The sequence below is a fragment of the Shinella sp. NM-101 genome, from assembly GCF_021401195.1.
GTDB lineage: Bacteria > Pseudomonadota > Alphaproteobacteria > Rhizobiales > Rhizobiaceae > Shinella.
The window spans coordinates 169,655-282,954 of sequence record NZ_JACBFT010000006.1 but is presented as its reverse complement, the minus strand read 5'-3'; the positions used below and the strand labels follow the sequence as shown (position 1 = coordinate 282,954).

Below are 113,300 nucleotides of genomic sequence, written 5' to 3'. Positions count from 1 at the left end.
ATAGAAGCCGGTAACTTTCACGCAAGAAGGACTCTATCGTGAAGATTGACCGGACCGTCGTCCAGTCGCTCGCCCTGTTCGACAGGATGAGCGACGAGGATCTCGACAGGCTTCTGACCCACGCAACGGCACGCCGCGTGGCGCAGGGCGATGCCGTCTTCGAACAGGGCCAGCAGGCCACGAGCTTCTTCCTCCTGCTGCACGGCCGGCTGAAGGTGACGCAGGTGACTGAGGACGGCCAGCAGATCATCGTGCGCGTCGTGCATCCCGGCGACCTCTTCGGATTTGCCAAGGCCCTGCAGCGCGCCGACTATCCCGGCACCGCGCGCGCGGCGACCGAGAGCGTCATCCTCGGCTGGCCGACCGACCTGTGGCCGCATTTCGTCGAGCAGAATCCGCGCCTTGCCGTCAGCACCATGCAGACCATCGGCCAGCGGCTGGAGGAAGCCCACACCCGCATCCGGGAAATGTCGACGCAGGAAGTGGAGCGCCGCGTCGCCCATGCCGTGCTGCGCCTTTCCAAGCAGGCCGGCCGCAAGGAAGGGGAGGGCATCCGCATCGACTTCCCCATTTCGCGCCAGGACATAGCCGAGATGACGGGCACGACGCTGCATACGGTATCGCGTATCCTCAGCGCATGGGAATCGCAGGGGCTCGTCGAAGGCGGGCGGCAGAAGCTCCTGATCCGTGACCTCGCCGGGCTCGCCGCGCTCGCCGACGGCCCGCGCGAGTGAGGCACCGGTTGCCGGAAAGCTCCGAACGCCGTTAGATCTTCGCGCGGTGCGCGACGGAGGAATGCCTTGAACGACAATAACGTTCTGAAATTCGAACGCCGGAAGCCGAAGCAGGACAACAACAAGCCTGCCGCGCCGGGGCCGAAAAAGGGGCTGATCTGGCTTGCGATCGCCATCGTGATCGCTCTCGTCTGGGCCTATTACCAGTTCATCGCACCGCAGGGCATCTGACGACGGCGAGCCCGCTCGGCCACACCGAAAGATCACGTAATCTATATTATGGAACACAAGCCCGCATTCACAGCGTCGCGAGCCGGCTGTTCTCGATGCTGCGGCCGTAGGCTTCGCGTATGGCGATCTTCTCCTCGAGCGCGGCGATCACGCTCTCGGAGAAATTGACTCCGTAGAGCTCTGCGAGATTGCTGAGCCCGCCTGGCGTGAACACGTTGATCTCCAGTATCTTGTCGCCGACGATGTCGAGGCCGACGAGGAACATGCCGTCCTCCACGAGCTTGGGGCGGACGGCCTCGACGACGGCGAGCATTTCGGGCGTCACCTCGACCCGTGCCGGTCCGCCGCCGACATGGACGTTCGAGCGGATCTCGCCCTTGGCGGGGACGCGGCGGAAGGCGGCATATTTGCCGTCGCGCATCAGGGGCCGGCCGTTCATCACGAAGAAGCGCACGTCGCCCTCGCTAGCTTCCGGCATGAAGCTCTGGGCGATGAGGTAGCCCTCCCCGCTCACCGCCTCGAAGATCTGGTTGAGGTTGTGGTCGTCCGGCGAGGTGACCTTGAAGACGTTCTTGCCGCCCGAGCCCTGCAGCGGCTTGATGATCGCCCCCTTCCTCTTCTGCCCCTCGATGAAGGCCCGGATCTCCTCGATGCTCTTGGAGACCAGCGTCGCCGGCCGGACGGAGGCGGGAAAGTCCTGCAGGTAGAGCTTGTTCTGCGCCTTGGCGAGACCCGCCGGATCGTTGACGACCAGCGTGCCGCGCAACACCGCGAGCCGCCCGAACAGCGCCCCCACGCTGGTCGCCCAGGGCCTGTCGGTCATGTCGAGGGAAGGATCGTTGCGCAGGAACAGCACGTCGATCTCGCCGATGTCGAAGACACGGCTCTCCGTGCGCTCGCCCTGAAGGTCCTTGTGCAGCGTTTCCGGCTTCTTGTAGCCAGAGGACGGCAGAACGAGGCCGCGCACGGACAGGCTGTCGTCCGGACGGAGCACGAAGTCGCCCGGCGTGACATAGCAGATTTCATGTCCGCGGTTGAGCGCGGCGAGCGCCAGGGCCGTCGTCGTGAACTGCGGGCTCTCGTCGGCGATCGAATTGACGAAGAATGCGATGCGCATGGAAGGCTCCTATGAGACGAGATCGAGAGGGGTGAGGCCGGCGCGAAGCCGGGCGAGGCGCTCGGGCGCGGCCCTGGCGGTCATGAATTGCGGCACGAGCCGGGGCGCCTTGAGCAGGCCGCGCTGGCTCAGCTCCTGCATCACGGCAAAATGGCGCGCCGCGATCTTGCCGAGCCAGAACGGCTCCAGGTCACCGCCGGCGCGCAGATGCGCGAGGATGTCGAGAAGGCCGCGCAGGTAGATGGCGTCCTTGGCGAGTCCGCCGCCGCGATGCAGCCGAAGCGCGATGTTGAAGGCGGCCGGCTGCCGGAACCCTTCCTCCCGCGACAGCAGCCTGAACGTTTCCACGAAGCTGGCCCCGTCCAGCATGGCGGCGCAGGCGACCACGCGGGCCGCGATCAGCCGGAGCCTTGCCGTCGTCATCCCGCCCGCCAGATATTCCGCCAGTACGGCGAGGCCCTCCTGCGCGCCTTCATAGCCCGCAAGGCCGGTGCGGAAGAGCCGCAGGCCGTGGCCGGAGCCGTTGCAATAGGTCAGGAGATGCACGCCGACCTCGTGGCTCAGCAGCGCCTCCACCCGCTCGCGGGCCATGGTCGTCGAGCTTGCGATCAGCAGGCGGTCGCTGGAGACCATGAGCCCGGCGGGAAGGTCGTCGCGCACCTCGACGCGCGGCGAGAAGGCGGAGAACTGCGCGCTGTAGCCGCCGATCATCGCCCTTGCCCGCCGCTCGACATAGCGATGATCGACCATCTGCGGCTCCCGCGCGCGGCCGGAAAGCGCCGTCGCGTCGAGAATGTCGCGCGCCGCCTTCTCCAGCCGCGCATCGACCGAGCCGTAGAGCGCCCGGCTCATCTCGACGAAACGGCCGTCTTCGCGCGCCGAAAGCATGGAGAGCTGCAGATCAAGCTCCTGCTGCTTTTCGCCGAAAAGCTTCTCCAGCACGGGATCCTCGAAACGGTCGAGGGTGATGGAGAACAAGGCCTTCTTGCGCGCGGCGATGTCGATGGCGAGCGGGCGGTAGAGGAAGACGGGCGCGCGCTCGAAACCCGAGGCGCTGAATTCCTCGAAGGCGGTGTCGGCATTAATGGGCGTGACCGCGAGCAGGAAATCGAAGCTTGCGGCGATCTCGTCCATCGCCCGGTCGGCCCGCGTGACGGCCTCGACGAAGACGCGGCGGCCGAGCGCCCGGTGCGTCGCCGGGGAAAGCGCCGTCTCAGTCCGCGAAAACTGTGCCGCGGCCTGCAGGCCGGCATCGAGCAGATGGGCGACCAGCCACCCCTGCAATTCCGGATAGACGGCGCGCGATTGCGGCACCCTGTAGATCGGAGCGACCCGCACGGTGAGCGTGGAGCAATCCGGCAGGCGACGGGCAAGGCCGGAATGGGAATCCTCGGAAAGCGCCGAGCGCTCGATCCGCGGCGCGCGATAGCGCCCGTCGATCTTCTCCACCGCGCCGACGAAGGCCGACAGCGCCCGTTCCGCAGACTTGTCGGAGGATGAGGAAACGCTGATGCGGAACGGCGCCAGAAAAGGCGTGTCCTTCGCCAATCGATCGCGGGAAAGCTCGCCGAAATCGAGCACGAGGAATGCGCCGAACTGCTCGCGCATACGGGCGGCGACCTCACGCACGACGGCCGCCGCGTCGGAAAGATTGCCGGCCAGAAGGTAGGCGGCATTCGCCATCGCCGCAGCCCGCGCCGCGGGAGCCGCGCGCCGTCCCACATGCACGGCGAGAAACGGCAGGGGGCGGTCGAGGTGAAGGCGGCCACGCCTTGGAAGATCGAGGCGCACGGGCAGGCCGTGGTCGAGCGCTTCCGCAACGCGGGCGCCGACATCTTGCGCCGGCTTTGCCCGGCCGCTCATGGCGTTTTCCCGCCGGGCATGGCCGCGAGCGCCGCTTCCAGAACCGGCAGGCTGGCGCGGATGGCCGCCCGCAGGGCCTCTATGGCCTGCGGATCGGGCTCTCCCGTCCACTCGTCCATGAATATCTTCTTGAATTCCACGGCGATGGCGCAGCCCGTGCCGGGAAAACGGGCATGGACGAAGCGCGTCTGCTCCCCCTTCCCGGCAAAGGCGACATTCTCGCGTACGTCGAGCTGCCGGCCTGGGAAGGGCTGGCGGCGCAGGCACGCCATGAATGCATCGAGCACAGGCGCCCAATAGGCCCTGTCCATCGAGAAGGTGCCGATATTGATGTCGGGCGCATCCGCCTGGGCCGTCGGCGGCGCGCCGGGACCGGCGCGGCGATGGTTGTAGCTGTGGATGTCGAGCAGGATGAAGAGGCCATGCGCGCGCTGCACGTCGCGCAGCAGGGCGTGCAGCATCTCGTAATAGCCGTCGTGCTGGCGCAGTGTCGCCTCGACCATCTCCGTGGAGGGTCGCTCACGCCAGATGTCGAGGCCCCAGGCCTGTTCCGGGCGCAGATAGACCGCACCCTCGCGCGGCCTGTTCAGGTCGACCTCGAAACGCGAACGATGAACGACGACACGGTTGCCGAGGTCCCGGATGAAGGCCGCCGTAAACGGATCCTCCTCGCGCAGGCGGTCGTCCGCGCTCAATGCCATCAGCGCCGCGACGTCCTCGTGCAGGAAATGTCCGTCATGAATGGCCGTGCCGACGAGCGGCGAAAGGCCCCGGGTCATCGACCAAAGTGGTTGTGCGACAAGATCCGCCGACGTCTCTCGTGTTTCCATGACGCCCTAAACGTCGGAAAAGCATACGGGTTCCGTGGACATTCTCATGCCGGCCGTCAAACGCTGCCCCGGCACTGGCTCGGAAAACATCGCCCGCCGGTTGATCCTCGCGTCGATCGGATGTGAAATCACCCCCGAAATTGCAAGGACGGGGCCGAGAACCCATGGCGAAATACAGAATCTACACGACCAGCTTTGCGAGCGTATATCCGCTCTACGTTGCCAAGGCCGGGAAGAAGGGGCGCACGAAGGCCGAGGTCGACCGGATCATCTGCTGGTTGACGGGCTATGACGACAGGGAGCTTCACGCCCGGCTCGCGCAGCGGACCGACTTCGAGACGTTCTTCGCGGAGGCGCCCGCGCTCAACCCTGCGCGGCGCTCGATCAAGGGTGTCGTCTGCGGCGTGCGGGTGGAGGACATAGAGGAGCCGACCATGCGGGAAATCCGCTACCTCGACAAACTCGTCGACGAGCTGGCGCGAGGCCGGCCCATGGACAGTATCCTGCGGGAGGGTTGAAGGCGGCGTCCGACCCGCCCTGCCCTCCCCTCCCCGGGCGCAGGGCACGAGGAGCGGTCGCGGCGCCTGGCCTATCCCTCAAGATGCAACGGACGGATGGCGGCGCCCTCCGCCTGCACGGCCTGGAGGTTCCTGTAGCGGCCGTTCTTCCGGGCGATGAGCTCGGCATGGCTTCCCTGCTCGACGATGCGCCCGTCATCGACGACGAGGATGCGGTCGGCATTGGCGATGGTGGCGAGGCGGTGGGCGATGACCAGCGTGGTGCGCCCGGCCGAAAGCTCGGCCAGCGACTGCTGGATCGCCCGTTCCGTCTCCGTGTCCAGCGCCGAGGTCGCCTCGTCGAGGATCAGGATCGGCGGGTTCTTCAGGAAGATGCGGGCAATCGCCAGGCGCTGCTTCTGGCCGCCGGACAGCTTGACGCCACGCTCGCCGACGACTGTATCGAGCCCCTCGGGCAGGCTGGCGATCACGCCGTCGAGCCGGGCGCGGCGGGCGGCCTCGACGATCTCCGCTTCCGTCGCGCCGAGCCGGCCATAGGCGATGTTCTCGCGGATCGTGCCGGCGAAGAGGAAGACATCCTGCTGCACGATGCCGATGTTCGAGCGCAGCGACTTCAGCGTCATGTCCCTGATGTCGATGCCGTCGATGGTGATCGCCCCGCCCGCCACCTCGTAGAAGCGCGGCAGCAGCGAGCAGATCGTCGTCTTGCCCGCTCCGGACGGGCCGACGAAGGCGACGGTCTCGCCCGCCGCGATGGAAAGGTCGAGGCCATCGAAGACCGGCCGGCCCTCGCTGTAGCCGAAGGCGACGGCGCGGTATTCGATGTCGCCGCGCAGCCGGCCCGCCTCGCGGGCGCCCGGCTGGTCGCCGATGTCGGGCTCGGTGTCGAGGAACTTCGTGTAGCGCGTGAAGCCGGCAATGCCCTTCGGATAGGTCTCGATGATCGAGTTGATCTTGTCGATCGGCCGGAAGAACACGTTGACCAGCAGCAGGAAGCCGACGAAGCCGCCGGCCGAAAGCTCGCCGCGCGTGACGAACCAGGCCCCCGCCAGCATCACCACCACCTGCACGAAGCGCATGGAGAGGTAGGAGAGCGAGGCGGAGGCGGCCATCACCTTGTAGGCCTCGAGCTTGGTGACGAGGTAGTTGCGGTTGCTCTCGTCGAAGAGCCGGCGCTCGTGATCCTCGTTGGCGAAGGCCTGCACGACGCGGATGCCGCCGACATTCTCCTCGATGCGGGCGTTGAAATCGGCGACGCGGCCGTAGATCGCATGCCAGGTCGAGGTCATGCGCGCCCCGTAATGGGTGGTGACGAAGGCCGTCAGCGGCACGATGACGGCGGTGATCAGCGCCAGCGGCACATGCACCCAGAGCATGAGGATGAAGGCGCCGACCAGCGTCATGACGGCGATGAAGAGATCCTCCGGCCCATGATGGGCAACCTCGCCGATCTCCTCCAGGTCCTTGGTCAGCCTCGCGACGAGATGGCCCGTCTTCTGGTTGTCGAAATAGCCGAAGGAGAGCTTCTGCAGGTGATCGAAAGCCTTGCGGCGCATCTCCGTCTCGATGCGCACGCCGAGCATGTGGCCCCAATAGGTGACGATGACCTGCAGGCCCGCATTGACGAGATAGATGACGAGCAGGCCGACGGCGGCGAGCGCGATGAGATCGAGCCGGCCGGTCGGCAGCAGGCGGTCGATGAAGAGCGTCACGGCGACCGGGAAGGCAAGCTCCAGGAGGCCCGCGGCGACGGCGGAGGAAAAGTCCAGCGCGAACAGGCCACGATGCGGGCGGTAATAGGCGGCGAAGCGCTTGATCATTTCAGGCACGGGATTGCTTCCTCGGATCGGCACGGCACGGCGATCGGGCTGTGCGTGTTCGGGTGACGGTTGGCGGGCATTTCGAGCCCGCGGATCTTTTGGAGAACCACTCCTGTCGTGTCATCTTCCGGCTGCCTTCTTGAGCACGAACCCTGCCCCAAGGCAACCGGCTCATGGCGAAAACAGCCCCGTGCGCCGTGCCATGGATGCCGCCTGAACGCAACAGGTCATCGCTGAACGCATCGATGTCTTTTCGGAATGGCGGGAACCTAACCGGGACTTGCGCGTTTGAGGCGGTTGGGAATGAGGGGACGGGCATGATCGACCACGGGGGACCAGCCCTTGACGGGGAAGACCGCTACAGGTTGCTGGTGGACGCTATTACCGATTACGCAATCTACATGCTGGATCCGCAGGGCAATATCGTCAGCTGGAACGCCGGCGCGAGCCGCTTCAAGGGCTACGAGGCGGCGGAGGTTCTCGGAACGCATTTCTCACATTTCTACCGCCCTGCCGATCGCGAGGGCGGCCTTCCGCTCGTCGCCTTGAGGCACGCGGCCGAGGAAGGCCGGTTCGAGGGCGAAGGATGGCGTGTGCGCAAGGACGGCTCCGAATTCTGGGCGCATGTCATCATCGATCCCATCCGCGAGGCGAACGGCAATCTCATCGGCTTTGCCAAGATCACCCGCGACCTGACCGAGCGGAGGCAGGCGGAGGAACAGATTCGCAAGGCCGAGCAGCAGTTCCGTCTTCTCGTGCAGGGCGTCACGGACTACGCCATCTACATGATGGACGCCGAGGGGAACGTCTCGAGCTGGAATGCCGGCGCCGAACGCATCAAGGGCTACCTTCCGGACGAGATCATCGGCCGGCACTTCTCCAGCTTCTTTCCCGAACAGGACAGGCTCGCCGGAATTCCGGCGCGCGCCCTCGAAACCGCCCGGCGGGACGGCCGCTATGAGTCGGAGGGCTGGCGGCTGCGCAAGGACGGCACGCGGTTCTGGGCGAATGCGATCATCGATGCCATCCGCGGCGAAGACGGCGCGCTGATCGGTTTTGCCAAGATCACGCGCGACATAACGGAGAAGCGGGATGCGCAGGAGGCCCTCGAACTGGCAAGGGAAGAACTGTTCCAGGCGCAGAAGATGGAGGCGCTGGGCCAGCTTACCGGCGGCGTCGCGCACGACTTCAACAATCTCCTGATGGTGATTCAGGCAAGTCTCGACCTCCTCCAGAGGCGCATCACGCCCGGCCCCGAAGCGCAGTCGCTGATCGACAACGCGCTGCAGGCAACGCAGCGCGGCGCCTCCCTCACCCAGCGGCTGCTGGCCTTTTCCCGCCGCCAGGATCTGGATTTCGAGCCCGTCGACCTGTGGGCGCTGATCCGCGGCATGACGGACATGCTGCAGCGGTCCATCGGTCCCGCCATCGTCGTCGAAACGCGCTTTCCCCTCAGCCTGCCGTCGGTGCGCACGGACCCGAACCAGATGGTCAACGCGCTCCTCAACCTCGCGATCAACGCGCGGGACGCCATGCCGGACGGCGGGCGCCTGGTTATCGGCGCCCGGCTGGAGACCGACGCTGCCCGAAGACATCCGGACCTCGGGGACGGACCCTATCTCTGTCTTTACTTGCAGGACGAGGGTCAGGGCATGGACCAGGACACGCTGAGGAATGCCCCCTCGCCCTTCTTCACGACCAAGGGCATCGGCAAGGGCACGGGACTGGGACTTTCGATGGTGCAGGGCCTCATGGCGCAGTCGAACGGAAAGCTCGTTCTTCATTCCGAGCCGGGCGCGGGCACGACGGCCGAACTCTGGCTTCCGATTGTCGAGGCCGAACCATGCATCAAGCAGGAGCATAAACCCATGGAAACGCGACCGGCCAAGGTGGCCCACCTCTCGGTCCTGGCGGTCGACGACGATCCGCTCGTGCTGATGAACACCGTCATGATGCTGGAGGACATGGGCCACACGGTATGCGAGGCGAGCTCCGGCACGAAGGCGCTCGCGTTTCTCGCCGAGCGGAAGATCGACCTCATCGTCACCGACCAGGCCATGCCCCAGATGACCGGCTCCCAGCTCGCCGATGTCGTGCGGGAACGCTGGCCGCACATTCCGATCATCCTCGCCACGGGCTATTCGGAATTGCCGCCGGAAGCCCGCGCGGACCTGCTGCGCCTGTCGAAGCCCTTCGGCGAGCGCCAGCTCGAAGACATCATCCAGCGCGCCATGTCCGGCACCGGCCGGCCACAACGCCCGGCATACAATGGCTGAAGGGCGCCCTCCTCACGCCCGCCGATCGCGCATCGTCAGCGCATTCTCGATGGCGGCCCCGGAGGCGGTGTTGTCGAAAACGCACCAGCCATCGGCGGCGAGGCGGTCGCCGAACGACCGGATTTCCGCGTCGCTGTAGGAGGAATGATACATCGTCGGCGCGCCATGCAGCCGGATATATCGAACCGGTTCCGGAAAATCATCCGCCGGCGAGACGGGCGCCGGGTCGGCAAGCACGCGGTCGATGCCGTACCGTGCCAGAAGCGCATCGGCGGTCGGCGTCGCCCAACTCCTGTGGCGCGGCTCGATCACCAAGGCGCCTGTAAAGGCCTTGCGCATCGCGGCAAAGGCGTCTCCTGCATCGGCGGCGTCGAACCTGAGGCTGGGTGGGAGCTGGCACAACAGCGGCCCGAGCTTGCCACCGAGCGCCGAAACCTCCTCCACGAACGTGCCGAAAGGCCGGTCGACGGCCCGCAGCCTGCGCTCATGGGTGATCTCGCGGGGGATCTTGATTGCGAACCGGAAGCCGTCCGGCACCGATTGCGCCCAGCGCTCGAACGTTTTGACCTGATGGCGGCGGTAGAAGGTCGAGTTGATCTCCACGCCGTCGAAAACGGCGGCATAACGGGCAAGCCCGCTTCCCGTTTCGGGAAACCTGTGCGCCACGGCCTTCGGGATCGACCATCCCGCTGTCGCGATAACCGGCACGTTCGTCTGCCCCATGGATCGGGAAAGGCCGGAGAGATACCGGCCTTTCCTCGTCAATTCAGCGTCGGTAGCGCATCCGCTCCTGTTCGATCTCGGCGGGCCCGTAGGGGTCCAGCGTGTCGTCGAAGCGGGACCAGCCGCCTTCGGCATAGGCGGCACGCCGCGCATCGGGATCGACCCAGTTGGATTTGCGAAGGATGGCCTCGGCCTCGGCATAAAGGCCGTCATCGACCCGCGCCGTGACGAGCGTGCCGCCGCGGCGTACGCCCTCGGCATAGACATGCGCGTGCTCTTCGGGAACGCCGGATTCCGTCATCGCGCCGATCAGGCCGCCGGCGGCACCGCCCGCAACGGCACCCGCAGCCGCGCCCGCCGCCGTCGCCGCGAGCCAGCCCGCCGCCACAACAGGCCCGACGCCGGGTATCGCCATGATGCCGAGCCCGGTCAGGAGGCCGCCGACGCCGCCCACGGCGGCGCCAATGCCCGCACCGGCTCCGGCACCCTCGGCCGCGTTGCTTTCCTTGCCGTAGCGGTCGTCTGCATTGTTGGAGACGATGCTGATGTCGCTGGAAGGCACGCCGCGCGCTTCAAGGGCGCTGACGGCCGCGCTCGCATCGGAATAATCGTCAAAAAGTGCTGTAACCGTTTTCATGGAAATCTCCTGGAGGCTGGGGGTTAGTTGGCGACGATGTTGCCCTGGTAGTCGAGGGCGACATCCACGGACTTGCCGTCCTTCATCGCCTTGGCGCGCCAGACGCCCTTGTCGTCGAGGGTGAGGCCGGTGACGTCCGCATAGCCCGCCTCGGTAAGGCGCTCCTGCGCCTGGGCTTCGGTGAAGCTGTTCGCACCCTCGACGGGGGCGGTCGCGTTCTTGCTGTCCGGCGTGGCCACGGCCGGCGTATCGCCGTCGGTCGCCGGAGCCGTGGACGTCTGCGCGAAGGCGCCAAGGGTCGATGCGCCCAGAAGCGCAGCAGCTAGGATAAGCTTTTTCATGGATTTTTCCTCGTTCTAGCCTTTGAGCAGGCCCGATAGGAACAGCTTGCCGGCCACATTGTTCCCGGCATCCAGGTGAGGAATTATCCTTGCGCCTTCCGCTTCAATCCATCGCGTGCTGAAGATTGCACCGGCCGCGCACCGCACGCCGAGGACGAGGGAAATCAGATCCGCCGACGGCACCTCCTGCGGCATTCCGGCGGCGACCACCTGCCAGATAGGCATCGTGAAGGGCGATGGCGCCGCGGCAATCCGGCCGCGGTCCCGTTACAGGAAATCGTCTCGCCGCGGCGTGAACGTATCGATCAGCAGGCCCGGCGTCAGCGCGACGACGCCGTGGACGAGGTTCGGGGCGACGATGAAGCTGCTTCCGGCGGCAAGGCGGGTGGTGATGCCGTCCACCGTGACATCGAAGGCGCCTTCGGCGACGTAGCTCACCTGCGTGTGCGGATGGGAATGCAGGGCGCCGACGGCGCCTTCCTCGAAACGGAAGGCGACGAGCATCAATTCCGGGCGCTCGCTCAGCACCGCGCGGCGATTGCCGGGAGCGACTTCGGTCCAGACGGTGTTTTCGGGCAGGGTATAGTGCGTCATGGGTTCTCCTACCGGGCAAGCCATCCGCCGTCCACCGGCAGGATGGCGCCATGGACATAATCGGATACCGGGGATGCAAGGAAGACGGCGGCGCCGGCCATGTCGTCCGGCCGCGCCCACCGGCCAGCCGGAATGCGCTTCAGGATGTCGGCGCTCCGCTCGGCATCGGCCCTGAGGGCCGTCGTGTTGTTGGTCTCGACATAGCCGGGCGCGATGGCGTTGACGTTGATGCCGCGCGGCGCCCATTCGTTCGCCATCAGCTTCGTCAGGCCGGCAAGGCCGCTCTTCGCCGCCGTGTAGGAGGGCACGCGGATGCCGCCCTGGAAGGAAAGGAGCGAGGCGATGTTGATGATCTTCGCCTTGCGGCCGGCGGCGATCGCGGCTTTCGCGAAGGCCTGGCACAGGAAGAAGACGGACTTCAGGTTGGTGTCGATCACCGCATCCCAGTCCTCCTCCGAAAAATCCAGCGCATCGGCGCGGCGAATGATGCCGGCATTGTTGACGAGGATGTCGGGCGTGGCGCCGGCCGCCAGCGCCTCGGCGATCATCGTGCCGGCAATGCCCGGCTTCGAAAGATCGGCAGCGACCGCGAAGAACCGCCGGCCGGCGGCCGTGACGTCCGCCTCCGTCTCCGTCATGGCGGAGCGTCCAACGCCGACGACGTCGGCGCCCGCTCCGGCGAGCCCTGCCGCAATGGCCCGGCCGATGCCGGTATTGGCGCCGGTGACGATCGCCCAGCGGCCGGACAGATCGAACATCGTCATCGCAGCGCGTCCATCGGCACCTTGTCCATGTCGGTGAAGCTCATGTTGTCGCCCGCCATGGCCCAGATGAAGGCATAGCGCCCCGTGCCCGCGCCCGAGTGGATCGACCAGCCCGGCGACAGGACCGCCTCACGGTTCTTCAGCACGACATGCCGCGTCTCGCCCGGCTCCCCCATGAAATGGAAAATGCGCGTCGCCTCCTCCATGCCGAAATAGAGATAGACCTCCATGCGCCGGTCGTGCACATGCGCCGGCATGGTGTTCCAGACCGAGCCGGGCTCGAACATCGTCAGGCCGACGAGCAACTGGCAGCTCTCGCAGACATCCGGGTGCACATATTGGTTGATGGTGCGCGCATTGGACTCCTCCGCCGAGCCGAGGACGACCTTTCGCGCCATCTCCCGCGTGATGTGAACCGTCCGGCAGATGCGGTGCGCAGGGGCGCTGAGGAGGTAGAACAGCGCGGGCTCGCCCGCATCGTCGCTGGCAAAGGCAAGCGCGCCCTCCCCCATGCCGACATAAAGCGCTTCCTGGAAGCCGAGCGCGTAGTCCCTGCCGCCGACGCGGACAACACCGGCACCGCCGATATTGACGATGGCGGCCTCGCGGCGCTCGAGGAACTGCTCCGTCCCGGTCTCGACGACCCGGTCCACGACGAGCGTCTGCGCGGTCGGAACCACGCCGCCGACGATCATCCGGTCGAGATGGGAGTAGGTCAGGTTGACCCTGCCCGGCTGGAACAGCGCCTCGATGACGAAACCGTCGCGCAGGCCCTGCGTGTTGCGCCTTGCGGCATCCTCGGGCCCGACGACCTGGCGTACTGATACGGAAATAGTCACGGCATCTGCCTCTTGCTTTCAGGAATGGGATCAGGTGAGCACGACATATTCGGTCAGCTGGTTGATCGTCGTGTCGGCCTTGGCGACGTCGAAGACCTTGGTGCCGTGGCTCATGATGACGAACCGGTCGCAGACCTGATAGGCGTGGTAGATGTTGTGCGTCACCAGCACGCTGGAGACGTTCTCCGCCTTGAGCTTCAGCACCTGGTTCAGGAGCGCCTCCGTCTCGCGCACCGAAAGCGCCGAGGTCGGCTCGTCGAGCAGCAGCACGCGCTTCTTGAAATAGACGGCGCGGGCGATGGCGACCGCCTGCTTCTGCCCGCCGGAGAGGTTGCCGACGAGCGTATCGGGAGAATCGATGCCCGAGATGTGCACGGCGTTCTGAAGCACCTCCATGGCGATGTCGCGCATCTCGGCCTGGCGGAGAAAACCGAAGCGGTCCGTCAGCTCGCGTCCCATGAAGATGTTGCGGGTGATCGAGAGGCTGTCGACCAGCGCGGTGTGCTGGTAGATCGTCTCGATGCCGGCGTCGGCCGAATCCGAGCGGCAGGTGAAGAGGGTCTTCTTGCCGTCGACGCTGAGATAGCCGTCGGTCGGCTTGTGGATGCCGGAGATCAGGTTGACGGTCGTCGACTTGCCGGCGCCGTTGTCGCCGAGCAGGCCGACGACCTCCCCCTCGCCGATATGGAAGCTCAGATCGCGGAGTGCCGTGAGCGCACCGAAGCTCTTGGAGATGTTGTGCAGTTCGAGAAGATTGGGGTTCGACATCACGCAAGCCCTCGCCGCTCGATGAGATGGTTGAAGATGGCGGCCAGCACGATCAGCGTCGCGATGAACATGTCGAGATAGAAGCCGGGCGCACGCAGGAGCAGCAGCACGTCGGTGATGGTGTGGATGAGCAGAACGCCGAGGAAGATGCCGACGACCGAGCCGCGTCCGCCGCGCAGCGACAGGCCGCCGATGACGCAGGCCGCGATCGCCTGGAGTTCGAGGCCTGCGCCCTGCCCCGGCTGCACGCTGCCGACGCGGGCGGTGGCGAGAATGCCCGCGACCGCCGCCATGCCGCCCGCAATGGCGAAGGCGATGAGCTTGACGCGATTGGTGTTGATGCCGATCGCCTCGGCGGCGCCGCGATTGCCGCCCGTGGCGAAGACGTGGTTGCCGAAGCGGTGGCGGTGCAGCAGGAAATGGAAGCCGACGACGAGGAGGACGATCCAGATGAAGGCGGCGTTGATGCCGAACAGCGTGCCGGAAAAGAGGCTGGTGAAGGCCGGCTCGGGGTCGAAGCGCACCTGGACCGCACCGTTGTAGAGCAGGACCGCGCCGCGCCAGAAGAGCAGGCCGCCGAGCGTCACGATGAAGGACGGCAGGCCGAAGCGAAGGGTGATGTGGCCGTTCAGAAGCCCGATCATGAGGCCGACGACGATGCCGAGCGGCGCAGCGACGAAGGCGCTGACGCCGGCCCCGACGAGGCTCGCCATCAGGACGGCGGTGAAGGTGTAGACGGAGCCGATGGAAAGGTCGAATTCGCCGGCGATCATCAGCACGCCGGCGCCGAGCGCCAGGCAGCCGAGCACGGGAATGGCCTTCATCAGGATCGTCAGGTTCTGCGGCGAGAGGTAGCGGAACTCGTTGGGATAGAGGAGCGCGCCGGCGATGCAGACGATCTGCAAGGTCATGAAGACCAGGAAGATCGCCCCCGCGGGCATGCCCATGATCTGCTTGAGGATGGACTGTCTTTGCGTGCGCGAGCGGGGCGCGGCACTGTCGGCAAGGATGGGTGTCACGGTCTGGCACTCGGTCGTTGGGGAACGGGGAACCCGCCGGACATGCCGGCAGGTTCGCTCTTGACGCGGTTAGCGGAAGCTGCCGATCAGCGGCTTGACCGAACTGATGCGCGACTTGTCGAGGAAGGCGCCCTGCCCCGTGTCGATGTCGGTCGGGGTCAGCCCGTATTTCTTGGAGAGCGCGATCTGCGCGATGGGATAGTAGCCCTGGAGATAGGGCTGCTGGTCCATGGTCGCGAACATCGCGCCGGACTCCACCGCATTGACGATCTCGACGGCAAGGTCGAAGCCGCCGAAGGGGATGTCCACGCCGGCATCCTTGATGGCGCCCGCGCCGACCGTCGAGGTGACCGACCCCGTGCCGAACAGTGCCTTCACGTTCGGATTGGCGATGAGGAACTGCGCCATGATGTTCTGCGCCTCGGCCGGATCGAGGCCGGCGCGCACCGTCTCCACCTTGATGCCGGCCTCCGTCATCGCCTTCTCGATGCCGCCGCCGCGGGCGACCGCGAAGCTCGCCTCGGGGATTTCGCGCGGGTTGAAGACGACGTCGCCGGACTTCAGGCCGAATTCCTTGATCATGCGGTTGCCGAGCTCGTAGCCCGAGGCGAATTCGTCCATGCCGACATAGGCCTGGCGGCAATTGCCCTTCGCGCCGTCGAGGTCGTCGTTGTTGAAGCCGATGACGACGATGCCGGCCTTGACGGCCGCGCAGATGCTCTCGTCGAAGGCGTCCGACGAGGAGATCGCGACCGCGATGCCATCGACGCCGCTCGCCGTCGCGCTTTCGATCAGGTCGTTCTGGCGCACCGGATCGTTGTTGGCATATTGCACGTCGAGATCGACGCCGAACTGGGCGGCAGCGTCTTGCGCGCCCTTCACCACCGGATTAAAGAACTGGACACTCGGATCGAGGTAGATGATCATCGTGGCCTTGACGTCTGCGGCAAGCGCCGTCGACGCCATCATGGTGGTCAGGCCCGCAGCCAATGCGGCGGTTCTCAACCTGGTCAATCTCATTTGCGTATCCTCCCTTTGGATGTGCAATGCGGGTCCAAAAGACCCGAGTCTCGGCTGGCGGGCTCCGACCAAAGATCACGCCAGCCGAGATTTTCCTCCTCATGCCGCAAGATGCGGCCGGTTACCCGAACCAGGGCGCCGGGCGCCCGAGCGTGACGTGCACGCCCTTGAACTGGGAATATTCGTCGAAGCCGTAGCGGCCGAGCTCGCGGCCGAGGCCGCTCTTCTTGTAGCCGCCGATCGGCAGTTCCGGCGTGCCGTCGATCACGCTGTTGATCCAGCAGCGGCCGGCGCGGATGCGGCGGATGCTCTGCAGCGCGTTTTCCAGATTGGTCGACCAGACCGAGGCCGACAGGCCGAATTCGGTTCCGTTGGCGAGCGCCACGGCCTCGTCCGCCGTCCTGAAGGTCAGCGTCGACAGCACCGGCCCGAAGATCTCGTCCCGGGCGATCGACATGTCGGGCGTGACGCCGGCAAAGACGGTCGGGGCGTAGTAGAGCCCGGCCTGCCTGCCGACCCTCTCGCCGCCGAGCAGCAGTTCCGCGCCCGAGGCGACGCCGGCCTCCACATAGGAATGCACCTTCTCGGCATGCGCCTCGGAGATCATGGCACCGATCCTGGTGCGCTCGTTCAGCGGGTCGCCGAAGGTCACCTTGCGGGAAATGTCGAGGAGGCGCTCCATCAGCGCGTCACGGATGCCTTCCTGCACCAGCAGCCGGCTGCCGGAAATGCAGCACTGGCCGGCATTGTGGTAGACGCCATAGGCGATGCCGTCGGCCGCCTCTTCGAGATCCGCGTCGGCGAAGACGATCTGCGGCCCCTTGCCGCCGAGTTCCAGCCCGACGCGCTTGACGCTGCGCGCCGCGATCTCGCCAAGCTTGGTGCCGACGCGCACCGAGCCGGTGAAGGCGATCATGTCGACACCCGGGTCTTCCGCCAGCACCTGGCCTGCCGGGTCGCCATAGCCGGTGACGACGTTGAAGACGCCATCGGGAATGCCGGCCTCGCGCGCCAGTTCCGCCATGCGGATCGAGGTGCCGGAGGTGAATTCGGAGGGCTTCAGCACCACCGTGCAGCCGGCGCCGATCGCCCACGGCACGCGCTCGGAGGCGATGATGAAGGGGAAGTTCCACGGCGTGATGATGCCGACGACGCCGACCGGCTCGCGCAGCACGAGGCCGAGGCGGTCGTCACCGATATTGTTGTGGCTCTGCCCTTCGAGAGCGCGCGCCTGTCCCGCCGCATAGGACCAGAGGTCGGCGCAGAAGCCGATCTCGCCGCGGGCCTGGGCGATCGGCTTGCCGACCTCCAGGGTCTCAGCGAGCGCCAGCTCCTCCTGATGGGCAAGGATCAGGTCCGCCACCTTGAACATCAGGCGCGAGCGCTCGGCGCCCGACATGCGCGGCCAGGGGCCGCTATCGAAGGCGCGCCGCGCGGCCGCGATGGCCTTGCGCACATCGTCCGCCGAGGCTTCGGGCCAGGTGCCCACCACGACGCCGGCATGGCCCGGGCTCACGCGGTCGATGGTCTTGCCTGAAGCCGCGTCGACAGACTTGCCATCGACAAGCATCCGGTAGCGGGATTTAATGCCGAGGCGGGCATCGCTGGAATCGGGTGCAATGAAATTGGACAGCAATATCGTCTTCAGGCCGGCCTTGTGGCGCCGGCCCCTCCCTGTTCATCCGGCTTTCAGGCCGCCGGATTTCTGTTGCATCTGAATTGTATGGTACTGTATGGTGGTTTAAATTGGATGTCAACGGATGACGGCGGCAAAAGACATGAACCTTGAATCCCTGAAGATCGACACCGGCGAAACCGCGGCGGCGCAGGTGGAGCGGGACCTGCGCGAATCCATCATCCGGCTGGAACTCGCCCCCGGCACCCGGCTTTCCGAACAGGAGATCGCGACGCGCATGGGCGTGTCGCGCCAGCCGGTGCGCGAGGCGCTGATCGCGCTTGGCAAATCGAAGCTGGTGGATATCCGCCCGAACCGGGGCACGGTCGTCGTGCGCATCTCCGCGCGGCAGATGATGGAGGCGCGCTTCGTGCGCGAGGCGATCGAGACCGCCGTCGCCCGCCGCGCCAGCGAGACCTTCGATAGCTGGACGCGGCGCCGGATCGACACGATCCTTTCCCGCCAGAAGGCGGCGATGGAGGCGCACGACCACAACGCCTTCCGCCGCGAGGACGAGCAGTTTCACATCGCCATTGCGCAAGGCGCCGGCTGCGGCCTTGCCTGGAACGCCATCTCGGACATCAAGGCGCATATGGACCGGGTCTGCAACCTCCAGCTCCGCCACCCCGATTCGATGACGCGGCTGATCGCCGAGCACGAGGCGATCATCGACGCCATCGACACACGAAACGCCGACGCCGCCGAAACGGCCATGCGCAGCCACCTCAACGGCATCCTCGCCGACCTGCCGCAGATCGAGGCCGACAATCCCGACCTGTTCGAGTGATCCGCATTTGGAGGGAATTACTTCGCGGCGACATGCCGCCCTTTGATCTTCGCCGAGCCGCGGCTCAAAGGCGCCCGACGATCGTCCTTGCGATCAGCGCCAGCGAGACGGCGCCGGCATCGGGATGGCCGATGCTGCGTTCGGCAAGGGGACGGGCCCGGCCGAGCCGCGGCGAAAGCGGCGCCGTCGCCTGTGCGGCCGCCTCGCAGGTGGCGCCGGCCTTCTGCCATGCCTCCTTCAGCGACAGGCCGTCCGCCCTTGCGGTCTCCAGCGCGGAAACGAAAGGCACGAAGGCGTCGACGAGCGTCTTGTCGCCCGGCTTCGCCCCGCCGAGACGCATCACATCGTCGAGTGCCAGGCGCGCGCCGCGAACCACGTCAGCCTCCGCCGGGGCCGCCTCGTCGGAGAAGGCGGAACTCCATGAGCGGAGCAGAAGTCCCCAGATGGCGCCCGACGTGCCGCCGGCGCGGTCCGCCCAGGCATCGCCGGCCACCGCAAGCGCGCTCCTTGCGCCCGCGCCGCCGGCAACGGCCTGATGGATCGCCTCGCGGGCGGCCGTCGCGCCGCGCCGCATGCCCTGTCCATGGTCGCCGTCACCGGCAAAGGCGTCGATCCGGCCGAGTTCGGCTTCCGCCTCGCTCAGCGCCGACACCATGGCATCGAGGATGCCGGCAAGGCACCGGGCGCCTTCCTGCGAGGCGGGCGTAGCGGGGCCGAAGGCCGGCGCCTCGTCCTCCGAGCCGTCCCGCGCAGCCGCCGGCTGCGTGCGAAACGTCTCGCCACGGCGAAAGACGGGCGTGTCGCAGGGCGCCAGCCAGTAGCGTTCCAGTTCCTCGTCGAGCCACATCACCGTCAGGGAGCAGCCCTGCATGTCGAGGCTGGTGACATATTCGCCGACCTCGGGCGCGACGAGATCGACGCCCGCCGCCTGCAAATGCTCTTCGACGGCGCCCCAGAGGACGAAGAGCTCTTCATACTTGGTCGCGCCGAGACCGTTGAGCAGCACGGCGGCGCGGCGCGCGCCGGCCGGGCGCTCCGCCAGGACGGTATCGACCAGCAGCCTCGCCAGCTCGCCCGCCGGCACGATGTCGGCGTCGCGGATGCCGGGTTCGCCGTGAATGCCGAGACCGAGCGCCATCATGCCATCGGGCACGGTGAAGAGCGGTTCCTTCGCGCCGGGGAGCGTGCAGCCGCCAAAAGCGACGCCGAAGGAGAAGGTGCGGCTGTTGGCGAGCCGGGTGATGCGCTCGACCTCGTCGATCGCAAGCCCCGCCTCCGCAGCCGCGCCCGCCACCTTGAAGACCACGAGATCGCCGGCAATGCCGCGGCGTTGCAGATGCCGGTCGGCGGGCGCGCTCGCCACGTCGTCCGTCACCGTGACGATGCGCACGTCGATGCCTTCCGCCCGCAGCCGCTCCGCCGCCACGCCGAAATTGAGCACGTCGCCGGCATAATTGCCGAAGCCGAGAATGATGCCGCCGCCATACTCGGCGTTGCGGCACACACGGGCGACTGCCGCCGTCGAGGGGGAAGCGAAGATTTCGCCGGCCACCGCCGCGTCCGCCATGCCCGGCCCGACATAGCCGGCGAAGGCCGGATAATGCCCCGATCCGCCGCCGACGACGACCGAGACCTTGCCGCGCGGCACTGCCGTGGAGCGAACGACGCCGCCCTTCACCAGCCGGACATAGCGCCGGTAGACACGGGAAAAGCCCGCCAGCGCGGACGAGGCGAAGGCTTCCGGGTCATCGACGATCTTGGTCATGGGGTCCTCCTGCGAGCTATCGAGCCGCGAAGATGCAATATGGATCGGGCCGGGAAAAGGGCAAAGATGGGGCTTTCGGCCTGAAAGCGATCAAAGGTTTACGCGATTGAACGCCGTCAGGTGCCGTGTGACCTGCGCAAGCTCGTCCGCGCGCCGGTCTTCGTCCCAGCCCAGCGCGGCGGCGGCGATCGCCGCGATCTCGGCGAGCCCCTCGGCCGTCAGCCTGCCTTCGATGGCGAGTGTCGTCCGGCGCATGACGATATCGGCGAGATGTTCGACCATCTCGTTGCGCGCGATCCAGTCGATCTCGCCGCGGCCGTAGCCTTCGACATGGGCGAGCGGTGCATCTCCCGTCTCCTTGATGTGGGCCAGAACGGCATCGGCGGTCGTGCCGTAGCGGGCAAGAAGCGCCTCGATGCGCGCTTCGGGCAGGCCGCTCTTCGCGGCGCGCCCGGAAATCCACGCGCGCCGCTCCGCCGCCTCCACCGGAAAGCCGCGCCCGCCGCCGATCGGCAGCATCTGCGTGCTCACCGCCCTGTTACGGCCGAGGCGGGAAAGGATCGTGTCGGCCACCTCCTCGGCAAAGCCGCGGAACGTCGTCCACTTGCCGCCGACCAGCGAGATGACCGAGAACGGCCGGCCTTCCGCCGGCTCCGCCACCGGGGCCGAGTGGTCGCGGCTTATGAGGCCCGGCTGGCTGGCATCGGAGGCCGGCAGCGGGCGGATGCCGCTATAGGCATAGACGATCTGCTCGCGGCCGAATTGCAGGGCCGGCAGGAGTGAGCGGAGGCTGGCGAGGAAATAGTCGATCTCGTCCTCCTCGCAGCGCACCGCATCGGGATTGTCCGCCTTGATGTCGGTCGAGCCGACGAGCGCGAGACCGAGGAAATCGTAGACGAGGCAGATGCGGCCGTCGTCCGCCTCGAAATAGATCATGCGGCCCTTGAGGCTTTCCACCAGTTCCGGGTGCCTCAGGAGGATATGCGAACCCTTGGTGCCGCCGATCAGCTTGCCGGAAACGCCGAGCGTGTTGTTGACATGATCGATCCACGGCCCCGCCCCGTTGACGACGATGTCGGCGCGAGCACGCTGTTCGCCCCCACGCGGACCCCGCAGCCGCAGCACGCCGTCGTCCTGGCCGAGCAGCGTCGTGTCGTTCATGGCGCGGGAGGCCGGGCTGGCGTCGAGGCCGTCGCGCACCAGCTCCCAGACGAGCCGTTCGGGCCGGCTGATCTTGGCGTCGTAGTAGATGCCGCCCGCGACGATGCGCGGCGTGATCGCCGGCATCTCCTCCAGCGCCTTGCGGCGGAAGAAGAACTGGTGCTTCGGCATGACGCGGTGGCGCGCGCCATAGAGATCGTAGAGCGCAAGGCCGATCTTGATGAGGAGCGCGCCGCGGCTGCGCGGGGCGGTGGTGGAGCCGAGCAGCGTGCGCAGCGCCGCAAACGCGCCCTTCGTCAGCGAGAAGGAGGGAATGAAGGTCGGCAGCGGCTCCACGCAATGCGGCGCGTTGCGCAGGAGGAGGTTGCGCTCCAGCGTCGACTGCGCGACGAGGCCGAGCTCGCCGGTCTCCAGATACTTGATGCCGCCATGGATGAGGCGCGAGGGCGCGGCGCTGGTGCCGGAGCCGAAGTCGGCCTTGTCGACGATCAGGCATTTCAGCCCCTGCAGGCAGAGATCGCGGAAGAGCCCTGCCCCGTTGATGCCCGCGCCAAGGACGATGACGTCGAAGGTCTCGACGGTTCCGGCTGTCGTTTCTGTCATGATCGGCATTCCTAAACTTGCGCCGCCCCGCCGAGACGCCGCAGCGTCGGCCAGAGCGGTTTCATCGCCTCGGCGAGACCGAGGAAGACCCGGTATTTCTCGTCATAGGCACGCTGCCGGTCGGGGTCCGGCTGGTAGGTCGTCTCGATCGACGCGAGGTCGCGCGGATCGTCGGTGGGCGAGGCATAGAGGCCGGCGCCGGCACCCGCGCAGAGCGCCGCCCCCCAGGCCGCCGCCTCCTCGGTGCGCGTCGCGGTGACGGGCATGCCGAGGATATCGGCAAAGAGGCCGGCCATGGCGGGATTGCGCGAGACGCCGCCCGTCAGGCGCGCGGCGGTCGGCGCGAAGCCGTCGCGCAGCGCATCGACATGGACACGGTGGTTGAAGGCGATGCCCTCCAGCACCGCGCGGACCAGATCGCCGCGGTCGTGCCAGGCATTGAGGCCGTAGAAGCCGGCGCTGGACGCACCGCCGAAGGGCGAGCCGAAGAGGTAGGGATGGAAGAAGGTGCTGGAAGGCCGCTCGCGCGCCGCCTCGAATTCCCTGCCGAGGATCGCGTGGATGCTCTCGCCGGCCGTCTCCGCCTGCCGGGCATCGGCGGCGCAGAACTGCTCGATGAACCAGTCGTAATTGGCGGTCGAGGCGGGCGAGATGGACATGTTGTTCCATTCGCCGGGCAGGATGCCGTTGCGGCAGAACCAGCGGCCATCGACCTTCGGTGCGGGCGAGACGGTCTCGTTGATCGAATAGGTGCCGGCGATGACGGCCACCATGCCTTCGCCATAGCCCCCCATGCCGAGCGCGGAGGCGGTGACGTCGTGCAGGCCCGCCATGACGGGCGTGCCCTCGACCAGCCCGGTCAGGCGCGCGGTCTCCGCCGTCACGCCGCCGACGACCTCGGTGGAAGCCGCCATCGGCGGCTGCCGTCCGGCGAGGCGATCCAGCCCGAAGAGGCGGAAGGCGTCCTCGGCATAGTCCTGCGTCGCCACATCCGTGAAGGAAGTGCTCGCCTCCGTGCGGTCCGTGCCGATGGTGCCGCAGAGGCGGAAGCGCAGCCAGTCCTTGGCGGCTATGAAATGGGCGATGCGGGCATAGCGCTCCGGCTGGTGCTCGAATATCCAGCGCAGGATGGCGGAAGGCGCCGAGGCGTGCGGGCGCTGTCCGGTCAGTTCCAGCGCGCGGGCGCCGACCTCGCCCTCGTTCCACGCATCGGCAATCGCCCCGGCGCGCGTATCGAGCGAGACGATGGCGGGGCCGAGCGGCCTTTTGTCTTCATCGAGGAGGTAGATGCCGTCGCCGTGGGCGGTCGCGGCAATCGCCACGATATCGGAGGCCGGGCGGCCTGAGGCGGCGATCGCCTCGCGGATGGCGTCGGCCGTCGCGGTCCACAGGCCGTCCATGTCGCGCTCGACCTGCTGCGGCGCGGGGATGAGCTGGGGAACGCGCCGGCGGGCGATGGCGAGCACCGTTCCATCAGCGTCGAAAATGACGGCCTTGGTCACTGTCAGGCCGCTGTCTATACCCATGATGCAGGGCATCCATGCCTCCATTCTCAGGCGAACGGCGGAACGGAACCGGGTATCGGGGCAGCCGCGGCAGCGGTCCCCTCAGCCGGACCGTTCGCCGTCCGCCACAATCACGTTGATCCCCTTCGAGCGCATGCGCGACAGGTGGGAGATCGGAATATCCTCGTCGACGATCACGGCGTCGAATTCCTTGAGCGTCGCGAAGTGATGCAGCGCGCGCCGCTCGAATTTGGTGTGGTCCGCCAGGAGCACGCGCCTTGCCGCGCTTTCGAACATCGCCCGCTTGGTCTCCACCGTCTCGGGCGACTGGTGATAGACCACGTCGTCGACGATGGCCGACAGCGACATGAACACGGTATCGGCGCGCAGCCGGCGGATCTCGTTGGTGGTGATGTGCCCCATGAAGGCATTGCACCAATTGTAGAACTGTCCCCCGAGACAGATGAGGTTGAGGTCGCTCACCTCCTTCAGCTCGTTGATGAGGACGAGCGAATTGGTGATGACCGTCAGCGGCACCTTGGCCGGCAGGAACCGCGTCATCTCGTGCACGGTCGTGGCGTCGTCCATGAAGATCGCCTGGCCCGGCTCGACGAACTGCATGGCGGCCTTCGCGACCGCCTTCTTCTCCTTCGCCTGCCGGGTGGCGCGGTAGACGTCGGAGGATTCGATGAGGCTGGTCGGCGCGGCGGAGACGATGCCGCGCGTCTTGCGGAAGAGGCCGCGGCTGACGAGTTCGTCGACATCGCGGTGCGCCGTCATGAGGCTGATGCCGAAGCGCTCGGTCAGGTCCTCGATGCGGATCGAGCCCTCGGCGATCACCGTCTCGGCGATCATCTGGCGCCGCACGAGCTGGCGCGCATGCCGGCTATCGCTCGGCAATTCTTCCGAAAGCAAATCCTTGACGTCGACTTTCTTGTTCACCGGAGGCCCTGCCATGCTTCGAGGATAGAGGTTTCGTATCTCGTATCGGGCGGCAAGGAAAATGCCAAGCTGGCCCGGAAAAGCCCGGGAATGCGAAATGGGAGCGCCCGCAGACGGGCGCTCCCGGGACGGATTACTCGCTCAGGACGAAGGGAGCGGTGTACTTGTCGACATTGTCCTTGGTGATCAGGAGGCAATCGAAGAGCTGCTTTTCGGTGTCGACACCGGTCGAGCCGTTCTTGATCACGTTGTCGGCCTGCTTGACGGCCGCTTCCGAGAACACGGCGACCGGCTGGAGGACGGTGTACTGCAGTTCACCGGCCTTGATGGCGGCGACCGCATCCGGCGAGCCGTCGAAGCCGCCGACCTTGACCTGGTCGAGCTTGCCGGCTTCCTTCAGCGCGGCGATGGCGCCGAGGGCCATCTCGTCGTTGCCGCTGATCACGCCGATGATGTCCGGGTTCGCCTGAAGCAGGGACTGCATCTTGGCATGGCCCTTGGTGCGATCCCAGTCAGCCACTTCCTTGCCGACCTTTTCGAGGTCCGGGTACTGCGTCAGGACGGTTTCGTAGCCGTTCGAACGCGTTGCGGCGTTGTTGTCGGAGGGAGCGCCGAAGAGCTCGACATACTTGCCCTTGTCGCCGACCGCCTCGACCCACTGCTGCGCACCGAGAGCGGCGCCCTGGGCGTTGTTCGAGACGAGCTGCGCCTTGGCAAGGCCTTCCTGGTTGATCTCGGCATTGACGAGGATGACCGGGATGCCGGCGGCGACGGCCTTCTTGACCGCACCGACGGAACCGTCGGCATTCGCCGGGTCGAGGATGATGGCGACCGACTTGTTGGTGATCGCGGTATCGATCAGGTTGCTTTCAGTGTTGGTGTCACCCTTGTGGGCGCCGACATTGGCCGTGTAGCCGAGGTCTTCGGCGGTCTTCTTGGCCACTTCGCCTTCCGTGAACCAGTAGGGGTTCGACGGATCGTTGACGATGACGGTGATCAGGCCTTCGGCCCAGGCCGAGCTGAACAGCAGCGGCATGACGGCCGTTGCCGCGAAGAGTACACGCATACCTTTTTTGAACATAGTCTCACTCCCTTTGTTGAGTTCGGTTACGCCGATTTTCGGCAATACTTTCCGCTTCCGGGCCACTCGATGGTCCGCCTCTCCCGGCGGCGGTCAGTTCCAGTCGGTCGCCGCGTTCAGCGGCGACCGTATTTGACGCTGTTCAGGAGAACGGCGGTGACGATGACGGCGCCGGTGAAAACCGTCTGCCAGTAGGCCGAGACGCCGATGATCACGAGCCCGTCCGAGAGGAAGCCAATGACGAAGGCGCCGAGCATGGTGCCGACCACCGTGCCGCGGCCGCCCGTCAGCGCCGCGCCGCCGATGACGACGGCGGCGATCGCCGTCAGCTCGTAGGTGGTGCCGGCCGTCGGGCCCGCCGAGGTGAGCTGCGAGGACAAGACGAGGCCCGCAATCGCCGCGCAGACGCCAGAGAGCACGTAGACGATGATCTTGACGCGCTTGACCGGCACGCCCGAGAGCTCCGCGGCGCGCTCGTTGCCGCCCGAGGCATAGAGCCAGCGGCCGAAGGCCGTGCGCGTCAGCAGGACATGGCAGGCGACCGCGATGACGAGCAGGACGATGACGCCGATCGGCACGCCGGCAAGGCGGTTGAAGCCGAGCCAGTCGAAGCCGGTATTGCCGAGCTCGGGACGGCCGCCGAGATTGTTGTAGGTCAGGCCGTTGGTCATCAGCAGGGCGATGCCGCGGGCGACGTAGAGCACGCCGAGCGTCGCCACGAAGGCCGGCACGCGCAGATAGGCGATCAGCACGCCGTTGACCGCGCCGACCACGGCCCCGAGCAGGCAGGTGAGCACCACCACGACCCAGACCGAGGGATAGAGGATCACGCCGATCTGCGGCAACGTCACGCCCTGCATGAGGAAACCGGCGACAACGCCGGCAAGGCCGAGCGTCGAGCCGACCGAAAGATCGATGCCGCCATTGAGGATGACGAGTAGCATGCCGATGGCGAGCAGGCCGAAGATCGCGACATGCGAGGCCATGATCAGGAAGTTGTTGATCGTGAAGTAGTTCGGCGACATCAGCGAGAAGACGACGACGATGGCGATGAGCGCGAAGAAGGCACGGCCTTCGAACAGGAGCTCGACAAGGCTCTTCCTGCGCTTGCCGCCGTTCGCCGCTGCCTTTGTGTCGATTGCAGGTGTGACTGACATGGATTCAGCGCTCCTAGTGGGCATGCACGGCTTCGCCCGAGGCGGCCATGATCTGTTCTTTGGTCGCGTCGGGACCGAATTCGGCGGAAATCCGGCCGCGCCGCATGACGATGATGCGGTGGGCGATGCTCAGGCATTCGCCGACCTCGGACGTGGTGTAGACGACGGCAAGGCCCTGCCGCGCGCGCTCGGCGAGCAGCTTGAAGACCTCGGCCTTGGCGCCGATGTCGATGCCGCGGCTCGGTTCGTCGAGCAGGATGACCTCGGGATTGGTCGCCAGCATCTTGCCGATGACGACCTTCTGCTGGTTGCCGCCCGAAAGCGAGCCGATCGCCGCGTCGCCGCCGTCGGTCTTGATATGCACCTTGCGGATCGCATCGCCGACAAGGCCCGTCTCGCGGGACGTCGAGGTGAAGAGCCCGCGGGTGAAGGTGCGAAGGCTTGCGAGCGACAGGTTGCGGCCGACGGACATGGTCTGGACCAGGCCGTCGCGCTGCCGGTCTTCCGGCACCAGCACGAGGCCGTCGCGGATGCAGTCGGCGATCGACTGGCCGGTGACGTCCCTGCCTTTCAGCACGACCTTTCCGGCCGTGGCCTTGAGTCGGCCGGCGACGGTTTCGAGCAGTTCCGTGCGCCCCGCGCCCATCAGGCCGTAGATGCAGACGATCTCGCCCGCGCGCACGGAGAGGGAAAGGCCGTCGACGACCGAATAGCCGGCACCGCCGGGATCGGGAACCGTGAGGCCCTCGATGGCGAGCGACACGTCGCCCTTGTCGTAGCCGGCCGGCGGCGAGCCGAGGTCGAAATTGTCGCCCACCATGTGGCGGACGATCCATTCGAGGTCGATGTCCTTGCGCTCGGCATAGGCGGTCATCGTGCCGTCGCGCAGGACGACCGCGTGATTGGTGATCTGCAGCGCCTCCTCGAGGTGATGCGAGATATAGACGATGGAGACGCCGCGGCCGGTGAGGTCGCGGATGACCTTGAACAGCACCTCCACTTCGGACGCGCTCAGCGCCGAGGTCGGCTCGTCCATGATCAGGATGCGCGAATTGACCGACAGGGCCCGCGCGATCTCGACGATCTGCTGCTGGCCGAGGCGCAGGTCCTCGACGGGTGTGAGATGATCGATATCCTCTTCGAGTTCAGCCATCAGGAGGCGCGTCTGGCGCTCTTCTTCCGCGAAGTCCACGCCCGTCGCCGTCATGATCTCGCGACCCATGAAGATGTTGTCGCGGACGTTCATGTTCGGCGCGAGGCTGAGCTCCTGATGGATGATGGAGATGCCGCGGTCGCGCGCTTGGGAGGATGACGCGAAAGCGGTGGGTTCTCCATCGAGGATGATTTCGCCGGACGTCGGCTGCACCACGCCGGAAAGGATCTTCATCAGCGTCGACTTGCCGGCGCCGTTCTCGCCGAACAGCGTCGTCACCTGGCCGCGATGAATGTCGAAGTTGACGCCCTTGAGGGCATGGACGCTGCCGTAGGACTTCGCCACGTTGCGCGCGGCGAGCACGACTTCACCCTTCCGGCCTGTCTCCACGGGCGTGCTCATTGGACATCGAACCTCACGGGCGTGACGATCCAGCTCTTCGGGTTGACCAGCTTGAAGACGCCGACCACCGAGACGGTCTTGCCGGTGAGCGCCGCCGGGTCGATGCCCCCGAGCACGACCTTCTTGACCTCGTTGTTGAGGGCCGATCCCGCGTCCTGGTATTCGATCTGGTTCCTGAACTGGCCGAACTCGATCTGGCCCGTCGCATCGCGCAGGTCCGTGCCGTTGAGCGCCGGGCCAGTCTGCACGCGCACGGTCAGTTCGGCCGGAAGCCCCTCGACCGCCACGACATTGTAGTTCGCCTTGCGTTCCCCGACGACGCCGGTGAACTTGACCGGGACGACGGGGCCGACGGAGGTCGCGACGCCGTATTTCTCGCCCGCCGCCTTCTTGTCGGCGGCGATCGCCTGCGACAGCTCGGCCGCATCGACGGCACGCGTCTCGACGTTCTGGCGGATGAGGGGGAACTGCTCGGCGCCGAAGGCCTCCGGCGAGAACCGCTTCACCTGGACATCGTTTTCCGAGCCTATCCGCACGATCTTCGTGTCGAAGGCCATGGCGCCGAGCAGCACGACGACTGCGGCGATGCCGATCCAACAATAGCTACGCGCGGGCTGGGGCGATTTCGATAACGTGGCGTCGGTCATGTCGGTCGGCCTTGCGGTTGAACGATGAAGAGGTCAGCGGGAGCGGCGGCAGGAGGCCGGCGCGGGGCATGCGCCGAGGGGCACGCCTGCGGCGGACCGGCCGAGCGCCAATGCGTTCCAAACGGAATATCTCATGATGCCCTCCCTGAACGCGCCGGCCGGATCTCCTCACCCGCCTTGCGCTGCATTGCACACATTTTCGCAGTTGCGATATAAGCGTGTTATATGTCGCAGTATATATGTTAAATTAACATGGCCTGTCAATCGGCCTTTTCGAGCCGTCACGCCATCCAGCCCCACTTTTTCACCGAAATATTTCACCCCCGTGCCTTGAGGAGGCCCTCGTCAGGCCGGCATGGCCATCTGCATTCCGGCAGGCACGCAGGATCGCCGCAACCAAATGAATAGAATTGGAAAATTGCAAAAAATACGACTCTTCCAGGCTCTTCGGAGGCGAGCCCTGCATCAGGGGCAGGCCAGCCGTGGAGGGCGCGGCAGCACCGAGAGTACGCCGGCCGGCCCGTTTCCACAGGCTTTCATCCTATCTGAAAAAAAATTCGTGACCGGAAAAATTTTACGAGACACACGATAACTTTGTGTTATGTTCTTTTGCGACGTACGGAAGCTCTGCGTTGACGTCCAGGGCCGGGCCGGAAAGCAGCGCGCGCTTTCGTGGAAGACTATCGGGAGGATCGAATGCTCTGTTTCGCGCCAGTCGAAGCGGCAAGGGCCGTCGCGGGCCGCGCAGGCGTGCCTCATGGCTGAGACCGCAGACCTGATCATCGGCATCGACGCCGGCACGTCCGTCATGAAGGCCGTCGCCTTCAGCCTCGGCGGCCGGCAGATCGCCAGCGCCTCCGTCCGCAACACCTATACGACCGGCGACGACGGCGCCGTCACGCAGTCCCTCGACCAGACCTGGCTCGACTGCACGCGCGCCCTGCGCGGGCTCGCCGAAAAGGTGGAGGGCCTCGCCGGCCGCACCGCCGCCATCGCCGTCACCGGCCAGGGGGACGGCACCTGGCTCGTCGGGGCGTGCAACCGGCCGGCGGGCGATGCCTGGCTATGGCTCGACGCCCGCGCCGCACCGACCGTCGAGCGCCTCGCCGCCACGCAGGCCGACCGCGCGCGGTTCGAGGCGACGGGCACCGGCCTCAACACCTGCCAGCAGGGCGCCCAGCTTGCCCACATGGACCGGTATTTCCCGGAACTGCTCGCCGGCGCCGAGACCGCCATGCACTGCAAGGACTGGCTCTACCTCAACCTGACGGGCATCCGCGCCACCGACCCGTCCGAAGTCAGCTTCACCTTCGGCAATTTCCGCACCCGCAGCTACGACAGCGACGTGCTCGCCGCCCTCGGCCTGACGCATCGCCGCGCCCTGCTGCCGGAGGTGATCGAGGGGACCGAAACCGCCCATCCACTGACGGCGGAAGCGGCCGCGGCGTCCGGCCTGAAGGCCGGCACGCCGGTCTGCCTCGGCTATGTCGACATGTGCATGACGGCGCTCGGCGCGGGCGTGCGCAGCGAGGGCCGCAACGCCGCCTGCTCGGCCATCGGCTCGACGGGCGTGCATCTTCTCGCCAAGCCCGTTTCCGAGGTGATGCTGAATGCCGCGCGCACCGGCTACGTCATCGCCCTGCCGATCCCCGGCATCGTCACCCAGGTGCAGACCAACATGGGCGCGACGATCAACCTCGACTGGCTGCTCCAGCTCGGCGCCGACCTTCTCGGCGAATTCGGCGTCACCGTCGGGCTCAGCGAGATGATCGGCCGCGTCGACCACTGGTTCGCCGCCAGCAAGCCCGGCAACATCCTCTATCACCCCTACATTTCCGAGGCCGGCGAGCGCGGCCCCTTCGTCAATGCCCGCGCCCGCGCCAATTTCACCGGCCTTTCCAGCCGCCATCGCTATCCCGATCTCGTGCGCGCCGTCCTCGAAGGCCTCGGCATGGCGACGCGCGATTGCTACGCCGCCATGGGCACACTGCCCGCCGAACTGCGCATCAGCGGCGGCGCGGCGCGCTCGGCCGCCCTGCGGGGCACGCTCGGTGCCGCGCTCGGCGCGCCTGTCCGTGTCAGCACGCGCGAGGAAGCGGGCGCGGCCGGCGCCTCGATGATGGCCGCGGTCGCCATCGGCGCATACCGCACGATGGACGACTGCATTGCCGACTGGGTGACGCCGGAACTCGGCGAGGCCGAACGGCCGAAGCCCGAAGACACCGAACGCATGACGCGCCTCTTTGCCGCCTATTCGGATGTTCGCCGGGGCATTGCGCCCGCCTGGGACATCCTGGCCGCGCGCTGACGAAACGAGGAATGCGCCGCCCGGCGGGTGGCGTCGAAGGAGACCTGGATGAACGAGCCCGAGCTTATTGACCTCTTCGTGATCGGCGGCGGCATCAACGGCGCCGGCATCGCGCGCGACGCGGCGGGCCGCGGCCTGAAGGTCGTGCTGTGCGAAAAGGACGACCTTGCCGAGGGCACCTCCTCCCGGTCCGGCAAGCTGGTGCACGGCGGCCTGCGCTACCTCGAATATTACGAATTCCGGCTGGTGCGCGAAGCGCTGATCGAGCGCGAGGTGCTGCTCAACGCCGCCCCGCACATCATCTGGCCGATGCGCTTCGTCCTGCCGCACAGCCCCGAGGATCGCCCCGCCTGGCTCGTGCGCCTCGGCCTCTTCCTCTACGACCATCTCGGCGGCCGCAGGAAACTACCCGGCACGCGCACGCTGGACCTTGCGCGCGATCCCGAGGGCACGCCGATCCTCGACCAGTACACCCGCGGCTTCGAATATTCCGACTGCTGGGTGGACGACGCCCGCCTCGTGACGCTCAACGCGCTCGGCGCCGCGGAAAAGGGCGCCGTGGTGCTGACCCGTTCGCCTGCCGTCTCCGCCCGCCGCGAAAACAGCGTCTGGATCGTGGAGACGAAGAACCGCGTGACGGGCGAGACCCGCGCCTTCCGCGCGAAATGCGTCGTCAACTGCGCCGGCCCGTGGGTGTCCGACGTCATCAACCGCGTCGCCGGCTCCAACTCCACGCGCAATGTCCGCCTCGTCAAGGGCAGCCACATCATCGTGCCGAAGTTCTGGTCGGGGGCGAACGCCTATCTGGTGCAGAACCACGACAAGCGTGTCATCTTCATCAACCCCTACGAGGGCGACAAGGCGCTGATCGGCACCACCGACATCGCCTATGAGGGCCGCGCCGAGGACGTCTCGGCCGACGAGACGGAGATCGACTACCTGTTGAAGGCGGTGAACCGCTACTTCAAGGAGAAGCTGCGCCGGCAGGACGTGCTGCATTCCTTCTCCGGCGTGCGCCCGCTCTTCGACGACGGCAAGGGCAATCCCTCCGCCGTCACCCGCGACTATGTCTTCGACCTCGACGAGACGGGCGGCGCGCCGCTGCTCAACGTCTTCGGCGGCAAGATCACCACCTTCCGCGAGCTCGCCGAGCGCGGCATGCATCGCCTCGGGCACATCTTCCCCGCCATGGGCGGCGACTGGACGGAGAAGACCCCGCTGCCCGGCGGCGACATGCCGAACGCCGACTACGAGACCTTCGCCAACGGCCTGCGCGACGCCTATCCGTGGATGCCGCGCAAGCTGGTGCACCATTACGGCCGTCTCTACGGCACGCGCACCGGGCTCGTCATCGGCGGCGCGACCGGCCTCGAAGGGCTCGGCCGGCATTTCGGCGGCCAGTTCTACGAGGCGGAAGCCCGCTATCTCGTCGCCACCGAATGGGCGCAGACGGCGGAGGACATCCTCTACCGCCGCACCAAGCACTACCTGCACCTGACGGACGCCGAGCGCGCGGCCTTTGCCGACTGGTTCGACGCCGCCCGCCCTGCCGCCGCCTGAGGACGACCATGCCGCTGACGCTTTCGCTCAACACCAATCCGCTGGTCAACCGCTTCGCCGATCCCGACGACCTGGTCGAGACCGTCGCACGGGACCTTCGCCTGCGCGACCTCCAGTTGACGCACGAATTCATCAATCCGAGCTGGAACGCCGCGACGATCCGCCGGCTGACGCGCCAGATGGAGCGTGCGCTCCAGCGCACCGGCGTGCGCGTCACCTCGGGCATGACCGGCCCCTATGGCCGCCTCAACCATTTCGGCCATCCGGATGCGGATGTGCGCCGCTACTATGTCGACTGGTTCAAGACCTTCGCCGACATCATCGGCGATCTCGGCGGCACCTCCGTCGGCACCCAGTTCGCCATCTTCACCTACAAGGATTATGACGATCCGGCCCGCCGCGAGGAACTGATCCGCATCGCCATCGACTGTTGGGCCGAGGTCGCCGAGCACGCCAGGGGCGCGGGCCTTTCCTACGTCTTCTGGGAGCCGATGAGCATCGGCCGCGAATTCGGCGAGACGATAAAGGCCTGCATGGCGCTCCAGGACCGGCTCACCGCGGCGGACATGGCCATCCCCATGTGGATGATGGCCGACATCGACCACGGCGACGTCACCTCGGGCAACCCCGACGATTTCGACCCTTACGCCTGGGCGCGCGCCGTGCCGAAGGTCTCGCCGATCATCCATATCAAGCAGAGCCTGATGGACAAGGGCGGCCACCGGCCTTTCACCGCCGAATTCAACGCCATGGGGAGGATCCAGCCGGAGCCGCTCCTCAAGGCCTTCGCGGACGGCGGCGCCGTCGACAACGAGATCTGCCTCGAACTCTCCTTCAAGGAACGCGAGCCGAACGACCGTGAGGTCATTGCGCAGATCGCCGAAAGCATCGCCTTCTGGGCACCGCATATCGATACGGGCGCATCCGACCTGAAGCTGGGCTGACCGCCGCCTGCCCGGTCAATTCCAGCGAAAGCGGAAATGCTCTAGGACTTGGCCTGAAGACCGCTTCGGCTGAAGGCAGGACAGGAATCGCCGATGACCGACAATGAACATTCCCTCGCCGTCCGCGCCGCATGGCTGCATTATATCGGCGGGTTCACCCAGTCGGCCGTTGCCAAGCGGCTCGGCATTCCCTCGGTGAAGGCGCACCGGCTGATCGCGCGCGCGGTCGCCGACGGCCTGGTGAAGGTCAGCATCGACGGCGAGATCGCCGAATGCGCCAACCTCGAAGTCGAGCTCTCGACCCGCTACGGGCTCGACTATTGCGAGGTCGCGCCCGATACCGACGACGATGCGCTGGCGCTCACCACCCTCGGCCATGCGGGCGCGGACTTCCTTCGCCGGGAAATCGAGCGCGGGGAAGCAGCCGTCATCGGGCTCGGCCATGGCCGAACGCTGTCGGCCGCCGTCCGCCACCTGCCGCGGATCGCCGCGAGCGGCACGCGCTTCGTCTCGCTGCTCGGCGGGCTCACCCGCAATTATGCGGCCAACCCCTATGACGTAATGCATCGCCTCGCGGAGAAGACCGGCACGCAGGCCTATGTGATGCCCGTGCCCTTCTTCGCCAATACGGAGGAGGACCGCGAGGTGCTGCTCGCCCAGCGCGGCGTCAAGGAGGTCTTCGACCTTGCCCGGCGCGCCGACCTCAAGATCGTCGGCATCGGCACCGTCGACAACCAGGCCCATCTCGTCAAATCCGGCATGCTGCAGCCGGACGAACTGGAGGAGATCGCCGCGCTCGGCGGCGTCGGCGAACTGCTCGGCCATTTCTTCGACAACAAGGGGCGCATCCTTGAGACGGCGGTGACCGCGCGCACGCTTGCCGCCTCGTTCTCCGAGACCGATGGGGACCGGATCGTCGCCATCGCCGGCGGCCCCGTGAAGACAGAGGCCATCCGCGCCGTGCTGCACAGCCACAAGCTCCACGGGCTGATCACGGACGAGCGGACGGCGCGGCTGCTCCTGCGGACCTCGACATGAAGAAAACAAAAACCGATAGGGAGACGACAACATGAGCCAAGGCCGGAAGTTCTGGGTCGGCACGAGCTGGAAGATGAACAAGACGCTCGCCGAGGCGAAGTCCTTCGCCGAGGGCCTGAAGGCGGCGGATGGCGATGCCGACGCCCGCATCCAGCGCTTCGTCATCCCGCCCTTTACCGCAGTGCGCGAGGTCAAGGCCATGCTTGCCGGCACCTCCGTCAAGGTCGGCGCCCAGAACATGCATTGGGCCGACGAAGGCGCCTGGACGGGCGAGGTCTCGCCCGTGATGCTGAAGGACTGCAATCTCGACCTCGTCGAACTCGGCCATTCTGAACGCCGCGAGCATTTCGGCGAGACGGACGAGACGGTCGGCCTCAAGACGGAGGCGGCGGTGCGCCACGGGCTCGTGCCGCTCATCTGCATCGGCGAAACGCTCGCCGACCGCGAAAGCGGCCGGGCGGCGGAGGTGCTGGCGCAGCAGGTGCGCGGCGCCCTTAGCAAGCTCGACGGGGCGCAGAAGGAGGCGGAGATCCTGCTGGCCTACGAGCCTGTCTGGGCCATCGGCGAGAAGGGCATCCCGGCAAGCGCGGACTATGCGAACGCGCGCCACGCCGAGATCGCCAAGGTGGCGCAGGACATTCTCGGCCGCCGCATTCCCTGCCTCTACGGCGGTTCGGTCAACCCGCAGAACTGCGCGGAACTGATCGCCTGCCCCGACATCGACGGGCTCTTCATCGGCCGCTCAGCCTGGAAGGTTGAAGGCTATCTCGACATCCTGGCGCGCGCAGCCGCCACCATCTGAAAGGAGACTTCCCATGAAACTCGCCATTGCCGGTGACAGCGCGGGCGAAGGCCTTGCCAAGGTCCTCGCCGATCACCTGAAGGACCGCCACGACGTGCACGAGGTGTCGCGCACCGATGCCGGCGCGGACGCCTTCTACGCCAATCTCTCCGACCGCGTCGCCTCGGCCGTCATCGCCGGCGAATACGACCGCGCCATCCTCGTCTGCGGCACCGGCATCGGCGTCTGCATCTCGGCCAACAAGGTGCCCGGCATCCGCGCCGCGCTGACGCACGACACCTATTCGGCCGAGCGCGCCGCGCTCTCCAACAACGCGCAGATCATCACCATGGGCGCCCGCGTCATCGGCTCGGAGCTGGCCAAGGCCATCGCCGACGCCTATCTCGCCCAGACCTTCGACGAGAACGGCCGCTCGGCCGGCAACGTCAAGGCGATCGACGCGGTGGACGCCAAGTACAACGCCGCCAGCTAGGCGGACGAGCGGCGCGCCTTCATCCGCAAGGCGCGCCGTCGCGATCCCACGCCGACCCGGCGCCCCGGCTGGAGATTCCCGGGCCCGATGGTTGCGGCTCCTTCCTTTCTGGGCCATAAATTGCCTCCCATCTGTCGAGGCCAGCCGTCACTGTGAACGTTGCGGGCCGTGCGTGACCCCACGCCACGGTAAATTCCGCCGCGTTCCGGTCAGGCCCCGGCACCGGACACGACAATGCGGACCGATCAAAAAGGAGAACGCATCATGGGCGCAACGGGACATCTCGGCACGGCTTGGCGCAAGCGCGACTACCACCGCCAATGGCTCTGGCGGGAAGCGAACCGCCTGTTCGACTTCTTCCAGAACCGGGCCTTCAATCCGCTGGGCGGCTTCCATGAACTCGATGCCGAGGGCCGGCCGATCAATCCCGGCAACCCGGTGCGCGGCATCCACTCCACCGCCCGCATGGTGCATTGCTTCTCCATCGGCAGCCTGCTCGGCCGCCCCGGCTCCGACGACATCGTCGATCACGGCATGAAATATCTCTGGGAGAAGCATCGCGACCACGAGCGCGGCGGCTATCACTGGTCGCTCGACAATTCCGGCCTGCTCGATGCCAGCAAGCAGGGCTACGGCCACGCCTTCGTGCTGCTTGCCGCCTCCAGCGCCAGGGTCGCCGGCCATCCCGACGCCGACCGCATGATCGCCGACGTCACGGAGGTCCTCAACACCCGCTTCTGGGACGACAGGCACGGCGCGATCGCCGAGGAATTCGAGGCGGACTGGACGCCGGTCGCCGGCTACCGCGGCCAGAATTCCAACATGCACCTGACGGAAGCCCTGATGGCCGCCTACGAGGCGACCGGCGAAAAGGGCTACCTCGACAAGGCCGAGCGTATCGCCGACCTCCTCATCCGCCGCCGCGCCGGCGAAAACGGCTTCCGCGTGCCCGAGCATTTCGACGAGAACTGGGTGCTCGACAAGGACTATCGCGGCAACGAGATGTTCCGCCCCTCTGGCACCACGCCCGGCCACTGGCTCGAATGGTCCCGCCTCGTGCTCCAGCTCTACGCGCTCGGCGGACGCAAGCACGCCTGGATGCCGAAGGCCGCCAGGGCGCTTTTCGCCCAGTCCATCGCGCTCGGCTGGGACAAGGAAAAGGGCGGCTTCTTCTACACGCTCGACTGGAACGACGAACCGGCCAAGCGCAACAAGCTGTGGTGGCCGATGGCCGAGGGCGCCGGCGCCGCCGCCTTTCTTTGCGAGCACCTGCCGGACGACTTCCACGAGACCTGGTATCGCAGGATCTGGGATTCGATCGCGCGCCATTTCCTCGATCAGGATCGCGGCGGCTGGCATGAGGAGCTCACCGAGGACCTCGTGCCGAGCTACACCCTGTTCGCCGGCAAGGGCGACATCTATCACGCGCTCCAGGCCTGCCTCATCCCGCTCTATCCGGCGACGGGCAGCCTGACCAAGGGCATTGCGGAGGCCGGCGAGCGCTAGCAGCCGGCCGGACACAGATGCGCCAGCCCCTGGCGCAGGAGCAGGTCGGTCAGGGCGAACTGGTCGGCGAACCAGCGGTCCGCCGCCTGCCACATCGCGGGCGTCAGCCCGATGTCGTGGCCGCCGCGGGCCTCGGTCGTCAGGAGGCCGGCGTCCCGCGCCGCCTCGATGATGCGGCGGACATGGGTGCGCGAGACGCCCGCCTGCACGGCAAGCCGCTGATACCCGGTGGAGACGCCGCGGCCGCCGCTTGCCGCCGCATTGCGCAGGAGAAGCAGCAGGACCATGTAGCCGCAGTCGTGGGCAAAGAAGGGCGAAAGCTGCGGGTGGCGGCGAATGAGGCGGCTGATGCCCCGCAAGTGCGGCAACGTCGCGCGGCGCATCGCGCGGTGCAGCTCCGTGCCGGATACACTCCTGGATGCCTCCGTCGGCGAAAGGCCGAATTCGGCAAGCCCGTTCGCGAGCAGGTCGAGCGTGCGCGCATCGTGCGACAGGAACCCGTCATTCGGGACGAGCAGGCGGACGCGGCGGTCCGGGGCGTGGGGCTGCTGGGTGAGGAAGCCGTATTTGCGCAGGCACGAGACCTGTGCCTCGACGCGGTTCCGGCTCGCCACGCCAAGCGCCGTGACCTCGCGCTGGAGACGGCCGAGCGTCAGCCAGGTCGAGGGCTGCGCCATGTCCTGCGCGCTGTGGAGCGACAGGGCGGCGAGATAACAGAGGTAACGCCCCTCCTCCAGGACGAGGCGGTTGAAGAGATGGTTGCCCTCGTAGAGCGCCAGCTTGCCGGCGATCACCCGGTCCCGTGCCCCGGCGAACACCGATGCCCGCAGGAATTCGACGGGTGGCACATGGAAGTCCAGCGAGCCGTCGTCGAAAGAAATCTGGTCCACGTCTGCAATCCCGTTCCGGGGCGATGCGCCCTCTGTCGTTCTTGTCGCGCGCGGGGCCCGAATGGACCCATTTTTTTCCATGGGGTTGGAGGCTGGCTAAACTGTCAATTGTATTACCGAACGGGGTAGGCAATATGAGACAGGGAGACAAAAGAATGAGACGCCGCGCCAAGGCTGCGCATGCGCTGCCGCGGCACGACGGAAGGAACCGTCGCCGCAGGCGTGCCTGACAGGCAATGCCATCCATTTTCAGGAACCGTGAGGCGCAATGAGCCCCGTCGACAAGCTGCCGTCCCACTCCGTCCTCGCCGAAGCCGGTGCGGATTGTCGCCGGAAAAGCCGCCTCTTCACCGAAACGCTCGATCCCGTCTTCCGCACCACGGTCGAAATGCCGGAGCGGCTCGCCGACTTCCGTGCGGGGCTGTCCACCCATTTCATGGGCCCCGCCCTCTTCTTCGTCGCCGACATGCAGGGCACGACCTATGCCTTCTCGCGCGATCCCGGCCACATCGCCCGCAGCGGCCTCGACCTCGTCTTCGTGCAACTGACGCTGGAGGGCAGCGACATGCGCACGGTGAACGGCGAGACGATGCTGGTCGAGGCGGGCGATATTTCCGTCTTCGACCTGACGCGATCGATGCATTCCCAGACGCAGCGCTGCCGCAACCTCACACTGGTCCTGCCGCGCCACCTGCTCTTCAGCAGGGAGGCGGAGAACGATGCGCTGCACGGCCTTCTCCTCAAGCGCTCGACCAGCACGGCACGGCTGATCGGCAGCCATCTACGCGCCCTGTTCGCGGACCTTCCGGAAATCACCCGGGCGGAGGCCCCGACCGTCGTCGCCGCCACGGCGAACCTCGTCACCGGTCTCATCGCGCCGAAGATAGCCGCGCGGAGCCGGCCCTCGCCCACCGTGCGCGGCGCGGTCATCATGGAAATCCGCCGCTACATCGAACAGCACATCGCCTTGCCCGATCTCGGTCCGGATCATCTGTGCAAGATGTTCGGCCTGTCGCGCGCCTCGCTCTACCGCCTCTTCGAGCCCATCGGCGGCGTCACGGACTATATCCGCACCCGCCGCCTGCGCACCGCCCTGCGGATGCTGGCGAACGACGGCAAGCGGACGATCGGCGAGATCGCCTATGCCTGCGGCTTTGCCGACACGTCCGCCTTCTCGCGCGCCTTCCGCAACCATTTCGGCATGAGCCCGAGCGAGGTGCGCGAGAGGGACGGCCGAAGCCCGCTCGTGCGCGGTTCGGCCGAGAAACAGGCCGCCGCATCCGTGCACGACTGGCTGCACCTCGTGGGTTCCCTGTAGCCATCTTGCGTTTGACACTTGAAATCACATCGACCAATATGTGATCACATTTCAAGGCACCTGCGGGAGAACGGGATGGAGAGGGCGGACCTGGAGGCGCGCGCCCGCGCGCTGATCGAGGCGGAAGCGGAGTTGTTTCGAGCCCGCAGGCCGCGTTCCGCGGCGGCGCATGACGAAGCGGCATCGGGCTTCTTCGACGGCGTGCCACAGCACTGGATGCTGGACTGGCCGGCGCCCTTCCCCGTCGTGATCGACCAGGCGAGCGGCGCCGAACTCGTCGATATCGACGGCAACCGCATCGTCGACGTCTGCCTCGGTGACACGGGCGCGATGTTCGGCCATGGCCCGGCACCCGTTCTGGAGGCGCTGCGGAATGCCGGCTCCCGCGGCCTCACGACCATGCTGCCCTCCTCCGATGCGCAGATCGTCGGCCGGCTCCTCGTCGAGCGCTTCGGCCTGCCGCGCTGGCAGCTCGGCGCCACCGCAAGCGATGCCAACCGCTTCGCCATCCGCGTCGCGCGCGCCGTCACCGGCCGGGCGAAACTCCTCGTCTTCGACGGCTGCTATCACGGCGCCGTGGACGACACGCTGGTCGACCTCGTCGACGGCAGGACGGTCTCGCGCCGCAATCTCCTGGGCCAGGTCCGCGACCTCGGCGAACTCACCGTCTCCATCCCCTTCAACGACGAAGCCGCGCTGGAAAAGGCGCTCGCCGCGCAGGACATCGCCTGCGTGCTTGCCGAGCCGGTCATGACCAATTGCGGCATGATCCCGCCCGCCCCGGGCTTCCATGACGCCCTGCGCCGCCTGACGCGCGAGGCGGGCACCCTGCTCCTCATCGACGAGACGCATACCATCTCCACCGGCCTCGGCGGCTATACGAAGGTGCACGGCCTCGACCCCGATCTCATGGTCATGGGCAAGCCCATCGGCGGCGGCGTTCCCGTCAGCGTCTGGGGCATGACGCAGGCGATCTCCGACAGGCTGCATGTCATCCGCCGCGAGCAGAGCGGCCACGGCCATTCCGGCATCGGCACGACGCTTTCCGGCAGCGCGCTGCAGCTCGCCTGCCTGCGCGCCTGCCTCGAACATGTCATGACGGAGGACGCCTACCGCACCATGCAGGACCGCGCCGACCGCATCGAGGCCGGCTTCAAGGCGGCGATCGCCGCCGCCGGCCTCGGCTGGACGGTCTCGCGCGTCGGCGCCCGGCTGGAGGTCGTCTTCTCGCCCGTGCCGGTGCGCAACGCCGCCGAGGCGCGCGCAGCGGCCTCCGACACGATCGAGGCGGCGCTTCATCTTTCCATGCTCAATCTCGGCTATCTGCTGACGCCCTTCCACAACATGGTGCTCGTCAGCCCGGCCCTTTCGCAAGAGCAGGCGGACGGGCTCGTCGAGGCGTTCGCGACCATCCTCGGCCGCCTTGCCGAGCGGAGGGCCGCCGCGTGAGCCGCGACCTTGCCACCCGTCCCCCGGAAGCCGCCGACATTGCCGAAGCCGAAGCCTTCCTCGCCGCCCATCCGGACATCACCGCCTTCGACCTCGTGCTGATCGACCTCAACGGCATTGCGCGCGGCAAGATCATCCGGCGGCACGAGCTCCTGCCGATCTTCCGCTCCGGCCGGCACCTGCCCGGCTCGATCCTCGGCCTCGACGTGACCGGCGAGGACGTGGAGGAGACCGGCCTCGTCTGGTCGGACGGCGATGCCGACAGGCGCGCCTGGCCGGTTGCCGGCTCGCTCGTCCCCCTGCCCTGGACGTCCCCGCCACGCGGCGAGGTGCGCCTTGCCCTTTTCGAGCTCGACGGCACGCCCATGGCGGCCGATCCGCGCCATGCGCTCGCCCGCCAGGTGAAGCTGCTCGAAGCGGACGGCTTCCATCCCATTCTCGCCTACGAGCTGGAATTCTACCTGCTCGACCGCGAACGCGCGGAGGGCGGCCATTTCCAGCCGCTCCGCCTGCCGCTGTCCGGCGAACGGCCGGACGGCATCCAGGTCTACGGCGTCACCGAGCTCGACCGGCTGGAGCCGTTCATCGACGCCGTCTATCGCGGCGCTAAAGCGCAGGGCCTGCCCGTCGAGACCATGATCTCGGAATATGCCCAGGGCCAGTTCGAACTGACGCTGCGCCACGGCAGCGCGCTACGTGCGGCCGACGACATCACCATGCTGAAGCGCCTCATCCGCGCGCTCGCGGTGCGCCACGGCATGATGGCCTGCTTCATGGCAAAGCCCTTTGCCGGTCGCGCCGGTTCCGGCATGCATGTCCATGCGAGCCTTGCCGATGCGGCAGGCGAGAACCTCTTCGCCGATCGGGACGAGGCGCTGGCGCCCCTCCTGAGGCAGACGGTCGCGGGCCTGCTTGAAACGATGCATGAATCCATGCTCGTCTTCGCCCCCCACCTCAATTCCTGGCGGCGCTTTTCCGCCCAGAGCTACGCGCCGACGACGCCGACCTGGGGCACCAACAACCGTTCCGTCGCCATCCGCATCCCGGCCGGCGCACCCGCCGGCCGCCACCTCGAACAGCGCGCCGCCGGCATCGATTCCAATCCCTATCTCGTCGGCGCGACCGTGCTTGCCGGCATGCGCAGGGGCATTCTCGCGAAGGCCGATCCCGGCCCCGAGACGACGGCCTATGCCGAGGCAACGGGAGATGCGCTGCCGCCGGACTGGCGCAGCGCCATCGAGACGGCGGCCCGCTCGGACTTCCTGAGGGAAGCGCTCGGCGCGCGCCTGCACCACGTCTTCCTGGCCCTCAAGCGCGCCGAATACCGCCGTTTCGCGGCGGAAGTGACCGCGCTCGAACGCACGCTCTACGGCGAGGTCGTCTGAGAATGAAAACCTTCTACACCGCCGACCATCACCTGCATCACAGCGGCATGGAGCTCTCCTTCGGTCGCATCGTCGAGACCTTCGAGAAGCCGGAACGCGCCGAGATCGTCCTGCGGCGCGTCACCGAGGTCGGGCTCGGCCCGGTAGTCGAGCCGCCGGCCTATGAGCGCGCCGCCATCGAGCGCATCCATACGCCCGATTATCTCGATTTCCTGGAGACCGTCTTTTCCGAATGGCAGGCCGCCGGGCGCGACGGCGAGGTCTGGCCCTATAGCTGGCGCCATCGCTCCATGCCGATGATCGACGCCCCGCCCTCGGGCCTCGACGCCCGGCTTTCCTATTATTCCTTCGACATGGCCGGCTCGATCACCGAAACGACGTGGCAGGCGGCCAAGCGTGCGGCCGATACCGCTCTTGCCGGGGCCGATGCCGTGCTCGCCGGCGAGCGTGCCGCCTTCTCGCTCTGCCGTCCGCCCGGCCACCATGCCGGCCGCGACTTCTTCGGCGGCTATTGCTATCTCAACAACGCGGCCATCGCCGCGCAGCGTTTCCTCGACAACGGCCATGCCCGCGTCGCGATCTTCGACGTCGACTACCACCACGGCAACGGCACGCAGGAAATCTTCTACGAGCGGGACGACGTGCTGCTCGCCAGCCTGCACGGCGACCCGGACTTCGAGTTCCCCTTCCACCTCGGCTATGCCCGCGAGCGCGGCGCCGGCAAGGGCGAAGGCTACAACCTCAACTACCCGCTGCCTGCCGGCACCGCATGGCCCGAATGGCTGGCAGCCTTCGAGGACGCGCATGCGAAGATCCGCGCCTACGCCCCGACCGCCCTCGTCGTCTCCCTCGGCGTCGACACGTTCAAGGAAGACCCGATCTCGCAGTTCAGGCTGGAAAGCGAACACTTCACCACCATCGGCCGCCGCATCGCCGATTTCGGCCTGCCGACGCTTTTCGTGATGGAAGGCGGCTATGCGGTGGAGGCGCTGGGTGTGAACGCGGTGAACGTGCTGCAGGGCTTCGAAAGAGGCTGAGTCTCAGAGAGCGTCCGGCCGCTCCCGGGCGGTGCGCTGCACGAAAAGGACTTCGACCCGCGTCTCCAGCCCGCGATAGGCGACGATGTAAGGCGTTCCGGGAACGACGAATTCCCGCGTCCCCTCGATCTCACCAACACGACCGTGAACGTGTTTTCGGAAAGCAGGCGCCTCGTCCGGCCGTGGATGGTGTCCAACTCGCGGAGATAACGGCGGGTCCAGACGACCTCCGCCATGAGCGATCAGCGCTCCGCGTACCTGTCGAGGACGAGAGCGATCTCCTCCTCGGTGGCGAAGTCGCCCCGAGCGGCTTCCGCAAGCCCCGCTTCGATGCCTGCGGCCCACCTCTGCTGCCAGGCCAGCGAGCGGCCATGCGCCGGCGCGTCCTCGATGATCTGGCTGCGGGTCGGCATCGACCGCGCCGCGAGCGCATCGATGCGACGGTCGAGATCCTTCGAGAGGTCGTTACGCTGGTCCATGCGGCGTTCTCGCACGAACGGCGGCGCGTCTCGCCGGCCCCGTACGCCTATACGTCCCTGTGCAGGTTGTTACGCGAGAGGTTCTTCACGTCGCGTTCGCCGCACAGCGCCATCGTGACGTCGAGTTCCTTGCGGATGATCTCCAGCGTGCGGCGCACGCCCGCCTTGCCGCCGGCGCCGAGGCCGTAGAGGAAGGGGCGGCCGATATAGGTGCCCCTGGCGCCGTAGCAAAGCGCCTTCAGCACATCCTGGCCCGAGCGGATGCCGCCGTCGAGATGGACTTCCATCTTGTCGCCGACCGCATCGACGATGCGCGGCAGCATGGTGATCGAGGAGGCCGCGCCGTCGAGCTGGCGGCCGCCATGGTTGGAGACGATGATCGCGTCGGCGCCGCTGCCGAGCGACATGCGGGCATCCTCCTCGTCGAGGATGCCCTTGAGGATGAGCTTGCCGCCCCAGCGTTCGCGGATCCATTCGATGTCCTTCCACGAGAGCTGCGGGTCGAACTGCTCCGTGGTCCAGGAAGAGAGCGAGGAAAGATCCGTCACACCCTTGGCGTGGCCGACGATGTTGCCGAAGGTGCGGCGCCTGGTGCCGAGCATGTCGAGGCACCAGAAGGGCCGCGTCGCCATCTGCCAGAGATGCTTCGGCGTGAAGCGCGGCGGGGCGGACAGGCCGTTGCGCAGGTCCTTGTGGCGCTGGCCGAGAATCTGCAGGTCGAGCGTCAGCACCAGCGCCGAGCAGCCCGCCGCCTTGGCGCGGTCGATGAGATTGTGGACGAAATCCTTGTCCTGCATGACATAGAGCTGGAACCAGAAGGGCTTCGTGGTGACGGAGCGCACGTCCTCGATCGAGCAGATGCTCATGGTGGAGAGCGTGAAGGGAACGCCGAATTCCTCGGCGGCCTGGGCGGCGAGCATCTCGCCGTCGGCATGCTGCATGCCGGTCATGCCGGTCGGCGCGAGGGCGACGGGCATGGAGACCTTCTCGCCGATCATCTCGCTTTCCAGCGACCGGTCGCGCATGTCGACCAGCACGCGCTGGCGCAGCTTCACCTTGTGGAAGTCGTCCTCGTTGGCGCGGTAGGTGCCCTCCGTCCAGGCTCCGGAATCGGCATAGTCGAAGAACATCTTCGGCACGCGGCGGCGCGCCCGTTCCTTGAGGTCTGCGATCGTCAGGGCCTGTTCCACGCTCATGTCGTCCTCGCTCGCGCTTGCGGTCCGCAATCTTTTACGGGCAGGCATTGCGGCTCGCAATGGATTCGTGCGGGTTTGCCGCGCAAAGAACAAAACCCTCCCGGCCGGAACCGGGAGGGTGGAAAGACGGGCCGAAAGCGGCTTACTTCGCGGCGTAGAACTTCGCCATGTCGGGAAGGCGCTTGACGCGGATGCCGGAGGCCTTGCCGGCGGTGCGGAAGGCTTCGAAGCGCTCCTTGCAGACCTCCGTCATGCGGGCGGTCGCCGGCTTCAGGTAGGTGCGCGGATCGAAATTGTCAGGCTTTTCCTTGAAGTTCTTGCGGATCGTGCCGGTCATGGCGAGGCGCAGGTCCGTGTCGATATTGACCTTGCGCACGCCGAGGGGGATCGCCTTCTGGATTTCGGCGACGGGCACGCCCCAGGTCTGCTTCATCTCGCCACCATAGGTGGTGAAGAGGTCCTGCAGGTCCTGCGGAACCGAGGAGGAGCCGTGCATGACGAGATGCGTGTTCGGCAGCTTCGCGTGGATCTTGGCGATCGTCTCGATGGAGAGGATGTCGCCATCAGGCGCGCGGGTGAACTTGTAGGCGCCGTGGCTGGTGCCGATGGCGACGGCGAGCGCATCGACGCCGGTCTTCGAAACGAAGTCGAGCGCCTGGTCCGGGTCGGTCAGCAGTTCCTCGCGGGAAAGCTTGCCCTCGAAGCCGTGGCCGTCCTCCTTGTCGCCGGCGCCCGTTTCCAGGTTGCCGAGACATCCAAGCTCGCCCTCGACCGAAACGCCGGCCGCATGGGCAATCTTCACCACTTCGGCAGTGACGTCGACATTGTAGTCGTAGCTGGCGACGGTCTTGCCGTCGGCGAGCAGCGAGCCGTCCATCATGACGGAGGTGAAGCCGTTGGTGATGGCCGAGATGCAGGTCGATGGCTGGTCGCCGTGGTCGAGATGCAGGCAGACCGGGATATGCGGATATTCCTCGGCGGCGCCGAGGATGAGGTGACGCAGGAAGGCATCGCCGGCATAGGCGCGCGCACCGCGGCTCGCCTGCAGGATCACCGGGGAGTCCGTGGCATCCGCCGCGCGCATGACCGCCTGGATATATTCCAGGTTATTGACGTTGAATGCGGGCAGTGCGTAGTCGTTCTCCGCTGCGTGATCGAGCAGTTGCCGCATGGTGATCAATGCCATTCCTGTCCTCCTTGGATGCAGATTTCGTCGGTCGGGCGGCACTATTCACAGATCGTCCGCCATATGCAACAGGCCCTGCGGACCCCGTCATGGGCCAAATCGATTAAATGCGATGGCGGAACAAGATTTCCCGTGGACACGGTAAAGATCCGGCCCGCGTGAGCGGACCGGACCCGGAAAATCCATCCATTTCAAATAAGTAGGACAATTGCCCGGCAGCCGGGCAATCGCCACATGGCGGAATGTTATTCGTCGTCGCCGCTTTCCGGCGGCTGGAAGGCATTGCGCTCGCCGCTCACGATCTCGCGCTTGCCGACATGGTTGGCGGGGCCGACGAGGCCTTCCTTCTCCATGCGCTCGACGAGGGACGCCGCCCGGTTGTAGCCGACGGCGAGGCGCCGCTGGATGTAGGAGGTCGAGCACTTGCGGTCGCGCATGACGACCTTGACGGCCTTTTCGTAGAGGTCGTCGCCGTCCTCGGCCGCGATGTCGCCCTTGTCGAAGACGGCGCCACCGGCAGCCGGCTTCTCGTCCTCTTCCTCCTCTTCGTCCGCCGTCACCGTCTCCAGATATTCCGGACGGCCCTGGGCCTTGAGGTGCAGCACGACCTTCTCGACCTCCTCATCGGAGACGAAGGGACCGTGGACGCGCGAGATGCGCCCGCCGCCGGCCATGTGCAGCATATCACCCTGGCCGAGGAGTTGTTCGGCGCCCTGCTCGCCGAGGATGGTGCGGCTGTCGATCTTCGAGGTCACCTGGAAGGAGATACGCGTCGGGAAGTTCGCCTTGATCGTGCCGGTGATGACGTCGACCGAGGGACGCTGCGTCGCCATGATCAGGTGGATGCCGGCGGCGCGCGCCATCTGGGCGAGCCGCTGGATCGCGCCTTCGATCTCCTTGCCGGCGACCATCATCAGGTCGGCCATCTCGTCGACGATGACGACGATATAGGGCATCGGCTCGAGGGAGAGTTCCTGGTCCTCGTTGATCGCCTCGCCGGTTCCCTTGTCGAAGCCGGTCTGGACGCTGATCGTGATCGTCTCGCCCTTGTCGCGGGCGGCGGCGACGCGGTTGTTGTAGCCGTCGATATTGCGCACGCCGAGGCGCGACATCTTGCGATAACGATCCTCCATCTCGCGCACCGCCCATTTCAGCGCCATGACGGCCTTCTTCGGGTCGGTGACGACAGGGGTCAGGAGGTGCGGGATGCCGTCATAGATCGACAGTTCCAGCATCTTGGGATCGACCATGATCAGGCGGCATTCCTCCGGGCGGAACCGGTAGAGCAGCGACAGGATCATCGTGTTGATGGCGACCGACTTGCCCGAGCCGGTGGTGCCGGCGACGAGCAGGTGCGGCATCTTGGCAAGCTCGGCGATGACGGGCTCGCCGCCGATGGTCTTGCCAAGGCAGATCGGCAGCTTGAAGCCGGTCCTGGCGAAGTCCGCGGAATCGATCATCTCGCGGAAATAGACGGTCTCGCGAGTGGCGTTCGGCAGCTCGATGCCGATGACGTTGCGGCCGGGCACCACGGCGACACGCGCCGAAAGCGCCGACATGGAGCGGGCGATGTCGTCGGCAAGGCCGATGACGCGCGAGGACTTGACGCCCGGCGCCGGCTCGAATTCGTAGAGTGTCACGACCGGGCCGGGGCGGACATGGATGATCTCGCCGCGCACGCCGAAGTCTTCCAGCACGCTTTCGAGCAGGCCGGCATTCTGTTCGAGTTGCTCCTGCGTCAGCACGAAGCCGACGGTGCGCGGCGGCTCCTGCAGGAGGTCGCGCGGCGGGTATTCGTAGGTGTCGGCGGTCGGCGTGGCGAGCGTGACCTGGAACGGCCGGGCACGCGACAGCACGGACGACGGGGGTTCGCGGACCGGCTCGGCGACGGCAGCGGGCGCCGGGGCCGCCGGCTTGGGCTCGACGGTGACAGGAAGGGCCTGCGGTGCAACCTCGACGGCCGGTGCCGCGATAGCGACGGCCGGCTCCGCCTTTACCGGTGAAGCGGCAGCGACGGTCTCCACGGCCACCTGCCGGGTTGCGGCAGGACGGCACTCGACCACACGGTAGAGCGAGGCGACAGGCACCGGCTCCTCGCGCGGTGCAAGGGCGGGAGCGGCGGCAACGGGTGCCGCGACCGGCGTCGGCAGCGGCATGCGCACGACGGAAACCGCCGGGCGCTGTGGAACGACCGCGGCGTTCTCCTCCGGCACCATGGTTTCCCAGAAGGCATGATCCGAAAGATGGGTGAAGCGGCTGAGCGCCTCGCGCACGCTGGCCTTTGCAACCGGCTCAGCGGCGGGAGCGGCGAAGACAGGCTTCGGCGCGAAAACCGGGGCCTGAACCGGCATGGTCGGCCGGAACACGACGGCGGCCTCCGCCGGAACCGCATTCTGCCGGGCAGCGACGACGGCCTGGACGAATTGCGGAACCGGATCGACCGGCCCGGCGCCTGCCGGCGCCTGCTGTGCCTCGAAGCGGCGGCGGCGCTCATCGAGCGCCTCGCGCAGGCGCAGCAGAAGCTCGGCCTGCGAAAGCTGTGCCGGCTGGGTTTGCGGGGCCTGGGGTTCGGAAACCGGGGACTGGGGAACTGGGAACTGCTGCACCTGGAGTGTCTCTGCTTGCATTTCGGAGGGAGCCGCCTGGACCGGCTCTTCGATGACGGGCGTGACTTTTGCGGCTTCCTCCGCGACCGCCTCCTCGATCCTGGCGGCGACCTTGTCGGGCGTGCGCGTGAAGCGGACATTGGGCGCCAGGTAGAAGTGGCTTTCCCACGTCCCGTCGGCATATTGGCCGGGATCGTAGGCGCGCAGGATCGGCGAGCGGAAGCGCGGGCGGTAGTGGTCGTCGTTGGCGATAGCCTCGCCTTCGCCGTGCCAGGCCTCCGCGTCCGGAACCTCTTCGGTCAAGGCGTTGTTTTCACCGGAGTAATGCGACGACTGCTCGTCGCTCTCCCCTTCACTCTCGAGGACGGGATAGAAGTTAGTTCTGGAAATACGCATGAACCTGCAATCTCGACGATCATTGCCGATAGGGATATGCAGATGGTTAGGAAATGAAGGTTAACAATGTCTTTGGAGCGGGGCAGAATCTGTTACCATTCCCGCTTCGAGCCGCACGCTGTCCCCATCTAAAGGGGTCTGAAAGCCTCTGCGGCAGGTCGTCGCGGGCGGTTTTGGCCGCAATGGCATGCATTCCGGCCCATTTTGAAATCTTCGAAAAATATGCACCCCGATCGCCATGCAACGAAGCGGGGTGAAGCGGCCGCCGCTATTCTCCCGCGGTGGGGCTGCCTTCCGCCGTCTCGGGCTCGGCCGGCGCGCCGGCGGGCACCTCCGGATTGCCCTCGGACCGATCCCGATGCAGGGCGGCGCGGGCGAGCAGCATGAGCGTGACCGGCGTGGTGACCGTGACGAAGATGCCGATGAGGATTTCGTGCACCACGGGGCGCGTCGCCAGCACGGTGAAGAAGATCATGGACGCCATGACGATGCCGCCGGTGCCCCAGCTCGTGCCGAGCGTCGGCGCATGGATGCGCTCGTAGAAGCTGGGCAGGCGCAGGAAGCCGATCGTGCCGGTCAGCGCCAGGCCGGCGCCGACGACGAGGAAGAAGGAAACGATGAGCGCGGCCCAGGCCGGCAGGTCGCTTGCGTGTTCTATGGTGCTCATTCGATCACCTCCCCGCGCATCAGGAATTTCGCGAGCGCGACCGTCGCCACGAAGCCGAGCATGCCGATGACCAGCGAGGCCTCGAAATAGATGACCTTGCCGGTGCGCATGCCGAACACCATCAGGAGCAGCATGGAATTCACGTAGAGCGTGTCGAGCGCCAGCACGCGGTCCTGCGCGCGCGGGCCGCGCGACATGCGCAGCGCCGCGAGCGCCATGGCAAGCGCCAGGCAGACCTGCGCGAAGGTGACGGACCAGACGAGGATCGTGTGGCTCATGCGAAAATCTCCAGCAGGAGCGCTTCGTAGCGCCCCTTGATCAGGGCCTGCCATTCCGCCTCGTCGATGAGGTCGAGCACATGGATCAGCACCGTCCGGTTCAGCGAGTTGTATTCGAGCCAGGCGGTGCCCGGCGTGCTCGTCACCACGATGGCGAGCACGGCGAGCGCCATCGGGCTTTCGAGTTCGAGCGGCACCGTGATGAAGCCCGACTTGTGGTTGCGCATTCTGCCGGTGAGAATGATCGAGGCGACCGCGATGTTCGAGCGGACGATGTCGTAGAGCACGATGCCGACGAGCTTGGGCAGCAGATACCATTTCGACAGTCGCGGCTTGACCGGGCGCAGCGACGCCATGCCCCACGAGGCGAAAACCGAGACGATGCAGCCGAGGATGAGGTGGCCGAGCGTGAAGCCGTTGAGGACCAGCCACATGACGACGAGCGAGGCGGAAAGGAGCGGATAGGGCAGCATGTCAGATCCCTCCCCCGCCATCCGGTCCGCTCGGCTCCTCGACGCCGGCGCGGCGGGCATTGATGACGGCGTCGATATAGGCGGCCGGCTGCTGCAGGTTGCGGACGGTTTCCTCCATGTAGCCCATGACGGGGCCGGCCTTGACCGTCAGCACGAGCGTCAGCGCGATCAGCAGCATGACGGGCGCCATCTCCATGACGAGGACGCGCGGCACGGTGCCTTCCATCGACGCCCAGAAGGTGCGGATGCCCGCGCGCGTCATGGAGATGAGCGCGGCAAGGCCCGAAAGGATCAGCAGGGCGACGATCCACCAGGCGGAAGGCGGGATCGGCCCTTGCGCCGCGACATTCGTGCCGATCATGCCGGTGAGCATGGCGAACTTCGCCACGAAGCCGGAAAGCGGCGGCAGGCCGGACAGGAGGATGCCGCAGGCGGCGAAGCAGACGCCGAGCACGGCGATGGTGCCCGGCATGGTGACGCCGACCTCGACCTCCTGCTCCTCCTCGTCCGCATCGCCGTAGGCTTCCATCGTCACCGCGAGAACCGACGCGCCGGCATCCTGGCCGCGCTCGACGAGTTCGATGAGAAGGAAGAAGGCGGCGATCGTGAGGGTGGAGCTGACCATGTAGAACAGCGCGCCCGCCGTCACCACGCCGTTGTTGAGGCCGAGGACGGCAAGCAGCGTGCCGGAGGAGACGAGCACGGAATAGCTCGCCAGCCGCCCGAGCGCCTGCGAGGCGAGCACGCCGATCGTGCCGAAGGCGATGGTCGCCATGCCGCCGTAGAGCAGCACGTTGAGGCCGAGCCCGGCGGACGCCCCCTGCCCGAAGACGAGCAGCGAGAGCCGCAGGATGACGTAGATGCCGACCTTGCTCATGATGGCGAAAATGCCGGCGACCGGCGCCGTCGCGGCGCTGTAGGCGCCCGGCAGCCAGAAGTTCAGCGGCCACATGCCGGCCTTGATGAGGAAGACCACTCCCAGAATGCCGGCGCCCGCTTCCAGCAGCATGCGCCGCTCGCCCTCGATCTCGCCGATGCGCAACGCAAGGTCCGCCATGTTGAGCGTTCCCGCCGAGCCGTAGATGGCGCTGACCCCGATGAGGAAGCAGAGCGCGGCGGCAAGGTTGACGGCGATGTAGTGCATGCCCGCCTTGACGCGCATGGAGCCGGAACCGTGCATCAGCAGGCCGTAGGATGCGGCCAGCATCACCTCGAAGAAGACGAAGAGGTTGAACAGGTCTCCGGTGAGGAAGGCACCGTTGAGGCCCATCAACAGGAACTGGAACAGCGAATGGAAATGCGCGCCCGCCGTATGCCAGCGGGCGAGCGCGTAGACCAGCGTCGGGATGGCGAGGATCGAGGCGAGCACGAGCATCAGCGCCGAGAGCCGGTCGGCCACCAGCACGATGCCGAACGGCGCCGGCCAGTTGCCGAGGAGATAGACGCCCTCGAAGCTGTCGGCGCCGCTGCCGCTGCCCGCAAGGCGGAAGAGGCTGATGGCGACGGCGGCGAGCGCAAGGCACGAGACGACGCTGATCATCGCCTTCAGGACGCGCTCGCGCTCGTCGAAGAAGAGCAGGAGCGCGCCCGCGACAAGCGGGATGAGGATCGGCGCGATGATGAGATGTTGCTGCCAGCCGCTCATTTCGGCTGCTCCCTGCCGTCGACATGGTCGGTGCCGGTGAGCCCGCGGGCGGCGAGCAGCACCACGAGGAACAGCGCCGTCGTGGCGAAGCCGATGACGATGGCGGTCAGCACCAGCGCATGGGGCACCGGATCCGTCATCGTCGAGATGGGCACGCCCTCCTCCAGAAGCGGTGCCGCATTGGACTTCACGCCGCCGACGCCGAAGATGAACAGGTTGACGGCATAGGAAAGCAGCGAGAGGCCGATGATGACCTGATAGGTGCGCGGGCGTAGCAGCAGCCAGACGCCCGAGCCCGTCATGATGCCGATGCCGATCGAGAGGACGAGTTCCATCAGGCTTCCTCCGCCTTGGGGGCGTCGACGGTGCGGACCCGGTGCATGCGCACGGACTGGTGGGCGAGCGCGATGAGGATCAGCACGGTCGCGCCGACGACGAGCGAGAAGACGCCGAGGTCGAACAGCAGTGCGCTTGCCGCCGGCACCTTGCCGATGAACGGCACCTCTATGTACTGCGAATGGGTCGTCAGGAACGGGTAGCCGAAGAGCCAGGCACCCAGGCCCGTTGCGGCCGCCATCAGCAGGCCGAAGCCCATCCAGCGCAGCGGCAGGATGCGGATCCGGTCCTCGGCCCAGCGAACGCCGCCCGCAAGATACTGGAGCAGGAAGGCGATGGCCATGGTGACGCCGCCGGCAAAGCCGCCGCCCGGCAGGTCATGCCCGCGCAGGAAGAGGTAGATCGCGAACGTGATGACGACCGGGAACATCCACTGCATGATGACCGAGGGCACGAGCATGTAGTCGCGCACGGTATCGCCGGCCGAGCGCTCGGGACGTTCGGCATCGAACGCCGCCTGGATGCGCTGCTGCTCCGGCTTCTCGATGCTGTCGGCCGCGGGGCGGAAACGGCGCAGCAGCGCGAAGACCGTGAGCGCCACGATGGCGAGCACCGCGATCTCGCCCATCGTGTCGAAGCCGCGGAAATCGACGAGGATGACGTTGACCACGTTGCGTCCCCCGCCTTCCGTATAGGCCTTTTCGAGGAAGTAGCTGGCGATCGCGTCCGGCACCGGCTGGTTCATGATGGCGTAGGAAAACAGGAACATGCCGAAGCCGCAGGAGACGGCGAGCAGGAAGTCGCGGAAACGCCGGCCGCGCGCGGCGATCGAGACCGAATTGTCGATCTTCTCCCAGCGCTTCGGCAGCCAGCGCAGGCCGAGCAGCAGGAGGACCGTGGTGACGATCTCCACGACGAGCTGCGTGATGGCGAGATCCGGCGCCGAAAGCCAGACGAAGGTGATGCAGGTCGTGATGCCGGCGCCGCCGAGGAGAACGAGTGCGGCGAGGCGGTGATATTTCGCCTGATAGGCCGCGCCCAGCGCGCAGAACGCGCCGACGCACCAGACCGCGGCGAAGATCGGATCGACGTCGCCGAGCAACGGCCGCCTGGGGGAAAAGCCCGCGATGTAGAGCGGAACCACGCCGGCGAGCAGGCCGGCGGCGGCGACGAGGCGGAGCTGCGGCTGGAGATTGCGGGTGCCGAAGCGGCTTTCCATCCAGCGCGCCCATTTCCAGGAAACCGTGACCAGCACGCGCTCGAAGATGCGCTGGCCCGCAAGGTGCCGGAAGAGTGGCGGACCATCGTCGCACTTCGCGAGGTAGTCCTTCAGCAACACATAGAGCGCCGCCCCGCCCGCAAGCGCGATCAGGCTCATGACGAGCGGCGTGTTGATGCCGTGCCAGACGGCGAGGCTGTATTCCGGCGTCCGCTCGCCGAGCACCGAAAGAACGGCCGAATGCAGGAACGGTCCGATGGACAGGCTCGGGACGATACCGACGACGAGGCAGGCCAGCACGAGGAACTCGATCGGGAAACGCATCCAGTGCGGCGGCTCGTGCGGCTTCGGCTTCGGAAGGTCCGTCGGCGGGGGGCCGAAGAAGACCGTGTGGATGAAGCGGAGCGAATAGGCCACGCTGAAGGCGCCGGCGAGCGTGGCGACATAGGGCAGGATGCGGTCGAGCACGGAATCGGCGTGCGTTTCCACCGCCTCGGCGAAGAACATCTCCTTGGAGATGAAGCCGTTCAGCAGCGGCACGCCGGCCATGGCGGCGCTCGCCACCATGGCGAGCGTGCCGGTGATCGGCAGGTATCTGAACAGCCCGCTCAATCGTCGCATGTCGCGCGTGCCGGTCTCGTGGTCGATGATGCCGGCCGCCATGAAGAGCGAGGCCTTGAAGGTGGCGTGGTTCATCATGTGGAAGATCGCCGCGACCGCCGCGACCGGGCTGCCGAGGCTGAGCAGGGTCGTGATGAGGCCGAGGTGGCTGATCGTCGAATAGGCCAGCAGGCCCTTGAGGTCCTGCTGGAACATGGCGAAATAAGCGCCGAGAAGCAGCGTGCTGATGCCGGCGATGCCGACCAGCATGAACCATTCATAGGTGCCGGAAAGCGCCGGCCAGAGGCGCACCAAAAGGAAGACGCCCGCCTTCACCATGGTGGCGGAATGAAGGTAGGCGGACACCGGCGTCGGGGCGGCCATGGCGTTCGGCAGCCAGAAATGGAACGGCACCTGCGCGCTCTTCGTCAGCGCGCCGATGAGGATCAGCACCAGCGCGGTGAGGTAGAGCGGATGCGCCTTGATCTTGTCGCCGGCCGCCAGCACCGCGTCGAGGTCGTAGCTGCCGGCGATATGGCCGAGCACGATGAGGCCGGCCAGCAGGCAGAAGCCGCCGATGCCGGTGATCGTCAGCGCCATGCGCGCGCCGTCGCGCGCCGCGGCATTGTGGTGCCAGTAGCTGATGAGCAGGAAGGAGAAGATGCTCGTCAGCTCCCAGAACACCGAAAGCAGGATGATGTTGCCCGAGACGACGATGCCGAGCATCGAGCCCATGAAGGCAAGCAGGAACGAGAAGAAGCGCGGAACGGGGTCCTCTTCGGACATGTAGTAGCGCGCATAGAGCACGATGAGGCAGCCGATGCCGGTGATGAGCATGGCGAAGAGCCAGGCGAAGCCGTCCATGCGCAGGGTGAAGTTCAGTCCGAGTTGGGGCAGCCATTCGAGATCGAGCCGCACCTTGCCGCCGTCACGCACGGCGGGATAGAGCGTGGCCGTCGCCACGAGGCATGCCAGCGTCACCGCGCCCGACATGCGGGCCGCAAGGACGCGGGAATCCGTCCGCAGCAGGATGGTCGCGGCAAGGCTTCCCACAAAGGGAAGGCAGACCAGCAGGACCAGAACCAATTCACCTGTCATCGTTTGATCGATCGCTTTCGAGCCTTAGAACGTCTCACATGCCGGCGGGCCGGCCATATCGGGAAGACCGCGGACCGATTGGACGATCGGGGCGGCCGTCAGGCGAAATTCGGCGGAGGGGCACGGGCCCCGCGCGTTTCATGGCGACCACCGCCCTGCACGAGCGGCAGGGCCGTGGCGGCGTCGGCGCCCGCCTTCCCACGCCGGGCGGCGGATACGGCCGGCAGGCAGGCAGGATCGAAGCCGGCGCTGCCGAGCGGCGTCATCTTGCCCGCAACGGCGCGCTTGCGGCACTCCTTGCCGGCCGGCGCGGGCGCGTGATCCGCAACCTTCAACGCGGCGTAGCGAAGCGCTTTGGAGGCGATACCGGCGGCCGAGGGGGCCGGGAGCATGGATATCAACAGCAAAAGACAGGTCAGCGCTGTGCAGAAAAGGCGGCAAGCCCGACGAACCGGTCGATGCTGTAGCCTTGCCGCTGCCAAACGTCCTGCCTCTCTACTATCGTCGTGCGCCCGGGGGATTCCTTCATCCGGACAATACGTTGGCCGGATCGGCGCTGTCCACCCGCAAGCATGAAACTTTTCCAAAATTTCCGCCGGTTTGCCGCAGGCGGAGGATGGTTTTTCTTCGCAGCCGCAAAAACGGCGATCTTGTCGCACCCGGCTCGGCTTGAAGCCCTCCCGCTTTGGGCGCATCCTCGTCAGGCGAATCGCATGAAGCAGGCCTGCTCCGCCCGAGGACCTCGCCCGGAGCGCATGGTGCAACGACTATCTGGATCCGCCGGTCGATGTGTCCCGGCCGTCCAGCGAATTCCGTGTCCGGCTCTGTCCGCGACATGCCGGCACGGCGTCAGTTCACACTTGAACGGGGATCAGCGATGACGGATACGCGACGGGAATGGATCAGCAAGCGGGCCTATTCCATCTGGGAGACGGCCGGCCGGACGCATGGACACGATGCCGAGCATTGGGAACAGGCCGTGCGGGAACGCGAGGAATTCGAGCGCGTGGCTCTTGCCACAGAGGCAAAGCCCGCCGAGGCGCGGAAACCGCTGATCGAGATCTCCGGGAAGGCGAAGCCGAAGAAGACGGCCGCCGCCGGGAAGACGAAATCCGCAAGGGCACCGGCGAGCAGCAAGCCGGCCTGACCGACAAGAGCAGGCGCAAAACCCACTCGCGACCGTCCCCTGGGGCGGCGGCGTGCGCGGGCGCGGCGTCATGGCCCCTTGGAGGCGGGCGCAAAGCACTCTATCTGAACGGGCGACAGGGTTTTCTCGACGAGGTTGTTGTGCGTCCGATCTACATGCTGGCTGGCCTCCTGATGACGGCGCTGGGCATCGTCGGCGTTTTCCTGCCGCTGCTGCCGACGACGCCGTTCCTGCTCGTCGCCGTATGGTGTTTCTCGCGCTCCTCGCCCCGCCTCGAACAATGGCTGCTGGAGCACCCTGTCCTCGGTCCGCCGCTCATCAACTGGCGGCGCGAGGGGGCGATTTCCGCCCGCGCGAAATTCGTCGCCGTTTCCCTCATCGCCGCGAGCTACGGGTTCTTCTGGTATCGCGCGGAGCCTTCGCTGCTGCTTGCATCCGTCGTCGGGCTGATCCTGTCGGCGAGCACCCTCTTCATCCTGACCCGTCCCCTGCCGAAGAGAGGCTGAGCGCATGAGGCAAAAGGACGGTGCACCCGTCATCGTCTGGTTCCGCAAGGATCTGCGCACCGACGACAACGCCGCCCTGGCCGCAGCCGCGCAAACGGGACGTCCCGTCCTGGCACTGCATATTCGCGAGCCCGCGGAAAGGGACACCGGCCCGCTCGGCGCGGCGCAGGCCTGGTGGCTGCATCATTCGCTGGCGTCCCTTGCCGGAAGGCTGCAAAGGCTCGGCACCGCGCTCGTGCTGCGCAGCGGTGACGCGCACGCCGTCCTCGACCGGATGATCGCGGAGACAGGGGCCGACACGGTGCACTGGAACCGCCGGCACGATCCGGCCGGCGTCTCCATCGACACGGATATCAAGGCCCGCCTGAAGGCGCGGGGCATCGCCGCGAGAAGCTTTGCCGGGCAATTGCTCCACGATCCGGTGCGCCTCCTGACGGGCGAGAAGAAACCATATCGCGTCTATACGCCCTTCTGGAAGGCGCTGGAGCGCGAAGGGGAGCCGCACGATCCGGTCGAAGCACCGGAGGAGCTTCTCCCGCCATCGACTTTTCCGCCATCCGAATCCCTTGCGGACTGGGCACTCCTGCCGGAAAAGCCGGACTGGGCCGCGGCCTTCGGCGAGATCTGGACGCCGGGGGAGGACGCGGCGCGCGCGCGGCTCGATGCCTTCGTCGGCGGTGCCATCGAGGATTACGCGAGGGACCGCGACCATCCCGCCATCGATGCGACGTCCCTCCTTTCACCGCATCTTGCCATGGGCGAAATCTCCCCTGCCCGCATCTGGCATGCGACGCGCGGGCTGGAGGCGCCGAAGGAGGATGTGATCCGCTTCCGCAAGGAACTGGCCTGGCGGGAGTTCTGCCATCATCTGCATTTCCATTTCCCGGCGCTTGCCGAACGCAACTGGAACGACCGGTTCGACGACTTCCCCTGGGCGGCGGGCGAAAGGAATTTCGGGCTCTGGACAAAGGGCATGACGGGCTATCCCATCGTCGATGCCGGGATGCGGCAGCTCTGGAGACACGGCTGGATGCACAACCGCGTGCGCATGATCACCGCCTCCTTCCTCATCAAGCACCTGATGATCGACTGGCGGCGCGGCGAAAGATGGTTCCGCGACACGCTGGTGGATGCCGATGCGGCGTCCAACCCGGCGAACTGGCAATGGGTGGCCGGCTCGGGCGCGGACGCCTCGCCCTTCTTCCGCATCTTCAACCCGATCCTGCAGGGCGAGAAGTTCGATCCCGACGGCGCCTATGTCCGCACCTTCGTGCCGGAACTGGAAAAGCTGGATTCCAAATGGATCCACAAGCCTTTCGACGCGCCGGAAAGCGCGCTGGCCGAAGCCGGCGTCACGCTCGGGAAAACCTATCCGAAGCCTGTCGTCGATCACGCCTTGGCGCGCCAGCGCGCGCTGGCCGCCTACAAGTCGCTGAAAAACGGCTGATCTAGCCGTCTCGGTCGAGTACCGAGGCGAGGAGGGAAACGAAGGCATCCCCCGCCTCTTCGAGCGGGCCGCTGTTGTCGATCACCATCGTATCGGCCGCCACCACGATCTCCGGCGCCGCACGCATCAGACGCCGCGCAATCGCCTCGGCGCTTTCCCGGCCGCGGGCGGCGAGCCGCGCGGCGAGCACGTCCGGCCGCGCCGTGATCACAACGACCTTCAGTCGCGGATAGGCCGCCGCGAAGGCCGGCAGGGCGGAACGGCTGCCATTGGCGACCATCGTCACGCCGCTTGCGAGCTGCTCCAGCGTTTCGCGCGGGATGCCGTAGGAAAGGCCGTGCGCGTCCCAGGACACCGCAAAGCCGCCCTCGGCCTTCCGGCGGGAAAAGCCGTCGGCGTCGATCGCCTCGTGCGCTTCCCCGCCGGCATCGGCCGGGCGCGTGATCACCCGCCGCACGAAGCGAAGACGCGCATTGCCGGCAAAATGCCGGGCGGCATAGGCCATGACGCTATCCTTGCCGGCCCCGCTCGGGCCGACGACGACGATCATGGTGCCGGCTGTGGCCGCCGCTGGGGCAGCTTCGGCCACGCTCATGCCACCCGCCTGCCCTGGCGCCAGACCGAACGGACGACGGGAACGCCGGACGGACGGCGCACGCGCACGAGGTCGGCGCGCAGCCCGCTGGCGATCGCACCGCGGTCATCGAGGCCGACGGTGCGGGCGGGCGTCGTCGAAACCATGGCGATCGCCTTCGGCAGGTCCATGCCCTCGTCGGCGAGGATGAAGGGCGCGTGCATCAGGCTGAACGGCACGTAGTCCGAGGACAGGACGTCGAGCACGCCGATGGTGGCGAGGTCGCGGGCCGCGATATTGCCGGAATGCGACTTGCCGCGCACGATGTTCGGCGCGCCCATCAGCACGCTCATGCCCGCGCCGTGCGAAGCGCTGGCGGCCTCGACGCTCGTCGGGAACTCCGCAAGGCGGATGCCGTAGCCGATAGCCTCTTCGACATGGTCCAGCGTGGCATCGTCGTGGCTGGCGATCGAGATGTTGCGGGCGGAACAGGCCGCGGCGATGGCGTCGCGATGCGGCTTGGCATAGCGGGCGGAAAGGTCCTGCTGGCGCTTGCAGAAGACCGCGAACTCGGCATCCGTGAGGCCGCGCTTCTTCTTGTAGTAGAGGACATACTGCTCCATGGTCTGGAACTGCCGCTGGCCGGGCGCATGGTCCATCAGCGAGACGAGGCGGACGAGCGGGTCGTCCTCGAATTCCTCGTAGTGATCGAGCACGTTTTCTGTCGAGACCTCGCAGCGCAGGTGGATGAGATGCTCGGCGCGCAGCCGGTCTTCGGCCTGCGCCTCGGCGATGGCATCGGCCATGGCGCGCATCTCGCCCTTCTCGAAGCCGCCGTCGTCGTCCGAGCCCATGCGCAGGCAGTCGAAGACGGTGGTGATGCCCGAGGTGACGACCTGCGCGTCATGCGACTGGATCGCCGCCGTCTTGCCCCAGCGCACGCCCGGGCGCGGCGAATAATGGGCTTCGAGATGGTCGGTGTGCAGTTCGACGAGGCCGGGGAGGAGATAGTCGCCTTCCATATCCTCGCCGGCGGCGGAGGAACCTTCGCAAATGTCGGCGATGAGGCCATCGCGCAGCACCAGCGTGCCCTGGAGGATCTGGTTCTCCAGCACGATGCGGGCGTTGGAAAGAACGGTTTCGCGGGTCATGTCAGGCGGTCTTTCTGTTGGCGGCCCCGCCCAGAGGGAAGAGCGAATGGACGGTGAAATCGGCGCCGCGCGCGGGCTCCCGGAAGAGCGCAAGGCCGGCGACGGGCAGCGGGCGGCCATGGAACGCGGCGAAATGATCGAGGAGCACGTTCTCGACGGCATCGCGGCGCTCGGCCGCGACACGCCCCGTCAGCGTCATGTGGAAGCGGAACTCGTCGAAGACGTAAGGATACCCCCACTGCACGAGATTCTGCCGCTCGGCGGCATTCAGCTCGTCCGGCTTGCGGCGGGCGATGTCGGCGGAGGTGAGCGGCGCACGGAAACGCTCGAAGCGGCGCACCACCTCGCCGGCGAAGGTCTGAAGTTCGTTGCAATGATCGCCCGGCACCAGCGCGAAGAAGGAGCCGAGCCGGCCGACGACGACCTCCGGAATCTCGAAGGGCTCGGCCTGCGAGACGAAGCGGCCGATCTCGGCGACAAGTTCGGCCTCGCTGCGGCCCTCCGCCAGGCAGAACGGCGCCTTCAGCGTGGCGTGGAAGCCGTAGCGCCGCGGATCGGCTGTCAGCCCGGACAGCGCCGCCGCATCGAAGCCGGCGATCGCCGGCTGCGCCAGGGCCGCGCCCGTGAACGCATTGCGCCCCAGCCAGCGCTGGGCGGAAAGGGTCAGCGGATCGCTTGCGGGCGGTGTGAAATAGAGGGCGTAACGCACGGGCTCATTCCTGTAAAAGTTTCTCGATGCCGCCCCCGGGGGCGGCGCCGGATCATGACGGGATTCGTGTGGCAACATCATGCCGCCACGCGGGTTTTCCGGCTCCCGGACCCCGCACGCCGAACGGCTCTAGTGCGCAGGCCCGCCCATCAGGCGCGAGCGCAGCGCGTTCGATATGCCGTCGAAGACAAAGACCACGACGAGGATCAAGAGCACCATATAGGCGACGTTCTCCCAGTCCGAATTGGTCCGCATCGCCTCCCAGAGCTTGAGGCCGATTCCCCCTGCCCCGACGGCGCCGATGATCGTGGCAGAACGGGTGTTCGATTCCCAGAAGTAAAGTGCCTGGGAGGCAAAGAGCGGCATGACCTGTGGCAGCACGCCGTAGCGCTGCACGGCAACCGGTGCCGCACCCACCGATTTCACGCCCTCACGCTGCCTGTCGTCGATGTTCTCCAGCGCTTCCGAATAAAGCTTGCCGAGCGTGCCGGTATCCGTGAAGAAGATCGCCGACATGCCCGCGAGTGGCCCCGGGCCGAAGGCACGGGTGAAGAACAGCGCCCAGATGAGCATGTCGACCGAGCGCAGGAAATCGAAGAGGCGTTTCGTCACCTGGTTGGAAAGCCGGCTGCGCGTGATGTTGCGCGCGGCGAGGAAGGCGAGCGGGAAGGCGAGCAGCATGGCAAAGAGCGTGCCGACGAAAGCCATGACGATGGTCTGGAGCAGCTTGACCCAGACATCGAGATGCTGCCATTCGGCATTGTAGAGGATGTTGTTCCAGGCGAGCGACAGGTTCGATTGCTTCGGGTCGATCCGGTCGCCCGACGCAATCAACGAGAAAACCTCCGAGGTGGACTTGCCGTGGAAAGGCGAGTTCGTGTCGAACAGGAAGTTCGCCCAGCCGAGGAAGCGCCTGCGGACGCTGATGTCGTCCCCCTCGATCTCGCCCCAGCCGGCAAAGCCGAAGGAAAGCGTGATCTTCCCGCCGGGTTCCTTCTGCCTCGCCCAGGCCGGCAGCGCGCCATCCACCGTCATCTTCGCGCCGTCGAGATCGACGACCAGCGTCTCGCCGGAATGCCGGACCGTCACGCGCTGCGGCACCACCTCGACGCTCGTCGCGGAATTGAGTGTGATCTTCGCGCGCGTGACCACCTCCTCCTCGCGGGTCGTCGTCGTGATCGCTTCGGTCGCGGCGGAGGACGGGCCGCCGACAGCGCCGCCGCTGCCCATGAAGCCCATCGACGCCGGCTTTTGCGCGGTGGAGGCCGAGCCCGCGACGGGCGTGGTGCGGGTCATCGTGCCGCGCTCGATGTCCACCCAGTCCGGCTGCGCATCCGGCCCGAGCGGCGAGAAGCGCGGATAGGTGAGCTTCATCGCACCGTCTGAGGCGATCGTCACCTCGGGCCGCACCTCATAGGAGACCCAGTCGGCGAGATAAGTGCCGGCGATGCTCCAGTTGGCGGTGCCGAGCACGTGGCCGATGGCGAAGAACCACCAGCAATAGAGCGCATAGAGCACGAAGCCGCCGGCGATGACGGGCACGCGGAAACGCTGCCAGAACGAGCGGTGGAAGACGGCCGGATGGCGCGCCGCGATCTCATCCATCCGTGCGGCATCGAGGGTCGTCATGGCACACTCCTATTGGGCCGGCCGGAAGGCATGGTCGCCGACGAGCTTGCGGCGCAGCCATGCGGAAAACTGGTCGACGGCGATGATGGTGACGAGCAGCAGGAGCACGATGGCGAGCGTCTTGGCCGCATGACCCTGGCCGATGGAAAGGCGCAGCAATTCGCCGATGCCCCCGCCGCCGACGGCGCCGATGATGGTCGAGGCGCGCACGTTGATCTCGAGGCGCAGCAGGAAATAGCTCATGAAGTTCGGCAGCACCTGCGGCACGATGGCGAACCAGACGCGCTCCACCCAGCTGGCGCCGACGGCGCGAAGCCCCTCCTCCGCCTTCATGTCGGCATTCTCGACCACTTCGAAGAACAGCTTGCCGAGCGCGCCGATCGTGTGGATCGACACGGCAATCACGGCCGGCAGCGGCCCCAGCGAGAGGATGGCGAGGAAGAAGCCGGCGAGCACGACCTCTGGGAAGGCGCGCAGGATTTCCATGAAGCGGCGCACGAAGCCGCGCAGCAGCCGGTTGGCGACGAGGTTCTTCGCCGCGAGGAAGCAGAGCAGGAAACCGAAGACCATGCCCACGACGGTGGAGAAGATCGCAATGTTCAGCGTCTCCAGCATCTTGTGGAAGTATTCCGGCACGTAGAGGCTCTGGGTGATGTAGAGCCGGCCTTCGGGATAATTGTACTTGAAGCTGCCGTCGTCATAGGGCGACGGCAGGTCGAACAGCGCGCGGAAAACCTCCAGCCCGTCGCGTGGCATCATGTCTCCGACGAAATCGAAGAAGTGCGGCAGGCGGTCGAGGAACTTGCCGGCATTCGTTTCGTTGGCGAACCAGAGCGAGCCGGAAAGCGCGACGACGAGGATCGCAAGGCCGAGCCAGGTATGGAGGCGGCGGCGCGCGGCCAGCTCCTGCCAGTGCCGCTCGATGAGAGCGCCCTTCTCGCTGAAGCCGTCGTGGAGCGTATGCATGGCCATCGTCTGTCCGCCCGGAACTCGAAAGAAGAAGGCGCCGGCCGGGTTGCGGCCGGCGCCGGATGCATGCCGGCGATCAGCCGCCGATCGTTGCCTTGCGGGCCTCGATGATCGGCTTGTAGAAGTCGACATTGACTTCCGTAAAGGAAGTGTAGTCGCCGCCCATGACGGCGGAGAAGCAGGCGGCGTCCTTCTTCGGCAGGTCGAGCATGAACTGCTTGAACTTCGCCTTCGTCTCGTCAGCCATGGAGGTGCGAACGACGATCGGGCCGTTCGGGATCAGCGGCGACTTCCAGAGCTCGACGAGATCGTTCATGTCGAGAATGCCCTTCTCGACCATCTTGTGCAGGTTGCCGGAAGTGTAGCCGTCCTTCCACTCGCCGACGCCGGAGCCGAAGGTCGTGCCGGCGTCGAAGGTGCCCTTCAGCACTTCGAGGACGAGGTTCTCGTGGCCGCCGCCGAAGCCGGTCTCGGCGAAATATTCCTTGACCGGGCTGCCGATGGCTTCCGGCAGCGTGACGAGCGGGACGAGATAGCCCGAGGTCGAGTCCGGATCGGCAAAGCCGAGCTTCTTGCCCTTGAGGTCTTCGAGCTTGGTGATGCCGGAATCCTTGCGGGCGACCATGATCGAGTGGTAGCCGGTCGATCCGTCCGTCTGGACGGTCGTCAGGATCGGCTCGACGGCGTTCGCGTTGGCGAGGTAGATCTTGGCATAGCCGGAAGCGCCGAGTTCGGCATAATCGAGCGTGCCGCCGAGCAGGCCCTGGATGACGCCGTCATAGTCGGCGGCCGGGAAGAAGGAGACCTTCTCGAAGCCAAGCTCGGTCTTCAGGTGGTCGCCGAGGCACTGGTAGTTGCGCAGGCGGTCCGCTTCGTTCTCGCCGCCGATGATGCCGACGCGGAATTCCTTGAGGTCTTCGGCCTGGACATGGCCGGCAAGCGCGATGAGCGCGACGGCGCCCAGAAGAACGTTCTTCAGCATGGTCTCTCTCCTGTTTGGCCGGCTTCGCCGGGCCTTGAAAGTTTCTGACCCTTCACGCGGGCCGTTCGATCCCGGCCGGATCACAGTCCGGCCAGTGCCAGCGGTGTCGGGCCGGCGGATTCCTTGATGTTGTCCTGACGGGCCGGGTTGCGGATCGCGGTGGACGTGACGCTTTCGTCGATCTCCGCGCCGTCGGCGCCCGTGCCGTAGATCGTGCGCACGGCCTCGGCGTCGAGGTCGCGCGCCGGGCCGTCAAAGACGACGCGGCCGGCCGACATGCCGATGATGCGCTCGCAATAGGCGCGGGCCGTATCGAGCGTGTGGAGGTTGGTGATGACAGTGATGCCCTCGCGCTCGTTGATGTCGCGCAGAGCGTCCATCACGATCTTGGCGTTGAGCGGATCGAGCGAGGCGATCGGCTCGTCGGCGAGCAGCATCTTGGGGTTCTGCATCAGCGCGCGGGCGATCGCCACGCGCTGCTGCTGGCCGCCGGAGAGCGTGCCGGCCGGCTGGAGCGCCGTCTGCTCGATGCCAAGGCGTTCGAGCGCAGCAATCGCCATGATGCGCTCCTCGCGGGTGAAGAGGTTGAGGATGCTGAGCGCCGTCGAACGATGGTTGAGGCGGCCGAGCAGCACGTTGGTCAGGACGTCGAGGCGCGGCACCAGGTTGAACTGCTGGAAGATCATCGCGCAGTCGCGCTGCCAGTTGCGCAGCGCGGATCCCCGCAGCGACGACACTTCGATATCGTTGAAATGGATCGTGCCCTCGCTCGGGTCCGCGAGGCGGTTTATCATGCGCAGCATGGTGGACTTGCCCGCGCCGGACCGGCCGATGACGCCGACCATCTGGCCCTGCGGGATGTCGAAGGTGACGTCGGCGACGGCAACTCTGGCACCGAAGCGGCGGGTGACGTTCTTCAGTCGGAACATGGTGGAACCCTTTCCTGCAACAGGAGGCAATGTCGTTTTCCGGACTGGCTCTAAACGCTGTTGATGAAGGGGCGATGTCAGTTCGATGTCGGAAAGATAACAGTCCACAGGCCTGGATTTCCGCCGTTCGAAGGCGCTTTCTCACCCGTCGTGACGGGCGAGAAAGGCTTCTGCGTCGAGTTTGCGAAAGTCGTCCAGGGCATTGCGAAGCCGGGCATGATCCCAGTCCCACCAGGCGAGTTTTTCCATGCGCGCCGCGATGGTTCGGGGGAACCGTTCACGGATGACTTTCGCCGCGACGCCGCCGACGATCGTGTAGGGTTCGACGTCCTTCGTGACGACCGCGCCCGAGCCGATGACGGCCCCGTTGCCGATCGTGACACCCGGCAGGACGGTCGCGCCATGGCCAATCCACACGTCATGGCCGATGGTCACGCGGTGTTCGCGCCGCCAGGAGAAGAACTCGGCCTCATGGTCGGCGTCCGGCCAGTAGTCGTTGGCGCGGTAGGTGAAGTGATGCAGCGTCGCGCGCCACATCGGATGGTTCGTCGCGTTGATGCGCACCGAGGCGGCGATGTTGGCGAACTTGCCGATCGTCGCGCACCAGACGGAGGTGCCGTTCATCAGGTAAGAGTAGTCCCCGAGCTCCACCTCGCTGACGCGGCAGTTCTCGTCGATCTCCGTGTAGCGGCCGAGCGTCGTGTCGGAGACGACGGCCGTCGGGTGGATCAGCGGCGTTTCCGAAAGCCGGGTCATGCGGCGGCCTTTCGCGGCGAGAAGGCGGAGACGTCGACGATACGGTCGGCGACCCTCTCGCGCACGTCCTCGTCGTGGAAGATGCCGAGCAGCGCGACGCCGGCCGCCTTCTTCTCGGCGATCATGTCGACCACGACGGCGCGGTTCGTCGCGTCGAGCGAGGCGGTCGGCTCGTCGAGCAGCAGGATGCGGTGGTCGGTGATGAAGCCGCGGGCGATGTTGACGCGCTGCTGCTCGCCGCCGGAGAAGGTGGCGGGCGGAAGCTGCCACAGCTCGCGCGGCAGGTTGAGCCGGGCGAGCATCGCCCCGGCCGCCGCCCTCGCCTCCGCCGCATCGACGCCGCGCGCCTGCAAGGGCTCGGCGACGACATCGACGGCCGCGACGCGCGGAACGGTGCGCAGGAACTGGCTGACATAGCCGAGCGTGCCGCGGCGCACGGCCAGGATGCTGCGCGGGTCGGCGGTCGCCAGATCGACCAGCCTGCCCTCGTGCTCGACGAGGATCTGGCCGCTGTCGACGGCATAGTTGCCGTAGACCATCTTGAGCAGCGAGCTCTTGCCGATGCCGGACGGCCCGCCCAGCACGACGCATTCGCCCGATTTCACCGAAAAGGCGACGTTCGAGACAACCGGCAGGCGGATGCCGTCGCGAAGATGCATGGTGAAGCTCTTCGCCACTTCGGAAACGACGAGGGGTGTGGGCATGTCATTCTTCCTTTTGACGCAAGGTCTTGTCCGAAAACCGGGTTCCACTTTCCGGGACCATGCTTCAGACCTGAAGGATCGAGGAAACGAGGAGCTGGGTATAGGCTTCGCGCGGGTCGTCGAGCACACGGTCCGTCAGGCCCTGCTCGATGACAAGGCCGTCCTTCATCACCATCATGCGGTGTGAGAGAAGGCGCGCGACGGCAAGGTCGTGCGTGACGATGATCGCCGAGAGGCCGAGGTCCTGCACGAGGGAGCGCAGGAGATCGAGCAGGCGGGCCTGCACCGAGACGTCGAGGCCGCCCGTCGGCTCGTCCATGAAGATCAGCCGCGGCGCGGTCACGAGGTTTCGGGCGATCTGCAGGCGCTGGCGCATGCCGCCGGAAAAGGCGCGCGGCTGGTCGTCGATACGGTCGAGACTGATTTCCACGCGGCCGAGCCAGTTGCCGGCCGTCTCGCGGATGTTGCCGTAGTGCCGCTCGCCGATGGCCATCAGCCGTTCACCGACATTGGCGCCGGCCGAGACCGCCATGCGCAGGCCGTCCGCCGGGTTCTGGTGCACGAAGCCCCAGTCCGTGCGCATCAGGAAGCGGCGCTCCGCCTCGCTCATGCGGGAGAGGTCGCGCATCTGGCCGTCGCGCATGCGGTATTCGACGGCGCCCGATGTCGGCATCAGGCGCGTGGCAAGGCAGTTGAGCAGCGTCGTCTTGCCGGAGCCGGATTCGCCGACGATGGCCAGAACCTCACCCGGCCAGAGATCGAAGGAGACGTTCCGGCAGCCGGTGCGCGCGCCGTAGAATTTCGAGATGTCGCGGACCTTGAGAAGCGGCGTGTCGGTCATTCGGCGGCCTCCTTGTCGTAGGCGAGATGACCGCGGTGGCCGTTGGCGCAGCGCTCCTCGCAATGGTCGGTGTCCGAGCAGACGAACATCCGCCCGCCCCTGTCGTCGAGCACCACCTCGTCGAGATAGACATCCTCCGCGCCGCAGAGCGCGCAGGGCTTGTCGAAGGTCTGGACCGCGAAGGGATGGTCCTCGAAATCGAGGCTGACGACCTCGGTATGGGGCGGCACGGCGTAGATGCGCTTCTCCCGGCCCGCGCCGAAGAGCTGGAGCGCTTCCGACATGTGCATCTTCGGATTGTCGAATTTCGGCGTCGGCGACGGGTCCATGACATAGCGGCCCTCGACCTTCACCGGATAGGCATAGGTCGTCGCGATATGGCCGTTGCGGGCGATGTCCTCGTAGAGCTTGACATGCATGAGGCCGTATTCCTCCAGCGCATGCATCTTGCGCGTCTCGGTCTCGCGTGGTTCCAGGAAGCGCAAGGGCTCGGGGATCGGCACCTGGTAGACGAGCGTCTGGCCGGCCGTCAGCTTCTCCTCGGGAATGCGATGGCGCGTCTGGATGATCGTCGCCTCGCGCGTCTTCGTCGTGACGGCCACATTGGCCACCTTCTGGAAGAAGGCGCGGATGGAGACGGCGTTGGTCGTGTCGTCCGCCCCCTGGTCGATGACCTTCAGCACGTCCTCGGGACCGAGGATCGCCGCCGTCACCTGCACGCCGCCGGTGCCCCAGCCATAGGGCATGGGCATTTCGCGGGAGGCGAAGGGCACCTGGTAACCGGGGATGGCGATCGCCTTGAGGATCGCGCGGCGGATCATGCGTTTCGTCTGTTCGTCGAGATAGGCGAAATTATAGGTCGCCAGGTCTGCCGTCGTCATTCTGCGGCCTCCGGAAGTTGGCTGTTTTCGCCGTGCGCCGCCTCGTATTCGCGCCGCATGCGGCGCACGAGATCGAGCTCGGCCTGGAAATCCACGTAGTGCGGGAGCTTCAGGTGCTCGACGAAGCCGGTCGCCTGAACGTTGTCGGAATGGGAGATGACGAATTCCTCGTCCTGCGCCGGGGCGACGATGTCCTCGCCGAATTCCTCCGCGCGCAGCGCCCGGTCGACCAGCGACATGGCCATGGCCTTGCGCTCGCTCTGGCCGAAGACGAGGCCGTAGCCGCGCGTGAACTGCGGCGGGTTCTTCGCCGAGCCCTTGAACTGGGCGATCATCTGGCACTCGGTCACCTGGATGCGGCCGAGCGAGACGGCAAAGCCGAGCTCCGGCATGTCCAGTTCCACCTCGACCTCGCCGATGCGCACTTCGCCGACGAAGGGATGGGTGCGGGCATAGCCGCGCTGGGTGGAATAGCCGAGCGCCAGCAGGAAGCCCTCGTCGCCGCGGGCGAGCGCCTGCAGGCGAAGGTCCCGCGCCATCGGGAACTCCAGAGGCTCCCGGGTGATGTCGCCCGGAACGTGGCCGTCCGGCAGGCTGCCGTCGTCCTCGACCAGGCCTTCGCCGGCGAGGATGTCGGAGACGCGCATGACCGGCTCGCCGGGCTCGTCGCGCTCCAGCGGCGCATCCACGGCCTCGTCGTTCAAAAGCGACGGGTCGAGGAGGCGGTGGGTGTAGTCGAAGGTCGGGCCGAGGAGCTGGCCGCCGGGCAGGTCCTTGTAGGTCGCCGAGACGCGGCGCTCGACAACCATCGAACCCGTCTCGACGGGCCTGGAATAGCCGAAGCGCGGCAGCGTCGTGCGATAGGCGCGCAGGATGAAGATCGCCTCGATCATGTCGCCGCGCGCCTGCCGGACGGCGAGTGCGGCGAGCGCGCGGTCGTAGAGCGAGGCTTCCGCCATCACGCGGTCGACGGCAAGGCCGAGCTGGGCGACGATCTGCTCGATGCCGATCGCCGGCAGCGAGCGGTCGCCGCGCCGGCGGTCGGCGAGAAGGCGGTGAGCGTTGGAAATGGCGGCTTCGCCACCCTTGACGGCAACATACATGGCTCACGCCTCCTTGACATGGACGACGGTGGTGCGCGGCAGGCAGAGGACCCGGTCGCCGGCCACGAGGACGAGATCGACGCCGCGCGGGAAGCCCTGGCGGTTCTCTGTCCAGAAATGCGGGAACATGTCCGGCAGGCCGACCGGCGCGATTTCCTCCCGGGTGCGGATACCCGGCCCCGTCAGGACCATCGGACGGCCGCCTTCGAAACCCTCGATCTCGACGACCAGCGTCGTCGAGCGATCGGGATATTCCTGCGTGCCCTGCGCGAAGAGGCAGAGATTGGGCAGCATCGCCCCCTTCTCCACGAATGCGAAGCGGGCGTTCTGGCGCTCCTCGGTCACGGTCGCGCCGGCATGGAAGGCCAGCCAGCCGGGCAGCGGCGAGGCTTTGAGCGTCGGTGTCAGCCAGACGGGCGTGTCATGGTCGCAGAGCGTCAGCGCCACCGCGCCGGCAGCGGCCGTCAGGGGCGCCGGCGGCATGACGGTCGCGGCCATCTGACCGATCGTGCCGGGGCGGGCCATGCAGTCCATCAGCGTGCGGAAGACGGCCTGGGCCTCGAAGACGGGCTCCTGAAAACCGCCGGCAAAGGGGAGCGTATCCAGTGTCATCAGTCCTCTCCGCGAACCATGGTGAAGAAATCGACGCGGGTGGCGGCCGTCTGGCGGGCCTTGGCCGCGTCCTCGCCGGCAACGCGCGCGGCAATGGCGGCGAGCAGCGCTTCCACCTCGGCCTTGCGGGCCGGCTGCTGGAAGAGCGCGTCGAAGATCGCCGCGAGCCGCGCCTTCGCGCCGTCCGTGCCGAGCGACTGGCCGTGACCGACGGTGCCGTCTTCGAGGCGGATGCTGGCGCGGCTCACCGTCGCCTCGCCGAGATTGAACGGCGCGCCGCCGCCGCCCATGCGTCCGCGCACCATGACGAGGCCGGTTTCGGGACCACGTACGGGCTGCACCGCGGGCTTGTCGGCCAGCGCATCGTAGGCCGCCTGCAATTCGGCGCGGCTCGCCTTCGCCAGCAGGCCCATCGCCCTCTGCCGCTCCCCGGCGCTATCCCTCGCCGTCTCGGCGGATTTTCCAACTGATGTCATTGCCTCATCTCCAAATGTCTATTAATCTAGACAACCGAACATCTAAGTCTCGTCTTAAACGGTGGGCGTGACAAGGGTATGACAGGGACATTCGCGGAGGCGGGAATGGTGGAACGGCAATCGGGCGTGGCACTCTGGCGGCAGATCGCGGACCGCATGCGCCTTGCGGTCAACAACGGCGATTTCGACGAGACCGGCATGATGCCGCCGGAGACGGTACTGGCGGGCCGTTTCGGGGTGAACCGGCATACGGTGCGCAGCGCCATGGCCGCGCTGGCCGAGGAAGGCATCGTGCGCCCCATCCAGGGCATCGGCACGCGCATCGAGCGGCGCGACCGGCTGCGCTTCCCCATCTCCCGCCGCACCCGCTTCTCGCAGGGCCTCGGCAACCAGGCCCGCGATCTCGAAGGAAAGCTGCTGGACGCGGCGACCGAGGCCGCCCCTTCCATCGTGACGAATGCCCTCGGGCTGGCGCCGGGCGCGCCCTGCGTGCGGCTGGAAATCGTCAGCAGCGCGGACAAGCGGCCGATCTCCCGCTCGACGAGCTATTTCCCGGCCGACCGTTTCGCCGGCATGGCGGAGGCCTACGAGGAAACCCGCTCGATCACCGCGTCCTTCCGGAATCTCGGCGTCGCCGACTATGTGCGGCGGTCAACGGAAATCTCGGCGATCCACGCGGAGGGCGACGACATGCGCCAGCTCAAGCTCTCTCCGGGCGCCATCATCCTCGTCGCCATGGCCGTCAACACCGACCTCGACGACACGCCGATCCAGTTCTCCCGCACCCGCTTCGCCGCCGACCGGGTCAAGCTGACGGTGGAGCCGGACGCCTGACGGCATTCAGCTTTCGAAATCCCCGAAGACGTCCTGCAGGCGGGTGAGCGTGTCGACGCGCTCGCTCACCTCATCGCCGAGGACGACGATGATGTTGCTGAGCATGAGGTCCATGACCGCGGTCATGGTGGCCGCGCCGTCCCAGAGCGGGCCGTGCGAGCCGGGCACGATGAGGCAGATGTCGGAAACCTCCGGTCCCCAGGGGCAGAACTCGTCGGTGAGCAGCACGACCTTGACGCCGGCGCGGCGGGCTTCCAGCGCCAGCGGCCGGGCCTTCGCCGCAAAGCGGCGCACGTCGTGCAGGAACAGCAGCCGCCCCTCGACGGAGCCGTCCAGCAGTTCGGCATAGGTGCCGTTGAGGCCGTCGACGAACTGCACGCGCGGGCGCGTATAGGAAAGCTGGCTTGCGAAATACTGCGCGATGCCGCGCACGTTCTGGTAGGCGGCGACATAGACTTCCGTCGCGCCGATCAGCGCGTCGATGGTCTGCTGCCATTCCGGCGCGTTGGTGATGGCGTAGATCTCGCCGAGATTGTCGATCTGCTGCTGGATGAGGCCGGCAAGGAGCTTGCCCTCCTTGCGGTCCTGCTCCAGCCGGGAGACCTGGCCCTTGACCTGCCAGGCGGGGTTGGAGCTGCCGCGGCGCAGTTCGCCCTTCAGCTCGTCGAGCCCGTCGAAGCCCATGCGCCGGAGATAGCGGCCGACGGTCATCGGCGAGACCTGGAGGCGCTGGGCGATGGAGCGCGCCGTCTCGAACGGCAGGTCGGCGATGTTGCGCTCGATATAGCGGGCGATGAGCTTGTCGGATTTGGACCGCCTGAGGTCGTCGGACTGAACGAGCTTCAGAATGCGTTTCGACACGTCGCCCCTCTCCTCGAAATCCCGCCCGTCGAGAAACGGGCGGGGACCAGTCGCGTTCACTGCGCCGTCTTGACCCGCGTCCACACGCGGTCCACCTGGCGCAGGGCCGGACCCAGATCCTCGAATATCTGGAGACGCGCCATCGTTTCGGCCGGCGGGTTGATTTCCTTGCTATTCTTGATCTTTTCCGGGGTCAATTCCCGTGCCGGAACATTGGCCGTGCCGTTGGTTTGCTGCGACACGTTGAGCGCCACGATTTCCGGGCGCGTATAGAACTGGAGGAACTTGATGGCGTTCTCCTTGTTCGGCGCGCTCTTCAGGACGCAAATGTCCTCCTGGTACATGGTCGCGCCCTCTTCCGGGATCACGTAGCCGAGGTCCTTCTCGTTGCCGAAGACGTCCACCATGGCGCCGACGAAAGCGTGGCCGGCGGCAACGTCCCCCGCCTGCACCATCGGCCGCTCGTCATAGGTGAAGGCCGCGACATCGGGCTTCATGGCGATGATCGTGTCGGCCGCCTGCTGGAGCTCGGCTGGATCGGTCGAGTTGATCTTGTGGCCGTTGAGGATGAGGCCGACGGCGAGCACCTCGCGCATGTCGTCGAGCAGGGTGAATTTCAGGCCCTTGGCCTTCACCGTCTCGATCAGGTCCTTCCAGCCGGTGACGTCCTTGCCGAGGATCTTGCGATTGTAGAAGATGCCCACCGAGCCCCAGGCATAGGGCAGGCAGTATTCGCCGTTCGGGTCGCTCTTGGCGCGCAGGAACGCCGGATCGATGTTCTTGAAGCCCTCGTAGGTGTTGATGTCGGTCTTCTCCAGAAGATCGAGCTTGGCCATGATGTCGTGCATGTGCACGGAGGGGAAGATGATGTCGTAGCCCGTCGCCCCGCCCTGGATCTTGGCCAGCATTTCCTCGTTGGAGGAGTAGGTCGAGAGATTGACCTTGATCTGGGTCTCCTCCTCGAATTTCTTGAGAACCTCGGGATTGATGTATTCGCCCCAGTTGTAGACGTTGAGGTCGCTGGCGCCCGCCATGCCCGCCGTCGCCACCAGGGCGATGAGGGAAAAGGCGGTGCGGCGCGTCCAGGCGCAATCGAATTTCGTCATGGAATGGTCTCTCCTCTGATGGTTCGGCCCGCAGGCCCCGGCGCTTTCCTTTGCGCCGCCGTTCCCGCCACGGCTTCTTTCGGCCGTTGACTTGGATGGCTAAATGGTATCCACATATCTAAATCGCACAAGCGTTATTTTTATAACATTTTGGGGAACGACGATGCGAGAATCCATAGTCCGCCTGGAAAGGGCGGCGAAGGCCTTTGCCACGCCCGAGGGCCAGACGGTCACGGCGCTCGACGCCATCGACCTGACCGTCCGGCGCAACGAATTCCTGACGCTGCTGGGGCCGTCGGGCTGCGGCAAGACCACCCTGCTCCAGGCGATCAGCGGCTTCGTCGAGCTCGATTCGGGCCGCATCCTGATCGACGGGGAGGACATGACGGACCGGCCGCCCTATCGCCGCCCGGTCAACACCGTCTTCCAGAACTACGCCCTCTTTCCGCACATGACGGTCGGCGAGAACACCGGCTATGCGCTGGAGGTCGCCGGCGCGGCGAAGGCGGAGCGCGCCAGGCGCGTCGCCGAGGCGCTGCACATGGTCGGCCTCGAAGGCATGGAAGGCCGCAAGCCGCGCCAGCTTTCCGGCGGCCAGCAGCAGCGCGTGGCGCTCGCCCGCGCCATCATCGCCCGCCCGAAGCTGCTTCTGCTGGACGAGCCGCTTTCCGCGCTCGACAAGAACCTGCGCCAGGCCATGCAGATCGAATTGAAGACGCTGCAGCACGAGCTCGGCATCTCCTTCATCTTCGTCACGCACGACCAGCAGGAGGCGCTGACCATGTCGGACCGCGTCGCCGTGCTCTCGGCCGGGCGCATCCAGCAGCTCGACACGCCGCGCGCCATCTACGACCAGCCGAAAAACAGCTTCGTCGCCACCTTCGTCGGCGCGAGCAATCTTTTCGAAGGGGAAGCCGCCGGCGGGCAGCTCGTCACCCGGGACGGCATCGCGATTTCCCACGGCCAGACCGGCTCTACGGGCGCGGCGACCGCGCTCATCCGCCCCGAGCAGTTCTTCCTCGCCGCCCCCGGCGACGATGCGCCGAGCCTCGACGTGGATCTCGAGCAGATCGTCTTCGTCGGCTCCACCTTCGAGCTTTTCGGCCGCACGGCAACGGGCCGGCGCGTGATCGCGGAAGTCCCCGCCGTCCGGCGCAACCTCATCGGCGAGATCGAGCAGTCGCGCCGGGCGCGCCTTGCCTACGATCCGGCCGCAGTCCACCTCATCCCCGCGGAGGCCGCCTGACATGTCGTCGATCGCCCTTCGCCGCCGCGCCCAGCTTGCCGTCCTCCTCGGGCCGGTCTCGCTGTTCCTCGCCGTCTTCTTCCTCGGTCCGCTCGCCATCATGATCGTGACGAGCTTCCTTGCGCCCGGCCTTTACGGCGGCGTGGAATGGAGCTGGTACCCGCACAATTACGGCCGCATCCTCGGCTTTGCCGATCCGATGTTCGAGGATTTCGATCCGATCTACATCGCCATCTTCCTGCGCTCGCTGAAGATCGCAGCGCTGACCGTCGTCGCCGCGCTCGTCGTCTGCTATCCGGCGGCCTTCTGCATCAGCCGGCTCTCCGACCGGTGGAAGAACTTCTGCCTCTTCCTGATCACGCTTCCCTTCTTCACCAGCCTGATCGTACGGCTCTTCGTCTGGGTGCTGATCCTGCGCCAGACCGGCCTCGTCAACGAGGTGCTGCTGACCTCGGGCGTCATCGCCCGGCCGCTCGATCTCATCTATACGGACGGCGCGATCATCCTCGGCATGGTCTATGTCTTCATCCCCTTCATGTTCATGCCGGTCTATGCCAGCGTCGAGAAGCTGGACTGGACGCTGGTGCGCGCCTCGCTCGATCTGGGCGCGGGGCCCGTCCGCACGTTCCTGCGCATCGTCCTGCCGCTGACGGCGCCCGGCATTGCCGGCGGCGCGGTGATCGTCTTCATCCCGGCGCTCGGCAATTTCGTCGTGCCGGCCATTCTCGGCGGCGCGAAGGTGATGATGCTGGGCAACCTCATAGAGCAGCAGTTCCTCGCCGCGCGCAACTGGCCCTTCGGTTCGGCGCTCGCCATGATGGTGATGAGCGTGATGCTGGTGCTGCTCTTCGTCTACGTGGTCGTTTCCGGCCGGCGCGGCCTCGACGCCGCCGCCGGACAGTGAGGAGGGCAAGATGAAGATCCTCGCCACCCTCGCCCGCGGCAGCCTGATTGCCTATACCGGCCTCTTCTTCGCCTTCATCTATATCCCGCTCGTGCTGATCGCGGTCTATTCGTTCAACGCCAACCCGATCAACATGATGACCTGGTCGGGCTTCACCACCGAATGGTACGCCCAGGTCCTCGGCTTCAAGACGACCATCTCGGAGAACGCGCTCTATCTGGAATCCACCGACCAGCTCCTGCAGGCCGTGTGGAACAGCCTGAGGATCGCCGCCTCCACCACCGCCATCGCCACCGTGCTCGGCACGGCGATGGCGATCGCGCTCTACCGCTTCGACTTCTTCGGCCGGCGCTTCTACCGGGTCGTCATGTTCATGCCCATGCTGATGCCGGACATCGTGCTGGGCATCGCGCTGCTGATCTTCTTCGTCAATGCGGGAATCGGGCTTGGCATCGGCACGATCATCATCGGCCAGTGCACCTTCCTGATCTCCTATGTCTTCATCGTGGTGTCCGCCCGGCTGGCCGGCATGGACCGCACGCTGGAGAACGCGTCGGCCGACCTCGGCGCCAACGAGTGGACAACCTTCCGCAAGGTGGTCTTCCCGCAGCTCCTGCCCGGCATCGTCGGCGGTGCGCTGCTCGCCTTCATCATCTCGATGGACGATCTCGTCATCACCTACTTCATCGCGGGCGTCGACGTGACGACGCTGCCGATGTTCATTTTCGCCATGCTCCGGCGCGGCATCAAGCCGGAGATCAACGCCATCGCCGTGATGATGCTGACCTTCTCCTTCGTCGTCGCCTCCCTCGGCCTCTACCTTCGCTCCCGGCAGAAATGACCATGAACAGAAAGACAAAGCCTCGCGCCCGCGACCTCGGCCTGCCCTTCACCGGCCGCACCGGCCCCTTCAACGCCATCACCGATGTCGAAGGTGTCGCGGTCGGCCTGCGCACCATCCGGGAAGAAACGCCGCGCCCCGGCCGCCGGCTGCCGGTGCGCACCGGCGTCACCGCCATCCTGCCGCATAGCGAAAGCGAGACGCCCGTGCCGGTCTATGCCGGCGTGCACCGGTTCAACGGCAATGGCGAGATGACGGGCACGCACTGGATCGAGGACGGCGGCACCTTCCTCGGTCCCGTCATGATCACCAACACCCACGGCGTCGGCATCACCCACCACGCGACGATCCGCTGGATGCTGGAACGCTACGCCTCGACCTACGAGATCGGCGATTTCCTCTGGCTGATGCCCGTCATCGCCGAGACCTATGACGGCGCGCTCAGCGACATCAACGGCATGCCGGTGACCGAGGCGGATGCCCGCGCGGCACTGGAAAGCCTCTCCAGCGGCCCTGTCCCGGAGGGCAATTGCGGCGGCGGCACCGGCATGATCACCTATGGCTTCAAGGGCGGCACCGGCACCTCCTCCCGTATCGTCGCCTATGGCGACAGGGACTACACGATCGGCACGCTTGTGCAGGCCAACCACGGCCAGCGCGACTGGCTGACGATCTGCGGCGTGCCCGTCGGCAAGCACCTTCAGGACAACACGCCGCAAAGCCAGCTCAAGGAGCGCGGCTCGATCATCGTCGTCATCGCGACGGACCTGCCGATGGCACCGCACCAGTTGAAGCGCCTCGCCCGCCGCGCGGCCATCGGTATCGGCCGGAACGGCACGCCCGGCGGCAACAATTCCGGCGACATCTTCCTCGCCTTCTCCACCGCCAACCCGCAGCCGATGGCGCATCGCGCGCCAGCGCGGCTCAACATCGAGATCGTCAACGACGAGCAGCTCGACGCGGCCTATCTAGCCGTGGTGGACAGTGTGGAGGAGGCGGTGGTGAACGCCATGCTGGCGGCGGAAGATGCCGGCGGCACGCCGCACGACCGCTTCCGCATCGACGCCATAAGGCATGACGACCTGATGGCCGTCATGCGGCGATACGGCCGGGCCGTTTAGTTTGCGGTGCCGTCAGGCGTGACGCGCTGGCTGTCGCCGCCCGTGCCGGTCTGCGGGGTGGGATCGCGATCCGTCGGAACCGTCTGGCCGCCGCCCGGAACGCTGTCGTCGATGGTGTTCTGGCTCGGCTCACCGGCACCGTTTTCCGTCGAGGAGGTCTGCGAGGCATCGACCGGCGCGGAGGGATCGGCCCGATCGCCCCAGAACTCGACCGCGCCCCAGACGAGGAAGACGAGAACGAGGCTGATGCCGAGCACCTTCAGCACGGGCCAGCCGGGTCCGCCCTGCCTTGCTTCCCGCGCCGAATATTCCTTGCGGACCGGATCGTGGGTGCGGGTGATCGGATCACCGCGTTCGTCCTGCTGATGCGTCATGGCTTGTTCTCCCTGAAAGTCGTCTCGGGAAGAAACTGGCCGTGCGACGGAAAAGTTCCCTTTCCTCAGGCTTCCGCCGGCCCGTCGAGCCCCAGCGCTTCGAGCAGGCGGCGCTGGCGCAGCAGGAGATGCGTGAGCGCGACGACGTCGCCCTTCGCCGGCTGGTGCGTCATGCCCTCCTCCACCGCCTCGGCGATGGCTTCCAGCGTATCGGCGATCTCGCGGGAAAGGACGTGCAGTTCGGCAAAGCGCGGATCGGCGGCCGCCGCCGCGAGCGTGGCGGCGGTAACGCGGCCGATGCCCTGCGGCACCCTCGCTCCCGCATCGACATATCCCTCCGGCAGGTCGCCCTTGAGATTGACGACCCGGCGATGCCGGATCACATCGATGATCTGGTCGACCGCCTGGCAGGCGCCGGCGACGCGGGAGGGATGATCCGTATCGGCCGCCGCATGGGGCAGGAGCTCGATCTTTCCGGGATGGCGCGCTGCGAGCTTCAGATAGGGCAGCATCGGCCCGCTGAGCGCGCCGCTCGTCGCGTTCCTGAAGAGATCGGCGTCGATGGCCGCATGGCGCACCTGCCCGGAGGCCAGCACCCGGTCGAGCGCCGTCGTGTCGACCACCTCGCCGCGGTCGTAGTTGACGACGACCGCCCCGCGCTTCATCGCCGAAAGCACCGCCTCGCCGACGATGCCGGCATTGGCGTAGAGGCGCGTCGCCCCGTCGAGCCGGCCGAGGCCGACATGGACGGAAAGCACGTTCGCGCCCTTCGCCGCCTCCACCGGCGTTTCCGCGTAGTCGAAGCCTTCGGCCTCGATCCATTGCCGGTGCCGGGCGCGGGCATGGACGACGACCTGCATGCCGAAGGCGCGGGCGAGCTTCGCCACCTCCCGGCCGATATTGCCATAGCCGATGAGGGCCATCCGCTGGCCTTCGAGCTTTGCCGTCGGGTGGGATTTGAGGTCGCGTCCCGTATCGAAATCGCCCGCGGCGACGCGCTTGTGAAGGAGATCGACCGGCAGGTCCGGCGTCACCTTCAGCACCGCCTTCATCACCATCTGCGCCGTCGCGCGGCTGTTGATGCCGGGCGTGTTCATCAGCGGGGCGGTGCCGCCCTCGCCGTCGCCGCCGCCCCAGGAGGCCGAGGCCATGTTGGCGGTGCCCGCGCCGATGCGCACGCCGCCGAGCGGGAAGGCCGCCTGCCGGGGGATGAAGGTCGCCGCCGCGATCAGCGCATCGTAACGGCCGTCGGCGGTCTGCGCGATGATCTCGACCTCGGCGCTGAGGTCCGGCTGGTAGAAGAAGTGGATGCCGGGCTCCAGCGTCTCGCGCCGATACGGGCCTTCATGGAAGACCCCGCCGCGCGCCTCGATATGCGCCTTCGCCTCGCTCGGGTCCGGCCGCCCCTCCGCGTCGAGGCGAAGGCCGATCAGGTCGGAAACGAGGACCTTGTAGGCACGCTTGGGATCATCCGGCCGTCCCTCGTCCGCAAAAGCCGCGTTTCGATCCTGCATGGCGCCCCTCCTTGCCCGTCCCGCTTTCGTAGGCGAGATTTCCGGGCCGGGCAAGATGAGGCAAAAGCGACGTGCAGGGTCAAAAACGGCCTATTGCCCGCTCTTCCGGCTGCCGCCATAAAGATGTTCGAAAGAGGATCATCCCATGACGTCTCGCGCCTTCACCGTCATCGAAAACCAATGGATCACGCTTGCCGATGGCACGCGGCTTGCCGCCCGCATCTGGATGCCCGAGGGCGCGAACGGCGATCCCGTCCCCGCCGTCTTCGAGTTCCTGCCCTATCGCAAGCGCGACGGAACGAGCCCGCGCGATGAATCGACCTATCCCGTCTTCGCCGCGGCCGGCATTGCCGGCGTGCGCGTCGACATCCGCGGCTCGGGCGAATCCGACGGCGTGATCGACGGCGAGTACACGCCGCTGGAGCTCGCCAATGCCTGCGAACTCATCGCCTGGATCGCCGCGCAACCGTGGTCGAACGGCGCGGTCGGCATGATGGGCATCTCCTGGGGCGGCTTCAACTGCCTGCAGGTCGCCGCCCTTGGGCCGCCGGCGCTGAAGGCGGTCATCTCCATCGCCTCCACCGTCGACCGCTACAACGACGACATCCATTACAAGAACGGCACGCACCTTTCCGCCCAGCTCTCCTGGGCTGCGACCATGCTCGCCTACCAGTCGCGCGCGCCGGATCCGGAAATCGTCGGCGATCGCTGGAAGGCCATGTGGCTGGAACGGCTGGAGAACGAGCCCTTCTTCCTGGAGGAATGGCTGCAGCACCAGCGCCGCGACGCCTTCTGGAAGCACGGCTCGATCTCGGAGGATTTCGCCGGCTTCCCTGTGCCCGCCCTCGTCATCGCCGGTTGGGCGGACGGGTATCGCAGCACGCCGCTGAAGGCGGTCGAAGGGCTCGGCGACAGGGCGAAGGCCCTCGTCGGCCCGTGGATCCACAAATACCCGCATTTCGCCTGGCCGAAGCCGCGCATGGACTTCCATGCCGAGGCCATCGCCTGGTGGAACCACTGGCTGCGCGGCGAGGAAAACGGCGCGGACAAGGCCCCGCAGGTGCGCGCCTATATCCAGGATGCCGCCCGTCCCGCCCTGCGGCGCGAGGCCGATCCCGGCTTCTGGATCGCCAAGGACCGCTGGGAGGAGCCTGATATGGCGACCTTCTACGTCGAACAGTACGGTGCGCTCGCGCCCGGCATGCCCATTGCCGGCGCATCGGGGCACGACCGTTTCCTGAAGTCGCCGCTCGATACCGGCATCATGGCCGGCGAGTGGTTCACGCTGAAGCCGGATGCCGAAATGGCACTCGACCAGCGCCCGGACGATGCCGGCTCGCTCGTCGTGGAGACGGCGCCGCTCGCCGAGGCCGAGGACTTCCTCGGCCAGCCGGTGCTGGAGCTCGACGTCGCGACGGAGGCGGACATCGCCAATCTCTGCGCCCGCCTCGTCGACATCCACCCGGACGGCACGGCGACGCGCGTGACCTTCGGCGTCGTCAACCTCGCGCACCGCGACGGCAATGCCGCGCCGCAGGCCATGCCGCGCGGCAGGAAGGTGCGCATCCGCCTCGTGCTCGACGCGATGGGCTATCGCTTCCGCGCGGGGCATCGCATCCGCCTGTCGCTTTCGACATCCTACTGGCCGATGGTGCTGCCGCCGCCGGTCGATGCCGGCGTGACCGTCGACCTCGCCTCGCTCGGCCTTGCCCTGCCGAAACTCGGCGCGCACCGCGTCGTTTCCATCCCCGAGCCGGAGAACCCCGATCCTCTGCCGAAATATACGCAACTCGCCCCCGCGGAGACGGCGCGCGGCGTGGAGCGGGACCTGACGAACGGTCTCACCGAATACACGATCTACGAGGATACCGGTCTCTACGAGCATCCCGCCACGGGGCTCGCGACCCGGCAGGTGCGCGACGAACTGTGGTCGATCGCCGAAAACGATCCTCTGTCCATGACCGGCACCGCGGCCTGGACCTGCGACATGCAGCGTCCCGGCTGGTTCGTGCGCACGGTCTCGACGGCCACCATCGCCTGCACGGCGACGGACTGGCTGATTTCCGCCACTGTCCGCGCCTTCGAGGGTGAGGCGCAGGTTTTCGAGAAGACGTTCGAGAAGGCGGTCCCGCGCGACTTCATGTGACGGGTCAATGGAAGTCGCGGGATTTGACGCGGATCGCCTGCGTCGCGTCCGCCTCTTCCTGCCCGGCCATGCCGCCGCGCCGGCCGATGGTGGAAAAGTCCGCCGACAGGTCGACGATCCGCTGCGCGACGATGTGCACCACGTCGCCCTCCCTCTGGATGTAACCCTTGATGCCGATCATCGGCGCGCTCATCACGATGGGCCGGTGGGCGAGGAAGACCTTCCGCCAGACGACGAGATTGGCAATGCCCGTCTCGTCTTCGATCGTCACGAAGATGACGCCCTTGGCCGATCCCGGCTGCTGGCGCACGAGCACGATCCCCGCCGTCTCGACCTTGCTGCGGTCCCTGAGGCCCGTCGCCTCGGCGCAGGTGAGGATGCGGCGGCGCGCGAGGCTTTCCCGCAGGAAGCTCACCGGATGGGCCCTCAGCGTCAGGCCGACATGGCCATAATCCTCCACCACCTCGCTGCCGGTCGCCATGGGGCGCAGCGCCACCGCCGGCTCGCAAAGCTCCGCAACGGCCGCCGCCTCCCGCTCGGCGGCCGCAGAGAAGAGCGGCAGCGGCTCGTCCCTCAGCCCCCGGATCGCCCAGAGCGCCTCGCGGCGCGAAAGGCCGAGCGAGGGCCGGAAAGCATCCGCCTCGGCAAGCCGGACCAGCGCATCGGCCGGAAGGCCCGAGCGGCGCCAGAAGTCATCGACGGAGACGAAGGGCTCGTCCTGCCGGTCTGCGATGAACCTGGCGGCCGCCTTGTTGTCCAGCCCCTTCACCATCCGCAGTCCCAGCCGGACGGCAAAGCGCCGCGGCTCCTCCGTCGGCTCCAGCGTGCAATCCCACCGGCTTTCATTGACGCAGACCGGGCGCACCTCCACCCCGTGCTCGCGCGCATCGCGCACGATCTGCGCGGGCGCGTAGAACCCCATAGGCTGGGAATTGAGCAGCGCCGCGCAGAAGACATCCGGGTGGTGGCATTTCACCCAGGCGGAGGCATAGGCGACGATGGCAAAGCTGTAGGCATGGCTTTCCGGGAAACCATAGGAGCCGAAGCCTTCGAGCTGCCGGCACATCCGGACGGCGAATTCGCGCGGATATTTGTTTTTCACCATGCCTGCGATCAGCTCATCGCGGAACTTGTCCACGCCGCCCGTCTGCTTGAAGGTCGCCATGGCGCGGCGGAGCTGGTCGGCCCGGCCGGGCGTGAAGCCGGCACCGACGATGGCGACCTGCATGGCCTGTTCCTGGAACAGCGGAACGCCGAGGGTCTTTTCGAGAACCGCCTTCAGTTTCGGGTCATCGGGATAATCCGGCTGCTCCACGCCCTGCCGCCGGCGCAGATAGGGATGCACCATGTCCCCCTGGATCGGGCCGGGCCGGACGATCGCCACCTGGATGACGATGTCGTAGAATTTCTTCGGCTTGAGGCGCGGCAGCATGGACATCTGCGCCCGGCTCTCGATCTGGAACGTGCCGATCGTGTCGGCTTTCGAGATCATGGCGAAGGTCGCTTCGTCGGTAATCGGGATGGAATCGAGCGTGTGGCTTATTGCCTTGTGCTTCTCCAGGAAATTGAAAGCGCGGCGCATGCAGGTGAGCATGCCGAGCGCCAGCACGTCGACCTTCATGAAATTAAGGCACTCGATATCGTCCTTGTCCCACTCGATCACCTGCCGGTGGTCCATCGCCGCGGGCTCGATGGGCACCAGATCATCCAGCCGGTCGCGCGTCAGCACGAAACCGCCCGGATGCTGAGAGAGGTGGCGGGGCGCGTCGATCAACTGGCGGGCCAGCGTGAAGAGCAACCGGATACGCCGGTCGTCCACATTAAGCCCGGCCGATCCGGCATGCTGTTGCGGCACGTCGTTGGACCAGCCCCAGACCTGCGAGGAGAGCGCCTTCAGCACGTCTTCCGGCATGCCGAGCGCGCGGCCGACATCCCGCATCGCCGCCCGCGAGCGGTAGCGGATGACGGTGGCGCAGAGGGCGGAGCGATCCTTGCCGTAGGTTTCGTAGATCCACTGGATCACCTCCTCGCGCCGCTCATGCTCGAAGTCGACGTCGATGTCGGGCGGCTCGCCGCGCTGTTCGGAAACGAAGCGCTCGAAAAGCAGGCCGTTGTTACGCGCGTCGATGGCGGTGATGCCGAGGACGTAGCACACCGCGCTGTTAGCCGCCGATCCCCTGCCCTGGCAGAGGATGCCGATCGAGCGCGCGTGGCGGACGATGGAGTTCACCGTCAGGAAATAGGGCGCATAGAGCATCTTCGCGATGAGTCGGAGCTCGTCGTTCAGCTTCTTGCGCACGATCTCCGGAATCCCCTGCGGATATTTGGCCGCCGCGCCCTCCCAGGTGTATTTCTCGAGCGCCTCCTGCGGCGTGAGATGCGCATATTCCTTCTCGTCGGGATATTGGTATTTCAGCTCGTCCAGCGAGAAGCTGCAACGCGAGGCGATCTCGAGCGTCCGCGCCACGGCCTCCGGATAGCGGGCGAAGAGGCGATGCATCTCGACGGGCGGCTTCAGGTAGCGGTCGGCGTGGCGCTCGCGGAGGAACCCGGCCTCGTCGATGGTGACATTGTGGCGGATACAGGTGACGATGTCCTGCAGCATGCGCCGGCCGGGCTCGTGATAGAGCACGTCGTTGGTGACGACGGTGGGCACGCGATAGCGCGCGGCGAGGTTGGACAGGTCGAAGAGGCGGACCTGGTCGTTCGGACGGCGGCGGAGCGTCAGGGCGAGATAGCACCGGCCGCGGAAGGTCTCGCCGAGGCGGCGCAGGTGGAAGGCCGCGGTGTCGTCCGCGTCCTCGGGCACCAGGACGGCGATCAGGCCTTCGTTCCAGTCCACCACGTCCTGCCAGTCGAGATGGCACTTGCCCTTGCCCGCCCTCTTCTTGCCAAGGGTGAGCAGGCGGCAGAGGCGGGCATAGGCCTCGCGGTCGGTCGGGTAGACGAGGATCGACATGCCGTCGGCAAGGTCCAGCCGGCAGCCGACGACGAGGCGCACGCCGGTTTCCTTCGCCGCGCGATGGGCCTGCACGACGCCGGCGAGGCTGTTGCGGTCGACGACGGCAAGGGCCTCGATGCCGAGGGCGCTTGCCTGGGCGAACAGCTCTGCCGCGCTGCTCGCCCCCCGCAGGAACGAGAAATGGGACGTGACCTGGAGCTCGGCGTAACGCGGTTTCATGCGAAGACCCCGTGCAGGAACCAGCGCCCGGCGCCGCTTGCGGCCTGCGCTTCGTCACCCGAGCGGAAGAGCCAGAAACGCTCGCCCGCCTCGTCCTCCACCTGGAAATAGTCGCGCACGGCGGCAAGTTCGGCATCGCGCTTCCACCATTCGCCGAAGATGCGTTCCGGGCCGTCGGCGCGCTTCACCCGCCGGCGCACGCCGCGCCAGGTGAAGAAGGCGGGCGGATGGTCGGGCAGGAGCGCCATGACCTCGATGGGCTCCGGGCGTGCAAGAAGGCGCGCGGGGCGTGGCCAGCGGCCCGGCCAGGTGGCGCCGTCATCGGGGGAAAGCGGGGCGACGCGCTGGACGGACCGCTCCGGCACATCGCTTTCGACCGGCGTGATGCGGTAGAGCCGGCGCGCGCCGATGCGGTTGGCGATCACGTCGACGAGACCGGCAAGGTCCGCCGTCTCCTCCTCGATCAGCGAGGAGGCCGCCTGTTGCAGGACGAGCGGTTCGGCGAGCGTCGCCGTCAGTTCCATGATCTCGATGCCGAAGCCGGGATCGACCGTTTCGATCCGGTCGCAGAGAAGCCGGGCGAGGCGCTTGCCATCCCGTGCGGCGCGCGCCGTTCCGACGCGGATCGCCTGCAGGGAATTGTCGACGCGGTGGAAGACGAGGTCGAGCCGCCGGGCGCCGAGGCCGCGCTTTTCCAGCGCGAGGCAGAGGTCGTCGACCAGCGCCGTCGTGTAGCGCGCGATCGTCTCCGGCGCGCCGATCGGTTCGCCGAAAACCTTGCGGACCGTCGTGAGCTCCGGGTCGCGCAGGGGATCGACGGGTTCCGGCACCGCGCCCTGCAACTGGTCGAGCCGGCGGCCGAGGAGCGCCCCGAAGCGCAGGACGAGCGGCGCGCGCGGCACGGCCAGCACGTCGCCGATCTTGGCAAAGCCGAGGACATGCAGGCCCGTCACGGTTTCCGCCGGGATGCGCAGGCCGGAAAGCGGCAGCGGCGAGACGGCCGCCTGCGCCGCGCCGGGAGGAATGACGCGCACGGGACCGGCAAGGAAGCGCGCGGCGGCATAGGCTGCGCCCCAGGTGTCGGCCACGGCGGCACGGGCGGAAATGCCGGACGCGGCGAGACGGTTGACGAGGCCCGCCAGCATGCGTTCCTCGCCGCCGTGCAGGTGGTCGGCGCCGGTCGTGTCGACGACGAGCCCGTCCGGCGGGTCCGACGCGACGATGGGCGCGTAGTGCTGCAGGGTCCACAGGGCAAGGCGCCGGAGCGCCGCCGCGTCGGCAGCGGGATCGGCGGGCATGGCCATGACGTCGGGCAGGAGCGCATGGGCCTTGGTGAGCGGCATGCCGGCGCGAAGCCCGGCTTCCTCCGCGGACCGGCTCAAAGCCGTCACGATGCGGCGCGCGCCGTCCCGCCCGACGAGGACGAGCCGCGTGTCAGCCGGCGGCGCCGCGGCGCCAAGCGCCCGCCTCAGGCGATCGATCGGCCAGCCGGGGAGAAAAAGCGATACGACCCTCGACATCGGATGCCTCCACTTCGAACTCTGCCGCCTCGCCGGCCCGGCAGCGGGTCAGCTCGAGCAGCCATCGTGCCCGGCCGACGCCGGGCACGGGAAGCGGCGCGGACGGCACTACGGAAACCTGCCAGCGCGTCACGGCGGCGGACGGCAGCATGAAGGCGCCCGCCTCGCGCCTGTGCCGGAAGCGCCGCAGGGCGATGCCGAGCGTGCCGCCGGCCTCCGCGGCCAGTTGCAGGCGGCGCGAGGCGGTCATCGACAGGCGCGCGACCTCCGCCACGACAGCGCCGAGCCCGCCATGGCGCAGCCCCTCCTCGAAACAGAGGAGCAGGCTCTTCTCGTCGTCCGCCTCCACATAGATGACGCGGCCGGGGGCAAGCCCCGCCTGCGCCAGCGCCGGGGCGAAAAGGTCCGGCCGCGTCAGGCACCAGAGCACCTGCCCCCGGGTGCGTGCGGCGATGCCGGCGGCAAAGAGCATGGCGGCGGCCCCCTCCACGGCATCGTTGCCGCCGCCGCAGACTTCGTGCAGGCTGGCAAGCGCCAGCCCGCCGCCCGGCAGCCTTTCGTCGATCTCCGGCACGCGGAAGGGCAGCACCGCCCGCGCGCGCGACGCGCAGCCGTCGAACTGCCGGATGCGGTCGCGCAGGTCGGCGACAACGGCATGGACAGGGGCGGACATCGGCTGGGCGGCTCCCGGCTGGTGGACATTCGTTCTTTATTTGTTCTCTATTTCCGGAAGAGTCAATCGCCCTGCCGCAGCCGAAAGATCACAGTTTGAATCATCGGCTGGAACCAACTGGCGCGCCGGAAGTTCTTCTTCCCGCCATTCCCATCAATTCAGGAGACATGTCCCATGGCTGACGAAAAGAGCACCGGCAAACGCACGCTCGGCGTCGTTGAAGGTCGCGACAGCATTTCGGAGGAAGCGAAGGCCGCGGCCGCGGAAGCGACCGTCAACGAGCAGATCGAAGCGCTGAAGACGGAAATCAGCCGGCTGAAGGAATCCGCGGGCCTGATCGCCGAAGGCACCGGCCAGCTTGCTGTGGCCAAGGCGGAGTCGCTACGCGAGGAGCTGCGCCAGACCATCCAGGCCAATCCGCTCGCCACCCTCGCCGGCGCCGCCTTCATCGGCTATCTTTGCGGCCTGCGCCACCGATAGGAAGGCCTTTCCTTCCCGTCATGAAAAAGCCCGGCATTGCCGGGCTTTTGTCGTTTCAGAACCAGCGCTGGCGCCGTTGCGGCTCGCCCTCTAGGGAGCCGAGAAGGTAGCCGATGACGATGCCCGCAAGCCCCGCCGCCAGCACGACGGTCGAAAGGGCTGCCGGGTGTTCACGCGCGGCCTGGGCGACGGCAGCGCCTTCGTTGCGCACGTATTTCGTGGCCGAGCGAACGGCGGGGCGGGCAGCCTCCACGGCATTGCCGGCGCGCTCGCGCATCGTCTCATAGGCCTCGGCACTCCGTTCGCCGAAATCCTTCTGAAGCTGGGCGATCTCGTCACGCAGGGCGGAAATCTGGGATTGGACGTCATTGCTTGCCATTGCGGTCTCCTTGTCAGCAATCCGGACCGAACGGATGGCGCGCGGCTTGGTTCCAAGCCGCAGGAAGAATTGCCGTCAGCCCGCCTGTCGGCGCCTGTCGCGGCGGATCTGCGAGGGCGTGTCGCCGAAGGCCGCGCGGAAGCGGCGGGTGAAATGCGACAGGCTCTCGAAGCCGGTTTCGAGCGCGATCTCAATCAGCGGCTTGTTGGTGCGCATCACCATGTTGAGCGCGGCGGCCATGCGGATCTTCATGTAGATCGCGCTCGGCGAGGCGCCCATGTCGCTCTCGAACAGGCGTTCGAGCTGGCGGCGGGAGACATTGGTCATGGTGGCGATGCTGTCGATGGAGAGCAGGTCTTCCGTGTGCTGCTCCATCATCATGATGGCGAGATGCACGCGGCGGTCGCGAGCCTCCAGGCCCAGCGGATTGCGCGGCTGGAGGTCGGTCGCGTCGCGCCGGTGGCGGATCTGCAGGATCTCCAGCGCATTGCGCTCGGCCGCCTCGCCGACATGGTGGCGAACCAGCGTCGCGGCAAGGTCGGCCACGCTGCTGCCCCCCGCACAGGTGGCGACCTTGCCGTCGAAGCGGAAGATCTGCTCCGATGTCGCCTCGATATCGGGGTAGCGGGCGCGGAAATCGCGGTGGTGCAGCCAACTCACGCAGGCCATATGCCCCTTGAGCAGGCCCGCTTCGGCAAGGATAAAGCTGCCCGTGCACAGGCCGATCAGCCCGACGCCGGCATTGGCCGCCTTGCGCAGGTAGGTCGTCGCATAGCTGTCGATCGGCTCCTCCACGCTGAGGAGGCCGCCCACGACGGCGATGTAGTCGAAACAGGAGGGGTCGGCGAAGGGCGCGGTCGGCGCCACCTGGATGCCGCTCGACGCGGAGATGAAATTGCGCGTGCTGCTGAGCACGTCCCAGTCGCAGTTGACGCGGCGGGAACGGTCCTCGCTGTCGCTGGCAAGACGCAGCGTGTCGACGAACAGGGCGAAGGCGGAAAGCGTGAAGCTTTTCGACAGGATAAAGCCGACACGCAAGGCCTTCGGCGCTGTCACAGCGTTCATCTCCTTCGACGCCCGAACCTCAATCGCCATCCAGCCCTCCCAAGCCGTTTTGCCGGACAATATCGTCGCAGACACGGTCCCTCGCAAGAGCCATAGCAGATTTCCCGAGCCGTCTCCATTGCCGGGCCGCGATTTGTGGGAGGATCAGGTCGCCCTGCAATGTCAGGCTGCTGACGACACCATCTTCTCAACCGCCATATTGTGTAGCGGCGGCCGCTGCCGCGGCGGCGATGTCCGCCCTGAAGCCGAGCTTGCGAAGGGCGATGCCATAGGCGGCGACATTGCCGAGCACGGCTTCGAAACGCGCGCGCTGGCCCGTGTGGTTGAGCCTCACCAGGCTCTCCGCGCCGGGACCGACGCCCGGCGACATGTCCGTATCGAGATGCGCGGCGGCGGCGAGAAAGGCGTCCGTGTCCACGCCATCGGGCAATCTTGCCGTCGTGACGAGATGAGAGGCGCGGCCGGGCGGCGCCCATGGCGCGGCGCCGAGGGCCGCGAGGCCGTCGCGCGTGGCCTTCGCCGCCCGGGCGTGGCGGGCGAGGACGGCGTCGAGGCCCTCCGCCTCGAAACGGTCGAGCGCCGCTTCCAGCGCGAAGAACTCCAGCGCGGCTGAAGTGCCGGGCAGCGCGCCGCGACCGGCATCGAGCCAGGCCTTGCGGTCGAGCAGCGAGAGCGTGGAATCGCGCGGCCCACCTTCTGCCGTTATCAGCCGCCACGCGGCGGGGCTGACCGAAAGGGCCGAGACGCCGGCCGGCCCGGCGAGGGACTTCTGCGGCCCGATCACCGCGACGTCGATGCCGAGCGCATCGACATCGAGCGCGTGGCCGCCGACCGAGGCGACCGCATCCACCACCGTCACGATGCCGCGGGCGCGGGCGGCGGCCACGATCTCCTCCAGCGGGTTGAGCACGCCGTTGGCCGATTCCGCGTGGCAGAAGATGACCGCCTTCGTGTCGGGATGGGCGTCGAAGGCCGCGCTCACCGCTTCCGCCGCGACGGGACGGGCGGGCTCGGCAGCCAGCGTCACCACCTCGGCGCCACCGCGCCGCAGCCAGCCGCCGAACCATGCACCGAAAGGGCTGGTCACGATGTTGATCGCCTTGAGGCCAGGCCGTGCGAGGCTCGCCGTCACGGCCTCCAGCGCGACCACGGCCTCCGTCTGGAAGAGCAGGATGTCGTTCCGGGTCCGCAGGATCCTGCCGAGCCGGTCGGCGAGGAGGCCGAAGCGCTCGGGCGGAAAGACGGGGGCGTCGTTCAGGGCATTCCAGCGGTCAGACGGCATTGCGGTCTTCCTGTTCGATGATGAGGCGCGGCACGGCGCGCACGAGCGCGCGGGCGGCCGCTGATTGCGGGTTGCCGATAACCCCGGCCGCCGGGCCGGCCTCGACGATCCGGCCGGCATCCATGATGGCGATGCGATGGGAGACGGCGGCGAGCACGGCCAGATCGTGCGAGACGAAGAGATAGGCGATGCCGCGCTCCGCCTGCAGGGCGACGAGGAGTTCGAGGATCTTCTCGCGCAGCGAGACGTCGAGGGCGGAGACCGCCTCGTCGAGCACGACCAGGGCCGGCCGCGAGGCGATCGCACGCGCGATGGCGATGCGCTGGCGCTGGCCGCCCGAGACGTCGCGGATCGAACGCGCGGCATAGGAGGCCGGCAGGCCGACGCGGTCGAGCAGCGCGGCCACCTCCCTGCCCCGCCCGGCCTTCGGCACGATGCCGTGGATGCGCAACGGATCCTCGATCACCGAGGCAACCGTGGCGCGCGGATTGAAGGCGCCGAGCACGTCCTGGAAGACCATCTGCATCTTCGCCCGCCGCCGGCGCAGTTCGCTGCCGGAAAGGGCAAGCCAGTCCCCGCCGTCGAAGCGGACCGTGCCGCCGTCGGCCGGGACGAGGCGGGTGAGGACGCGCGCGAGCGTGGACTTGCCGCTGCCGGAGGCGCCGGCAAGGCCGAGGGTCTCACCCGCGCAAAGCGTGAGCGAAACACCGTCGAGGGCCCCCACATCCCGGCCGCCGGAGGCGTAACGCTTGCCGAGGTTTCGCGCGTCGAGCAGCGTCATCGGCCTGCCTCGCGGATCAGCGGCGGCGTTGCAAGATCGCGGTGGCTGGCGATCAGCGCCGCCGTATAGGCAGCCGCGGGCGCGGCCAGAACGGCGCCGGTCGCGCCCGTCTCGACGAGCCGTCCGTCGCGGAAGATCGCCACGCGGTCGGCAAAGCCGGAGGCGAGCGCGATGTCGTGGGTGACGAAGACGAGCGTCATGCCGGCATTTCGGACGAGGTCTCCGAGCAGCGCGACGATCTCGGCCTGGACGACCATGTCGAGCGCGCTGGTCGGTTCGTCGGCGATCAGCAGGCCGGGCCTTGCCGCGAGCGCGGCGGCAATCGCCACGCGCTGGCGCTGGCCGCCGGAAAGCTGGTGCGGGAAGCCGCGCAGCACCTTTGCGGGCTCGGGGACGCGCACCCGTTCCAGCATGGCGAGCGCCCATGCCTGCCCCGCCTTGCGCGACAGGCCGAGATGACGGCGCGCACCCTCCGCGACCTGCTCGCCGATGGTCAGAACCGGGTTGAGGCTGGCGGACGGGTCCTGGAAGACGAAGCCGATGTCGCGGCCGGCGCGCGGAGGATGGCCGGCCGCCCAATGCAGGCTGCCGGCGACGGATGCTCCACCCGGAAGCAGGCCGGCAAGCGCACGGGCGAAGGTGCTCTTGCCCGATCCGCTCTCGCCGATGATCGCCAGCCGTTCGCCGGCATGGATGTCGAGATCGATGCCGGCCAGGGCGGGCGTCGCCTGGCCGCGATAGGTGACGGAGAGCTGTCGGACCGTGCAAAGCATCGTCATGCTGCCCCCTCCCGGTCGGAGAGCGCCTTGCCGAGGCCTTCGCTCAGGAGATAGACGGCGATGACCGTCACGACCAGCGCGATGCCGGGGAAGACCGACAGGAAGGGCGAGGAACGCAGGACGTTCCGTCCCTCGGCGATCATCGATCCCCAGGTGACGACGTTCGGATCGCCGAGGCCGAGGAAGGACAGCGCCGCCTCCGTCAGGATCGCGGCGGCGACGATGATGGCGGAGAGCGCCAGCACCGGCGGCAGGACATTCGGCAGGATTTCCCTGAGGGCGATCTCCGCCGGATGCATGCCGATGACGCGCGCCGAGGCGACATAATCCCGCTCGCGAAGGGACAGCACCTGCGCCCGCGTGAGCCGCGCCGGATCGGCCCAGGCGCCGAGTGCGATGGCAAGCACCACGACCGGCACAGAGGCGCCGACGACGCTGACGAAGGCGAGCGCCAGAAGGAAGCTCGGCACGATCTGGAAGGCATCGACCACGCGCATCAGCGCCTCGTCGACGATCCCGCCCGCAAAGCCCGCCGCAAGCCCCACGCAAAGGCCGATGGCAAGGGCGGCACACGCCGCCGCGAGCCCGACGAGGAGCGAGGTGCGCGCGCCGTGCACGATGCCCGCCAAGACGTCGCGCCCCAGCCGATCCGTGCCGAGCGGGAAGGCCGGATCGGTGAAGGGCGCCGTCAGGGCCCGGCCGGCGATCCTCAGCGGATCGCCCGGCGAAAGCGCGGGCGCGAACAGGGCGACGAGCGCAAGCACGGCGATGAGGACGAAGCCGATCATGCCCTCCGGCGTCGCCAGCAGGTTCCGCACCACCCTCATGCGCCGCGCTCCGAAGCCCCGACGCGCGGGTCGAGCGCGGCATAGACGATGTCGATGACGAGATTGACGAGGATGACAAGCACCGCGCTCGTGACGATGATGCCGGTCAGCAGCGCCGTGTCGCGCCCGCTCACCGCTTCCTGCGCCAGCCGTCCGAAGCCGGGGATGGCGAAGATGCTCTCGATGACGACGCTGCCGCCGAGCATGGCGGCCGATTGCAGGCCGAGCATGGTGACGAGCGGCAGGAGCGCGTTGCGCGCCACATGGCGCAGCACGATCCGCGCCCGCGACAGGCCTTTCGATTGCGCGAAGAGCACGAAATCCAGCCGCCAGACATCGGCCATCCCGGCCCGCATGACGCGCAGGAAGAGCGCCATGTAGACCAGTGCCAGCGTTGCGACCGGCAGCACCAGGTGGGCGGCGATGTCGGCGGCGCGGGACAGTCCCGCCCGCCCGGAAGCGATGGTCTCGATGCCGGATGTGGGCAGCCAGCGCAGTTGCACCGCGAAGACGATGCTGAGGACGAGGCCGAGCCAGAAGCCCGGGATGGCGTAAAGGACGAGCGAGAGCGTGGAAAGGACCCGGTCGCGGGCGCTTCCCGGCTTCGCCCCGGCAACGATGCCGAGCGCCGAGCCGATGGCGAAGGAAAGCGCCGTGGCGCTGCCCATCAGCAGGAACGTGTTGGGAAGGCGTTCGAGGATGAGGTCGCGCACCGGCCGGTCGAAGGCGACGGACCAGCCGAGATCGAGCCGGCCGAGCGAGGAGAGATAGACCCAGAGCCGCGCCGGCATCGACTGGTCGAGGCCGTAGGCCGCGCGCAGCGATTGCGCGATCACGGCATCGCCGCCGCCGATCGACAGGAGATAGGCGTCGACCGCGTCGCCCGCGGCCGCTTCCAGCAGCAGGAACGTCAGGACGACGACGATCAGCAGCACGGGAATGCTGCCGATCGCGCGGCGTCTCAGCAATCGAAGGGCTCGGTTCACGCTGCGCCTGACCTTGCGGAGTTCTTTCGGTCGGGCGAGCCTATCACGACTGCAGCGCGGTATCTGCCCAGTTGGAGACCGCCCAGCGCGGGTTGTTCGCGACGTTCAGCACCGTGTCGCGCGCGACCGTGATGAAGCCCCATTCGGCGACGTTGATCAGCGGCAGGTCGGTGACGACCAGCTTCTGGAACTGCCGGTAGAGCTCCGTGCGGGCCGCGGCATCGACCGTGTCCGCCGCCTTGGCGATGACCGCGTCGAGTTCCGCATTGGCATAGCCGCCCTGGTTGGAGAAGCCGACGCCGGCGGGAATGCCGGACTGGACGAGGATGGTCGTGGAGATCGCCGGGTCGCCGCGGAAGACCGGCGGGGCGACGGCGAGGTCGAAATCGTGGTCCGTGTAGACCGCCTTCTGGTGCGCGGCGGAATCGGCGTTGACCAGCGCCGCGTCGATGCCGACGGCGGCGAGCGCCTGGCGCAGGTAATCGCCGAACTGGCGCGTCTCGTTGAAATAGGGCGCCGGGCGCAGCTTCAGCGAGAAGCGCTTACCGTCCGCACCCTTGGCATAGCCGGCCTCGTCGAGCAGCGCATTGGCCTTGTCGACGTTGAAGTCGTAGGCCGGCACGTCGGCATCGTAGAATTCCGGCGCGTTCTTCGGCACGGGGCCGGTCGAGGCCGTGGCGTAGCCGAGGAAGATCGTGTCGACCACGAATTTCCTGTCGATGGCATGGGCGATCGCCTGGCGCACCTTGAGGTCTGCCAGTTCCTTGCGGCGGTGGTTGATCTCGACGACGAGCTGGTAGGTCAGCGCCTCGTAGCCCTTGGTGATGACCTTGATGCCGGGCACCTTGGAGATGCGGTCGAGCTCGGTGAGCGGCACGGCGGAGAAGGCGGCGAGCTGGATTTCCTCGGCCTCCAGCGCCGCGCCCGCGCCGGCGCGGTCCGGCAGCACGCGGAAGACGATCTCGTCGAGCTTCGGCTGGCCCTTGTCCCAATAGGCCTCGTTGCGGGTCAGGCGATAATATTCGCCGGGCTTGTATTCGGCAAAGCGGAACGGGCCGGTGCCGACGAGCTGGACATTCGCCGGATTGGCGGCGATGTCCGTGCCCTCGTAGAGATGCTTCGGGATGACGCTGCTGACGACGGGAAGCGCGTTGCGGATGATCTGCAGCGGCGTCGGCCTGGAGAAGCGGAAGATCGCGGTCGCGTCATCCGGCGTCTCGACGGCTTCCAGATGGGCGAAGACCACCCGGCCGAGATTCTGCAAGGGTTTCCAGACGTTGAGCGCCGAGAAGGCGACGTCGGCCGAGGTGAAGGGCTTGCCGTCGTGCCAGGTCACCCCTTCGCGAAGGCGGAATGTGACGGAAAGGCCGTCATTCGATCCTTCCCAGGCGGTGGCGAGACGCGGCGCCAGCCCATCCTCGCTGTCGAAGGCGGCTTCGGCCAGCGGCTCCACCACCTTGCTCGCCACGAAGAACACGCCGTTGGAGGCGACGATGGCCGGATTGAGGTTCTTCGGCTCGGAATCGGCCGCCACGATCAGCCGGCCGCCGGACGGCGCGTCCTGCGCCAGGGCGAGCGTCGGCAGGGCCGTGGAGGCCAGCAGCGCGGCCCCTGCCTGCAAGAAGGTCCGCCGGGTTGGGGTCGCGCTCAGCATTTCTCTCTCCTGCTTTGACATGTCGTCCGGGATATTGGCGGCGAATCATCCGCGAACACAGAGAGGAAATTCTCACAGCCCGCCTTGCAAGAACAAATTCTTGCGAAGACTGACGTAACGCGAGGCGCACAGGCAAAACTTTACCGCTGCCCCTTTTTGCGCTGAACCGGCGGCTCAGCGCCGCCGGGCCAGCATCGAGCGCGACAGCACCACGGCAAGGCCGATCAGCAGCGTCGCGGCAATGAAGAGGAAGGCGGCGGCGGCGATGGCCGGGCTGATGTTCTCGCGGATGCTGGAGAACATCTGCCGGGCGAGCGTGCGCTGGTTGGGGCCGGCGACGAAGAGCGTCAGCACCACCTCGTCGAGCGACGTGGCGAAGGCGAGCACCGCCCCCGACAGGACGCCCGGCATGGCGAGCGGCAGCGTCACGCGGCGGAAGACCGTGGCGGGCGATGCGCCGAGGCTCTGGGCGGCCAGTTCCACCCGCTCGTCGATGCCCGCGAGCGCTCCGGTGACGCTGACGACCACGAAGGGCACGGCGACGACGGTGTGCGCGATGATGACCCCGGCATAGCTGTTGGTGAGGCCGAAGCGGGCGAGCAGCACCTGCATGCCGACGCCGAGCACGACCGCCGGCACCACCATCGGCAGCAGGAACAGCGTGCGGAACGCGCCGCGCAGCAGAAGGCCGCGGTTGCGCAGGCCGAGCGAGGCCGCCGTGCCGAGCGTGGTGGCGAGCAGCGTCGTGCCCGTGCCGACGATCAGGCTGTTGACGATTGCCCTTTTCCAGGCATCGGCCGTGAACAGTTCGATGAACCAGCGCATGGACCAGGCCGGCACGGGATAGGTGAGGATGACGCTCGAGGTGAAGGCGAGCGGCAGGATGGCGACGAGCGGCGCCACCAGGAAGAGGATGGCGAGCGTTGCGAAGGCGAAGCGGGTGATCCTCGTCGGCATGGTCAGCGCCTCCCCGGTTCGTCGGCCGACAGCCGGGCATAGACGCTGTAGAGCGCGAGCGTGGCGACGAGCAGCACGACGCCGAGCGCGCCCGCCATGCCCCAGTTTGCCGAGCCGGTGGCGTAGAAGGCGATGATCGAGGAGATCATCTGGTCGCCCGGCCCGCCGATCAGCGCCGGCGTGATGTAGTAGCCGATGGCCGAGATGAAGACGAGGAGGCCGCCGGAGGCGACGCCACGCAGGCTGAGCGGCAGGAGCACGCGCAGGAAGGCGCGCAGCGGCGGCGCGCCGAGCGAGGCGGCCGCCGGCATCAGGTTCTTCGGAATGGTGATCAGCACCGAATAGATCGGCAGCACCATGAAGGGCAGCAGTACGTGTGTCATGGCGATGATGACGCCGGTGCGGTTGAAGATCAGCGGCAGCGGCGCGCTGGTGATCCGGAGCCATTGCAGGAGGTCGTTGATGAGGCCCTGTTCCTGCAGGAGGATGAACCAGGCGGCGGTGCGCACCAGAAGCGAGGTCCACAGCGGCAGCAGCACGGCGGCGAGCATCAGGTCGCGCTTCCAGCCCGTCAGCGAGGCGGCGATGATGGCATAGGGATAGCCGATGCACATGCAGGCGAAGGTGACGAGCGCCGAGATCCAGAAGGTGCGCACGAGGATCACCCGGTTGACCGACTGGTCCGGCGGAAGCTGCTCGATATGGCCGTCGGCATTGCGGCCGAGATCGACGGCGGCCAGGAGATTGCGGTCGGTGAGCGGCGAGAGCGCGTCGGCGATGGCGATCCAGAATTCGGGTTTCTCCCAGCGCTTGTCGACGGAGACGAGGTCCACCGGCGGGCCGGCGGGATCGGCGAGCGCGGCCGTCGTCTTCGACATCAGCGTGCGGAAGCCGGAGCGGGCGCTGTTGAGGCGGCGCACCATGTCGCCGAGCGCCTGCTGGTCGTTCACCGCCTTGAGGTCGGCGATCAGCGCCGCCTGCATCTCGTGCGTCGGCGGCGACTTGCGGTCCCAGCCGGGCAGCACCTCGGCGCTTTGCGGCAGCAGGCGCAGCACGGCCGTGTCGGAAACCGACTGCGACATCATGCTGAAGAGCGGCCAGACGAAGAAGGCGACGAGAAAGGCGAAGAGCGGCGCCATCAGCAGGAGCGAACGCCCCGCGCGGGAGCGGCCGGCACTCATGATGCCTGTCCCGGCGGCAGGATGACGCGGCAATCGCCGGCCGAGAAGGCGGCGAAGACCTTCGTGCCGGGCACGAATTCACGCGAGCGGCGGCCGAGCTTGGCGATCAGCGGATGGCTGCCGGCGTCGAGCTGCACGCGCAGGTGATCGCCCTGATAGACGGAATCGGCGACCTCGGTCTCCAGGCAGTTGTTCGCCCCGCTGGCCGTTTCGGCAAGCTCGATGCGCTCGGGGCGCACGGACAGGAAAACGGGCTGGCCGGCGGAGACTTCCGCGGGCGCGGCGGCGAGGATCTCGGCGCCGGAGCCGAGCCGCACGGCGGCCTCTCCCCCGCCGACACGGGCGACGACACCTTCCAAGAGGTTGGTCTCGCCGATGAACTCGGCGACGAAGCGGGTGGCCGGCTCGTCGTAGACCTGGCGCGGCGTGCCGATCTGCTCGATCCTGCCCTTGTTGAACACGGCGACCCGGTCCGACATGGTCAGCGCCTCGGACTGGTCGTGGGTGACGAAGACGATGGTGAGCCCGAGGCGGCGGTGCAGGTCGCGGATGTCGAGCTGCATCTGCTCGCGCAACTGCTTGTCGAGCGCGCCGAGCGGCTCGTCCATCAGCACGACGCGCGGCTCGAAGACGAGGGCGCGGGCAAGCGCCACGCGCTGCTGCTGGCCGCCGGAAAGCTGGCTCGGACGGCGCTCGCGCATGGTGGAAAGCTGCACCATGTCGAGGGCGCGGGTCACGCGCTCGGCGATCTCGGCCTTGCCGAGCCCGCGCATCTGCAAGGGGAAGGCGATGTTCTCGCCGACCGTCATGTGCGGGAAGAGCGCATAGCTCTGGAAGACGACGCCCATGTCGCGCCGGTGGGTCGGCACGTCGTTGACGGCCTGGCCGTCGACGAGGATCGCGCCCGATGTCGGCTGCTCGAAGCCGGCGAGCATCATCAGCAGCGTCGTCTTGCCCGAGCCGGAGGGGCCGAGCAGGCTGACGAACTCGCCCTTGGCGATGGAAAGATCGAGATTCTCGACGACGCAGAGCGCGCCATAGAATTTGGTTATGCGGTCGAAGCGGATGAATTCGGCCAACGGGTGCTCCCTCTCGCGTGCGGCGTGCGGGGGCGCGGATGATCGCGCCCCCGAAGCGGCGGCATCGGACTTACTGGGCGAGCCAGGCGTTGAACCGCTGGGTCAGCGCCTCGGAATTGTCGATCCAGAAGTCGATGTCGAGCGAGAGGGCATCGGTCATGTTGGCCGGCTCGGTCGGGAGGTCCTTGGCAAGCTCCGGCGGCACCTTGGCGGCGGCTTCCTTAACGGGAAGGCCGTAGGCGACATATTGCGGCAGCTTGGCCTGGTTGTCCGGCTCGCTGGCGAAGGCGATGAAGTCCTGTGCGGCGTCCTTGTTCTCCGCATCCTTCAGCACGACCCAGCTGTCGACGGCATAGATGCTGCCCGGCCAGACGACCTTGAAGTTCTTGCCCTCCGTGCGGTTGATGCCGGTGATGCGGCCGTTATAGGCCGAGGTCATGGCGACTTCGCCGGAGGCGAGGAACTGCAGCGGCTGCGCGCCGGATTCCCACCAGACGATGTTCGGCTTCAATTCGTCGAGCTTCTTGAAGGCGCGGTCGACGCCTTCGTCGGTGGCCAGGACCTCGTAGACCTCGTCCTTCGGCACGCCGTCGGCCAGGAGGGCGAATTCGAGCGTGTATTTCGGCCCCTTGCGCAGCGAACGCTTGCCGGGGAACTTCTCGACGTTCCAGAAGTCCGCCCAGGAGGCCGGGCCTTCCTTCAGCTTGTCGCCGTCATAGGCGATGGCCGTCGACCAGACGATGGCGCCGACGCCGCAATCGTTGACGGCCGAATCGAGGAACTTGTCCTTGCCGCCCAGCTTGTCCCAGTCGATCTTCTCGTAGAGGCCGTCGGCACAGCCGAGCGCCAGCTCTTCCGCCTCGACCTGCACGGCGTCCCAGTTCGGCGCGCCGGCCTTCACCTTGGACTGCAGCACGCCGATGCCGCCGTCCCAGGCCTCGTCCAGCACCGGCTTGCCGGTCTTTTCCGCGAAGGGCTTGAAGTAGATCTCGCGCTGGCCGTCCTGGTAGTTGCCGCCCCAGGAGACGATGGTGAGGTCACGCGAAAGCGCCGGCGCGGCAAGCCCCGCCGAAAGCACGAGCACGGCGGCTGCCAGAATTCCCTTGGTCCTGATGATCTGCATTGTATTCCCCTTTTTTTGGTTTGCACCGGACCGGCCCGATCGCCGGCCCTGAATTTTCCGTCGACGACGGCGGCCCCTCCCTGGGCCGGAGGCTTTCGCACGATGTTGGCATCGCGGCGGGCACCTCGTTCCCGTTCCTCTTGTCCGGCCGATTCAGGCATTCCCGCCGCTGCCGGTCAATGGCTTTCTTGCGCCCCGCGGGCGTCAGACGTGCTGGCCTCCGTTGATGTGGATCTCGGCACCGTTGATGTAGGATGATTGCTCGGTGCACAGGAAATAGATCGTCTCGGCCACCTCGCGCGGCTCGCCGAGCCGGCCCATCGGCACTTCCGCCGCGACCAGCGCGTCGGTGCCGGGCGACAGGATCGAGGTCTCGATCTCGCCGGGGGCGATGGCGTTGGCGCGCACGCCGCGCTTGCCGAATTCATGCGCCATCTCCCGCGTCAGCGATGCAAGCCCCGCCTTGGAGGCGGCATAGGCGACGCCTGCGAACGGGTGGACGCGCGAGCCGGCGATGGAGGTGACGTTGACGATCGAGCCTTTCGCGGCCTCCAGCTCCGGCAGCAGCGCGCGGGCGATCAGCGCGGTCGAGACGAGGTTGACGTTGAGCACATGGGTCCAGACGTCGGCCGTCGTGTCGGCGACGCCGAGCCGACTCCTGCCCGGTCCCTTCGGCGAGATGCCGGCATTGTTGACCAGTGCCTGCAGCTTGCCGGACGGCAGCCGCTCGCGCACCGTCGCGGCGAGGCGTTCGATCTGGGAAAGGTCGGCAAGGTCGGCCTGGATGTGGCTCTCGCGGGCGGAGGGCCAGGCGCATTCCTCGGAGAACGGCTGGCGCGAGACGGTGAGGATGCGCCAGCCCTTCGACTGGAAGAGCTTGACCGTCGCATGTCCGATCCCGCGGCTTGCCCCCGTCAGCAGCATGGTGGGGCGTTCTTGGGTCATGCGAGGGCGTCTCCTTGTGATGCTTGATACATCGTAATCAGCCGCGAGCGAAATGCAAGCCTCGATGAGAGGCACAAATCAGAGGCGCGGCGCCTCGCGCGGTCCGGCATGCCAGATGCGCTCCAGGAGCGGCTTGCCGCCGAGCAGGATGTCATCGACGATGGCCATCGAGGCGGCGGCCGGATCGTGGCGCTTCAGCGCCTCCACGACGGGATAGTGATGGTCGATCATCGCCCGCCCGCCCGGCAGATAGGCATCCGAGATCAGCGGGCCCATCTGCAGCCAGAGCCGGCGCAGGATGCCGTTGAGCACGGGAAGGCCGGCAATCTTCGGCAGCATGAAATGGAACATCTGGTTGAGTTCCGCGCCCTTCAGCCGGTCGCCATCGGCAATGGCCGCCTCGTTTTCGCGGATAATCGCCTCGAGCGCGGCAATATCGGCGGAGGTGGCCACCTGCGCGGCGGTCTCGGCCGCCAACCCCTCCAGCCGCACGCGGATCGCCCGGATTTCCCTGTAACGCGCCTCGCTCATCGCCGGGATGCGGATGTCGCGCGGCGAGCGGAAGATGATCGCCTCGTCGTTGACGAGCTTCAGGATCGCATCGCGGATGGGCGTGACGCTGGTGCCGAACTGCTCGGCCAGATCGCGGATCTTCAGCCGGTCGCCGGGCTTGAAACGGCCCTGGATCAACGCATCGCACAGCGCGCCATAGACGACGCTGTTGAGGTTGGAATGGTCGAGGGTTTCGAATTCGGGCATCGCCGGCTCTGACGAAAATCAATAACAAGATACTTGATGCATCTTTTTTCACTTGTTTCAACCCGCGCGCCGGGCCAAACTTGGGGCATTTCCCGCAAAAGTGCCAGGCAGTTTTGCGCCCGCGACATGCGCCCCGCCAAAAGAAGGGGCGTTTTCGCGGTCGAGAAAAAACGAGAAACACCCCAGAGGCCGGCCGGAAAGGCCGGCAACGGAGCCACGATGAGCGCAAACAGGCCCTTCCCGCCCGGCGCGACCGCCAACGAGGCGCTCCCCGGCGCATCCTCCGGCTCCGGCGGCGATGCTATGTCTGCCGCCTTCAGCAAGACGGCGCTGCCTGCCGCCGCCGCGCTCGTGCGCGAGGTCTACGGCATCGCCGGCGAGGCGGCGCGGCTTTCCAGCGAGCGGGACGAGACCTTCCTGTTCACGGCAGTCGACGGCACGCGCTACACGCTGAAGATCGCCAATCCCGCGGAGGATCCGGCCGCGCTCGCCTTCCAGGACGGAGCGCTCCTGCATCTCGCGGGCCACGCGCCGTCCGTTCCCGTCCCCCGGCTGGTGCCGACGCGAACAGGCGCAACGAGCCACCGGCTCGCGACCGGCGAAGGGCCGCGCATCGTCCGCCTTCTGACCTTCCTTCCCGGCGAGTTGCAATACCGCACCCCGTCCTCCACGGCACAGAGCCGCCATATCGGCCGCGCGCTCGGCGAACTCGACCTCGGTCTTTCCGGCTATGCCGGCCGGCCGTCGGAAGGCAAGCTGATGTGGGACATCTCCCACACGCTCGACCTTGCCGCGGTGGTGGATTCCGTCGCGCCCGAGCGGCAGGCGCGCGTCGAGGCGGTGCTGGAGGAATTCCTTCGCATGCTGCCGGCCTTTTCCGCGCTGGAGCGCCGGCAGATCATCCATAACGACTTCAACCCGCACAATATCCTGGTCGATCCGGCCGCACCCGAGCGCGTCGCGGGCATCATCGATTTCGGCGACATGGTCGAGGCGCCGCTCGTCAACGATCTCGCGGTGGCGATCTCCTACCATCTCTTCACGCCCGACTGGGCCGAGCGCGCGGGCGCCTTCCTCGAAGGCTACCTTTCCGCCCGGCCGCTCCTGCCGGCGGAGGCCGCGATGCTTCCGACGCTGATACGCGCCCGGCTCGCCATGTCGATCATCATCGCGGAATGGCGCTCGGCGCGCTTTCCCGAGAACCGCAGCTACATCATGCGCAACCACGCCGCCGCCTGGGCGGGGCTGCACAACATATCGGACCTGACGCCGGCCGGGCTCAAGCGGCTGGCGCCCCATCTTGCGGAGGCTTGAAATCATGTCGATGGTGAACGCGTTCTCGCGTGAGGATTTCGAACGGCTGGGCGAGGCGGACAAGGCGCTGATCGCACGGCGCGAGAAGGTGCTCGGCCCCGCCTACCGCCTGTTCTACGAGGAGCCGCTGCATCTGGTGCGCGGCGAAGGCGTCTTTCTCCATGACGCATCGGGCGAGAAATATCTCGACGCCTACAACAACGTCGCCTCGGTCGGCCATTGCCATCCGCGCGTGGTGGAGGCGATCACCGCGCAGACCGCCGTGCTCAACACCCACACCCGCTACCTGCACGAAGGCATCGTCGACTATGCCGAGACGCTGACGGCGACCTTCCCGGATGCGCTCAGCCAAGCGATGTTCACCTGCACCGGCAGCGAGGCGAACGACCTTGCCGTGCGTATCGCCCGCTTCGTCACGGGCGGCACCGGCATCATCGCGACGGAGCTTGCCTATCACGGCCTGACGGGCGCGGTGGCGGAATTCTCCCCCTCGCTCGGCGAATCCGTGACGCTCGGCCCGCATGTGCGCACCGTGCCGGCGCCCGACAGCTACCGCCATTCGCCCGAAGAGATGATGGAGAAATTCGGCCGCGACGTCGAGGCCGCCATCGCCGATCTCAAGCGCCACGGCATCAGGCCGGCCATGCTGATCACCGACACGATCTTCTCCAGCGACGGCATCTTCGCCGGACCGAAGGGCTTCCTGAAGCCTGCGGTCGATGCGATCCATGCCGCAGGCGGCCTTTTCGTCGCCGACGAGGTGCAGCCGGGCTTCGGCCGCACGGGCGAAACGATGTGGGGTTTCGAGCGGCACGGCGTTGCGCCCGACATGGTGACGATCGGCAAGCCGATGGGCAACGGCTATCCGATGGCCGGCATCGTGCTGCGCCCGGAGGTGATCGCCGAATTCGGCCCCCGCGCCCGCTACTTCAACACCTTCGGCGGCAATCCCGTCGCCGCCGCCGCCGGCAAGGCGGTGCTCGACACGATCCGCATCGAGGGATTGCAGCAGAACGCGCTGGAGGTCGGCACCTACCTGATGGAGGGCCTCAGGACCCTCGCCCGCAGCCACCCCGCCATCGGCGACGTGCGCGGCTCCGGCCTCTTCGTCGGCGTCGAGATCATCTCGGACCCGGCGGCGAAGCAGGCCGACGCGGCGCTGACGACGCGCATCGTCAACGGCCTTCGCCGCCGCCGCGTGCTGATTAGTGCCTCCGGCCCGCGCGCCAATGTGCTCAAGATCCGCCCGCCGCTCGTCTTCTCGCGCGAGAATGCCGACATGCTGCTGGAGGCGCTGGAGGACGTGCTGAAGACCGCCTGAGCGGGCGGCGTCAGGCGTAGCGCCTGCGCCGGCCCGTGAAGTGGATCAGCCCCTTCTGCAGCAGGATGAAGGCGAAGAGCAGGAGGCCGATGAGGATCTTCGTCCACCAGCTCGACAGCGAGCCGTCGAAGGTGATGTAGGTCTGGATCAGGCCCTGGATGAGGATGCCGACCAGCGTTCCCGCGACGAAGCCGGAGCCGCCCGTCAGCAGCGTGCCGCCGATGACCACCGCCGCGATGGCATCGAGCTCGACGCCTACCGTCGCCAGCGAATAGCCGGCCGAGGTGTAGAGCGAGAAGACGATGCCCGAAAGGCCCGCAAGGAAGCCCGAGAGCGCGTAGATGCCGATCGTCGTTCCGGCGATCGGCACGCCCATCAGCCGCGCCGTCGCCGTGCCGCCGCCGAGCGCATAGACATTGGCGCCGAAGCGGGTGCGGTGCGCGATCAGGATGCCCGCCGCGAAGACCACCAGCATCAGCCCGCCGATCAGCGTGATGCGCCCGCCGCCGGGCAGCTTGTAATAGAGCCCCTTCAGGGTCCCATAGAACGGGTGCTTGATCGGGATCGAATCGATGGACAGCACGAAGGCCATGCCGCGCGCCAGGAACATGCCGGCCAGCGTGACGATGAAGGGCGGCATTTCGAGGTGATGGATGATCGCCCCCATCAGCGCGCCGAAGGCGGTGGTGATGGCAAGCGCCAGTGCGAAGGCGACGAGCGGGTGGGCCGACGTCGCCTGGAGCAGCACGGCGAGGAAGACACCGGTGAAGGCGATGACCGCGCCGACGGAAAGGTCGATGCCGCCCGACAGGATCACGAAGGTCATGCCGACGGCGGCGATGCCGAGGAAGGCGTTGTCGGTCAGGAGGTTGCCGATCACCCGCGTCGACAGCATGTTGGGATACTGCGTGATGCAGACGGCATAGGCGATGAGGAAGATCGCGACCGTGGCGGTGAGCGGAAGATAGCGCGGGTTCATTTCGCCTCCTGTTCCGCCGTCTTCTCACCGGCCCGGGGGCGGGAGAGGAAGGCGAAGGCCGTCTGGGCGCGCGGCGACTGGATGACCAGGATCAGCACGATGATCGCCGCCTTGATGATGAGGTTGAATTCGGGCGGGAAGCCGGAAAGCAGGATGCCCGTATTGATCGACTGGATGATCAGCGCGCCGAGCAGCGAGGCGGCGATGGAAAAACGCCCGCCGAGCAGCGACGTGCCGCCGACGACAACCGCGAGGATCGCGTCCAGCTCCAGCCAGAGACCGGCATTGTTGGCATCCGCCCCGCGGATATCGGCCGCCGCGATGATGCCGGCGATGGCGGCGCACAGGCCCGACAGCACATAGGCGGCGATCAGCAGCACGCCGGTCGAAACGCCCGAGAGCATGGAGGCGCGCCGATTGACGCCGAGCGCCTCGATCAGCATGCCGAGCGCCGTGCGGCGCACGAGAAGTGCAACAATGATGCCGAAGGCGATCCAGATGACGACGGGCATCGGCAGGCCGAGGAACGAGCCGCCGCCGATGAAGATCAGCCCCGGATCGTTGAAGGTGAGGATCGCCCCCTCGGTGATGAGCTGCGCGATGCCGCGCCCGGCGACCATCAGCACGAGCGTCGCGATGATCGGCTGGATATCGAGCACGGCGACGAGGATGCCGTTCCACAGGCCGCAAAGGATCCCCGTGCCGAGCGTGACGAGCAGCGTCGCCACGAGCCCGTAGCCCGAGGTGATGCAGGCGGCGGCGACCGCCCCGCAGATCGCCATGACGGCGCCGACCGAAAGGTCGATGCCCTTGGTGGCGATGACGACCGTCATGCCGATGGCAAGCAGCGCGACGGGCGCGCCGCGGTTGAGGATGTCGATCAGGCTGCCGTAGAGCCGGCCGTTCTGCATTTCGAGGCGGAAGAAGCCGGGAAAGGCGATGGAGACCATCACGAGGATCACGGCAAGCGCGGCGACCTGCGGAAAGAGCCGCAGCGCATAGGCTTTCAGCGTCGAGGTCATGCGTCCGCCCTCCCGCCGGCGGCGATGGCTTCGACGATACCCTCTGTCGTGACCTCGTCACCAGTCAGCTCCGCCACATGCGCCCGGTCGCGCAGCACGATGACGCGGCTCGAATAGGCGACGAGCTCTTCGAGTTCGGAGGAGATCACGATCAGCGACATGCCTTTCTCGCAGAGGGATTCGATGAGACGGATGATCTCCGCATGGGCGCCGACATCGATGCCGCGTGTCGGCTCGTCGAGGATCAGGAAATCCGGGTTGGTGGCGAGCCAGCGGGCGAGGATCGCCTTCTGCTGGTTGCCGCCGGACAAGAGCTTGATCGGCTTTTCCCGGTCGCTCGTGCGGATGTCGAGCGCCTTGATATAGTCGTCGGCAAGCCTGTCCTGCTCGCTGCGGCTGATAGGCCGCGCCCAGCCGCGCCGCGCCTGGAGCGCCAGCGCGATGTTCTTGCGCACCGAGAGGTCGCCGATGATGCCGTCGACTTTGCGGTCTTCCGGACAGAAGCCGAATTTCTCGCGGATGGCGGCGCGCGGCGAGGCAAGGTCGAGCGCGCGCCCGTCCGCCTCCGCCGTGCCGCTGTCGGCGCGCTCGGCGCCGAAGAGGATCTCCGCTGTCTCCGTTCGGCCCGAGCCGAGCAGGCCCGCGATGCCGACGACCTCGCCGGCGCGCACGTCGAGGTCGAAGGGCTGGATATGGCCCTTGCGGCCGAAGCCGCGGAAGCGGAAGCGCACCTGCCCGGCCTCGCTCTTCGCGCCGTGCCCGGCGGCGACTTCCTGCACCAGCTCGCGGCCGAGCATCATGGCGATCAGCTCGCGGCGCGAAAGCTCCGCCGTCTCGCGCGTGCCGACGAGCTGACCGTTGCGCAGCACGGTGATGCGGTCGGAGATCTCGTAGACCTGTTCGAGGAAGTGGGTGATGAAGATGATGCCGAGGCCGCGTTCCTTGAGGCGGCGCACGATGCGAAAGAGCATCGCGACCTCGTGGGCGTCGAGGCTGGCGGTCGGCTCGTCGAGGATCAGCACCTTGCCGGAGAGATCGACGGCCCGGGCGATCGCGACCACCTGCTGCACCGCCACGGAATAGGCGGCAAGCTCGGCGGTGACATCGATGTCGAGCTCGTATTCGGCCAGCAGCGCCCTGGCGCGGCGGTTCATCTCGCGGGCGTTGACGAGGCCGAAGCGCTTCGGCTGGCGGCCGAGGAAGAGGTTTTCGGCGACGGTGAGGTTCGGCAGGAGGTTCACTTCCTGGTAGACCGTGCCGATGCCGAGGTTCTGCGCCTCCAGCGTGCTCTGCGGATCGGCATCCACGCCGTCGACGAGGATGCGTCCGCCGTCGCGGCGATAGGCGCCGGTCAGGCATTTGACGAGCGTCGACTTGCCGGCGCCGTTCTCGCCGAGCAGCGCATGAACCTCGCCGCGCCGCAGCGAGAAATCGACGCGGTTCAATGCCCTGGCGCCCGGGAAGATCTTGTCGATCCCCGTCGCCGAGAGAACATGGGAATTGTCAGGCTGCATGATCCCCGGTCCGCATGAAAGGACCGCCTGCCATCCCTGAGGAGACGACAGGCGGGTCAGGTCGATATCCCGCGAGGCGGGATATCGGGAGAGATCAGTAGCCGAGGCCCTTCTTCTCCTCGTATACCTTGGCCGGATCGTCGGCCTGCGTATAGAGCTTGGATTCCGTCTGGATCCACTTCGGCGGGGTCGTGCCGTCCTTGCGGAAGGCGTCGAGCGCGTCGAAGGCGGGACCGGCCATGTTCGGCGTCAGTTCCACGGTGGCGTTCGCCTCGCCGGCGGCCATGGCCTGGAAGATATCCGGAACGGCGTCGATGGAGACGACGAGGATATCCGTGCCCGGCTTCAGGCCGGCTTCCTTGATCGCCTGGATGGCGCCGACGGCCATGTCGTCGTTATGGGCGTAGAGCGCACAGATGTTCTTGCCGCCGTCTTCCGCCTTCAGGAAGCTTTCCATGACTTCCTTGCCCTTCGTGCGGGTGAAGTCGCCGGTCTGGCTGCGGACGATCTTCAGGTTGTCATGGCCGGCGATGGCGTCCTCGAAGCCCTTCTTGCGGTCGATGGCCGGCGAGGAGCCGGTCGTGCCCTGGAGCTCGACGACGTTGCAGGGCTTGCCGGCGACCGTGTCCACCAGCCACTTGCCGGCGACGTTGCCCTCATGGACGGTGTCGGAGGTCACGGCGGTCATGTAGAGGTCGTCCGACGCATCGACCTTGCGGTCGAGCAGGATGACCGGGATTTCCGCGTCCTTGGCTTCCTGCAGCACCTCGTCCCAGCCCGTCGCGACGACCGGCGCGACGAGGATGGCGTCGACGCCCTGTGCGATGAAGGAGCGCAGCGCCTTGATCTGGTTTTCCTGCTTCTGCTGCGCATCGGCGAATTTCAGGTCGATGCCGCGCTGCTCGGCCTGCTGCTTGGTGAGCGTCGTCTCTGCCGCGCGCCAGCCGGATTCCGAGCCGATCTGCGAAAAGCCCACCGTGAGGTCGGCAGCGGATGCGACACCGAACATCGAGGCGGCAAGGATCGTGGCACTCGCGAGTGCGGTTGTGAATTTCATGATGTCCTCCCAAAGAATGCTGCTCCTCAGCAGCGTGATTAAAAACATCATATTGTATTACTATTGTAAACCCAAAAATTGCGCTTCCGCACATTTCGCCGTCCGGCGCTTGGGCGCGACCGGGCGGACACGTTGCGCGGCAAGGTTTTAGTCCCGCTGTTTGATGGATTCAGCTCAGCTTTCCCTGACCGAAGGGATTGGGATGGGTGCTTCACGGCCGCGCCTGATGGCCGAACGGGAAGCTGCGACGTGCCCGAGTGGGTGAACTTCCCCAACCGCCATCGTTCGCGACGGCAGCACAGGGCCTGCACAGAAGTGGAAAGAGGCGCTCAATCGAGGGACGGAAAATAGTCCGCAGGCGACATTTTCAGTGTGGACGGTGAGATCCCTTTGGTGACCAGCTCGATCGGCGGCCCTATCGGTTCCGGCCTCCCGACGCCGCCCATTGCCGTAACGGCGGCTTCGACCGCCCATCGTCCCTGCAGCATGGGATTATCGAACGGCACGGCTGCGACACTGCCGTTGACAAGGCCGCGCGCGACGCTGTGGCTGATATAGGTGGCGATGAGCAGCGGACCGCTGCCTGCGCGCGCATGAAGGGCCATGGCGGCCTCGATTGCCGGAGCGGAACCGACGATCACGTCCGGCGTCGATCCACCGGCCAGCGCCTTTTCGAGGATCCTCAGTTGCTCGGCATTGCCCGTGTCGGCGCTCAGCACGGCGTCGATCGAGAGGGCCGAGCCCTCAAGGCCGCTCCGAAGGCCCGCCTCCAGCGGCGCCGTCCAGCCCGATTCCCCTGGGCCGGTGAGAAGGACCGCGTGGCGTGGCGGCATCCCGGCCGGGAACGTCCGCGCGAGATGCTTGCCGATCACGGCCCCCATTTGCGACCAGTCGACGCCGACGCGCGCCATGAGCGCATCGGAATGCAGCTCGTTCACAAGGCCGATGACCGGCCGGTGCGTCGCGGCGCGGCTCACGGCGGAGAGCAGCGTCCCGTCATCGGACGAAACCGCGCCGATCAGGATGGCGCGCGCATCGAGGCCTTCGCAGGCGGCGATCTGCTCGACCTGGTGCGACAGGGCCCGATAACCGCCGGCCTCGAAGAAGTGAACGGTCAGCCCCTTTTCCTTCGCGCGGGCCTCGATGCCGTATGCCACGCTGAGCCAGTATTCATCCTTGAAATGCGGCACCAGGACACAAAGATCCCCTGCCGTCGCCGCACCGCCGAAAAAGACGCAGGCGATGGCGATTGCGGCATGAATACTGCGCCGGTAAGCATGCTTCATGCGCGCCAGACGTTTCGACAAGCAGCTCCAGTCCGTCTTCATGGTCCTCTCCGGGCTGACCATCCTTGTCGGCCTTGTCTCGGTCGCCGTCAACTCCTACCTCGTGCGGTCCCAGGGGCGTGTGCTTGCCGAAAGCATCGCCATCATCGAGCGCACCGAGAGGGTGGCGCTCGACGCCGATCTTGCCGTGTCGCTGGCCGGCCGGCTGGCCACCGCCGGCACGGCGCGGGAGGTCACCGAGATCGAAAGGACGCTGACCGATCGTATCGGCAGCATCCGCAACGACGTCCTTGCCATGGATGTCTTCCTCACCGGCGCGACGGGCGAAATCAAGGAAGCCGGAAAGGCATTGGACCTCGTTTCCCGGATGAGCGGCACCGTGCGCCGCCTCCAGGCTGTCAACGCATCGCGCGGGAAAAGCGAGGCCCAACTCGTCGCCGCGGGATTGAGCCTGACGGACCTGATCTCAAGGCAGAAGAACCTCGCCAGGCTTCGCATCACGGCCGGCATCTGGGAGATGTATTCCGCGCGCGACGGCGCGGCAAGGCACGATCTCGACCGGCTCGCGGATGTCGACTTCTTCGCGTTCGAACGGCTTGGCGAACTGGGCGATGCCGCCGCCGCGATGATCCGTCTTGTGCAGGGGATCGGCGGCGTTGCCACGCAGGGCGACGTGTCCGCCCGGTCGGCCGATTTTCGCGCCGCCCTCGACCTCGCCGAGGCGCGGACGCCCTTCATGCCGTCCACGGCGGCACGCAGGAAGGCAGAGGACAATCTTCGCATCCTGGCTGCCGCCGACGAAGCGGACGGCCTGATCACCCTGCAGCATACGCGGCTTTCGGCAGTCGCCGAGCTCGGCACTCTTTCAGCGGAGCTCCGCCAGACGCTGGAGGCACTGGCGGGCGTTGCGGTTGACGGCCGGACGCAGGTAAGGGCCCGCATGCAGGACGGCGTGGCCGCCGCGGGACGCCGGGCGGTGCTGCTGACGGCCGGGCTTGCCGCCGCCGTCGTTATCTCCCTTGTCGCCGGCTATCTGGTCTGGTCGCGGACACGCACGCGGGTGGTATTGCGGCTCAATGCGGTTGCGGGGCGCATCGTCGCCGTGGCGCGCGGAGAGACGGGCCAGCCGATGCCGATCAGCGGGCATGACGAAATCGGACGGCTGGAGAAATCGATCAACGTCCTGCGCCGGCGCGCGCAGGAGGCCGCAAGGCTGCGGCAAAGCCTCGAAGCCGCGGTCCTCGCCCGCACGGCCGACGTGGTGGCCGAAATGCGCTCCGCCAATGCCGCAAGGGCCGAGGCCGAGGAGCTCGGCCGCGCGAAGATCCATTTCCTGGCGCGGATGAGCCACGAGATCCGTACGCCCCTGAACGGCCTGATCGGCATGCTGGATCTCCTGCTGCCCGGCGAGAAGGCCCCGCCGCGCCAGTCGCGGCTTCAGGCGGCCCTGACCTCGGCGCGCGATCTCCAGGCGATGACCGAAGACATACTGGCCTTCTCCAGCGGAGAGGACCGGATGGGCAGCGCGCGGCTCGTCCCGTTCGATCCCGCCCTGCTGGCGCGCGATCTGGCGGAGCACCTGCAAGTCCTTTCAAAGGCCGGCGATCTGGAAATCGCCGTCGACATCCCCCGGACCCTGCCGCCGGCGCTGATCGGCGACGCCGCGCGCATCCGGCAGGTGATCGTGAATCTCATCTCCAACGCCGTGAAATACACGCGCGCCGGAAAGGTGAAACTGGCCGTATCCCACAGGCCGCTCGCAAGCCCTCGCCGACATGAAATCGCTTTCACCGTCTCCGACACCGGGCCGGGAATGACGCCGGAGGAGGTTCGCGATGCCTTCGACATCTACGGCCGCACGATGGATGCCCGCCGCCGGGGCCTGCCCGGCGTGGGGCTCGGCCTTGCCATCGTGCGGCAGCTCACGGACATGATCGGCGGCGAGCTGCGCGTTGCGACGCAGGTCGGCCAGGGCAGCAGCTTCACGCTCGCGCTGAAGCTGGAAGAGGCCCTGCCCGAGACCCTGACGGAAACGGCCGCCATGCCCTCCCCGCGGGACGGCCTTCGCGTCCTCGTCGTCGATGACGATCTCGTGAGCCGCCTTGTTGCCCGCGGCTATCTGGAGCGCATGGGTGCGCGCGTGACGGAGGCGGCGAGCGGCGAGGAGGCGCTGTCCGAGACGGCCCGCTTCGACGCGGTCCTGCTCGACCGCAACCTGCCGGGGCTGCGCGGCGAGGAGGTCGCCGCCCGCATCGCCCGCAACGGCGCGCGGGTCGCGCTCCTGACGGCCGATCCCGTGCAGGGAGACCCCGCCAGCTTCCATGTGGACCAGGTGCTTCGCAAGCCGATCTCCTCGCGCGCACTGGCCGATTTCCTCGCGCAGGACGCCAGCCCCCCGCCGCAGGATGCTGCCGATACGCCCGAGCGCGTGCTGAGGGCGGATGTCGCCGACATGGGCGACGAGGCGGCGGCCGAGATCGTATCGGCCTTCCTCGACGATCTGGCGGAGGGCGTGCCGCACCTGCTGGCGGGTTCGGACCACGACCGGCGCAAGCGCCTCGCGCACCGCCTGAAGGGCGCTGCCGCCAACTTCGCGCTGCACGATCTCTGCGCGGTCCTCGGCAGGGTTGAAACCGGGGATGCCGGCGCGCTTGCCGCAATCGCGCAGCTATCGGCGGAGGCGGACGCCCGGCTGCGCGCCGCCGCCGGCCGGGCGGGACTTCAGCTTTCCTCGGGTCGGACGAAGCAGTAGCCCTCCCCCGTGCGGGTCAGCAGCCAGTCCGGATTCGCCGGATGGGCTTCTATCTTCCTGCGCAGCCGTCCGACGAGGACGTCGATGGTGCGGTCGCCCAGTTGCCAGGTGCCCCGGCCGAGGATCTCGCAAAGGCGCGCGCGCCCGAGCGTGATGCCGGGATTGGAGGTCAATGCGTTCA

At 67.1% G+C, this 113,300-nt stretch carries 104 protein-coding genes and 1 pseudogene (1 of these 105 cut by a window edge); 30 read left to right on the top strand and 75 right to left on the bottom strand.

Going from position 1 to position 113,300, the window contains the following annotated elements; translation table 11 throughout:
* Positions 1-38: 38 nt before the first annotated feature.
* Entirely contained in the window at positions 39-734 is a 696-nt protein-coding gene (locus L0976_RS14340) for a Crp/Fnr family transcriptional regulator (protein WP_234187998.1), read from the top strand.
* A 66-nt stretch (positions 735-800) separates the two neighbouring features.
* The gene (locus L0976_RS14335) at positions 801-965 is read left to right on the top strand and encodes a hypothetical protein (protein WP_234187997.1); all 165 of its coding nucleotides are present in this window, start codon (positions 801-803) and stop codon (positions 963-965) included.
* A 67-nt stretch (positions 966-1,032) separates the two neighbouring features.
* Here the strand turns inward: L0976_RS14335 and L0976_RS14330 are convergent, their stop codons facing one another.
* From L0976_RS14330 to L0976_RS14320, 3 genes are read right to left on the bottom strand one after another with little or no spacing between them, the layout of a single operon-like run.
* Positions 1,033-2,082 carry a glutathione synthetase gene (locus L0976_RS14330; RefSeq protein WP_234187996.1) on the bottom strand — a complete coding sequence of 350 codons (1,050 nt, stop codon included), beginning with the start codon at positions 2,080-2,082 and terminating at the stop codon, positions 1,033-1,035.
* Between the two features lie 9 nt (positions 2,083-2,091).
* Positions 2,092-3,945 (bottom strand): flavohemoglobin expression-modulating QEGLA motif protein, encoded by a 1,854-nt coding sequence (locus tag L0976_RS14325; RefSeq protein WP_234187995.1) that lies wholly within the window; start codon positions 3,943-3,945, stop codon positions 2,092-2,094.
* Complete coding sequence (locus tag L0976_RS14320) at positions 3,942-4,775, bottom strand: N-formylglutamate amidohydrolase (protein ID WP_234187994.1); 834 nt, start codon at positions 4,773-4,775, stop codon at positions 3,942-3,944. The genes L0976_RS14325 and L0976_RS14320 overlap by 4 nt, the downstream gene beginning before the upstream one ends.
* A gap of 164 nt (positions 4,776-4,939) precedes the next feature.
* On the opposite strand from L0976_RS14320, the gene L0976_RS14315 reads away from it, so the two are divergent.
* Positions 4,940-5,293, top strand: coding sequence for a DUF2200 domain-containing protein (locus L0976_RS14315; protein WP_234187993.1), 354 nt, complete (start codon positions 4,940-4,942; stop codon positions 5,291-5,293).
* A 71-nt stretch (positions 5,294-5,364) separates the two neighbouring features.
* Here the strand turns inward: L0976_RS14315 and L0976_RS14310 are convergent, their stop codons facing one another.
* Entirely contained in the window at positions 5,365-7,113 is a 1,749-nt protein-coding gene (locus L0976_RS14310; protein WP_255695979.1) for an ABC transporter ATP-binding protein, read from the bottom strand.
* Positions 7,114-7,430: 317 nt separating this feature from the next.
* On the opposite strand from L0976_RS14310, the gene L0976_RS14305 reads away from it, so the two are divergent.
* Entirely contained in the window at positions 7,431-9,389 is a 1,959-nt protein-coding gene (locus L0976_RS14305; protein ID WP_234187991.1) for a PAS domain-containing sensor histidine kinase, read from the top strand.
* A gap of 12 nt (positions 9,390-9,401) precedes the next feature.
* On the opposite strand, the gene L0976_RS14300 is transcribed toward L0976_RS14305, so the two are convergent.
* The 11 genes from L0976_RS14300 to L0976_RS14250 form a co-directional block, all read right to left on the bottom strand.
* Positions 9,402-10,097, bottom strand: coding sequence for a DUF72 domain-containing protein (locus L0976_RS14300; protein WP_234188026.1), 696 nt, complete (start codon positions 10,095-10,097; stop codon positions 9,402-9,404).
* A 58-nt stretch (positions 10,098-10,155) separates the two neighbouring features.
* Positions 10,156-10,749, bottom strand: coding sequence for a general stress protein (locus L0976_RS14295; RefSeq protein WP_234187990.1), 594 nt, complete (start codon positions 10,747-10,749; stop codon positions 10,156-10,158).
* Between the two features lie 23 nt (positions 10,750-10,772).
* Complete coding sequence (locus L0976_RS14290) at positions 10,773-11,090, bottom strand: PepSY domain-containing protein (RefSeq protein WP_234187989.1); 318 nt, start codon at positions 11,088-11,090, stop codon at positions 10,773-10,775.
* A gap of 15 nt (positions 11,091-11,105) precedes the next feature.
* Positions 11,106-11,315: a hypothetical protein gene (locus L0976_RS14285; RefSeq protein ID WP_234187988.1), complete on the bottom strand. Its 210-nt coding sequence runs from the start codon at positions 11,313-11,315 to the stop codon at positions 11,106-11,108.
* A 42-nt stretch (positions 11,316-11,357) separates the two neighbouring features.
* Positions 11,358-11,684: a cupin domain-containing protein gene (locus tag L0976_RS14280; RefSeq protein WP_203315655.1), complete on the bottom strand. Its 327-nt coding sequence runs from the start codon at positions 11,682-11,684 to the stop codon at positions 11,358-11,360.
* An 8-nt stretch (positions 11,685-11,692) separates the two neighbouring features.
* Positions 11,693-12,448, bottom strand: a complete 756-nt coding sequence (gene kduD / locus L0976_RS14275) for a 2-dehydro-3-deoxy-D-gluconate 5-dehydrogenase KduD (protein WP_234187987.1) — start codon at positions 12,446-12,448, stop codon at positions 11,693-11,695.
* Entirely contained in the window at positions 12,445-13,287 is an 843-nt protein-coding gene (kduI, locus tag L0976_RS14270; protein ID WP_203315653.1) for a 5-dehydro-4-deoxy-D-glucuronate isomerase, read from the bottom strand. Before kduI ends, kduD begins: the two co-directional genes overlap by 4 nt.
* Before the next feature lie 30 nt (positions 13,288-13,317).
* Positions 13,318-14,055, bottom strand: a complete 738-nt coding sequence (locus tag L0976_RS14265) for an ATP-binding cassette domain-containing protein (RefSeq protein WP_203315652.1) — start codon at positions 14,053-14,055, stop codon at positions 13,318-13,320.
* Positions 14,055-15,074 carry an ABC transporter permease gene (locus L0976_RS14260; RefSeq protein ID WP_234187986.1) on the bottom strand — a complete coding sequence of 340 codons (1,020 nt, stop codon included), beginning with the start codon at positions 15,072-15,074 and terminating at the stop codon, positions 14,055-14,057. The genes L0976_RS14265 and L0976_RS14260 overlap by 1 nt, the downstream gene beginning before the upstream one ends.
* 69 nt (positions 15,075-15,143) lie before the next feature.
* Positions 15,144-16,094 (bottom strand): substrate-binding domain-containing protein, encoded by a 951-nt coding sequence (locus L0976_RS14255; protein WP_203315650.1) that lies wholly within the window; start codon positions 16,092-16,094, stop codon positions 15,144-15,146.
* 121 nt (positions 16,095-16,215) lie between these two features.
* The gene (locus L0976_RS14250) at positions 16,216-17,730 is read right to left on the bottom strand and encodes an aldehyde dehydrogenase family protein (RefSeq protein WP_234187985.1); all 1,515 of its coding nucleotides are present in this window, start codon (positions 17,728-17,730) and stop codon (positions 16,216-16,218) included.
* Positions 17,731-17,854: 124 nt separating this feature from the next.
* Here L0976_RS14250 and L0976_RS14245 point away from each other — a divergent pair, with 124 nt between their 5' ends.
* A complete protein-coding gene (locus tag L0976_RS14245) occupies positions 17,855-18,556 on the top strand; it encodes a GntR family transcriptional regulator (protein ID WP_203315648.1) in 702 nt (233 codons plus the stop codon).
* 64 nt (positions 18,557-18,620) lie between these two features.
* Here the strand turns inward: L0976_RS14245 and L0976_RS14240 are convergent, their stop codons facing one another.
* The 8 genes from L0976_RS14240 to L0976_RS14205 all read right to left on the bottom strand — a co-directional run bounded on the left by L0976_RS14240 (position 18,621) and on the right by L0976_RS14205 (position 28,972).
* Positions 18,621-20,321 carry a dihydroxyacetone kinase family protein gene (locus tag L0976_RS14240; protein WP_234187984.1) on the bottom strand — a complete coding sequence of 567 codons (1,701 nt, stop codon included), beginning with the start codon at positions 20,319-20,321 and terminating at the stop codon, positions 18,621-18,623.
* A 90-nt stretch (positions 20,322-20,411) separates the two neighbouring features.
* Positions 20,412-22,085, bottom strand: a complete 1,674-nt coding sequence (locus L0976_RS14235; RefSeq protein ID WP_234187983.1) for a glycerol-3-phosphate dehydrogenase/oxidase — start codon at positions 22,083-22,085, stop codon at positions 20,412-20,414.
* A gap of 11 nt (positions 22,086-22,096) precedes the next feature.
* On the bottom strand, positions 22,097-23,623 hold the full coding sequence (locus L0976_RS14230) for an FGGY-family carbohydrate kinase (RefSeq protein WP_234187982.1): 1,527 nt from the start codon (positions 23,621-23,623) through the stop codon (positions 22,097-22,099).
* A gap of 69 nt (positions 23,624-23,692) precedes the next feature.
* Positions 23,693-24,547, bottom strand: coding sequence for a DeoR/GlpR family DNA-binding transcription regulator (locus tag L0976_RS14225; protein WP_370643670.1), 855 nt, complete (start codon positions 24,545-24,547; stop codon positions 23,693-23,695).
* Between the two features lie 118 nt (positions 24,548-24,665).
* The gene (locus L0976_RS14220) at positions 24,666-25,613 is read right to left on the bottom strand and encodes a D-ribose ABC transporter substrate-binding protein (protein WP_203315643.1); all 948 of its coding nucleotides are present in this window, start codon (positions 25,611-25,613) and stop codon (positions 24,666-24,668) included.
* Positions 25,614-25,729: 116 nt separating this feature from the next.
* Positions 25,730-26,770 carry an ABC transporter permease gene (locus L0976_RS14215; RefSeq protein ID WP_203315642.1) on the bottom strand — a complete coding sequence of 347 codons (1,041 nt, stop codon included), beginning with the start codon at positions 26,768-26,770 and terminating at the stop codon, positions 25,730-25,732.
* Between the two features lie 13 nt (positions 26,771-26,783).
* Complete coding sequence (locus L0976_RS14210; protein WP_234187980.1) at positions 26,784-28,325, bottom strand: sugar ABC transporter ATP-binding protein; 1,542 nt, start codon at positions 28,323-28,325, stop codon at positions 26,784-26,786.
* Entirely contained in the window at positions 28,322-28,972 is a 651-nt protein-coding gene (locus L0976_RS14205; RefSeq protein WP_234187979.1) for a DUF2291 family protein, read from the bottom strand. Before L0976_RS14205 ends, L0976_RS14210 begins: the two co-directional genes overlap by 4 nt.
* Before the next feature lie 757 nt (positions 28,973-29,729).
* Here L0976_RS14205 and L0976_RS14200 point away from each other — a divergent pair.
* From L0976_RS14200 to L0976_RS14170, 7 genes are all read left to right on the top strand, one after another.
* Positions 29,730-31,280, top strand: coding sequence for an FGGY-family carbohydrate kinase (locus L0976_RS14200; protein WP_234187978.1), 1,551 nt, complete (start codon positions 29,730-29,732; stop codon positions 31,278-31,280).
* A gap of 48 nt (positions 31,281-31,328) precedes the next feature.
* Positions 31,329-32,840, top strand: a complete 1,512-nt coding sequence (locus L0976_RS14195; RefSeq protein ID WP_234187977.1) for a glycerol-3-phosphate dehydrogenase — start codon at positions 31,329-31,331, stop codon at positions 32,838-32,840.
* Positions 32,841-32,848: 8 nt separating this feature from the next.
* Positions 32,849-33,784, top strand: coding sequence for a sugar phosphate isomerase/epimerase (locus L0976_RS14190; protein WP_234187976.1), 936 nt, complete (start codon positions 32,849-32,851; stop codon positions 33,782-33,784).
* A gap of 93 nt (positions 33,785-33,877) precedes the next feature.
* Positions 33,878-34,822 (top strand): sugar-binding transcriptional regulator, encoded by a 945-nt coding sequence (locus tag L0976_RS14185; RefSeq protein ID WP_203315636.1) that lies wholly within the window; start codon positions 33,878-33,880, stop codon positions 34,820-34,822.
* A gap of 31 nt (positions 34,823-34,853) precedes the next feature.
* Positions 34,854-35,624 carry a triose-phosphate isomerase gene (locus tag L0976_RS14180; RefSeq protein ID WP_234187975.1) on the top strand — a complete coding sequence of 257 codons (771 nt, stop codon included), beginning with the start codon at positions 34,854-34,856 and terminating at the stop codon, positions 35,622-35,624.
* Between the two features lie 13 nt (positions 35,625-35,637).
* Entirely contained in the window at positions 35,638-36,096 is a 459-nt protein-coding gene (locus L0976_RS14175; RefSeq protein WP_203315634.1) for an RpiB/LacA/LacB family sugar-phosphate isomerase, read from the top strand.
* A 264-nt stretch (positions 36,097-36,360) separates the two neighbouring features.
* Positions 36,361-37,602, top strand: a complete 1,242-nt coding sequence (locus tag L0976_RS14170; protein ID WP_234187974.1) for an AGE family epimerase/isomerase — start codon at positions 36,361-36,363, stop codon at positions 37,600-37,602.
* Here the strand turns inward: L0976_RS14170 and L0976_RS14165 are convergent.
* Positions 37,599-38,492 carry a hypothetical protein gene (locus L0976_RS14165; protein ID WP_234187973.1) on the bottom strand — a complete coding sequence of 298 codons (894 nt, stop codon included), beginning with the start codon at positions 38,490-38,492 and terminating at the stop codon, positions 37,599-37,601. The genes L0976_RS14170 and L0976_RS14165 overlap by 4 nt on opposite strands.
* Before the next feature lie 268 nt (positions 38,493-38,760).
* Between L0976_RS14165 and L0976_RS14160 the strand changes: the two genes are divergently transcribed.
* The 4 genes from L0976_RS14160 to L0976_RS14145 all read left to right on the top strand — a co-directional run bounded on the left by L0976_RS14160 (position 38,761) and on the right by L0976_RS14145 (position 43,681).
* Positions 38,761-39,810: a helix-turn-helix domain-containing protein gene (locus L0976_RS14160; RefSeq protein WP_234187972.1), complete on the top strand. Its 1,050-nt coding sequence runs from the start codon at positions 38,761-38,763 to the stop codon at positions 39,808-39,810.
* A 75-nt stretch (positions 39,811-39,885) separates the two neighbouring features.
* A complete protein-coding gene (locus L0976_RS14155; RefSeq protein WP_234187971.1) occupies positions 39,886-41,259 on the top strand; it encodes a transaminase in 1,374 nt (457 codons plus the stop codon).
* Positions 41,256-42,644: a glutamine synthetase family protein gene (locus L0976_RS14150; protein WP_234187970.1), complete on the top strand. Its 1,389-nt coding sequence runs from the start codon at positions 41,256-41,258 to the stop codon at positions 42,642-42,644. The genes L0976_RS14155 and L0976_RS14150 overlap by 4 nt, the downstream gene beginning before the upstream one ends.
* 2 nt (positions 42,645-42,646) lie before the next feature.
* A complete protein-coding gene (locus L0976_RS14145) occupies positions 42,647-43,681 on the top strand; it encodes a histone deacetylase family protein (protein WP_234187969.1) in 1,035 nt (344 codons plus the stop codon).
* Positions 43,682-43,923: 242 nt separating this feature from the next.
* Here L0976_RS14145 and L0976_RS14140 read toward each other — a convergent pair whose 3' ends face one another.
* The 10 genes from L0976_RS14140 to L0976_RS14095 all read right to left on the bottom strand — a co-directional run bounded on the left by L0976_RS14140 (position 43,924) and on the right by L0976_RS14095 (position 55,860).
* Positions 43,924-44,160, bottom strand: a complete 237-nt coding sequence (locus L0976_RS14140) for a CopG family ribbon-helix-helix protein (protein WP_234187968.1) — start codon at positions 44,158-44,160, stop codon at positions 43,924-43,926.
* Between the two features lie 47 nt (positions 44,161-44,207).
* A complete protein-coding gene (locus tag L0976_RS14135; RefSeq protein WP_370643675.1) occupies positions 44,208-45,350 on the bottom strand; it encodes an L-lactate dehydrogenase in 1,143 nt (380 codons plus the stop codon).
* 148 nt (positions 45,351-45,498) lie between these two features.
* Entirely contained in the window at positions 45,499-46,542 is a 1,044-nt protein-coding gene (gene fba, locus L0976_RS14130) for a class II fructose-bisphosphate aldolase (RefSeq protein ID WP_234187966.1), read from the bottom strand.
* Positions 46,543-46,787: 245 nt separating this feature from the next.
* Entirely contained in the window at positions 46,788-49,544 is a 2,757-nt protein-coding gene (locus tag L0976_RS14125) for a DNA translocase FtsK (RefSeq protein WP_234187965.1), read from the bottom strand.
* 268 nt (positions 49,545-49,812) lie between these two features.
* Positions 49,813-50,211, bottom strand: a complete 399-nt coding sequence (mnhG, locus tag L0976_RS14120) for a monovalent cation/H(+) antiporter subunit G (RefSeq protein ID WP_233290571.1) — start codon at positions 50,209-50,211, stop codon at positions 49,813-49,815.
* Positions 50,208-50,489 (bottom strand): K+/H+ antiporter subunit F, encoded by a 282-nt coding sequence (locus L0976_RS14115; protein WP_203315624.1) that lies wholly within the window; start codon positions 50,487-50,489, stop codon positions 50,208-50,210. Before L0976_RS14115 ends, mnhG begins: the two co-directional genes overlap by 4 nt.
* The gene (locus L0976_RS14110) at positions 50,486-50,962 is read right to left on the bottom strand and encodes a Na+/H+ antiporter subunit E (protein ID WP_203315623.1); all 477 of its coding nucleotides are present in this window, start codon (positions 50,960-50,962) and stop codon (positions 50,486-50,488) included. The genes L0976_RS14115 and L0976_RS14110 overlap by 4 nt, the downstream gene beginning before the upstream one ends.
* 1 nt (position 50,963) lies before the next feature.
* Positions 50,964-52,607 (bottom strand): monovalent cation/H+ antiporter subunit D, encoded by a 1,644-nt coding sequence (locus tag L0976_RS14105; protein WP_234187964.1) that lies wholly within the window; start codon positions 52,605-52,607, stop codon positions 50,964-50,966.
* The gene (locus L0976_RS14100; RefSeq protein ID WP_203315621.1) at positions 52,604-52,942 is read right to left on the bottom strand and encodes a Na+/H+ antiporter subunit C; all 339 of its coding nucleotides are present in this window, start codon (positions 52,940-52,942) and stop codon (positions 52,604-52,606) included. Before L0976_RS14100 ends, L0976_RS14105 begins: the two co-directional genes overlap by 4 nt.
* Positions 52,942-55,860 carry a monovalent cation/H+ antiporter subunit A gene (locus L0976_RS14095; protein WP_203315620.1) on the bottom strand — a complete coding sequence of 973 codons (2,919 nt, stop codon included), beginning with the start codon at positions 55,858-55,860 and terminating at the stop codon, positions 52,942-52,944. Before L0976_RS14095 ends, L0976_RS14100 begins: the two co-directional genes overlap by 1 nt.
* A gap of 140 nt (positions 55,861-56,000) precedes the next feature.
* On the opposite strand from L0976_RS14095, the gene L0976_RS14090 reads away from it, so the two are divergent.
* The 4 genes from L0976_RS14090 to L0976_RS14075 all read left to right on the top strand — a co-directional run bounded on the left by L0976_RS14090 (position 56,001) and on the right by L0976_RS14075 (position 58,960).
* Positions 56,001-56,327, top strand: coding sequence for a hypothetical protein (locus L0976_RS14090; protein ID WP_234187963.1), 327 nt, complete (start codon positions 56,001-56,003; stop codon positions 56,325-56,327).
* Positions 56,328-56,737: 410 nt separating this feature from the next.
* The gene (locus tag L0976_RS14085; protein ID WP_234187962.1) at positions 56,738-57,007 is read left to right on the top strand and encodes a DUF2934 domain-containing protein; all 270 of its coding nucleotides are present in this window, start codon (positions 56,738-56,740) and stop codon (positions 57,005-57,007) included.
* 140 nt (positions 57,008-57,147) lie between these two features.
* Positions 57,148-57,513, top strand: coding sequence for a YbaN family protein (locus L0976_RS14080; RefSeq protein WP_203315617.1), 366 nt, complete (start codon positions 57,148-57,150; stop codon positions 57,511-57,513).
* 4 nt (positions 57,514-57,517) lie between these two features.
* On the top strand, positions 57,518-58,960 hold the full coding sequence (locus L0976_RS14075) for a deoxyribodipyrimidine photo-lyase (RefSeq protein ID WP_234187961.1): 1,443 nt from the start codon (positions 57,518-57,520) through the stop codon (positions 58,958-58,960).
* A gap of 1 nt (position 58,961) precedes the next feature.
* Here the strand turns inward: L0976_RS14075 and phnN are convergent, their stop codons facing one another.
* From phnN to phnG, 14 genes are all read right to left on the bottom strand, one after another.
* Positions 58,962-59,555, bottom strand: a complete 594-nt coding sequence (phnN, locus tag L0976_RS14070; protein ID WP_234187960.1) for a phosphonate metabolism protein/1,5-bisphosphokinase (PRPP-forming) PhnN — start codon at positions 59,553-59,555, stop codon at positions 58,962-58,964.
* Positions 59,552-60,685 (bottom strand): alpha-D-ribose 1-methylphosphonate 5-triphosphate diphosphatase, encoded by a 1,134-nt coding sequence (locus L0976_RS14065; RefSeq protein WP_234187959.1) that lies wholly within the window; start codon positions 60,683-60,685, stop codon positions 59,552-59,554. The genes phnN and L0976_RS14065 overlap by 4 nt, the downstream gene beginning before the upstream one ends.
* A gap of 1 nt (position 60,686) precedes the next feature.
* Positions 60,687-61,394 carry a DUF1045 domain-containing protein gene (locus tag L0976_RS14060; protein ID WP_234187958.1) on the bottom strand — a complete coding sequence of 236 codons (708 nt, stop codon included), beginning with the start codon at positions 61,392-61,394 and terminating at the stop codon, positions 60,687-60,689.
* Between the two features lie 129 nt (positions 61,395-61,523).
* A complete protein-coding gene (gene phnE, locus L0976_RS14055; protein WP_234187957.1) occupies positions 61,524-63,023 on the bottom strand; it encodes a phosphonate ABC transporter, permease protein PhnE in 1,500 nt (499 codons plus the stop codon).
* Between the two features lie 9 nt (positions 63,024-63,032).
* Positions 63,033-63,995 carry a phosphonate ABC transporter, permease protein PhnE gene (gene phnE, locus L0976_RS14050; RefSeq protein ID WP_234187956.1) on the bottom strand — a complete coding sequence of 321 codons (963 nt, stop codon included), beginning with the start codon at positions 63,993-63,995 and terminating at the stop codon, positions 63,033-63,035.
* 73 nt (positions 63,996-64,068) lie between these two features.
* Positions 64,069-64,974: a phosphonate ABC transporter substrate-binding protein gene (phnD, locus tag L0976_RS14045; protein WP_203315610.1), complete on the bottom strand. Its 906-nt coding sequence runs from the start codon at positions 64,972-64,974 to the stop codon at positions 64,069-64,071.
* Positions 64,975-65,054: 80 nt separating this feature from the next.
* On the bottom strand, positions 65,055-65,903 hold the full coding sequence (gene phnC, locus L0976_RS14040; protein ID WP_203315609.1) for a phosphonate ABC transporter ATP-binding protein: 849 nt from the start codon (positions 65,901-65,903) through the stop codon (positions 65,055-65,057).
* 141 nt (positions 65,904-66,044) lie between these two features.
* Positions 66,045-66,659, bottom strand: a complete 615-nt coding sequence (locus L0976_RS14035) for a DapH/DapD/GlmU-related protein (protein WP_234187955.1) — start codon at positions 66,657-66,659, stop codon at positions 66,045-66,047.
* Positions 66,656-67,363, bottom strand: coding sequence for a phosphonate C-P lyase system protein PhnL (gene phnL / locus L0976_RS14030; RefSeq protein ID WP_234187954.1), 708 nt, complete (start codon positions 67,361-67,363; stop codon positions 66,656-66,658). Before phnL ends, L0976_RS14035 begins: the two co-directional genes overlap by 4 nt.
* A 64-nt stretch (positions 67,364-67,427) precedes the next feature.
* A complete protein-coding gene (gene phnK / locus L0976_RS14025; protein WP_203315606.1) occupies positions 67,428-68,204 on the bottom strand; it encodes a phosphonate C-P lyase system protein PhnK in 777 nt (258 codons plus the stop codon).
* A complete protein-coding gene (locus L0976_RS14020) occupies positions 68,201-69,085 on the bottom strand; it encodes an alpha-D-ribose 1-methylphosphonate 5-phosphate C-P-lyase PhnJ (protein WP_203315605.1) in 885 nt (294 codons plus the stop codon). The genes phnK and L0976_RS14020 overlap by 4 nt, the downstream gene beginning before the upstream one ends.
* Entirely contained in the window at positions 69,082-70,188 is a 1,107-nt protein-coding gene (locus L0976_RS14015) for a carbon-phosphorus lyase complex subunit PhnI (RefSeq protein ID WP_203315604.1), read from the bottom strand. Before L0976_RS14015 ends, L0976_RS14020 begins: the two co-directional genes overlap by 4 nt.
* Positions 70,189-70,191: 3 nt before the next feature.
* A complete protein-coding gene (phnH, locus tag L0976_RS14010; RefSeq protein WP_234187953.1) occupies positions 70,192-70,800 on the bottom strand; it encodes a phosphonate C-P lyase system protein PhnH in 609 nt (202 codons plus the stop codon).
* Positions 70,800-71,276 carry a phosphonate C-P lyase system protein PhnG gene (phnG, locus tag L0976_RS14005; RefSeq protein ID WP_203315602.1) on the bottom strand — a complete coding sequence of 159 codons (477 nt, stop codon included), beginning with the start codon at positions 71,274-71,276 and terminating at the stop codon, positions 70,800-70,802. Before phnG ends, phnH begins: the two co-directional genes overlap by 1 nt.
* A gap of 105 nt (positions 71,277-71,381) precedes the next feature.
* Here phnG and phnF point away from each other — a divergent pair, with 105 nt between their 5' ends.
* A complete protein-coding gene (phnF, locus tag L0976_RS14000; protein ID WP_234187952.1) occupies positions 71,382-72,110 on the top strand; it encodes a phosphonate metabolism transcriptional regulator PhnF in 729 nt (242 codons plus the stop codon).
* Positions 72,111-72,116: 6 nt separating this feature from the next.
* Here the strand turns inward: phnF and L0976_RS13995 are convergent, their stop codons facing one another.
* Positions 72,117-72,971, bottom strand: coding sequence for a MurR/RpiR family transcriptional regulator (locus tag L0976_RS13995; RefSeq protein WP_203315600.1), 855 nt, complete (start codon positions 72,969-72,971; stop codon positions 72,117-72,119).
* Positions 72,972-73,027: 56 nt separating this feature from the next.
* Positions 73,028-74,077, bottom strand: a complete 1,050-nt coding sequence (locus L0976_RS13990) for a spermidine/putrescine ABC transporter substrate-binding protein (protein ID WP_234187951.1) — start codon at positions 74,075-74,077, stop codon at positions 73,028-73,030.
* 163 nt (positions 74,078-74,240) lie between these two features.
* Here L0976_RS13990 and L0976_RS13985 point away from each other — a divergent pair, with 163 nt between their 5' ends.
* The 4 genes from L0976_RS13985 to L0976_RS13970 are packed head-to-tail and all read left to right on the top strand — an operon-like array spanning position 74,241 to position 78,189.
* Entirely contained in the window at positions 74,241-75,323 is a 1,083-nt protein-coding gene (locus L0976_RS13985) for an ABC transporter ATP-binding protein (protein WP_234187950.1), read from the top strand.
* Between the two features lies 1 nt (position 75,324).
* Positions 75,325-76,227, top strand: coding sequence for an ABC transporter permease (locus L0976_RS13980; protein WP_234187949.1), 903 nt, complete (start codon positions 75,325-75,327; stop codon positions 76,225-76,227).
* Positions 76,228-76,237: 10 nt separating this feature from the next.
* On the top strand, positions 76,238-77,068 hold the full coding sequence (locus L0976_RS13975) for an ABC transporter permease (protein ID WP_234187948.1): 831 nt from the start codon (positions 76,238-76,240) through the stop codon (positions 77,066-77,068).
* The gene (locus L0976_RS13970; RefSeq protein ID WP_370643666.1) at positions 77,065-78,189 is read left to right on the top strand and encodes a P1 family peptidase; all 1,125 of its coding nucleotides are present in this window, start codon (positions 77,065-77,067) and stop codon (positions 78,187-78,189) included. Before L0976_RS13975 ends, L0976_RS13970 begins: the two co-directional genes overlap by 4 nt.
* On the opposite strand, the gene L0976_RS13965 is transcribed toward L0976_RS13970, so the two are convergent.
* Together L0976_RS13965 and L0976_RS13960 are read right to left on the bottom strand one after the other, a co-directional pair.
* Positions 78,186-78,563, bottom strand: coding sequence for a hypothetical protein (locus L0976_RS13965; protein WP_234187946.1), 378 nt, complete (start codon positions 78,561-78,563; stop codon positions 78,186-78,188). The two genes, L0976_RS13970 and L0976_RS13965, sit on opposite strands and share 4 nt — an antisense overlap.
* A gap of 65 nt (positions 78,564-78,628) precedes the next feature.
* A pseudogene (locus tag L0976_RS13960) lies at positions 78,629-80,041 on the bottom strand (NAD(P)-dependent oxidoreductase); the annotation flags it as partial.
* 181 nt (positions 80,042-80,222) lie between these two features.
* On the opposite strand from L0976_RS13960, the gene L0976_RS13955 reads away from it, so the two are divergent.
* A complete protein-coding gene (locus L0976_RS13955) occupies positions 80,223-82,223 on the top strand; it encodes a CocE/NonD family hydrolase (RefSeq protein WP_234187945.1) in 2,001 nt (666 codons plus the stop codon).
* 4 nt (positions 82,224-82,227) lie between these two features.
* On the opposite strand, the gene L0976_RS13950 is transcribed toward L0976_RS13955, so the two are convergent.
* From L0976_RS13950 to L0976_RS13940, 3 genes are read right to left on the bottom strand one after another with little or no spacing between them, the layout of a single operon-like run.
* On the bottom strand, positions 82,228-85,404 hold the full coding sequence (locus L0976_RS13950) for an error-prone DNA polymerase (protein ID WP_234187944.1): 3,177 nt from the start codon (positions 85,402-85,404) through the stop codon (positions 82,228-82,230).
* The gene (locus L0976_RS13945; protein ID WP_234187943.1) at positions 85,401-86,924 is read right to left on the bottom strand and encodes a DNA polymerase Y family protein; all 1,524 of its coding nucleotides are present in this window, start codon (positions 86,922-86,924) and stop codon (positions 85,401-85,403) included. The genes L0976_RS13950 and L0976_RS13945 overlap by 4 nt, the downstream gene beginning before the upstream one ends.
* A complete protein-coding gene (locus L0976_RS13940; protein WP_234187942.1) occupies positions 86,839-87,597 on the bottom strand; it encodes an ImuA family protein in 759 nt (252 codons plus the stop codon). The genes L0976_RS13945 and L0976_RS13940 overlap by 86 nt, the downstream gene beginning before the upstream one ends.
* Positions 87,598-87,771: 174 nt before the next feature.
* On the opposite strand from L0976_RS13940, the gene L0976_RS13935 reads away from it, so the two are divergent.
* The gene (locus L0976_RS13935; protein ID WP_234187941.1) at positions 87,772-88,077 is read left to right on the top strand and encodes a hypothetical protein; all 306 of its coding nucleotides are present in this window, start codon (positions 87,772-87,774) and stop codon (positions 88,075-88,077) included.
* Positions 88,078-88,132: 55 nt separating this feature from the next.
* Here L0976_RS13935 and L0976_RS13930 read toward each other — a convergent pair whose 3' ends face one another.
* The 14 genes from L0976_RS13930 to L0976_RS13865 form a co-directional block, all read right to left on the bottom strand.
* Positions 88,133-88,456 (bottom strand): hypothetical protein, encoded by a 324-nt coding sequence (locus L0976_RS13930; protein WP_203315587.1) that lies wholly within the window; start codon positions 88,454-88,456, stop codon positions 88,133-88,135.
* A 75-nt stretch (positions 88,457-88,531) separates the two neighbouring features.
* Positions 88,532-89,551, bottom strand: a complete 1,020-nt coding sequence (locus tag L0976_RS13925) for a GlxA family transcriptional regulator (protein WP_234187940.1) — start codon at positions 89,549-89,551, stop codon at positions 88,532-88,534.
* A gap of 157 nt (positions 89,552-89,708) precedes the next feature.
* Positions 89,709-90,803 (bottom strand): alanine--glyoxylate aminotransferase family protein, encoded by a 1,095-nt coding sequence (locus tag L0976_RS13920; RefSeq protein ID WP_234187939.1) that lies wholly within the window; start codon positions 90,801-90,803, stop codon positions 89,709-89,711.
* The gene (locus tag L0976_RS13915) at positions 90,793-91,584 is read right to left on the bottom strand and encodes a dipeptide/oligopeptide/nickel ABC transporter ATP-binding protein (protein ID WP_234187938.1); all 792 of its coding nucleotides are present in this window, start codon (positions 91,582-91,584) and stop codon (positions 90,793-90,795) included. The genes L0976_RS13920 and L0976_RS13915 overlap by 11 nt, the downstream gene beginning before the upstream one ends.
* On the bottom strand, positions 91,581-92,363 hold the full coding sequence (locus L0976_RS13910; RefSeq protein WP_234187937.1) for an ABC transporter ATP-binding protein: 783 nt from the start codon (positions 92,361-92,363) through the stop codon (positions 91,581-91,583). Before L0976_RS13910 ends, L0976_RS13915 begins: the two co-directional genes overlap by 4 nt.
* Positions 92,360-93,190 carry an ABC transporter permease gene (locus L0976_RS13905; protein ID WP_234187936.1) on the bottom strand — a complete coding sequence of 277 codons (831 nt, stop codon included), beginning with the start codon at positions 93,188-93,190 and terminating at the stop codon, positions 92,360-92,362. The genes L0976_RS13910 and L0976_RS13905 overlap by 4 nt, the downstream gene beginning before the upstream one ends.
* A complete protein-coding gene (locus L0976_RS13900; RefSeq protein WP_234187935.1) occupies positions 93,187-94,176 on the bottom strand; it encodes an ABC transporter permease in 990 nt (329 codons plus the stop codon). Before L0976_RS13900 ends, L0976_RS13905 begins: the two co-directional genes overlap by 4 nt.
* A gap of 43 nt (positions 94,177-94,219) precedes the next feature.
* The gene (locus L0976_RS13895) at positions 94,220-95,830 is read right to left on the bottom strand and encodes an ABC transporter substrate-binding protein (RefSeq protein WP_234187934.1); all 1,611 of its coding nucleotides are present in this window, start codon (positions 95,828-95,830) and stop codon (positions 94,220-94,222) included.
* Positions 95,831-96,004: 174 nt separating this feature from the next.
* The gene (locus tag L0976_RS13890) at positions 96,005-96,787 is read right to left on the bottom strand and encodes an ABC transporter permease (protein WP_203315579.1); all 783 of its coding nucleotides are present in this window, start codon (positions 96,785-96,787) and stop codon (positions 96,005-96,007) included.
* Positions 96,788-96,789: 2 nt separating this feature from the next.
* The gene (locus L0976_RS13885; protein ID WP_234187933.1) at positions 96,790-97,968 is read right to left on the bottom strand and encodes an ABC transporter permease; all 1,179 of its coding nucleotides are present in this window, start codon (positions 97,966-97,968) and stop codon (positions 96,790-96,792) included.
* Positions 97,965-99,047 (bottom strand): ABC transporter ATP-binding protein, encoded by a 1,083-nt coding sequence (locus L0976_RS13880; protein WP_234187932.1) that lies wholly within the window; start codon positions 99,045-99,047, stop codon positions 97,965-97,967. The genes L0976_RS13885 and L0976_RS13880 overlap by 4 nt, the downstream gene beginning before the upstream one ends.
* 70 nt (positions 99,048-99,117) lie before the next feature.
* On the bottom strand, positions 99,118-100,170 hold the full coding sequence (locus L0976_RS13875; protein ID WP_203315576.1) for an ABC transporter substrate-binding protein: 1,053 nt from the start codon (positions 100,168-100,170) through the stop codon (positions 99,118-99,120).
* Between the two features lie 204 nt (positions 100,171-100,374).
* The gene (locus L0976_RS13870) at positions 100,375-101,115 is read right to left on the bottom strand and encodes an SDR family NAD(P)-dependent oxidoreductase (protein ID WP_203315575.1); all 741 of its coding nucleotides are present in this window, start codon (positions 101,113-101,115) and stop codon (positions 100,375-100,377) included.
* A 78-nt stretch (positions 101,116-101,193) separates the two neighbouring features.
* Entirely contained in the window at positions 101,194-101,874 is a 681-nt protein-coding gene (locus tag L0976_RS13865; RefSeq protein ID WP_203315574.1) for a GntR family transcriptional regulator, read from the bottom strand.
* A gap of 303 nt (positions 101,875-102,177) precedes the next feature.
* Between L0976_RS13865 and L0976_RS13860 the strand changes: the two genes are divergently transcribed.
* Together L0976_RS13860 and L0976_RS13855 are read left to right on the top strand one after the other, a co-directional pair.
* Entirely contained in the window at positions 102,178-103,188 is a 1,011-nt protein-coding gene (locus L0976_RS13860) for a phosphotransferase (protein WP_234188025.1), read from the top strand.
* Positions 103,189-103,192: 4 nt separating this feature from the next.
* Positions 103,193-104,509: an aspartate aminotransferase family protein gene (locus L0976_RS13855; protein ID WP_234187931.1), complete on the top strand. Its 1,317-nt coding sequence runs from the start codon at positions 103,193-103,195 to the stop codon at positions 104,507-104,509.
* A 10-nt stretch (positions 104,510-104,519) separates the two neighbouring features.
* Here the strand turns inward: L0976_RS13855 and yjfF are convergent, their stop codons facing one another.
* The 5 genes from yjfF to torT form a co-directional block, all read right to left on the bottom strand.
* Entirely contained in the window at positions 104,520-105,488 is a 969-nt protein-coding gene (gene yjfF / locus L0976_RS13850; protein WP_234187930.1) for a galactofuranose ABC transporter, permease protein YjfF, read from the bottom strand.
* Positions 105,485-106,510, bottom strand: coding sequence for an ABC transporter permease (locus L0976_RS13845; RefSeq protein WP_234187929.1), 1,026 nt, complete (start codon positions 106,508-106,510; stop codon positions 105,485-105,487). The genes yjfF and L0976_RS13845 overlap by 4 nt, the downstream gene beginning before the upstream one ends.
* Positions 106,507-108,024 carry a galactofuranose ABC transporter, ATP-binding protein YtfR gene (gene ytfR, locus L0976_RS13840; protein ID WP_234187928.1) on the bottom strand — a complete coding sequence of 506 codons (1,518 nt, stop codon included), beginning with the start codon at positions 108,022-108,024 and terminating at the stop codon, positions 106,507-106,509. Before ytfR ends, L0976_RS13845 begins: the two co-directional genes overlap by 4 nt.
* A 94-nt stretch (positions 108,025-108,118) precedes the next feature.
* Positions 108,119-109,081, bottom strand: coding sequence for a galactofuranose ABC transporter, galactofuranose-binding protein YtfQ (ytfQ, locus tag L0976_RS13835; RefSeq protein ID WP_203315568.1), 963 nt, complete (start codon positions 109,079-109,081; stop codon positions 108,119-108,121).
* 329 nt (positions 109,082-109,410) lie between these two features.
* Positions 109,411-110,409 (bottom strand): TMAO reductase system periplasmic protein TorT, encoded by a 999-nt coding sequence (torT, locus tag L0976_RS13830; protein ID WP_234187927.1) that lies wholly within the window; start codon positions 110,407-110,409, stop codon positions 109,411-109,413.
* Here torT and L0976_RS13825 point away from each other — a divergent pair.
* Positions 110,366-113,119, top strand: a complete 2,754-nt coding sequence (locus tag L0976_RS13825) for an ATP-binding protein (protein ID WP_234187926.1) — start codon at positions 110,366-110,368, stop codon at positions 113,117-113,119. The two genes, torT and L0976_RS13825, sit on opposite strands and share 44 nt — an antisense overlap.
* On the opposite strand, the gene L0976_RS13820 is transcribed toward L0976_RS13825, so the two are convergent.
* A protein-coding gene (locus L0976_RS13820; RefSeq protein WP_234187925.1) for a response regulator crosses the window boundary here: on the bottom strand, positions 113,089-113,300 show its end. 493 nt of this gene lie beyond the right edge of the window; the window shows 212 of its 705 coding nt (coding positions 494-705); its start codon lies beyond the right edge, outside the window — the gene reads right to left on this strand; its stop codon occupies positions 113,089-113,091. The two genes, L0976_RS13825 and L0976_RS13820, sit on opposite strands and share 31 nt — an antisense overlap.

Coding starts and splice junctions, on each gene's coding strand:
- L0976_RS14330 (WP_234187996.1), bottom strand. CDS start 2,082: ATGCGCATCGCATTCTTCGTCAATTCGATCGCCGACGAGAGCCCGCAG.
- L0976_RS14325 (WP_234187995.1), bottom strand. CDS start 3,945: ATGAGCGGCCGGGCAAAGCCGGCGCAAGATGTCGGCGCCCGCGTTGCG.
- L0976_RS14320 (WP_234187994.1), bottom strand. CDS start 4,775: ATGGAAACACGAGAGACGTCGGCGGATCTTGTCGCACAACCACTTTGG.
- L0976_RS14315 (WP_234187993.1), top strand. CDS start 4,940: ATGGCGAAATACAGAATCTACACGACCAGCTTTGCGAGCGTATATCCG.
- L0976_RS14310 (WP_255695979.1), bottom strand. CDS start 7,113: ATGATCAAGCGCTTCGCCGCCTATTACCGCCCGCATCGTGGCCTGTTC.
- L0976_RS14305 (WP_234187991.1), top strand. CDS start 7,431: ATGATCGACCACGGGGGACCAGCCCTTGACGGGGAAGACCGCTACAGG.
- L0976_RS14295 (WP_234187990.1), bottom strand. CDS start 10,749: ATGAAAACGGTTACAGCACTTTTTGACGATTATTCCGATGCGAGCGCG.
- L0976_RS14290 (WP_234187989.1), bottom strand. CDS start 11,090: ATGAAAAAGCTTATCCTAGCTGCTGCGCTTCTGGGCGCATCGACCCTT.
- L0976_RS14285 (WP_234187988.1), bottom strand. CDS start 11,315: ATGCCTATCTGGCAGGTGGTCGCCGCCGGAATGCCGCAGGAGGTGCCG.
- L0976_RS14280 (WP_203315655.1), bottom strand. CDS start 11,684: ATGACGCACTATACCCTGCCCGAAAACACCGTCTGGACCGAAGTCGCT.
- kduD (WP_234187987.1), bottom strand. CDS start 12,448: ATGACGATGTTCGATCTGTCCGGCCGCTGGGCGATCGTCACCGGCGCC.
- L0976_RS14265 (WP_203315652.1), bottom strand. CDS start 14,055: ATGTCGAACCCCAATCTTCTCGAACTGCACAACATCTCCAAGAGCTTC.
- L0976_RS14255 (WP_203315650.1), bottom strand. CDS start 16,094: ATGAGATTGACCAGGTTGAGAACCGCCGCATTGGCTGCGGGCCTGACC.
- L0976_RS14245 (WP_203315648.1), top strand. CDS start 17,855: ATGACGGCGGCAAAAGACATGAACCTTGAATCCCTGAAGATCGACACC.
- L0976_RS14240 (WP_234187984.1), bottom strand. CDS start 20,321: ATGACCAAGATCGTCGATGACCCGGAAGCCTTCGCCTCGTCCGCGCTG.
- L0976_RS14235 (WP_234187983.1), bottom strand. CDS start 22,085: ATGACAGAAACGACAGCCGGAACCGTCGAGACCTTCGACGTCATCGTC.
- L0976_RS14230 (WP_234187982.1), bottom strand. CDS start 23,623: ATGCCCTGCATCATGGGTATAGACAGCGGCCTGACAGTGACCAAGGCC.
- L0976_RS14225 (WP_370643670.1), bottom strand. CDS start 24,547: ATGGCAGGGCCTCCGGTGAACAAGAAAGTCGACGTCAAGGATTTGCTT.
- L0976_RS14220 (WP_203315643.1), bottom strand. CDS start 25,613: ATGTTCAAAAAAGGTATGCGTGTACTCTTCGCGGCAACGGCCGTCATG.
- L0976_RS14215 (WP_203315642.1), bottom strand. CDS start 26,770: ATGTCAGTCACACCTGCAATCGACACAAAGGCAGCGGCGAACGGCGGC.
- L0976_RS14210 (WP_234187980.1), bottom strand. CDS start 28,325: ATGAGCACGCCCGTGGAGACAGGCCGGAAGGGTGAAGTCGTGCTCGCC.
- L0976_RS14205 (WP_234187979.1), bottom strand. CDS start 28,972: ATGACCGACGCCACGTTATCGAAATCGCCCCAGCCCGCGCGTAGCTAT.
- L0976_RS14200 (WP_234187978.1), top strand. CDS start 29,730: ATGGCTGAGACCGCAGACCTGATCATCGGCATCGACGCCGGCACGTCC.
- L0976_RS14195 (WP_234187977.1), top strand. CDS start 31,329: ATGAACGAGCCCGAGCTTATTGACCTCTTCGTGATCGGCGGCGGCATC.
- L0976_RS14190 (WP_234187976.1), top strand. CDS start 32,849: ATGCCGCTGACGCTTTCGCTCAACACCAATCCGCTGGTCAACCGCTTC.
- L0976_RS14185 (WP_203315636.1), top strand. CDS start 33,878: ATGACCGACAATGAACATTCCCTCGCCGTCCGCGCCGCATGGCTGCAT.
- L0976_RS14180 (WP_234187975.1), top strand. CDS start 34,854: ATGAGCCAAGGCCGGAAGTTCTGGGTCGGCACGAGCTGGAAGATGAAC.
- L0976_RS14175 (WP_203315634.1), top strand. CDS start 35,638: ATGAAACTCGCCATTGCCGGTGACAGCGCGGGCGAAGGCCTTGCCAAG.
- L0976_RS14170 (WP_234187974.1), top strand. CDS start 36,361: ATGGGCGCAACGGGACATCTCGGCACGGCTTGGCGCAAGCGCGACTAC.
- L0976_RS14160 (WP_234187972.1), top strand. CDS start 38,761: ATGAGCCCCGTCGACAAGCTGCCGTCCCACTCCGTCCTCGCCGAAGCC.
- L0976_RS14155 (WP_234187971.1), top strand. CDS start 39,886: ATGGAGAGGGCGGACCTGGAGGCGCGCGCCCGCGCGCTGATCGAGGCG.
- L0976_RS14145 (WP_234187969.1), top strand. CDS start 42,647: ATGAAAACCTTCTACACCGCCGACCATCACCTGCATCACAGCGGCATG.
- L0976_RS14140 (WP_234187968.1), bottom strand. CDS start 44,160: ATGGACCAGCGTAACGACCTCTCGAAGGATCTCGACCGTCGCATCGAT.
- fba (WP_234187966.1), bottom strand. CDS start 46,542: ATGGCATTGATCACCATGCGGCAACTGCTCGATCACGCAGCGGAGAAC.
- L0976_RS14125 (WP_234187965.1), bottom strand. CDS start 49,544: ATGCGTATTTCCAGAACTAACTTCTATCCCGTCCTCGAGAGTGAAGGG.
- mnhG (WP_233290571.1), bottom strand. CDS start 50,211: ATGAGCACCATAGAACACGCAAGCGACCTGCCGGCCTGGGCCGCGCTC.
- L0976_RS14115 (WP_203315624.1), bottom strand. CDS start 50,489: ATGAGCCACACGATCCTCGTCTGGTCCGTCACCTTCGCGCAGGTCTGC.
- L0976_RS14110 (WP_203315623.1), bottom strand. CDS start 50,962: ATGCTGCCCTATCCGCTCCTTTCCGCCTCGCTCGTCGTCATGTGGCTG.
- L0976_RS14105 (WP_234187964.1), bottom strand. CDS start 52,607: ATGAGCGGCTGGCAGCAACATCTCATCATCGCGCCGATCCTCATCCCG.
- L0976_RS14100 (WP_203315621.1), bottom strand. CDS start 52,942: ATGGAACTCGTCCTCTCGATCGGCATCGGCATCATGACGGGCTCGGGC.
- L0976_RS14095 (WP_203315620.1), bottom strand. CDS start 55,860: ATGACAGGTGAATTGGTTCTGGTCCTGCTGGTCTGCCTTCCCTTTGTG.
- L0976_RS14090 (WP_234187963.1), top strand. CDS start 56,001: ATGGCGACCACCGCCCTGCACGAGCGGCAGGGCCGTGGCGGCGTCGGC.
- L0976_RS14085 (WP_234187962.1), top strand. CDS start 56,738: ATGACGGATACGCGACGGGAATGGATCAGCAAGCGGGCCTATTCCATC.
- L0976_RS14075 (WP_234187961.1), top strand. CDS start 57,518: ATGAGGCAAAAGGACGGTGCACCCGTCATCGTCTGGTTCCGCAAGGAT.
- phnN (WP_234187960.1), bottom strand. CDS start 59,555: ATGAGCGTGGCCGAAGCTGCCCCAGCGGCGGCCACAGCCGGCACCATG.
- L0976_RS14065 (WP_234187959.1), bottom strand. CDS start 60,685: ATGACCCGCGAAACCGTTCTTTCCAACGCCCGCATCGTGCTGGAGAAC.
- phnE (WP_234187957.1), bottom strand. CDS start 63,023: ATGACGACCCTCGATGCCGCACGGATGGATGAGATCGCGGCGCGCCAT.
- phnE (WP_234187956.1), bottom strand. CDS start 63,995: ATGGCCATGCATACGCTCCACGACGGCTTCAGCGAGAAGGGCGCTCTC.
- phnD (WP_203315610.1), bottom strand. CDS start 64,974: ATGCTGAAGAACGTTCTTCTGGGCGCCGTCGCGCTCATCGCGCTTGCC.
- phnC (WP_203315609.1), bottom strand. CDS start 65,903: ATGTTCCGACTGAAGAACGTCACCCGCCGCTTCGGTGCCAGAGTTGCC.
- L0976_RS14035 (WP_234187955.1), bottom strand. CDS start 66,659: ATGACCCGGCTTTCGGAAACGCCGCTGATCCACCCGACGGCCGTCGTC.
- phnL (WP_234187954.1), bottom strand. CDS start 67,363: ATGCCCACACCCCTCGTCGTTTCCGAAGTGGCGAAGAGCTTCACCATG.
- phnK (WP_203315606.1), bottom strand. CDS start 68,204: ATGACCGACACGCCGCTTCTCAAGGTCCGCGACATCTCGAAATTCTAC.
- L0976_RS14020 (WP_203315605.1), bottom strand. CDS start 69,085: ATGACGACGGCAGACCTGGCGACCTATAATTTCGCCTATCTCGACGAA.
- L0976_RS14015 (WP_203315604.1), bottom strand. CDS start 70,188: ATGTATGTTGCCGTCAAGGGTGGCGAAGCCGCCATTTCCAACGCTCAC.
- phnH (WP_234187953.1), bottom strand. CDS start 70,800: ATGACACTGGATACGCTCCCCTTTGCCGGCGGTTTTCAGGAGCCCGTC.
- phnG (WP_203315602.1), bottom strand. CDS start 71,276: ATGACATCAGTTGGAAAATCCGCCGAGACGGCGAGGGATAGCGCCGGG.
- phnF (WP_234187952.1), top strand. CDS start 71,382: ATGGTGGAACGGCAATCGGGCGTGGCACTCTGGCGGCAGATCGCGGAC.
- L0976_RS13990 (WP_234187951.1), bottom strand. CDS start 74,077: ATGACGAAATTCGATTGCGCCTGGACGCGCCGCACCGCCTTTTCCCTC.
- L0976_RS13985 (WP_234187950.1), top strand. CDS start 74,241: ATGCGAGAATCCATAGTCCGCCTGGAAAGGGCGGCGAAGGCCTTTGCC.
- L0976_RS13980 (WP_234187949.1), top strand. CDS start 75,325: ATGTCGTCGATCGCCCTTCGCCGCCGCGCCCAGCTTGCCGTCCTCCTC.
- L0976_RS13975 (WP_234187948.1), top strand. CDS start 76,238: ATGAAGATCCTCGCCACCCTCGCCCGCGGCAGCCTGATTGCCTATACC.
- L0976_RS13970 (WP_370643666.1), top strand. CDS start 77,065: ATGACCATGAACAGAAAGACAAAGCCTCGCGCCCGCGACCTCGGCCTG.
- L0976_RS13965 (WP_234187946.1), bottom strand. CDS start 78,563: ATGACGCATCAGCAGGACGAACGCGGTGATCCGATCACCCGCACCCAC.
- L0976_RS13955 (WP_234187945.1), top strand. CDS start 80,223: ATGACGTCTCGCGCCTTCACCGTCATCGAAAACCAATGGATCACGCTT.
- L0976_RS13950 (WP_234187944.1), bottom strand. CDS start 85,404: ATGAAACCGCGTTACGCCGAGCTCCAGGTCACGTCCCATTTCTCGTTC.
- L0976_RS13945 (WP_234187943.1), bottom strand. CDS start 86,924: ATGTCGAGGGTCGTATCGCTTTTTCTCCCCGGCTGGCCGATCGATCGC.
- L0976_RS13940 (WP_234187942.1), bottom strand. CDS start 87,597: ATGTCCGCCCCTGTCCATGCCGTTGTCGCCGACCTGCGCGACCGCATC.
- L0976_RS13935 (WP_234187941.1), top strand. CDS start 87,772: ATGGCTGACGAAAAGAGCACCGGCAAACGCACGCTCGGCGTCGTTGAA.
- L0976_RS13930 (WP_203315587.1), bottom strand. CDS start 88,456: ATGGCAAGCAATGACGTCCAATCCCAGATTTCCGCCCTGCGTGACGAG.
- L0976_RS13925 (WP_234187940.1), bottom strand. CDS start 89,551: ATGGCGATTGAGGTTCGGGCGTCGAAGGAGATGAACGCTGTGACAGCG.
- L0976_RS13920 (WP_234187939.1), bottom strand. CDS start 90,803: ATGCCGTCTGACCGCTGGAATGCCCTGAACGACGCCCCCGTCTTTCCG.
- L0976_RS13915 (WP_234187938.1), bottom strand. CDS start 91,584: ATGACGCTGCTCGACGCGCGAAACCTCGGCAAGCGTTACGCCTCCGGC.
- L0976_RS13910 (WP_234187937.1), bottom strand. CDS start 92,363: ATGACGATGCTTTGCACGGTCCGACAGCTCTCCGTCACCTATCGCGGC.
- L0976_RS13905 (WP_234187936.1), bottom strand. CDS start 93,190: ATGAGGGTGGTGCGGAACCTGCTGGCGACGCCGGAGGGCATGATCGGC.
- L0976_RS13895 (WP_234187934.1), bottom strand. CDS start 95,830: ATGCTGAGCGCGACCCCAACCCGGCGGACCTTCTTGCAGGCAGGGGCC.
- L0976_RS13890 (WP_203315579.1), bottom strand. CDS start 96,787: ATGCCGACGAGGATCACCCGCTTCGCCTTCGCAACGCTCGCCATCCTC.
- L0976_RS13885 (WP_234187933.1), bottom strand. CDS start 97,968: ATGAGTGCCGGCCGCTCCCGCGCGGGGCGTTCGCTCCTGCTGATGGCG.
- L0976_RS13875 (WP_203315576.1), bottom strand. CDS start 100,170: ATGCAGATCATCAGGACCAAGGGAATTCTGGCAGCCGCCGTGCTCGTG.
- L0976_RS13870 (WP_203315575.1), bottom strand. CDS start 101,115: ATGACCCAAGAACGCCCCACCATGCTGCTGACGGGGGCAAGCCGCGGG.
- L0976_RS13865 (WP_203315574.1), bottom strand. CDS start 101,874: ATGCCCGAATTCGAAACCCTCGACCATTCCAACCTCAACAGCGTCGTC.
- L0976_RS13860 (WP_234188025.1), top strand. CDS start 102,178: ATGTCTGCCGCCTTCAGCAAGACGGCGCTGCCTGCCGCCGCCGCGCTC.
- L0976_RS13855 (WP_234187931.1), top strand. CDS start 103,193: ATGTCGATGGTGAACGCGTTCTCGCGTGAGGATTTCGAACGGCTGGGC.
- yjfF (WP_234187930.1), bottom strand. CDS start 105,488: ATGAACCCGCGCTATCTTCCGCTCACCGCCACGGTCGCGATCTTCCTC.
- L0976_RS13845 (WP_234187929.1), bottom strand. CDS start 106,510: ATGACCTCGACGCTGAAAGCCTATGCGCTGCGGCTCTTTCCGCAGGTC.
- ytfR (WP_234187928.1), bottom strand. CDS start 108,024: ATGCAGCCTGACAATTCCCATGTTCTCTCGGCGACGGGGATCGACAAG.
- ytfQ (WP_203315568.1), bottom strand. CDS start 109,081: ATGAAATTCACAACCGCACTCGCGAGTGCCACGATCCTTGCCGCCTCG.
- L0976_RS13825 (WP_234187926.1), top strand. CDS start 110,366: ATGCGCGCCAGACGTTTCGACAAGCAGCTCCAGTCCGTCTTCATGGTC.
- torT (WP_234187927.1), bottom strand. CDS start 110,409: ATGAAGACGGACTGGAGCTGCTTGTCGAAACGTCTGGCGCGCATGAAG.